At 64.6% G+C, this 114602-nt stretch carries 93 protein-coding genes, 1 tRNA gene and 2 pseudogenes (2 of these 96 only partly in view); 53 read left to right on the top strand and 43 right to left on the bottom strand.

Translation table 11 applies throughout. The features are described 5' to 3' along the window. The 5 genes from secF to queA form a co-directional block, all read right to left on the bottom strand. Window positions 1–59: the start of a protein translocase subunit SecF gene (secF, locus tag QWY74_RS00510; protein WP_264827462.1), read on the bottom strand. It extends 868 nt beyond the left edge of the window; only the first 59 of its 927 coding nucleotides appear in the window; it begins with the start codon at window positions 57–59; the stop codon falls past the left edge of the window. Between the two features lie 9 nt (window positions 60–68). Continuing rightward, a complete protein-coding gene (gene secD / locus QWY74_RS00515; RefSeq protein WP_290313546.1) occupies window positions 69–1919 on the bottom strand; it encodes a protein translocase subunit SecD in 1851 nt (616 codons plus the stop codon). A gap of 137 nt (window positions 1920–2056) precedes the next feature. Then, window positions 2057–2395 (bottom strand): preprotein translocase subunit YajC, encoded by a 339-nt coding sequence (yajC, locus tag QWY74_RS00520; RefSeq protein ID WP_290313547.1) that lies wholly within the window; start codon window positions 2393–2395, stop codon window positions 2057–2059. 80 nt (window positions 2396–2475) lie between these two features. Continuing rightward, complete coding sequence (gene tgt, locus QWY74_RS00525) at window positions 2476–3594, bottom strand: tRNA guanosine(34) transglycosylase Tgt (RefSeq protein ID WP_435389098.1); 1119 nt, start codon at window positions 3592–3594, stop codon at window positions 2476–2478. Between the two features lie 42 nt (window positions 3595–3636). Beyond that, window positions 3637–4689 (bottom strand): tRNA preQ1(34) S-adenosylmethionine ribosyltransferase-isomerase QueA, encoded by a 1053-nt coding sequence (gene queA, locus QWY74_RS00530; protein ID WP_290313549.1) that lies wholly within the window; start codon window positions 4687–4689, stop codon window positions 3637–3639. A 142-nt stretch (window positions 4690–4831) separates the two neighbouring features. On the opposite strand from queA, the gene QWY74_RS00535 reads away from it, so the two are divergent. The 3 genes from QWY74_RS00535 (at window position 4832) to QWY74_RS00545 (ending at window position 6207) form a co-directional block, all read left to right on the top strand. Then, window positions 4832–4918: transfer RNA gene (locus tag QWY74_RS00535), tRNA-Leu, on the top strand. Window positions 4919–5009: 91 nt separating this feature from the next. Next, window positions 5010–5225, top strand: coding sequence for a hypothetical protein (locus tag QWY74_RS00540; RefSeq protein ID WP_264827454.1), 216 nt, complete (start codon window positions 5010–5012; stop codon window positions 5223–5225). Between the two features lie 358 nt (window positions 5226–5583). Beyond that, window positions 5584–6207 carry a LysE family translocator gene (locus QWY74_RS00545; protein WP_264827452.1) on the top strand — a complete coding sequence of 208 codons (624 nt, stop codon included), beginning with the start codon at window positions 5584–5586 and terminating at the stop codon, window positions 6205–6207. A gap of 10 nt (window positions 6208–6217) precedes the next feature. Here QWY74_RS00545 and QWY74_RS00550 read toward each other — a convergent pair whose 3' ends face one another. Then, window positions 6218–6754 (bottom strand): YgjV family protein, encoded by a 537-nt coding sequence (locus QWY74_RS00550; protein WP_264827451.1) that lies wholly within the window; start codon window positions 6752–6754, stop codon window positions 6218–6220. A gap of 61 nt (window positions 6755–6815) precedes the next feature. After that, window positions 6816–8465, bottom strand: coding sequence for an acyl-CoA dehydrogenase family protein (locus tag QWY74_RS00555; protein ID WP_290313550.1), 1650 nt, complete (start codon window positions 8463–8465; stop codon window positions 6816–6818). A 134-nt stretch (window positions 8466–8599) separates the two neighbouring features. On the opposite strand from QWY74_RS00555, the gene QWY74_RS00560 reads away from it, so the two are divergent. Both QWY74_RS00560 and QWY74_RS00565 read left to right on the top strand, forming a co-directional pair. Continuing rightward, window positions 8600–9151 (top strand): NUDIX hydrolase, encoded by a 552-nt coding sequence (locus QWY74_RS00560; RefSeq protein WP_264827447.1) that lies wholly within the window; start codon window positions 8600–8602, stop codon window positions 9149–9151. Between the two features lie 87 nt (window positions 9152–9238). Continuing rightward, a complete protein-coding gene (locus QWY74_RS00565; protein WP_264827446.1) occupies window positions 9239–9727 on the top strand; it encodes a glutathione peroxidase in 489 nt (162 codons plus the stop codon). 50 nt (window positions 9728–9777) lie between these two features. On the opposite strand, the gene QWY74_RS00570 is transcribed toward QWY74_RS00565, so the two are convergent. Continuing rightward, window positions 9778–11814 (bottom strand): NADH:flavin oxidoreductase, encoded by a 2037-nt coding sequence (locus QWY74_RS00570; RefSeq protein ID WP_264827540.1) that lies wholly within the window; start codon window positions 11812–11814, stop codon window positions 9778–9780. Window positions 11815–11866: 52 nt separating this feature from the next. Here QWY74_RS00570 and QWY74_RS00575 point away from each other — a divergent pair, with 52 nt between their 5' ends. The 4 genes from QWY74_RS00575 to QWY74_RS00590 all read left to right on the top strand — a co-directional run bounded on the left by QWY74_RS00575 (window position 11867) and on the right by QWY74_RS00590 (window position 16021). Beyond that, window positions 11867–12712, top strand: coding sequence for a pyrroline-5-carboxylate reductase family protein (locus tag QWY74_RS00575; protein WP_264827445.1), 846 nt, complete (start codon window positions 11867–11869; stop codon window positions 12710–12712). A 112-nt stretch (window positions 12713–12824) separates the two neighbouring features. After that, window positions 12825–14312: a sodium/proline symporter PutP gene (putP, locus tag QWY74_RS00580; RefSeq protein ID WP_264827443.1), complete on the top strand. Its 1488-nt coding sequence runs from the start codon at window positions 12825–12827 to the stop codon at window positions 14310–14312. A gap of 21 nt (window positions 14313–14333) precedes the next feature. Next, a complete protein-coding gene (locus QWY74_RS00585; RefSeq protein WP_264828027.1) occupies window positions 14334–15086 on the top strand; it encodes an electron transfer flavoprotein subunit beta/FixA family protein in 753 nt (250 codons plus the stop codon). Beyond that, window positions 15083–16021 carry an electron transfer flavoprotein subunit alpha/FixB family protein gene (locus QWY74_RS00590; RefSeq protein ID WP_290313551.1) on the top strand — a complete coding sequence of 313 codons (939 nt, stop codon included), beginning with the start codon at window positions 15083–15085 and terminating at the stop codon, window positions 16019–16021. Before QWY74_RS00585 ends, QWY74_RS00590 begins: the two co-directional genes overlap by 4 nt. Before the next feature lie 75 nt (window positions 16022–16096). On the opposite strand, the gene QWY74_RS00595 is transcribed toward QWY74_RS00590, so the two are convergent. Together QWY74_RS00595 and QWY74_RS00600 are read right to left on the bottom strand one after the other, a co-directional pair. Next, entirely contained in the window at window positions 16097–16735 is a 639-nt protein-coding gene (locus QWY74_RS00595) for a TetR/AcrR family transcriptional regulator (RefSeq protein WP_290313552.1), read from the bottom strand. Between the two features lie 126 nt (window positions 16736–16861). Then, window positions 16862–17254: a DUF7079 family protein gene (locus QWY74_RS00600; RefSeq protein ID WP_290313554.1), complete on the bottom strand. Its 393-nt coding sequence runs from the start codon at window positions 17252–17254 to the stop codon at window positions 16862–16864. A 222-nt stretch (window positions 17255–17476) separates the two neighbouring features. Between QWY74_RS00600 and fabV the strand changes: the two genes are divergently transcribed. Genes fabV through QWY74_RS00615 form a run of 3 tightly spaced genes read left to right on the top strand, consistent with a single transcriptional unit; the run spans window position 17477 to window position 20342 of the window. Next, entirely contained in the window at window positions 17477–18673 is a 1197-nt protein-coding gene (gene fabV, locus QWY74_RS00605) for an enoyl-ACP reductase FabV (RefSeq protein ID WP_264826728.1), read from the top strand. 18 nt (window positions 18674–18691) lie between these two features. Beyond that, window positions 18692–19372 carry a DUF2959 domain-containing protein gene (locus QWY74_RS00610; protein ID WP_264826727.1) on the top strand — a complete coding sequence of 227 codons (681 nt, stop codon included), beginning with the start codon at window positions 18692–18694 and terminating at the stop codon, window positions 19370–19372. Next, the gene (locus tag QWY74_RS00615; RefSeq protein ID WP_264826734.1) at window positions 19362–20342 is read left to right on the top strand and encodes a GlxA family transcriptional regulator; all 981 of its coding nucleotides are present in this window, start codon (window positions 19362–19364) and stop codon (window positions 20340–20342) included. Before QWY74_RS00610 ends, QWY74_RS00615 begins: the two co-directional genes overlap by 11 nt. A 48-nt stretch (window positions 20343–20390) precedes the next feature. Here QWY74_RS00615 and QWY74_RS00620 read toward each other — a convergent pair whose 3' ends face one another. Further along, window positions 20391–21035, bottom strand: a complete 645-nt coding sequence (locus QWY74_RS00620) for a class I SAM-dependent methyltransferase (RefSeq protein WP_264826726.1) — start codon at window positions 21033–21035, stop codon at window positions 20391–20393. A 212-nt stretch (window positions 21036–21247) separates the two neighbouring features. On the opposite strand from QWY74_RS00620, the gene QWY74_RS00625 reads away from it, so the two are divergent. Genes QWY74_RS00625 through zapE form a run of 6 tightly spaced genes read left to right on the top strand, consistent with a single transcriptional unit; the run spans window position 21248 to window position 28578 of the window. Further along, window positions 21248–22462, top strand: a complete 1215-nt coding sequence (locus tag QWY74_RS00625) for an aspartate aminotransferase family protein (protein ID WP_264826725.1) — start codon at window positions 21248–21250, stop codon at window positions 22460–22462. A 47-nt stretch (window positions 22463–22509) separates the two neighbouring features. Continuing rightward, on the top strand, window positions 22510–23580 hold the full coding sequence (locus tag QWY74_RS00630; protein WP_264826724.1) for an arginine N-succinyltransferase: 1071 nt from the start codon (window positions 22510–22512) through the stop codon (window positions 23578–23580). Further along, window positions 23580–24626: an arginine N-succinyltransferase gene (astA, locus tag QWY74_RS00635; RefSeq protein WP_264826722.1), complete on the top strand. Its 1047-nt coding sequence runs from the start codon at window positions 23580–23582 to the stop codon at window positions 24624–24626. The genes QWY74_RS00630 and astA overlap by 1 nt, the downstream gene beginning before the upstream one ends. After that, window positions 24626–26095, top strand: a complete 1470-nt coding sequence (gene astD, locus QWY74_RS00640) for a succinylglutamate-semialdehyde dehydrogenase (protein WP_264826721.1) — start codon at window positions 24626–24628, stop codon at window positions 26093–26095. The genes astA and astD overlap by 1 nt, the downstream gene beginning before the upstream one ends. Next, window positions 26092–27447 carry an N-succinylarginine dihydrolase gene (astB, locus tag QWY74_RS00645; RefSeq protein WP_264826720.1) on the top strand — a complete coding sequence of 452 codons (1356 nt, stop codon included), beginning with the start codon at window positions 26092–26094 and terminating at the stop codon, window positions 27445–27447. The genes astD and astB overlap by 4 nt, the downstream gene beginning before the upstream one ends. 3 nt (window positions 27448–27450) lie before the next feature. Continuing rightward, window positions 27451–28578: a cell division protein ZapE gene (gene zapE / locus QWY74_RS00650; protein WP_264826719.1), complete on the top strand. Its 1128-nt coding sequence runs from the start codon at window positions 27451–27453 to the stop codon at window positions 28576–28578. On the opposite strand, the gene QWY74_RS00655 is transcribed toward zapE, so the two are convergent. Next, a complete protein-coding gene (locus QWY74_RS00655) occupies window positions 28573–30081 on the bottom strand; it encodes an alpha-amylase (protein ID WP_264826718.1) in 1509 nt (502 codons plus the stop codon). The two genes, zapE and QWY74_RS00655, sit on opposite strands and share 6 nt — an antisense overlap. Before the next feature lie 232 nt (window positions 30082–30313). On the opposite strand from QWY74_RS00655, the gene malE reads away from it, so the two are divergent. From malE to malG, 3 genes are read left to right on the top strand one after another with little or no spacing between them, the layout of a single operon-like run. Then, complete coding sequence (gene malE, locus QWY74_RS00660; RefSeq protein ID WP_290313556.1) at window positions 30314–31507, top strand: maltose/maltodextrin ABC transporter substrate-binding protein MalE; 1194 nt, start codon at window positions 30314–30316, stop codon at window positions 31505–31507. Between the two features lie 41 nt (window positions 31508–31548). Further along, window positions 31549–33129 (top strand): maltose ABC transporter permease MalF, encoded by a 1581-nt coding sequence (gene malF, locus QWY74_RS00665; protein ID WP_264826715.1) that lies wholly within the window; start codon window positions 31549–31551, stop codon window positions 33127–33129. Window positions 33130–33139: 10 nt separating this feature from the next. After that, entirely contained in the window at window positions 33140–34030 is an 891-nt protein-coding gene (gene malG / locus QWY74_RS00670) for a maltose ABC transporter permease MalG (RefSeq protein ID WP_264826714.1), read from the top strand. A 66-nt stretch (window positions 34031–34096) separates the two neighbouring features. Here malG and ugpC read toward each other — a convergent pair whose 3' ends face one another. The 5 genes from ugpC to QWY74_RS00695 form a co-directional block, all read right to left on the bottom strand. After that, on the bottom strand, window positions 34097–35212 hold the full coding sequence (gene ugpC, locus QWY74_RS00675) for a sn-glycerol-3-phosphate ABC transporter ATP-binding protein UgpC (protein ID WP_264826713.1): 1116 nt from the start codon (window positions 35210–35212) through the stop codon (window positions 34097–34099). Further along, complete coding sequence (locus tag QWY74_RS00680; RefSeq protein WP_290313557.1) at window positions 35200–36876, bottom strand: alpha-amylase family glycosyl hydrolase; 1677 nt, start codon at window positions 36874–36876, stop codon at window positions 35200–35202. Before QWY74_RS00680 ends, ugpC begins: the two co-directional genes overlap by 13 nt. A gap of 153 nt (window positions 36877–37029) precedes the next feature. Then, window positions 37030–39732: an HTH-type transcriptional regulator MalT gene (malT, locus tag QWY74_RS00685; RefSeq protein WP_264826711.1), complete on the bottom strand. Its 2703-nt coding sequence runs from the start codon at window positions 39730–39732 to the stop codon at window positions 37030–37032. Window positions 39733–39849: 117 nt separating this feature from the next. Continuing rightward, a complete protein-coding gene (locus tag QWY74_RS00690) occupies window positions 39850–40902 on the bottom strand; it encodes an SPFH domain-containing protein (RefSeq protein ID WP_264826710.1) in 1053 nt (350 codons plus the stop codon). 2 nt (window positions 40903–40904) lie between these two features. After that, window positions 40905–41375: a nodulation efficiency, NfeD-like protein gene (locus QWY74_RS00695; protein WP_264826709.1), complete on the bottom strand. Its 471-nt coding sequence runs from the start codon at window positions 41373–41375 to the stop codon at window positions 40905–40907. A gap of 207 nt (window positions 41376–41582) precedes the next feature. Between QWY74_RS00695 and QWY74_RS00700 the strand changes: the two genes are divergently transcribed. Then, window positions 41583–42317, top strand: a complete 735-nt coding sequence (locus tag QWY74_RS00700) for a trimeric intracellular cation channel family protein (protein WP_264826708.1) — start codon at window positions 41583–41585, stop codon at window positions 42315–42317. A 55-nt stretch (window positions 42318–42372) separates the two neighbouring features. On the opposite strand, the gene nhaD is transcribed toward QWY74_RS00700, so the two are convergent. After that, window positions 42373–43803 (bottom strand): sodium:proton antiporter NhaD, encoded by a 1431-nt coding sequence (gene nhaD, locus QWY74_RS00705; RefSeq protein WP_264826733.1) that lies wholly within the window; start codon window positions 43801–43803, stop codon window positions 42373–42375. 328 nt (window positions 43804–44131) lie between these two features. On the opposite strand from nhaD, the gene QWY74_RS00710 reads away from it, so the two are divergent. Then, window positions 44132–44845, top strand: a complete 714-nt coding sequence (locus QWY74_RS00710) for a DUF3581 domain-containing protein (RefSeq protein WP_264826732.1) — start codon at window positions 44132–44134, stop codon at window positions 44843–44845. A 23-nt stretch (window positions 44846–44868) separates the two neighbouring features. Here QWY74_RS00710 and chrA read toward each other — a convergent pair whose 3' ends face one another. Then, window positions 44869–46068, bottom strand: a complete 1200-nt coding sequence (gene chrA, locus QWY74_RS00715; protein ID WP_264826707.1) for a chromate efflux transporter — start codon at window positions 46066–46068, stop codon at window positions 44869–44871. Between the two features lie 198 nt (window positions 46069–46266). Between chrA and QWY74_RS00720 the strand changes: the two genes are divergently transcribed. After that, a complete protein-coding gene (locus tag QWY74_RS00720; protein ID WP_264826704.1) occupies window positions 46267–46470 on the top strand; it encodes a CorA family divalent cation transporter in 204 nt (67 codons plus the stop codon). A gap of 7 nt (window positions 46471–46477) precedes the next feature. Here QWY74_RS00720 and QWY74_RS00725 read toward each other — a convergent pair. From QWY74_RS00725 to QWY74_RS00740, 4 genes and pseudogenes are all read right to left on the bottom strand, one after another. Next, window positions 46478–46849, bottom strand: a pseudogene (locus QWY74_RS00725) (aquaporin); the annotation flags it as partial. A 50-nt stretch (window positions 46850–46899) separates the two neighbouring features. Next, window positions 46900–47313 (bottom strand): alternative ribosome rescue aminoacyl-tRNA hydrolase ArfB, encoded by a 414-nt coding sequence (gene arfB, locus QWY74_RS00730; protein WP_264826703.1) that lies wholly within the window; start codon window positions 47311–47313, stop codon window positions 46900–46902. A 20-nt stretch (window positions 47314–47333) separates the two neighbouring features. Then, a complete protein-coding gene (locus QWY74_RS00735) occupies window positions 47334–48131 on the bottom strand; it encodes an EAL domain-containing protein (RefSeq protein WP_264826702.1) in 798 nt (265 codons plus the stop codon). 64 nt (window positions 48132–48195) lie between these two features. Further along, window positions 48196–48420 (bottom strand): DUF3820 family protein, encoded by a 225-nt coding sequence (locus QWY74_RS00740; protein ID WP_264826701.1) that lies wholly within the window; start codon window positions 48418–48420, stop codon window positions 48196–48198. Window positions 48421–48636: 216 nt separating this feature from the next. Between QWY74_RS00740 and QWY74_RS00745 the strand changes: the two genes are divergently transcribed. Beyond that, window positions 48637–48987, top strand: a complete 351-nt coding sequence (locus QWY74_RS00745; RefSeq protein ID WP_264826700.1) for a hypothetical protein — start codon at window positions 48637–48639, stop codon at window positions 48985–48987. Window positions 48988–48996: 9 nt separating this feature from the next. Here the strand turns inward: QWY74_RS00745 and QWY74_RS00750 are convergent, their stop codons facing one another. The 3 genes from QWY74_RS00750 to QWY74_RS00760 all read right to left on the bottom strand — a co-directional run bounded on the left by QWY74_RS00750 (window position 48997) and on the right by QWY74_RS00760 (window position 51116). Continuing rightward, window positions 48997–49779 carry a sulfite exporter TauE/SafE family protein gene (locus tag QWY74_RS00750; RefSeq protein WP_264826699.1) on the bottom strand — a complete coding sequence of 261 codons (783 nt, stop codon included), beginning with the start codon at window positions 49777–49779 and terminating at the stop codon, window positions 48997–48999. A 3-nt stretch (window positions 49780–49782) separates the two neighbouring features. Further along, the gene (locus QWY74_RS00755) at window positions 49783–50256 is read right to left on the bottom strand and encodes a YbaK/EbsC family protein (RefSeq protein WP_264826698.1); all 474 of its coding nucleotides are present in this window, start codon (window positions 50254–50256) and stop codon (window positions 49783–49785) included. An 83-nt stretch (window positions 50257–50339) separates the two neighbouring features. Continuing rightward, window positions 50340–51116 (bottom strand): DUF1499 domain-containing protein, encoded by a 777-nt coding sequence (locus QWY74_RS00760; protein ID WP_264826697.1) that lies wholly within the window; start codon window positions 51114–51116, stop codon window positions 50340–50342. Between the two features lie 201 nt (window positions 51117–51317). Here QWY74_RS00760 and QWY74_RS00765 point away from each other — a divergent pair, with 201 nt between their 5' ends. Both QWY74_RS00765 and QWY74_RS00770 read left to right on the top strand, forming a co-directional pair. Beyond that, window positions 51318–51749, top strand: a complete 432-nt coding sequence (locus QWY74_RS00765; protein ID WP_264826696.1) for a metallophosphoesterase — start codon at window positions 51318–51320, stop codon at window positions 51747–51749. A gap of 214 nt (window positions 51750–51963) precedes the next feature. Next, window positions 51964–52500: a GNAT family N-acetyltransferase gene (locus QWY74_RS00770; RefSeq protein WP_264826695.1), complete on the top strand. Its 537-nt coding sequence runs from the start codon at window positions 51964–51966 to the stop codon at window positions 52498–52500. Between the two features lie 95 nt (window positions 52501–52595). Here the strand turns inward: QWY74_RS00770 and QWY74_RS00775 are convergent, their stop codons facing one another. Beyond that, window positions 52596–53162, bottom strand: a complete 567-nt coding sequence (locus tag QWY74_RS00775) for an OmpW/AlkL family protein (RefSeq protein ID WP_290313558.1) — start codon at window positions 53160–53162, stop codon at window positions 52596–52598. Here QWY74_RS00775 and QWY74_RS00780 point away from each other — a divergent pair. From QWY74_RS00780 to QWY74_RS00805, 6 genes are all read left to right on the top strand, one after another. Continuing rightward, on the top strand, window positions 53161–53283 hold the full coding sequence (locus QWY74_RS00780) for a hypothetical protein (RefSeq protein WP_290313559.1): 123 nt from the start codon (window positions 53161–53163) through the stop codon (window positions 53281–53283). The two genes, QWY74_RS00775 and QWY74_RS00780, sit on opposite strands and share 2 nt — an antisense overlap. A 283-nt stretch (window positions 53284–53566) precedes the next feature. Next, entirely contained in the window at window positions 53567–54304 is a 738-nt protein-coding gene (gene nfsA / locus QWY74_RS00785; RefSeq protein WP_264826693.1) for an oxygen-insensitive NADPH nitroreductase, read from the top strand. 85 nt (window positions 54305–54389) lie between these two features. Continuing rightward, complete coding sequence (locus tag QWY74_RS00790; RefSeq protein WP_264826692.1) at window positions 54390–54998, top strand: hypothetical protein; 609 nt, start codon at window positions 54390–54392, stop codon at window positions 54996–54998. Window positions 54999–55098: 100 nt separating this feature from the next. Beyond that, window positions 55099–55596, top strand: coding sequence for a nucleotidyltransferase family protein (locus QWY74_RS00795; protein ID WP_290313560.1), 498 nt, complete (start codon window positions 55099–55101; stop codon window positions 55594–55596). A gap of 270 nt (window positions 55597–55866) precedes the next feature. Beyond that, a complete protein-coding gene (locus QWY74_RS00800) occupies window positions 55867–57357 on the top strand; it encodes an MFS transporter (protein ID WP_290313561.1) in 1491 nt (496 codons plus the stop codon). Between the two features lie 153 nt (window positions 57358–57510). Next, a complete protein-coding gene (locus QWY74_RS00805) occupies window positions 57511–58188 on the top strand; it encodes a type 1 glutamine amidotransferase domain-containing protein (RefSeq protein ID WP_264826688.1) in 678 nt (225 codons plus the stop codon). Window positions 58189–58262: 74 nt separating this feature from the next. Here QWY74_RS00805 and QWY74_RS00810 read toward each other — a convergent pair whose 3' ends face one another. Both QWY74_RS00810 and QWY74_RS13015 read right to left on the bottom strand, forming a co-directional pair. Beyond that, a complete protein-coding gene (locus QWY74_RS00810) occupies window positions 58263–59027 on the bottom strand; it encodes a TauD/TfdA dioxygenase family protein (RefSeq protein ID WP_290313562.1) in 765 nt (254 codons plus the stop codon). Window positions 59028–59041: 14 nt separating this feature from the next. Further along, window positions 59042–59467, bottom strand: a pseudogene (locus QWY74_RS13015) (hypothetical protein); the annotation flags it as partial. A gap of 113 nt (window positions 59468–59580) precedes the next feature. Here QWY74_RS13015 and QWY74_RS00820 point away from each other — a divergent pair. Next, window positions 59581–60618 carry a T6SS phospholipase effector Tle1-like catalytic domain-containing protein gene (locus QWY74_RS00820; RefSeq protein WP_264826685.1) on the top strand — a complete coding sequence of 346 codons (1038 nt, stop codon included), beginning with the start codon at window positions 59581–59583 and terminating at the stop codon, window positions 60616–60618. Between the two features lie 58 nt (window positions 60619–60676). Here the strand turns inward: QWY74_RS00820 and QWY74_RS00825 are convergent, their stop codons facing one another. After that, the gene (locus QWY74_RS00825; RefSeq protein WP_264826684.1) at window positions 60677–61672 is read right to left on the bottom strand and encodes an ion transporter; all 996 of its coding nucleotides are present in this window, start codon (window positions 61670–61672) and stop codon (window positions 60677–60679) included. Between the two features lie 189 nt (window positions 61673–61861). Between QWY74_RS00825 and QWY74_RS00830 the strand changes: the two genes are divergently transcribed. Continuing rightward, on the top strand, window positions 61862–62203 hold the full coding sequence (locus tag QWY74_RS00830) for a DUF427 domain-containing protein (RefSeq protein WP_264826683.1): 342 nt from the start codon (window positions 61862–61864) through the stop codon (window positions 62201–62203). A gap of 634 nt (window positions 62204–62837) precedes the next feature. Here QWY74_RS00830 and QWY74_RS00835 read toward each other — a convergent pair. The 3 genes from QWY74_RS00835 to QWY74_RS00845 are packed head-to-tail and all read right to left on the bottom strand — an operon-like array spanning window position 62838 to window position 77728. Continuing rightward, the gene (locus QWY74_RS00835) at window positions 62838–66185 is read right to left on the bottom strand and encodes a phospholipase D-like domain-containing protein (RefSeq protein ID WP_290313565.1); all 3348 of its coding nucleotides are present in this window, start codon (window positions 66183–66185) and stop codon (window positions 62838–62840) included. A gap of 12 nt (window positions 66186–66197) precedes the next feature. Then, window positions 66198–69680: a hypothetical protein gene (locus tag QWY74_RS00840; protein ID WP_290313566.1), complete on the bottom strand. Its 3483-nt coding sequence runs from the start codon at window positions 69678–69680 to the stop codon at window positions 66198–66200. Next, entirely contained in the window at window positions 69680–77728 is an 8049-nt protein-coding gene (locus tag QWY74_RS00845; RefSeq protein WP_290313567.1) for a hypothetical protein, read from the bottom strand. The genes QWY74_RS00840 and QWY74_RS00845 overlap by 1 nt, the downstream gene beginning before the upstream one ends. Before the next feature lie 555 nt (window positions 77729–78283). On the opposite strand from QWY74_RS00845, the gene QWY74_RS00850 reads away from it, so the two are divergent. The 5 genes from QWY74_RS00850 to QWY74_RS00870 all read left to right on the top strand — a co-directional run bounded on the left by QWY74_RS00850 (window position 78284) and on the right by QWY74_RS00870 (window position 83466). After that, window positions 78284–78727, top strand: coding sequence for a DUF427 domain-containing protein (locus QWY74_RS00850; protein WP_290313568.1), 444 nt, complete (start codon window positions 78284–78286; stop codon window positions 78725–78727). A gap of 58 nt (window positions 78728–78785) precedes the next feature. Then, a complete protein-coding gene (locus QWY74_RS00855; RefSeq protein ID WP_290313569.1) occupies window positions 78786–79778 on the top strand; it encodes an IS30 family transposase in 993 nt (330 codons plus the stop codon). Window positions 79779–79967: 189 nt separating this feature from the next. Further along, on the top strand, window positions 79968–81875 hold the full coding sequence (locus tag QWY74_RS00860) for an ATP-dependent nuclease (RefSeq protein WP_290313570.1): 1908 nt from the start codon (window positions 79968–79970) through the stop codon (window positions 81873–81875). 103 nt (window positions 81876–81978) lie between these two features. Then, entirely contained in the window at window positions 81979–82296 is a 318-nt protein-coding gene (locus QWY74_RS00865) for a hypothetical protein (protein WP_290313571.1), read from the top strand. A 141-nt stretch (window positions 82297–82437) separates the two neighbouring features. Beyond that, on the top strand, window positions 82438–83466 hold the full coding sequence (locus QWY74_RS00870; protein ID WP_290313572.1) for a hypothetical protein: 1029 nt from the start codon (window positions 82438–82440) through the stop codon (window positions 83464–83466). An 84-nt stretch (window positions 83467–83550) separates the two neighbouring features. On the opposite strand, the gene recD is transcribed toward QWY74_RS00870, so the two are convergent. The 3 genes from recD to recC are packed head-to-tail and all read right to left on the bottom strand — an operon-like array spanning window position 83551 to window position 93835. Further along, window positions 83551–85863 carry an exodeoxyribonuclease V subunit alpha gene (gene recD / locus QWY74_RS00875; RefSeq protein WP_290313573.1) on the bottom strand — a complete coding sequence of 771 codons (2313 nt, stop codon included), beginning with the start codon at window positions 85861–85863 and terminating at the stop codon, window positions 83551–83553. Then, window positions 85860–90056: an exodeoxyribonuclease V subunit beta gene (gene recB, locus QWY74_RS00880; RefSeq protein ID WP_290313574.1), complete on the bottom strand. Its 4197-nt coding sequence runs from the start codon at window positions 90054–90056 to the stop codon at window positions 85860–85862. The genes recD and recB overlap by 4 nt, the downstream gene beginning before the upstream one ends. A 59-nt stretch (window positions 90057–90115) precedes the next feature. Then, window positions 90116–93835, bottom strand: coding sequence for an exodeoxyribonuclease V subunit gamma (gene recC, locus QWY74_RS00885; RefSeq protein ID WP_290313575.1), 3720 nt, complete (start codon window positions 93833–93835; stop codon window positions 90116–90118). Between the two features lie 520 nt (window positions 93836–94355). Here recC and QWY74_RS13070 point away from each other — a divergent pair. Next, window positions 94356–94844 (top strand): metallophosphoesterase family protein, encoded by a 489-nt coding sequence (locus QWY74_RS13070; RefSeq protein ID WP_264826660.1) that lies wholly within the window; start codon window positions 94356–94358, stop codon window positions 94842–94844. Here the strand turns inward: QWY74_RS13070 and QWY74_RS00895 are convergent. From QWY74_RS00895 to QWY74_RS00925, 7 genes are all read right to left on the bottom strand, one after another. After that, window positions 94841–95842: a glycoside hydrolase family protein gene (locus tag QWY74_RS00895; protein ID WP_290313576.1), complete on the bottom strand. Its 1002-nt coding sequence runs from the start codon at window positions 95840–95842 to the stop codon at window positions 94841–94843. The genes QWY74_RS13070 and QWY74_RS00895 overlap by 4 nt on opposite strands. A 38-nt stretch (window positions 95843–95880) precedes the next feature. Next, window positions 95881–97191, bottom strand: coding sequence for an arsenic transporter (locus QWY74_RS00900; RefSeq protein ID WP_290313577.1), 1311 nt, complete (start codon window positions 97189–97191; stop codon window positions 95881–95883). A 14-nt stretch (window positions 97192–97205) separates the two neighbouring features. Then, window positions 97206–97922 carry an arsenical resistance protein ArsH gene (gene arsH / locus QWY74_RS00905; protein WP_264826656.1) on the bottom strand — a complete coding sequence of 239 codons (717 nt, stop codon included), beginning with the start codon at window positions 97920–97922 and terminating at the stop codon, window positions 97206–97208. Window positions 97923–97958: 36 nt separating this feature from the next. Beyond that, window positions 97959–98318 (bottom strand): ArsR/SmtB family transcription factor, encoded by a 360-nt coding sequence (locus QWY74_RS00910; RefSeq protein ID WP_264826655.1) that lies wholly within the window; start codon window positions 98316–98318, stop codon window positions 97959–97961. 116 nt (window positions 98319–98434) lie between these two features. Beyond that, window positions 98435–98923 (bottom strand): methylated-DNA--[protein]-cysteine S-methyltransferase, encoded by a 489-nt coding sequence (locus tag QWY74_RS00915; protein WP_290313578.1) that lies wholly within the window; start codon window positions 98921–98923, stop codon window positions 98435–98437. Next, complete coding sequence (locus tag QWY74_RS00920; protein ID WP_290313579.1) at window positions 98920–100425, bottom strand: DNA-3-methyladenine glycosylase 2 family protein; 1506 nt, start codon at window positions 100423–100425, stop codon at window positions 98920–98922. Before QWY74_RS00920 ends, QWY74_RS00915 begins: the two co-directional genes overlap by 4 nt. 71 nt (window positions 100426–100496) lie before the next feature. Continuing rightward, on the bottom strand, window positions 100497–100967 hold the full coding sequence (locus QWY74_RS00925) for an Lrp/AsnC family transcriptional regulator (RefSeq protein ID WP_264826651.1): 471 nt from the start codon (window positions 100965–100967) through the stop codon (window positions 100497–100499). A 168-nt stretch (window positions 100968–101135) separates the two neighbouring features. On the opposite strand from QWY74_RS00925, the gene kynU reads away from it, so the two are divergent. From kynU to QWY74_RS00985, 12 genes are all read left to right on the top strand, one after another. Then, window positions 101136–102377: a kynureninase gene (kynU, locus tag QWY74_RS00930; RefSeq protein WP_264826650.1), complete on the top strand. Its 1242-nt coding sequence runs from the start codon at window positions 101136–101138 to the stop codon at window positions 102375–102377. Next, window positions 102377–103219: an alpha/beta hydrolase gene (locus QWY74_RS00935; protein ID WP_290313580.1), complete on the top strand. Its 843-nt coding sequence runs from the start codon at window positions 102377–102379 to the stop codon at window positions 103217–103219. Before kynU ends, QWY74_RS00935 begins: the two co-directional genes overlap by 1 nt. Next, a complete protein-coding gene (gene kynA / locus QWY74_RS00940) occupies window positions 103216–104076 on the top strand; it encodes a tryptophan 2,3-dioxygenase (RefSeq protein WP_290313581.1) in 861 nt (286 codons plus the stop codon). The genes QWY74_RS00935 and kynA overlap by 4 nt, the downstream gene beginning before the upstream one ends. A gap of 104 nt (window positions 104077–104180) precedes the next feature. Beyond that, window positions 104181–105509, top strand: coding sequence for a DUF2252 domain-containing protein (locus QWY74_RS00945; protein WP_264826646.1), 1329 nt, complete (start codon window positions 104181–104183; stop codon window positions 105507–105509). Between the two features lie 100 nt (window positions 105510–105609). After that, window positions 105610–107088: a protein adenylyltransferase SelO gene (locus QWY74_RS00950; RefSeq protein WP_264826645.1), complete on the top strand. Its 1479-nt coding sequence runs from the start codon at window positions 105610–105612 to the stop codon at window positions 107086–107088. Between the two features lie 245 nt (window positions 107089–107333). Beyond that, window positions 107334–107981: a peroxiredoxin gene (locus tag QWY74_RS00955; protein ID WP_264826644.1), complete on the top strand. Its 648-nt coding sequence runs from the start codon at window positions 107334–107336 to the stop codon at window positions 107979–107981. A 72-nt stretch (window positions 107982–108053) separates the two neighbouring features. Continuing rightward, the gene (locus tag QWY74_RS00960; protein WP_264826643.1) at window positions 108054–108962 is read left to right on the top strand and encodes an MBL fold metallo-hydrolase; all 909 of its coding nucleotides are present in this window, start codon (window positions 108054–108056) and stop codon (window positions 108960–108962) included. A gap of 251 nt (window positions 108963–109213) precedes the next feature. Beyond that, window positions 109214–110608 (top strand): protoporphyrinogen oxidase, encoded by a 1395-nt coding sequence (hemG, locus tag QWY74_RS00965; protein ID WP_290313582.1) that lies wholly within the window; start codon window positions 109214–109216, stop codon window positions 110606–110608. Between the two features lie 179 nt (window positions 110609–110787). Further along, window positions 110788–111657 (top strand): MBL fold metallo-hydrolase, encoded by an 870-nt coding sequence (locus QWY74_RS00970; RefSeq protein ID WP_264826641.1) that lies wholly within the window; start codon window positions 110788–110790, stop codon window positions 111655–111657. 29 nt (window positions 111658–111686) lie between these two features. Next, window positions 111687–112106, top strand: coding sequence for a protein tyrosine phosphatase family protein (locus tag QWY74_RS00975; protein WP_290313583.1), 420 nt, complete (start codon window positions 111687–111689; stop codon window positions 112104–112106). 50 nt (window positions 112107–112156) lie between these two features. Further along, window positions 112157–113452, top strand: coding sequence for an NAD(P)/FAD-dependent oxidoreductase (locus QWY74_RS00980; protein WP_264826638.1), 1296 nt, complete (start codon window positions 112157–112159; stop codon window positions 113450–113452). Beyond that, on the top strand, window positions 113449–114602 hold the 5' portion of the coding sequence (locus QWY74_RS00985) for a SulP family inorganic anion transporter (protein WP_290313584.1). The gene runs 643 nt beyond the window's last position; the window shows 1154 of its 1797 coding nt (coding positions 1–1154); it begins with the start codon at window positions 113449–113451; its stop codon lies beyond the right edge, outside the window. The genes QWY74_RS00980 and QWY74_RS00985 overlap by 4 nt, the downstream gene beginning before the upstream one ends.

The raw sequence follows: 114602 nt of genomic DNA on the forward strand, positions 1-114602 counted from the left end.
ATGAAGGCAAGGCGCCGTTTGCCCATGAAGTCGATCTGTCGATTGATGAGAGGTTGCATGGCCACTTCCTATATCCAGAGCTTTTTGATCGGCCGGCTGCCGTAACGCAGGTTGACCATGGCGCGTGTCACCAGCAGGGCGGTGAACAGCGAGGTCAGGATGCCCAGCGATAGGGTTACGGCGAAGCCCTTGACCGGCCCGGTGCCGATCGAGAACAGGATCAACGCCACCAGCAGGGTGGTGATATTGGCATCGACGATCGACGAGAAGGCGCGCTCGTAGCCCGCATGGATGGCCTGTGGGGCCGAGAGGCCATTGCGCAGCTCCTCGCGTATCCGCTCGAAGATCAGCACATTGGCGTCGACGGCCATGCCCAGCGTCAGCACGATACCGGCGATGCCCGGCAGGGTCAGGGTCGCGCCGAGCATCGACATGGCTGCCACCAGCAGGGTCAGGTTGAGCGCCAGGGCGATGTTGGCGAAGACCCCGAAGACCCGATAGCGCACCAGCATGAAGAGCACCACCAGCAGCAGGCCGATCTGCACCGACATGACGCCGCGCTCGATGTTCTCGGCACCGAGGCTCGGGCCGATGGTGCGCTCCTGAGCGAAGTACATCGGGGCGGCCAGCGAACCGGAACGCAGCAGCAGGGCCAGGTCGGCCGCCTCGGTGGGCGACTCCAAGCCGGTGATACGGAAGCTGTTGCCCAGCGCACTCTGGATGGTCGCCAGACTGATGATGCCGCGCTCGGTGTTCTGGGTGCGCACCGTGGTCTCTTCGCCGTTTTCCATCACGGTGCGTTCGCTCGAGTTGTGCTCGATGAACAGTACCGCCATGTTGCGGCCGATGTTGGTGCGGGTGGCGCGGTTCATCAGGGTGCCGCCGGTGCCGTCCAGGTCGATGTTGACCTGCGGGCGGCCATTCTGGTCGAAGCCCTGGTTGGCGTTGGACACCCGGTCACCGGTGATGATGATGTCCTGCATCAGGGTGGCGCTGCGTGCCTGGTTGTTGCGGAACGGGAAACTCTCGGTTTCGGATTCCGGCGTATCCGGGCGCGCCTCGAGGCGGAATTCCAGGTTGGCCGTGGCGCCGATGATGCGCTTGGCCGCCGCGGTATCCTGAACGCCGGGGAGCTGTACCACGATGCGGTTGGGCCCCTGGCGCTGCACCAGCGGTTCGGAGACCCCCAGCTCGTTGACCCGGTTGCGCAGTGTGGTCAGGTTCTGGTTGACCGCATAGTCCTGGATCTCTTCCACCGCGACATCGTCCAGGGCGATTTCCAGGCCAGCGCCACGCGGGCGCTCGACATTGCTGTACTCGAAGTCCGGATACTGCTGGCCGATCAGCCGCCGTGCCTCGCGGCGGTCTCCTTCGTTCATGAAGTCGAGGCTGATCGAACGCTCACCGATCTCGCTGTTGCGGTAGCGCAGGCGCTCGTCGCGCAGCATGTTGCGCATGGCGCTGGCATCGGATTCCAGCTGCTGGCTGATGGCCGCATCCATGTCGACTTCGAGCAGGAAGTGCACACCGCCGCGCAGGTCGAGGCCCAGCGTCATGGGTGACGCCGCCAGCGACTCGAGCCAGCCAGGGGTCGACTCGGCCAGGTTGAGCGCGGTGACATAGTCGTCACTGAGCGACTCGCTGATCAGATCCCTTGCCCTGGCCTGATCATCGGCATTGGCCAGGCGGATCAGGACGCTCTTGGGCTGGCGCTCGATGGACTGGATGTTGATGCCGGCTTCGTCGAGGGTGGTCTCGAGGCGGTCGAGGCGTTGCTCGTCGAGCATGAACTCGCCGCGGTCACTACTGATCTGAACGGCCGGGTCAGCCGGGAAGAGGTTGGGCAGCGCATAGATCAGGCCGACGACAAGGACTAGAAGTATCAGCAGATACTTCCACAGGGGGTAACGATTGAGCATGGGGGCCCTGCCCTCAGGTTGCTGATGATGGTGACGGGCGTTAGGTCATCACGAGCACCGGGCGGAGCCGGTCGGCCGGGCCCCGCCGCGGCGGTCGCAGGGCAGCCCGCACCGTCAGGCGATGCGGGCATGTCTGCTTAGATGGACTTGAGCGTGCCCTTGGGGAGGACGTTGGCCACGGCATTCTTCTGAACGCTGACCTCGGTGCCCTCGGCGATTTCCATGGACAGGAACTCGCTGTCGTCGCTGACCTTGGTGATGCGCCCCAGCATGCCACCGCCGATGACGATCTCGTCACCCTTGGAAAGGCCGGCGATCAGGTTCTTGTGCTGCTTGGCACGCTTGGCCTGCGGGCGCCACAGCAGAAAGTAGAAGATCAGCACGAAGCCGACCAGCATCACGATCTGGGCGATGCCACCGCCCGCTGCGGCGCCGGCATCCTGTGCCTGGGCCGGGGAAATGAAGAAGTCCAGCATTTACGACAATCTCCTGAGTCGTGGTGAAGAAAGTGGCGCCCTCGGGGCGCTCGCAACCGGCCTGCAAGGTCGACCAGTCGTCAATTCGGTGCGGGAGGTACCGGCAGACCGCGCTGCGCATAGAACACTTCCACGAAGTTCGCCAATGTACCCGCTTCAATGGCACCGCGCAAACCAGCCATCAGGCGCTGGTAGTGGCGAAGGTTGTGCACGGTATTGAGCATCGAGCCGAGCATTTCACCGCAGCGGTCCAGATGGTGCAGATAGGCACGGGAAAAATGCTGACAGGTATAGCAGTCGCAGCCCGCCTCCAGCGGCCCGGTGTCATGGCGGTGGCGCGCATTGCGGATCTTGACCGTGCCCTCGGCGGTGAACAGGTGGCCGTTGCGCGCATTGCGCGTGGGCATCACGCAGTCGAACATGTCGACCCCGCGGCGCACGCCTTCCACCAGGTCTTCCGGCTTGCCGACGCCCATCAGATAACGCGGCTTGTCGTCGGGCATCCACTCGGGCAGGTAGTCGAGCACCTCGATCATTTCCGCCTTGGGCTCGCCCACCGAGAGGCCGCCGATGGCGTAACCGTCGAAGCCGATCGCGTCGAGGCCCTTGAGCGAGGCCTCGCGCAGCTCCGGGTACATGCCGCCCTGGATGATGCCGAACAGTGCCGACGGCGAGTCGCCATGCGCGTCCCGCGAGCGCTGCGCCCAGCGCAGCGACATCTCCATGGAGCGTTTGGCTTCTTCAAAGCTGGCCGGGTAGGGCGTGCACTCGTCGAAGATCATCACGATGTCCGAGCCCAGCGAGCGCTGCACGGCCATGGACTCTTCCGGCCCCATGAAGACCTTGGCGCCGTCCACCGGCGAGCGGAAGTGCACGCCCTGCTCGGTGATCTTGCGCATTTCGCCCAGCGAGAAGACCTGAAAGCCGCCGGAATCGGTGAGGATCGGCTTGTTCCACTGCGCGAAGTCGTGCAGGTCGCCGTGCTGCTCGATGACCTCGGTACCCGGGCGCAGCCACAGGTGAAAGGTATTGCCGAGGATGATCTCGGCGCCGATCTCCTGCACCGACTGCGGGGTCATGCCCTTGACGGTGCCGTAGGTGCCTACGGGCATGAAGGCAGGCGTCTCGACACGGCCGCGCGGGAAGGTCAGGGTCCCTCGACGCGCCCGGCCATCGCTGGCGTGGCGCTCGAAGATCATGAAGCATTCTTTTCGCATGTCACTCTCGATTGATAAGCGGTATCACCGGACGCCACCAGCAGCCTGTCGGGTCAGGAACATGGCATCGCCATAACTGAAGAAGGCATAGCCCTGCTCGACGGCTTCCCGGTAGGCCCGCATGACGGTCTCGTAGCCGGCGAAGGAGGCGACCAGCATCAACAGGGTCGACTCCGGCAAGTGGAAGTTGGTGACCAGACCGTCGACCACCTGCCATTCATAGCCCGGGTAGATGAAGATATCGGTCTCGCCGCTGAGCGGGGCGATGCGGCCGTCCGGGCTCTGCTGACAGGCCGACTCGAGGCAGCGCACACTGGTGGTGCCCACGGCGATGACACGGTTGCCCCGAGCCCGAGCCGCGCGGACCCTGGCACAGGCACTCTCGGAGACCTCGATCCACTCGCTGTGCATGTCATGCTCGCGAATGTCATCGACGCGCACCGGCTGAAAGGTGCCGGCTCCCACGTGCAGGGTGACGAAGGCGCTCTCCACGCCCTTGGCGGCGAGCTGCTCGAGCAGCGGCTCATCGAAATGCAGGCCGGCCGTCGGTGCCGCCACGGCACCATCGCGACGCGCATAGACGGTCTGGTAGCGCTCGCGGTCGGAGAGCTCGTCCTCGCGCGTGATGTAGGGCGGCAGCGGCATGTGGCCATGCTGTTCGAGCAAGGCGATCAGCGGCGTCTCGCCCAGGAAGCGCAGCTCGAACAGGGCCTCCCGCCGGCCCTCGACCACGGCCTGAATCCCGCCCTCGAAGGTCAGCTCGCTGCCGACAGGGGGCGACTTGCTGGAACGCAGGTGGGCCAGGCCGCGGTGAGCATCCAGAGGCCGCTCGAGCAGCATCTCCACGCGGCCGCCGCTGGCCTTGTGACCATGCAGGCGGGCCGGTATGACGCGGGTGTCGTTGAACACCAGCAGGTCTCCGGGGTCGAGCTTGTCGAGCAGTGCCGGAAAGCGTTGATGGTCGAGCTCGCCGCTGGCGCCATCGACACACAACAGGCGGCAGTCACTGCGTTGCTCGGAGGGATATCGGGCGATCAGCGCCTCGGGAAGCTCGTAATGGAAATCGGCGCGCTGCATGACGTCACTCGGTTGACCTGGAGTTGGGATGTTCGAGTGCTGGGGCAATGATCCAGCAGGTCGCACAGGATACCGCTTCAGCGCGGTGAAGTCAGTGCGGTGATTGACCTGCTTATCAGGCTCCGTATAATGCATCGCCGTTGCCGGTGTGGCGGAATTGGTAGACGCAGCGGATTCAAAATCCGCCGCTGTAAAAGGCGTGTCGGTTCGAGTCCGACCACCGGCACCATCATGAAACTCGGCCCCTCGTGGCTGCACTCCTTGATTTCCCCAAGAACCCTCTTTCTCTGCCCGGCAGATCGCCGCCGGAGAACCCGCCCATGAAACGCCACGACGATGCCGTCGTCGAGATGCTGCGCGATGACCCGGACATGGTGCCTGAATACCTGCGTACCGCTTTCGATGAGCTGGACGAGGAAGGCGGCGATGTGGTCTTGCTGATGGTGCTTCGCCACCTGAGAGGGTGTTTACAAACTACTGCGCTCGCCCATGCGGCGTTGAAATCAGCCTCAAAATGCTCATTTACCAGCTCGTAAACTCCGCTTTCTGACTCGTGACATCCTTGTCACTCGCTCTTCGAGCAGCAAAGCTGCCCAAATCGTCAATCCTGACGATTTGTCGGTTGATTTCGCCTGGCCTGGTCGTCGCTCGTGACTTTTGTAAACACCCTCTGAGTGCGTTGCGTTCATTTCTCTCTCAGCGCCCCTGAGCGCCTCGACGCAGCCAGTCATGCAAGAAGGCCAGTTTGCGCAGCGCGAGAAGAGAGGCATATAGCCAGGCTCCAGTAGAGGGGCAGGGCAGATGGAAGGCGCCGGGCAGCCATGCGGCCTGCCCTGTCCTTCCCGGGGGCGATGTCGTAGTGTGGCGTTTTGGTCGTGTGTTCAGGAAAGCGTCATGCCGTTGTCTCTCTGGTTGTCATTGGCGGCCATCTGCGCCATGGGCGCCATGTCGCCGGGGCCGAGCCTGGCCCTGGTGCTGCGTCATACCCTGGGTGGCGGGCGTGTGCCGGGCGTCATGGCCGCGCTTTCGCATGCGCTCGGGGTCGGGCTCTATGCGCTGCTTACGGTCTGGGGGCTGGGGGCGCTGATCGTGCGCTTCCCGACGCTGTTCCAGTTGATCACCTGGGGCGGGGCGGCCTATCTGGCCTGGCTGGGTATCAAGGCCTGGCGGGCCGGTCGTGGCGGTGCCCTCGAAGCCGGCGCCATGGCCACGTCGAACCGGCAGGCGGCCCGCGAGGGGATGCTGGTGGCCCTGGGCAACCCCAAGCTGATCCTGTTCTTCGTGGCCCTGCTCAGCCAGTTCGTGACGCCCGACATGAGCCTGCTCGAGCGGGCCATCATCGTGCTGACGGCGATGGTCATCGATGGCGGCTGGTATGTGCTGGTAGCCCTGGGGCTCTCGCATTCGCGGGTGCTGCCCTGGCTGCAGGCCCGCGCCCACTGGATCAACCGTATCACGGGCGTGCTCCTGCTGGCGCTGGCGCTGCGGGTGGCGATGGGCCCCTTGATGGGCAGCTGATGCGTCCGCTTCAGGGTGCCGGCTGGCGTTGGCTGTCGCGCCGGATGCGCAGGATGGTCACCACATTGGTGATAAAGATCAGGCCCTCGGCGATGCTGCCGCCGATCGAGCCGGCCAGCAGGTTGCTGATGACCCAGCAGAAGGCCGCCGCGGCGAGCATGATCCGCATGGCGATGCCGCGCAGCATGAACATGCCGTAGGTGCCCAGCAGGCCTGCCGCGAGCGCCGGTATGTCGGCCGGCCCGCGCCAGGTCAGGGCGGCGATGAGCAGGGTGGCCAGCAGGATCGCGACCATGATGGCGGTATGGCCGGCATAGCGGCGTGCCAGGATGATGCGCAGGATGATCAGCGCCGAGATGCCCGAGGCCACCCAGCTCTCGAAGAGCGCGAACTGCACCGCAAAGGCCACATTGGCAAAGATCAGGATGACCAGCAGGCGGTCATCGCGCTTGCTGGAAAAGGCCACCAGGCATAGCGCCAGGGCGGTCAGGCTGACGGCCTGGCCGAGCAGCCAGCGCAGGCTCAGGTCTTCCAGGGCAAATTCCATGACAGGCACCAGGTGACGGGAAGATCGAGTGGACGACGCCCACTCTATCACGACCCGGGGCCTAGTCCTGGAGCCTGGTCAGGAGAGCGTCCTCCTGCGCATCCGGGGGCAGGCTGCCGAATACCGGGCTGGCCTCGAGCAGTCGCGAGCGGCAGAAGGTCTCGCCGACCTCGGCCGGCGCATGCTGCATCAGCAGGGCGCCCTGCAGACACTGCGCCATGCACTGGGTCAGCCGGCGGGCCTGACGCTCCAGCGTCTCTGCCGGTGCCTCGAGCCATTGAGCGAGTGACTGCATGGCCGTGTCGAGCGCGGCCGAGGCGCCGCGTGCCTGCTCGAGCTCCTGACGCAGCGCCACCAGGGCTTCCGGGTGGCGCTGGAGCACGCGCAGCACGTCCAGGCAGATGACGTTGCCGGACCCTTCCCAGATTGAGTTGACCGGGGCTTCCCGGTATAGCCTCGCCAGTGGCGACTCTTCCACATAGCCGATGCCGCCCAGGCACTCCATGGCCTCGGCGAGAAAGCCCGGGGCGCGCTTGTTATGCCAGTACTTGGCGAGTGCCGGCAGGAGCCGTGCCAGGGCCGTTTCGTGGGCGTCATGGCGCGCCGCACCGTCGAAGGCGCGGGCGCTGCGCAGGCACAGGGCCACGCCGGCCTCGACCTCCAGGGCCATGTCGGCCAGCAGGGTGCGCATCAGGGGCTGCTCGGCCAGACAGCGGCCGAAGGCCTGGCGCGTCTGCACATGCTGCCAGGCCTCGGAGAGCGCCTGACGCATCATGCCCACCGGGGCCGTGGCGGCATCCAGGCGCGTCTGTTGGACCATCGAGAGGATGGTGGCGATGCCGCGTCCGGGCTCGCCGAGCGGCTCGGCCCAGGCATCGCGGTACTCGATTTCCGCGGAGGCGTTGGCGCGATTGCCGCACTTGTCCTTGAGGCGCTGAATCTCGATGGCATTGCGTTCGTTATCCGGCGTGAAACGCGGCACGAGAAAGCAACTCAGGCCATCGTCGGTCTGCGCCAGGGTCAAGAAGGCATCCGACATGGGCGCGCTGCAGAACCACTTGTGGCCATTGAGTCGCCAGCCATCGACTGTCTTGATGGCGTGGGTGGTATTGCGTCGCACGTCGCTGCCGCCCTGTTTCTCGGTCATGGCCATGCCGAAGGTCAGGGCGGTCTTGCGCTCGGCGGGCAATGCACGGGGGTCATGGTCCCAGCTCAGCAGGCCGGGCGACCAGCGCGCATGCAGGTCGGCCGAGTGTCGCAGTGCCGGAAAGGCCGCATGGGTCATGGTGATCGGACAGCAGAAGCCCGGCTCGGCCTGGGTCAGCAGATAGAGCGCCGCCACATGCGCCTGGTGGCCACCGCGACCTTCTTCCTGCCAGGCGACGGCGTGCCAGCCGTGATCCATGGCCAGGTGCATCAACTCATGGTAGGCCGGGTGGTACTCGACCTCATCGAGGCGACGGCCATGGCGGTCGAAGAGTCGCAGCTCGGGCGGGTGGCGGTTGGCCGCGTCGCCGAGCCGGCGCACCGCCTCGCTGCCCGCCTCCCGGCCCAGCGGTGCCAGTCGCTCCATGACCCAAGGTGGCGCCTCGCGGGCCAGGGCGTCGCGCAGCGGCCTGTCCTGCGTGAGCAGGTCCTGGTCACCGCCCGGCGGGGGCTGATTGTGCACCTCATGGCTGGCCAGGCGAGATCGGGGGGCATGATCCGGCATCACAGGCTCCAGTGGCAGGCTCCTGACTTCAGCATGGTGGGCGCGGGCCGAGTGGTCAAAGGCGCGGCCCCGCTGGCAGTGACGGTCTGAGCGCGAGGCGTTAGGCTGGAGGCGTCGTCAGTGGAGGAGCCTTCATGACCCAGTCTTCAGCGGTGCTGCCCGAGGTGCCGGCCACGGCGCATGTCGCCGAGGAACGCATCCAGGTGGTCGATGCCCGCAACCGGCCCTGCGGCAGCGCTCGACGAGCCACCATGCGTCGCTATCGCTACTGGCACCGAGCGACCTATATCGTGGTGTGCAACGCCCAGGGAGAGCTCTGTGTTCAGCGCCGTACGTTGTCCAAGGAGGTGTTTCCCGGCGCGCTTGACCTGGCAGCCGGCGGCGTCGTCGGTGCCGGCGAGGCGGTCCACCTGGCGGCGCAACGCGAGCTGGCCGAGGAACTGGGCATTCGCCGCCAGCCACTGAAGCACGAGCTGGAATTCGTTCATGCGGCGGGTGGCAACTTCATCTTCGGCAGTGCCTTTCGGGTCGATTACAGCGGCCCCTTGCGCCTGCAGCCCGAAGAGGTCGCCGAGGCCTTCTGGCTGACGCCGGCCGAGGCGCTGGCGCTGGAAGGCGTAACACCGGATACCCGCCAGGTGGTCGAGGCGCTTGTCGCGGATGGCAGCTTGCATGCCGAGCCTTGAGCGCCGCGTTGTTGCCTGTTGCGGGAAGGGGCTGGCGCCGGCCGGGTCGGCGTGGCATCGTGAAGGAACAGACAGCGAGCCCGAGCCATGAGCATTCACGACCATGATTGCCGCACGCACAGCGGCGAGCCCTTCAACCTAGGCGCCTTGCGTGGCCAGGTGCTGCTGGTTGTCAATGTGGCCAGCCGCTGCGGTTTTACCTCCCAGCTTGGCGAGCTCGAACGTCTCTACCGCCGGCATCGCGACCGCGGCTTCACCATCCTGGCCTTTCCGTGCAACCAGTTCGGCCGTCAGTCACCGGAATCCGCACAGGGGTTCTGCTCCTTCGGCGAGCATACCTACAGCGTCACCTTCCCTATGATGGGCAAGGTCAACGTCAATGGTCGCCATGCCCACCCGTTGTTCATCGAGCTCAAGCGCGAGGCGCCCGGTGCCCTGGGCACCGGCGTCATCAAGTGGAACTTCACCAAGTTCCTGGTGGCGCGGGACGGCCGAGTGATTCGCCGCTTCTCCCCCCGCGCCCGTATCGCCGAGCTGGAAGCCGCGCTAGAGCCCATCCTGGATGAGCCCTGGTAGCCCGCGCATGAGGCCGGAGAAACCGCCGTGCGCGGGCGTCCTGAGCCCGCCTAGAGGTCCTTGACCAGCCTGAGGGCGTCATAGATGGCGGCATGGGTATTGCGCGACTCCACCGCGTCCCCCAGGCGGAACAACTGGAAGCTGCCGCCGGGATGGCGTACCACCGACTGCGGGTTGCCGGCGATCAGGTCGTCATAATCCACCTCGCCGCCGTTCGAGGCATGCGCCTTGAGCTCGAAGTACACATCGGCCATGGGCGTGATGCCGTAGTTGACCACTACCTGATCGACACGGCGTTCATGATCCAGGTCCATGTAATCACTGGTGATTCGCGCCAGCAGTTCGCCATCCGCGCGCTCCACCGACTTGAGTCGATAGGTCGGCGTGAAGGTCACGTTGGGGCGCTGTAATTCGCGCATGTAGGGCACCAGGGTCATGGCCATGACCTCCGACGAGAAGGTCCGGTCGGGTGTCATGATCTCGATCTCGGCCCCGGTTTGAGCGATGATCTCGGCCGCCTGCAGGGCGGGGTGGTCGCCGGCATCATCGAACAGCAGCACCTTGTTGCCCGGTGCCACATGACCCGAGAGGATATCCCAGGTGTTGACCACCCACTGGTGGCCCTGGGTCGGCATGTCCTCGATGGGATAGCCGCCGGTGGCCACGATGACCACGTCCGGATTCTCCGCGAGCACTTCCTCGGCCTCGGCGAAGACGTTGTAGCGAATCTCCACGCCCAGCGCCTCACAGCGCGACAGACGCCAGTCGATGATGCCCATCATGTCTCGTCGGCGCGGGCTCTGGGCGGTCAGGCGTATCTGGCCGCCGGCCTCGCTGGACGCCTCCAGTACCAGTACCTCGTGCCCGCGCTCCGCGGCCACCCTGGCGGCCTCCAGCCCCGCCGGACCGGCGCCGATGATGACCACCCGGCGGCGTTGATCGGCGGGTGGAATGGTATGCGGCATGGTGGTTTCACGCCCGGTGGCCGCATTGTGAATGCAGTAGGCGGCGCCGCCCTGATAGATGCGGTCGAGGCAGTAGTTGGCCCCGACACAGGGGCGAATTTCCTCCTCGCGATCCTCCGTCAGCTTCTGGACGATATGCGGATCGGCCATGTGCGCCCGGGTCATGCCGATCATGTCGACCAGGCCGGAAGAGATGGCATGACGGGCCGTGGCGACATCCTGAATCTTGGCCCCATGGAAGGTCGGGAAGTCGACCTGGCGGCGGATCTCGCCGGCAAAATCCAGATGAGGGGCGCTGTGCATGCCCTGAACCGGGATGACATCGGTCAGGCCCGGGTCGGTATCGATGTGTCCGCGCACCACATTGAGGAAGTCGACCAGGCCGCTGTCCTTGAGGCGCTGGGAGATGGTCATGCCGTCCTGCGGCGTCAGGCCGCCCTCGAGCATCTCGTCGCCGGTATAACGCAGGCCGACGATGAACTCAGGCCCCACGCGCCTTCGAATGGCCTCGAGCACCTCGAAGGTGAAGCGCAGTCGGTTGTCCAGACTGCCGCCATAGGGACCCTCGAGGGTATTGGTCAGCGGCGACCAGAACTGATCCATCAGGTGGCCATAGGCCTGCAGCTCGATACCGTCGAGCCCCGCCGCATGCATGCGTTCGGCGGCATCGGCGTAATCGCGGATCAGGCGTTCGATATCCCAGTCCTCGACCTGTTTGGGGTAGGCACGATGCGAGGCCTCGCGATGGTGCGAGGGCGAGACCGCCGGCAGCCAGTCACCCTTGTCCCAGCGAGTGCGCCGCCCCAGGTGCGTGAGCTGAATCATCACCGCCGTGCCGTGCTCATGGCAGGCATCGGTCAGCTCGCGCATCCAGGGCACGACCTCATCCTTGTAAGCCAGGATGTTGTTGAACACCGGCGGGCTGTCCCGGGATACCGCCGCCGAACCGGCCGTCATGGTCAGGCCCAGGCCTGCCCTGGCGCGCTCGACGTGATAGGCGCGGTAGAGCTCCTTGGGCATGCCGTCTTCCGGGTAGGCCGGTTCATGGGACGTCATCATCAGACGGTTCTTGATGGTCAGGTTCTTGAGCTGAAACGGCTGAAGCAGCGGATCGTTGGCCACGGTCAGGCCCTCCATCTTGTTGTGTTCTTGACAACGTTAGAAGTGACTGTACATGATTGTCAATCAAGTGTTCATCGATGTACATGAGGCGTCGGAGGTGCGGCACATGCTGAACGGCCTGGTGGTTGGTGTGATTGGCGGGCAGGGCTGGATAGGCCGAGCCCTGGGACTGGCATTGCTCGAGAAACGGTGGCTGGCACCCGAGCAATTGCTGGTGTCATCCCGTTCGGCCAACAGCGGTGCCTATGCCGACTGGCCCGGCGTGCGCTGTGTTCAGGATAATCGGCAGCTCGCCGAGCTGGCGGATGTCATCGTGCTATCGGTTCGTCCACAGGATCTTGCGGAGATCGACATCCAGGTCGGCGACAAGCTGGTGATATCGCTGCTGGCCATGGCCTCGCTGGATGCCGTCGCCGGTCAGCTCGGCACCCCGCGAGTGGTGCGGGCCATGCCCAATGCGGCCGCGGAGATTCAGCGTGGCTACTTTCCCTGGTACGCGTCACCGGCCATCAGTGATGGCGATCGCGGCATCGTGCAGGCGTTGCTGGAAAGCTGCGGTACGGCACGCGAGGTCTCGTCCGAAGACGCGATCGACTATCTGACGGCGGTGAGCGGCGCCGGGCCTGCCTATCCGGCTCTGCTGGCCCAGGCAATGCTCTCGCACGCTCGCCAGGCCGGTCTCGATGACGACATCGCCCGGGAAGCCGTGATGCAGACCCTGGTGGGCGGCAGCCTGTTGCTGGAGCAGCAGCCGGCCGAGCCCGGCGAGATGGTCAAGCGCCTGGTGGAATATCAGGGCACCACTGCCGAGGGGCTGCGCACCATGATCGAAGGCGGCTTCGAGCGGGTCGTCCACGAGGGGCTGCAGGCCGCCTATCGAACCGCCAGGGCAGGGTAGGCACCTATCAGGGCGACGTTGTATGGGCCAGCCATTGATCACCAGGCCCCTAACAACCAGCAGGCCGAACCTCCGGTTCAAGACCAACAATATTCAATAATCAGGTTGCACAATGATAGAGACGAGTCACGGTGTCGTGATCGGCACCTTCATGGCGTATTTCGCCATCATGCTGGTTGTCGGTGTCGTTGCCTACCGGCGTTCCAACAACTTCTCCGACTATGTGCTCGGTGGGCGCACTCTGGGGCCGTTTGCCACGGCGCTTTCGTCCGGGGCTTCCGAGATGTCGGGCTGGTTGTTGATTGCCATGCCCGGCGCTGCCTTTCTGACAGGGATGTCATCCTTCTGGATTGCCGTGGGCCTGTTGGCGGGTACGCTGCTTAACTGGCTGATCGTGGCGCGCCGCTTGCGGGTCTACAGCTTCATTGCCAACAATGCCCTGACGATTCCCGAGTATCTGGCCGAGCGCTTTCAGGACCGGACGCTGGTGCTGCGGCTCATCTCGGCGATTTTCATCATCATCTTCTATCTTTTCTACACCAGTTCGGGTCTGGTGGCCGGCGGAAAGCTATTGAACACCGTCTTTGGCATGGACTATTCGATGGCGGTACTGGCCGGCGCCCTGGCAGTTATTTCCTACACCTTTTTCGGTGGCTATCTGGCAGTCTCCTGGACCGACGTCATCCAGGGCATGATGATGTTCCTGACCCTGGTCATCGTGCCGGTGGTGGCAATTTATGAGCTCGGTGGTGTCGGTGAGGCATTCTCCGCCGCAGAAGGCGCCAAGTCGGGTATCCTGAATAGCCTGCGTGATGCGTCGACCGGTGAGTGGCTGACCTGGACGGCTGTCGTCAGCTCCCTGGCCTGGGGGCTTGGCTACTTTGGGCAACCGCATTCGCTGGCGCGCTTTGCCGGCATCAATGATGCACGCAATATCCCCATGGCACGCTGGATCGCGGTCATCTGGACGGCGGTTGGCCTGGTGGGAGCCCTGCTGATCGGCATACTGGGCAATGCCTTTTTCCCCGATGGCCTGGATGATCACGAGCGCATCTTCATGTTCATGATCGATATCATGTTCAATCCGCTGGTCGCCGGTGTATTGCTGACGACGGTGATGGCTGCCGTCATGTCGACAGCCGATTCTCAGTTGCTGATCTGCTCGTCGACAATTGCCGACGATATCTACAAGGCCGTTTTTCGCCAATCCGCCTCGCAAAAGGAGTTGGTCATGGTGGGGCGCCTGGCAGTCCTGGGTGTATCCAGTGTGGCGGTCATGCTGGCCCTGAATCCTGACTCCAATGTGCTCGGCTTGGTGTCCTATGCCTGGGCAGGGTTCGGTGCAGCCTTCGGGCCGGCCCTTATCGCGTCACTTTTCTGGCCACGAATGAACCAGTGGGGCGCGCTGGCGGGCGTGGTCACCGGTGGGCTGATCGTCATTATCTGGGGGCAACTGAGTGGTGGTCTCTATGATCTCTACGAAATCGTGCCGGCCTTCATTTTGTCGGCTCTGGCCATCGTCTTCGTCACTCTGCTGACACCAAAGCCCAATCAGGATGTTGGCCGTCAGTTCCAGAGCATGCTTGAAGAAATCCAATAACACTCATCTGGAGTGCGTGTCATGAAAGTACTCGTCGCCGTCAAGCGCGTCATCGATTACAACGTCAAGATCCGGGTCAAGCCGGATAACTCCGACGTCGATCTCACCAATGTCAAGATGGCCATGAACCCCTTCTGCGAGATTGCCGTGGAAGAGGCGGTGCGCCTCAAGGAAGCCGGCACGGCCAGCGAGGTGGTGGCTGTCAGCATCGGTCCCAAGGCGGCCCAGGAGCAGTTGCGCACCGCTCTGGCGCTGGGCGCCGATCGCGCCCTTCATGTCCAGACCGACGAACGGGTCGAGTCGCTGGGCGCCGCCAGGGCGCTGGCCAAGGTGGTCGAGGAAGAACAGCCTGAACTGATGATTCTCGGCAAACAGGCCATCGACAGCGACAACAACCAGACCGGGCAGATGCTGGCGGCGCTCACCGGCCGCCCGCAGGGCACCTTTGCCTCCGCCATCAAGGTCGAGGGTGACAGTCTGGAAGTCATCCGCGAGGTCGACGGCGGCCTGCAGACCGTCTCGCTCAAGTTGCCGGCCATCGTCACCACCGACCTGCGCTTGAATGAGCCGCGCTATGCCAAGCTGCCGGACATCATGAAGGCCAAGAAGAAGCCGCTGGAGACCCGCACGCCGGAGGAGATGGGCGTCGAGGTGGCCAGTCAGCTCAAGCTGGTGAGTGTCGAGCCGCCGGCCGAGCGCCAGGGTGGCGTGACCGTCGGCTCCGTGGACGAGCTGGTCGATAAACTCAAGAACGAAGCCAAGGTGATCTCATGAGCATTCTGGTACTTGCTGAACATCATGACGGCCATCTGGCCGAAGGCACGGCGCATGTGGTTGCCGCGGCCCGCCAGATCGCCGAGCATAGCGGCGCCGACATCGATGTCCTGGTGGCCGGCGAGGGCGTGGCGGCCATCGCCGAGGCGGCGGCCGGTCTGGAGGGCGTGGCCCGGGTGCGCGTCGCCGACCACGCCGTCTATGGCCATCAACTGGCCGAGCCCCTGGGCGATTTGCTGGTCGCGCTGGCCGACGACTACAGCCATGTGCTGGCCGCCGGCTCGACCACCGGCAAGAATGCCCTGCCGCGCCTGGCGGCGCTGAAGGGGACCCAGCAGATCTCCGAAATCATCGCCGTGGTCAGCGCCGACACCTTCAAGCGTCCGGTCTACGCCGGCAACGCCATTGCCACCGTGCAGAGCGCGGACGCGCTGAAGGTCATCACGGTGCGCCCCACGGCCTTCGATGCCGTGGCCGAGGGCGGCAGCGCCAGTGTCGAGGCGGTGGATACTGTGGTCGACAACGACCTGTCGTCCTTCATCGATGAAAAACTGGCGCAGAGCGACCGTCCGGAGCTGGGGTCCGCCAAGGTGGTGGTGTCCGGCGGCCGAGGTATGGGCAATGGGGAGAACTTCAAGCTGCTGGATGGCGTTGCCGACAAGCTGGGCGCTGCCATCGGGGCTTCGCGGGCCGCCGTGGATGCCGGCTTCGTGCCCAACGACATGCAGGTCGGCCAGACCGGCAAGATCGTCGCGCCGGATCTGTACATTGCCGTGGGCATCAGTGGTGCCATCCAGCACATGGCGGGCATGAAGGATTCGAAGATCATCGTCGCCATCAACAAGGACGAGGAAGCGCCGATCTTCCAAGTGGCAGACTACGGTCTGGTCGGTGATCTGTTCGAGCTCGTGCCGGAGCTGGAAAAGAAGCTTTAAGCACCGAACCAGAAGCCGGTAACGCCAGGGTGGTTACCGGCTTGCCTGTATCGGGCCAACGGCGGTTTCAAGACGTCAAATGGCTTCCGGTGTGTGATCGTGCCGGGCGTGGAAGCGTCGCAGGTCGCGGTCTTCGGGGTGGTGACCAGTGAAAATTTCCACGTAGTAGGGCACGCGTTGCATGCGCAATGCCACCGACTCCTGACAGTTCATGGAGATGTAACCGATCTGGGTCAGATAGATGCTGCGGCCGCGGACATTGGCCTCCTGGGGCGAGTAGCCGAAGCGTTCGAACATCTGCTTCAGGGCTTCGATACGTACTTCATCGGCCGCTTCAATATCCTGTGTGACGCCCGGGGACTGCAGGGCCCAGCTGCGGATGGCGAATTCCAGCTGCGAGTCGAAGAGTTCAGGGTTCAGCCAGCAGTCGAAGACGTTGAGCGCGGCCTCGGTAATGGTTTCGGCGTAGGCTTCTGTCTGGCCGACCAGCCCCCGGGTATTCGTCTCCCGCCAGCGCTCGATGAGGGCCTGCAGCAGCGCTTCCCGGTCCGTGAAGAACCAGTAGAAGCTGGTGCGCGAGAGCCCGAGGCGCTTGGCCAGCGGCAGAATCTTGACGCTGTCCACACCAGACTCGAGCAGTAGTTCGAAGGCGGCATTCAGCCAGGCCTCGCGTGAGCCTTTCCATTTGGTGGGACGCTGGTCGGTATCGGGCATCGAAAGGGCCTGGCGCGTTCGCAAGTGGAGAGCGTGGCCACAAGAGCCCTGCAGCCGCGCTCTGGATCAGCCGGCAAGTGTACATTGGTGTATTGTTCATGTACACGCAGAGGCCGCGAACAAGGTTTACTCGTTGGGTACTTCGCCCCGGGCGATCATCAGGCGCTCCATCAACTCGTTCCAGCGATGGCGGGTCATCAGGGTCGTCAGCCCGGAAAACAGCGCCCAGCTCTTGCGCCGCCAGCCCTTGAGTCGCAGGTTGTGTGCCACCAGCAGGCGCATCAGCTTGTGATCGTCGAAGTTGCGCCATTCGCTGGCCACCGACATCTGCTGGCGCGATAGCACCGGCGCGAGCTCCAGTCGAAACACCCACTCCAGCTCCCGGGTACTGAGGTCATGGCGTTCGATGACCTCGATCATGCGCGCATAGTCGCTTTCCCTGGGTTCGCGCTCCAGCCACAGCGGCGCCAGGGCCAGCCATAATTCGCCACGTTCGTCGACGAGGGTCTGGGCATCCATGGCGGTCTCCTGCGAGGGTGATGAAGTATCGCTTCAGGACCTGCATGCTGCCCCAGCCGGCGGGCCGACTCAACCGGCGTTGCCTGGATCGTTTGACCAGGTACGCGGATGAGGGCGGACACTGCGGCCCAGTGGCGCTAGAATGGCGTGATCGAGCATTCAACGCTGGAGCGTGCGTGGCGCGGCATCCGGCCAAACCGGCATTCAATGTAGAGGTCTGACGTGATCATCAAACCCAAGGTACGCGGTTTCATTTGCACCACCACTCACCCTGTCGGCTGCGAGCAGAACGTACGCGAACAGATCGAGGCAACTCGTGCGCGCGGTCTGGACAAGCAGGATGGCCCGAAGAAGGTCCTGGTCATCGGCGCGTCCAGTGGTTATGGGCTGGCAGCACGTATCACCGCCGCGTTCGGCTATGGCGCGGATACCCTGGGCGTGTTCTTCGAGAAGCCGGGCACCGAGAAAAAGCCGGGCACCGCAGGCTGGTACAACGCCGCGGCGTTCGACAAGTTCGCCAAGCAGGAAGGCCTCTACAGCAAGGCCATCAACGGTGATGCCTTTTCCCACGAAGCGCGCGACAAGGCCATCGAGCTGATCAAGCAGGACCTCGGCCAGGTCGATCTGGTGGTCTACTCGCTGGCCTCGCCGGTGCGCAAGCTGCCGGACAGCGGCGAGCTCAAGCGTTCGAGCCTCAAGCCGATCGGCGAGACCTACCGCGCCACTGCCATCGACACCAACAAGGACGCCATCATCGAGGCGGAAGTCGAGCCGGCCACCGAGCAGGAAATCGCCGATACCCAGGCGGTGATGGGCGGTGAAGACTGGGAGCTGTGGATCGATGCGCTGGACAAGGCGGGTGTGCTGGCGCCCGGGGCCCGGTCGGTGGCCTTCAGCTACATCGGTACCGAGATTACCTGGCCGATCTACTGGCACGGTGCCCTGGGCAAGGCCAAGGAAGACCTGGATCGCGCCGCCGGCGAGATCGACAAGCGCCTCGGCGAGCAGGACGGAGGCGCCAACGTGGCGGTTCTGAAGTCCGTAGTGACCCAGGCCAGCGCGGCGATTCCGGTGATGCCGCTGTACATCGCCATGGTCTACAAGGTGATGAAGGAGCAGGGTCTTCACGAGGGCACCATCGACCAGCTCAATCGCCTGTTCGCTGAGCGTCTGTATGGCGGTGAGGCGGCGACCGATGAGGCCGGCCGCCTGCGCCTGGACGACTGGGAGCTGCGCGACGATGTCCAGCAGGCCTGCAAGGCGCTGTGGGCCGAGGTCACCACCGACAACCTGTTCGACATCACCGATTACGCGGGCTACAAGCATGACTTCCTGAAGCTCTTCGGCTTCGAGCGTGATGATGTCGACTACGAGGCGGACGTGGACCCGGTGCGCTCCTTCGATGTCGTTGAGCTCTGATCATTCGGGAGAGGCCAGATGATGCCCCGTATTCCGCTGAGGTCCTGTGCTGCATGGCTGCTGCCGCTGGTGGCCGTGCTGCTGCTGACCGGCTGCCAGAGTGCCTATTACGGTGCCCTGGAAAAGGTCGGCATTCACAAGCGTGAGCTGATGGTGGATCGCGTCGAGGAAGGACGCGACGCCCAGGTCGAGGCCGAACAGCAGTTCGCCTCGGCACTGGAGCAGTTCCGCGCCGTGGTGCGTGTGCCGGACAGCGAGCTGTCCGAGACCTATGAGCGCCTTGAAACTTCTCATGAGCGCAGCGAAGCTGCCGCCGAGCGCGTGCAATCGCGCATCGACGACATCGAGTCGGTCGCCGAGGCGCTGTTTGCGGAATGGGAAGACGAGCTCGACCTCTATCAGAGTGCCGAGTATCGCCGGCTCTCCGAGCAGCGTCTGCGTCAGACGCGTCAGCGCTATGCGCAGATGCGCGATGCCATGCAGGAGGCCGCCGACAGCATGCAGCCTGTTCTGCTGGTCATGCGCGATAATGTCCTGCTGCTCAAGCACAACCTCAATGCCCGGGCAATCGGCGCATTGCGCGGTGAAGTCGATGGGCTGGAGCGTGAGGTAGCCGCATTGCGTGAACGCATGCAGGCCGCCATTTCGCGTTCCAATGCCTTCATCGATACGCTGCACGATATCGATGATGGGCGTTGAAGAGGGCGCAACGCTCTATGCCCATGCCCTGACTCGCCGTGTCGGCGTCATGGTGATGCCCGGCTTCTCGATGCTGGCCCAGGCCTGTGCGACCGAGCCGCTGGATATCGCCAATCGGCTGGCCGGGCGGACGCTGTATCGGCTTTCGACCTTCGCCGTCGACGAGCGGCCGGTGGCCAGTGCCTCTGGGCAGGCGCTGTTGCCCCAGTCGGCGGCTGGCGGTTCAGCCTCGGCGCTGGACCTGCTGCTGGTCTGCGCACCGGGGCCGTTGGCCGGCACGGTGTCGAACGACCTCCTTGACTGGCTGCAGCGCCTGGCCGCGGCTCGCGTGGTACTGGGCGGCATTGGCGGGGGCACCGAGCTGCTGGCGCGGACCGGGGCACTCGATGGCTATCGGGCCACCTTGCCCTGGCCGCGCTTCGAGGCCTTCGCCCGCGATTATCCGCGGGTCCGGCTGTCTCAGCAGCTCTTCGAGATCGACCGCGACCGGCTGACCTGCGGTGGCGGTACCGCGGCCATGGACATGATGATGACCCTGGTCGGCCACCACCACGGCGACGAACTGGCCGAGCGCATCTCCGAACACTTCGTGCTCGAACGCATTCGCATGGGCGACGAGCCTCAGCAGGTGCCGCTGCGCACCCGTCTAGGCCACGCACCACAGAGCCTGGTGGATGCCGTCTCACTGATGGAGTCCAACATCGAGGAGCCGTTGACGACCCATGAGCTGGCCGAGCATCTGGGGATATCGCGGCGCCAGCTGGAGCGGTTGTTCAAGAAGTACCTGCAGGCGGTACCGAGCCGCTATTATCTCAACCTGCGCTTGCAGCAGGCCCGGCGCATGCTGCGCGACAGCGACCGACCGGCCGGTGACATCGCCCTGCAGACCGGTTTTTCCTCGGCGGCGCACTTCTCCACCGCCTATCGCAACCACTTCGGCATGACACCGCGGGAAGAACGGCTGACCTGACCGCCGCCGCATGTGGCACGGGCCATGGCGCGTCGCAGCAACGCGATGTCAGTCGGCTTCAGCGCTGCTCGGGTTGCCTGTCTTGTGTGCCAGCAGGGCTCGGAACAAGGTGCCCATCATCACGGGTTGGTCCCTATCAATAGTGAAGCCGGCGCCTTCCAGCAGCGGTCTGGCCTGGCGGGTAATATCCGTCGCGATGGCTGACGTGACCAGGTTGAGCGCGCGGCGCCCCGGGCCTGCCGGACGGGCATCACTCTGGAACTTGTCCATCACGCACAGCTGGCCGTTGGCGGCCAGGACGCGATGTGCCTCGGCGAGCCCGTGGTTCGGTGCTGGCATCACCGCCAGGATGAGATGCATCACCACCACGTCGAAATGCGCGTCGGGGTAGTCGAGATCGCTGGCGTCCATGACCGATGCCTGGACATCGCGCTGCAGCGTCGTGGCTCGCCGTTTGAGGCGCTGGACCATGATCGGTGAAAGGTCCGTGGCATGCAGTTCGACATCCCGCGGCAGCCAGGGCAAGTCCAGGCCGGTGCCCGCGCCGACCAGGAGTACACGCATGCCGGGGCGCCACTGAACCTGGTTCAGCGAAGTCTGCCGAGCGCGACGCAGGGCGCGATCCACTACGGCGTCATAGACCGGGGCATAGCCGCCATAGCGCAGACGATTCCAGGCGGTAGTGTTGAGCATGCGACCTTCCTCGTTTGGCCTCATAGAGGCTTTCTGCCTTGGGACGATCATGACGCTGGACCGTCCAAGATGCCAGCACGGGCCTGCCTTCTTTCACAATTCGCCGTCCCATTGCTGAAAGCCACCCCAGGCGCGGCTCCTTATACTCGATGTCATCGACTCGAATAATGATGATCCATCCTTCGAGCCTTCTCGAGCAAAAGGAGCGTGACATGACTCAGACCCCGACCCGCAGCGACTTCGACCAGTACATGGTGCCCAACTATGCACCGCAGAAAACCATTCCGGTGCGTGGCGAGGGCAGCCGTCTGTGGGATCAGCAGGGCAAGGAGTACATTGATTTCGCCGGTGGCATCGCGGTGAACGCGCTGGGCCACTGCCATCCGGTGCTGATCGATGCCCTCAAGGACCAGGCCGACAAGCTCTGGCATCTGGCCAATATCTACACCAATGAGCCGGCTCTCGAACTGGCGCGCAATCTGGTCGAGCGCACCTTCGCCGACAAGGTCTATCTTTGCAGCTCCGGTGGCGAGGCCAACGAGGCCGCGCTCAAGCTGGCGCGTCGCTGGGCGCATGATCAGCATGGCGAGCACAAGAATCGCATTGTTTCCTTTGGCAAGTCTTTCCATGGCCGAACCTTTTTCACCGTCAGTGTCGGCGGTCAGCCCAAGTATTCCCAGGGCTTCGGCCCGGTGCCCGGCGGCATTGAGCATGGCGAGTTCAACAACCTGGACAGCGTGCGCCACCTGATCGATGACGACACCTGTGCAGTGATGGTCGAGCCGATGCAGGGCGAAGGCGGCATCATTCCCGCCGACCCGGCCTTCCTCGAGGGGCTGCGGGAGCTTTGTGATGCCCATGATGCGTTGCTGATCTTCGATGAGGTGCAGACCGGCGTGGGCCGCACCGGCTCGCTGTTCGCCTACATGCAGTACGGCGTGACGCCCGACATCCTGACCAGCGCCAAAGCGCTGGGTGGTGGCTTTCCGGTGGGCGCCATGCTGACCACCGACCGCATCGCTCCGGCGCTGACGCTGGGCACTCACGGCTCTACCTATGGCGGCAATGCGCTGGCCTCTGCGGTGGCCCTGGCGGCGCTTGAGCACATCGACACGCCCGAGGTGCTCGAGGGGGTGGCGCGCAAGCATGAGCTGTTCCGCGAGCACCTGGAAACGATCAATCGCAAGCACCAGGTGTTCAAGGAAATCCGTGGCATGGGGCTGCTCATCGGCGCCGAGATGCGCCCGGAGTATGAAGGCCGTGCCAAGGAGATCCTGCCGCTGGCCATCGAGGAAGGGCTGATGGCACTGATCGCCGGCCCCAATGTGCTGCGCATGGCGCCTTCGCTGGTGATCCCCGAGGCCGATATCGCCGAGGGCATGGTGCGTCTCGAGCGCGCCATCGCGCGTCTGGTGGGCGAGCAGTGAGCCGCGCTGCCGCCATGCCGCAAGTCGACACCCGAGGAGGCCATGCCATGTTGGTGGTACGTCCTGCCCGGCCGGCGGATCTGCCGGCCCTGGAGCGCCTGGCAGGCACGGCGACGCCGCGCCTGACCAACCTGCCGGCGCACCGTGACCGTCTGGAGGAGCGCATCGCGCGCTCCCAGCGCGCCTTCGACGCCGAAGTGGACTTTCCCGGCGACGAGCATTACACCTTCGTGCTGGAGGATCTGGAGCGGGGCGAGGCGGTCGGCACCGCCACCATTCGTGCCCAGGCCGGCGCCCAGGAGGCCTACTACACCTATCGCCAGGAAACGCTGATCCACGCCTCCCAGCAGCTCGATGTGCGCCGCGAGGTGCCGACCCTGTCGCTGTCCCATGAGGTCTCGGAAGCCAGCCTGCTGTGTGCCTATTCACTGGATCCGCATTATCGCGGCACCAGTGCCGAGAGCCTGCTGCGCCGCGCGCGACTGATGTTCATCGCTCAGTATCCGGAGCGCTTCGCCGAGGTCCTGGCCATGGCCTTTCCGGGCTACCTGGACAGCGAGCAGCAGTCGCCGTTCTGGAACAGCGTGGGTCGCCATTTCTTCGTGCGCGACTTCCAGGAGATCAACTACATCGCCGGCGTGCGCTCGAAGAGCTTCATCGCCGAGGTGATGCCGCAGTTCCCGCTCTATCTGGCCCTGCTCTCGCCCCAGGCGCGGGCCGCCGTGGGGCGCGAACATCCGGCCTATGAGTCGGCCGTGGGCGAGATGCTGGCCGAGGGTTTCCTGCGTTCGCGGCATGTCGATATCTTCGATGCCGGCCCGGTGGTCAAGGGCGAGCGTTCGCGCCTGGAGAGCTTCCGTCAGGCAGCATGGCACCCGGTGCGCGTGCGTCCGGCCCATTCGCTGCCCGATGCCGAGCCGGCCATGGTGGCCAATCAGCGCCTCGGCGATTTTCGCTGTGTGGTGGCGCGTTACGCCCTGTCGCCGACCGGCCAGCTCATGCTGTCGCCGGAACATGCCGAGTTGCTGGGCGTCGAGGAAGGCCGTGCCGTGCTGGCGGCGCCCCTCGCCCTGGCGGGCGGCGAGCTGGATGCCGGTTACGATGAAGGAGAGCTGTAATGCGCATACGACCCATTGCCGAGTCCGATCTCGAAGGGCTGCGCGTGCTGGCGCGCGAAACCGGCGTCGGTTTCACCTCCCTGCCGGACAACACCGAGTTCCTGGCGGCCAAGATCGCCACGGCGGTGAGCGCCTTCAATGGCGAGACGCCGGAGGAAAATCGCCTGTACTTCTTCGTTCTCGAGGACGAGGTCGAGGGCAAGCTGGCCGGTTGCTGCGCCATCGAGAGTCAGGTGGGGCGCGAGATTCCCTTCTACCATTATCGCGTGGGCACCCTGGCGCATTCCTCGGTTCAGCTCGATCTGCACCGCACCATCGATACGCTCTTCTTGAGCTCCGACCATACGGGGGATGCCGAGGTGGCCTCGCTGTTCCTGCGTGCTGAGTACCGCGGCGCCGATCGTCGCCATGAGCGCAATGGCGCCCTGCTGTCGATGATGCGCTGGTTGTTCATGGCCGAGTTCCGCCAGACCTTTCCCGACAAGGTGCTGGCCGAGATGCGAGGCCTGTTCGACGCCGACGGCCGCAGCCCCTTCTGGGACTGCCTGGGCAGCCACTTCTTCCCCCTGGATTTCAGTGAGGCCGATCGCCTGACCGGCCTGGGGCAGAAGAGTTTCATCGGCGAACTGATGCCCAAGTTCCCGATCTATACGCCCTTCCTCTCCGAACAGGCCCGCGCCTGCATCGGCCAGGTCCATGACGACACCCGGCCGGCGCTGGCCATGCTCAAGAAGCAGGGGCTGCGCTGGGAAGGCTTTATCGACATCTTCGACGGCGGCCCCACCGTCGAGGCCTATATCGACGATGTGCGTGGGGTGCGTCTATCGCGGCATTGTCGGGTCGAGGTTCAGCCGGGCGAGCTGGAGCAGACACCACGCCCGCGCTGGCTGGCAGCCAACACCGTGATGGCGGATTTTCGCGCCGCCTGGGTCGGCCGCGGCCCCGACGAGCACGGCGTGCTCACCCTGAGCGAGGCCGAGGCCCAGCGCCTGGAGGTTCGTACCGGCGACACCCTGCGCATTCTGGATAGCGACGAGGAGGCATGATGAAGGCGACGCAACAGCTACTGATCGGCGGCCACTGGCAGGACGGCGAAGCGACAGCATTCGGCAAGCAGGATCCCGTGAGCGGCGAGTCGTTATGGTCGGGTGGTGCGGCCAGCGAGGCCCAGGTGGATGCCGCCGTGGCTGCCGCACGCGCCGCCATGCCCGATTGGGCGCGCACGCCCCTGGAAGAGCGCAAGGCGCTGGTCGAGCGCTTCCGCGAGGCGCTCGAAGCGCACCGCGAAGACCTGGCCATGGCGATTGCCCACGAGACCGGCAAGCCGCTGTGGGAGGCGCGCACCGAGGTGGGGGCCATGATCGGCAAGATGGCGATCTCGGTCCGCGCTCAGCAGGAACGCGCCGGCGAGCGCGAACGCGACCTGGGAGATGCGCGTGCCGTGCTGCGTCACCGTCCGCATGGCGTGATGGCGGTCTTCGGCCCCTACAACTTCCCCGGGCACCTGCCCAATGGCCATATCGTGCCGGCGCTGCTGGCCGGTAACAGCGTGGTCTTCAAGCCCAGCGAGCAGACGCCGCTGACCGCCGACCTGACCCTGCAGTGCTGGCGCGAGGCCGGTCTTCCGGAAGGCGTCATCAACCTGGTCCAGGGCGCGGCGCCGGTGGGGCAGGCGTTGTCCCAGCACCCGGGTATCGACGGCCTGCTGTTTACCGGCAGCGCCAAGGTCGGTGGCCTCTTGCAGCGTCAGTTCGCCGATCAGCTGGGCAAGATCCTGGCGCTGGAGCTCGGCGGCAACAACCCGCTGGTGGTCAAGGATGTGCCGGATCAGGATGCGGCCGTGCTGACCATTCTGCAGTCGGCCTTCGCCTCCGGCGGGCAGCGCTGCACCTGCGCTCGGCGCCTGATCGTGCCGCGCGGTGAAGCCGGCGACCGGCTGCTGGAAGGCCTCGCCGAGGCCATCGGCAAGCTGCGCGTGGCCAGCCAGTTCGCCGAGCCGGCGGGCTTCTACGGCGGCCTGGCCACCCTGGAGGCCGCGGATGGTCTGCTTGAAGCGCAAGCCGACCTCGAAGCGCGAGGTGGCCGCGTGCTGTCGCGCATGGCGCGTCTGGAGGAGGGCACCAGCCTGCTTTCACCGGCGCTGATCGACGTCACCGGCGTCGAGGTGCCCGACGAGGAGCACTTCGGCCCTCTGCTCAAGGTCTATCGCAGCGCCGACTGGGACGAGGCGATCACCATGGCCAACGATACCCGCTACGGTCTGTCCGCCGGGCTGATCGGCGGCGAGCAGGCCGACTGGGATGACTTCCTGTTGCGTATCCGCGCCGGCATCGTCAACTGGAACCGTCAGACCACCGGTGCCTCGGGCGATGCGCCCTTCGGTGGAGTGGGGGACAGCGGCAACCATCGGCCGAGCGCCTACTATGCCGCCGACTACTGCGCCTATCCGGTGGCGTCCATGGAAAGCCAGGACCTGCATCTGCCGGACCAACTGCCACCGGGGATCACGCTATGAATCAGGTGGCTCAGGATGTGCGCGAGGTCAACTTCGATGGCCTGGTCGGCCTGACGCACAACTACTCCGGGCTGGCCCATGGCAACATGGCCTCGATGACCCATCAGGGGCTGATCGCCAATCCCCGCGAGGCCGCGCTGCAGGGTCTGGAAAAGATGAAGTCGCTGATGGAGGCCGGCTATGCCCAGGGCGTGCTGCCACCCCAGCAGCGGCCGGACCTCGGGGCGCTGCGCGAACTGGGCTTCACCGGCAGCGATGCGCAGGTGCTGGCCCGGGCAGCCGAGGAGGCGCCGCAGCTACTGCGCGCGGTGTGCTCGGCGTCCAGCATGTGGACCGCGAATGCCGCCACGGTCACGCCCGGCCTGGATGCCGCCGATGGTCGCGTGCACTTCACGCCGGCCAATCTGCAGTCGAGCTTCCATCGTTACCTGGAGCCGTCGACTACCGGGCGAGTGCTGGCGTCGATCTTTGCCGACTCGGCGCACTTCGCCCATCATCCGGCGCTGCCGGCCACCCCGGCCTTCTCCGATGAAGGTGCGGCCAACCATACCCGGCTGTGTGCCGAGCATGGTGAAGCCGGCGTGCACCTGTTCGTCTACGGGCGTCAGGCCTTCGGTGGCGATGGTGTCGAGCCCACACGCTTCCCGGCCCGGCAGACCCTCGAAGCCAGTCAGGCCGTGGCCCGTCAGCATGGCCTGAGCGAGGCGCAGAGCGTCTTCGCTCAGCAGCATCCGGACGCCATCGATGCCGGCGTCTTCCACAACGACGTCATCGCCGTGGGCAATGGTCCCGTGCTGCTCTACCACGACATGGCCTTCCGGGACGAGGAAGCCACCCTGGATGCCCTGCGGGCGAAGATGCCCGAGCCGCTGATCCCGGTGCGCGTTCCCAGCGAGGCGGTCAGTCTCGAGGATGCCGTGGCCTCCTACCTCTTCAACTCGCAGCTGCTCAGCAACCCCGACGGCAGCATGACCCTGGTGGTGCCCGGCGAGTGTCAGGAGCGCGAAGCGGTATGGCGCTGCATCCAGGATCACCTGCTGGCCGGTAACAACCCGATCAGCGAGGTGGTGGTCAAGGACGTCAAGCAGAGCATGCGCAATGGCGGTGGCCCCGCCTGCCTGCGCCTGCGCGTGGCACTCTCGGCCCGCGAGCGTGCGGCGATTTCCGGCCGTGTGCTGCTCGATGACGCCCTGCATGGCGAGCTGACGACCTGGGTCCAGCGCCACTACCGCGACCGCCTGAGCCCGGCGGACCTCGCCGACCCGCAGCTCGCCGAGGAATGCCGTGTCGCCCTCGACGAACTGTCGCGACTCCTCGGGCTCGGCAATGTCTACCCCTTCCAGCTCGGCTGAGGCATGACCTCACCGCTTCTGACCTATCAGGCCGCGCTGGAGGCGGGCTTTGTCGCCGATGCGGCTCAATGGCAGGCCGTGACGGTGCTGGAGGAGGCGCACCAGTCGTTGGCGCGAGGCGAACCCCGGGTGCCCGGGGTTTACCTATGGGGCACCGTGGGACGTGGCAAGACCTGGCTGATGGATGCCTTTCAGCGCAGCCTGAGCGAGCCGGTCATCCGCCAGCATTTCCATCACTTCATGCGCTGGGTGCATCGCCGCCAGTTCCAGTTGACCGGCACGGCGGATCCGCTGGCACGGCTGGCCGCCGAGCTGCTCGGTGAGGCCCGTGTGCTGTGCCTCGATGAGCTCTTCGTCAACGATATCGCCGATGCCATGTTGCTGGGGCGTTTGCTCACCGAGCTCTTCGAGCAGGGCGTAACGCTGGTCACCACCTCCAATCAGGCGCCGGCCGAGCTGTATGCCGATGGCTTCAACCGCGAGCGTTTCCTGCCCGCTATCGAGGCCATTGAACGCAGTACGCGGGTCGTGCACCTGGAGGGGCAACAGGATCATCGGCGCCATCCCGGGGCGCCGGAACCTCGCTACTGGGTCCGCAGGGAGTCACGGCCCAGCGTGCTGCCGGGCGTGTTCGAGCGCTTGAATCATGGCCGGCCCGTCAGCGATGAGTCGATCAGCCTCGGGCATCGCGCCATCGAGGTTCGTGCCCGTGGCGATGACACCCTGTGGTGTGATTATGATGCGCTCTGCGAGCAGCCGCTCTCGGCGCTGGATTTCATTGGCCTGTGCGACCGTTTTCGCCGGATCGTGCTGGGGGAGGTGCCCTGTCTGGCCGGTACGCCCCGGGCCGCGGGCATTGCGCGCGGCACCGAGGACGCCGGGCAGCGCGTTGCGGCCGGCGACCGCGAGCTGCCGGCACTCTCGCGCCAGGACGATGGCGTACGGCGCTTCATCGCCCTGGTCGACGAATGCTACGACCGCGGCATCCCGCTGTATATCGAGGCCCGGGTGGCCATGGAGGAACTCTACCCCGCCGGCCACCTGGCGTTTCCGTTCCAGCGCACCCTGAGTCGCCTGCGCGAGATGCAACTGGCGCGCTTCAGCGCTGGTCTCGCGTTGTCCGGATCATGACGAGGGGGCCTGTCGGTCGACCTGCAGAGCCAAGGCCGAGTCCGGGGCAATGGTCAGTTTCGCCCGGCCGTCGTCATCGACCGTAATCTGCGTCTCGCAGTCATCCAGGAGATTGCAGTATTGGCCGCCTGAAAGCCCGGTATCCAATTCAGCCTTCCAGGTGTCGCTGTCACGGTTCATGGCCAGAAAGCCCCGGTCGCCACGGGAAAAGGCGATGCGCGTCTTGCCGTCCTGCTGCCAGTTGACCACGGGGGCATCGCCGACCGCCCGGCGAAACCCGAGCATGGCGACCATTTCGTCCCAGCGGTGCTCGCACACCCAGCCGCGCGCGGACAGATTGTCACGCGCCAGGCAGCCCATGCCCGTATCGCCATGAACGCGGCGGATTTTCCAGTTGCTGTCACCGTCCTGGGTGGGCGGCCCCTGATCACCGTTATCGAAGGTGTAGCTCGACATCAGCTTGGGCGTACCGTAGGGCCAGGCCAGCATGAAGGTGTTGGCCAGCGGGTAGAGCGTATCGCGATGCATCAACATGCCGCCGCCCACATGACCACGCTGCTTATCATGGTTGTCGACAAACACAATGGCCTTGTCATCGCTCAGCCAGCTTTCGCCCTGCCCCAGGGTCTTCAGCCGTGCCAGGTTGCCCTGACTGATGGCCTGGGCAAGCTCGTGGGAGTACCCGAACTCGGTGACATCAGCTGTCGGGGCGTACTCCTGCTTGCGGATCGGCTCGTTGCCCGGATCGATCACTTCCTGGAAGACAGCGGGCTGACCCTCCAGACGTTCGAGGATCGCGGCAATATCCTGGGCTGGCATGTGCTTGGCAGCATCGATACGCAGACCCGCAACGCCGAGGTCGAGCATGGACTGAAGGTAATCGGCAATCCGGTCGCGCACTGTCGCCCGGTCGGTCGCAAGGTCGGCCAGGCCAAGCAGATGGCAATGCTGTACCTCGTAGCGGTCCTGATAGTTCTGGATCTGATCGTTGTCGTGTCGTCCGCAATGATGGAAGTCGTCACGCTGATAAAGCTCGCCATATTCGAAGGGAGAGTAGGGCGTGCCGGCGATGCCGACCCCTTCACCGATGCCGGCCATGTGGTTGATGACTGCATCAGCGATGATGTCGACACCCGCGTCAGCGCAACGCTTGATCATCCTGGTGAAGGCCTCGCGATCGCCACTGCGTGACTCGAGTTGATAACTGACCGGTTGGTAGCGGGCCCACCAGGCTCCCTCAACGTCGTCGAGCGCGATGTGTTCGTTGGCCGGCGAGATCTGCACCGCATCGATGCCGGATGGCCCGAGGTGGGTCTCACACTCCCTGGCGACATCGTCCCAGCGCCATTCAAACAGATGCACCATCACGGGCTCTTGGGGTTCGGTGGACGAGGGAGTGCTGGCGGCGAACGCGCCCTGGGCAGCCAGTGTCGCTGTCAGGGCCAGTAAAACGGAGTTTTTTCCAGGAGTCATGGCCAGGCCGTCCTCATTGTTGTGGTTCATGGGCATGCTGACAGAACCATCCTAGCCGCCGCCTGTACCGCCTTGCTTCCTCCCGCCAGCCCCCTTTCGCCACTTCGGGTACGCCCTCGTCTTACGCCACATCATCACGCTCGAGGGGATGAGGTGCCGAGCGCCAGGGTTCGAGATCCTGCGTGGTGACCATTTTTATGGGCGCTCGGGGCCAGGGGCCTCGGCGCCCGGATGCAGCACAACAACAATGAGGATCGACATGATGCAACGCCCAGCTTTTCTGACACCACTTCTGATCACCACCCTGACAGCCGGTGCCTGTTCGTCGGCCCTGGCCTTCGAGGACGACGCCCTGACCATCTGGATGGGAGACAACAAGGGGCCGGAGGGTATTCGCTCCGTGGCGGAACGCTTCACGGAGGACACCGGCATCGAGGTAGAGGTCGTCAACCCCGATGACCTGACCAACCGTTTCCAGCAGGCGGCAGGCAGCGGTCAGGGGCCGGATATCGTCATCTGGGCGCATGATCGCCTGGGTGAATGGGCGCAGAGTGGTCTGGTCAAGCAGCTGTCACCTTCCGAGGAGTTCCGGAAGCGCTACTTCGACTTCACCTGGGACGCTACCCAGTGGCAGGGCGATACCTATGGCTACCCGGTGTCGGTCGAGTCCGTAGGGCTTATTTACAACAAGGACCTGGTGGAAGAGCCGCCCCAGAGTCTGGCGGAACTGGCCAGCCTGGACGAGGAGCTGCAGAAGGAGGGCAAGAAAGCCTTCCTGTTCGACTATGGTGAGCCCTACTACAGCTGGCCGTTCCTGGCCGCCAATGGTGGCTATCCCTTCAAGGCCACCGAGGACGGCTATGATGTCGCGGATATCGGGGTCAACAATGACGGGGCGCTGGAAGGGGCCAGGCAGCTGCGTGAGTTGATCGCCAGTGAGGTGGTGCCGGAAGGGACCAACTACAGCGCCATGGACTCGCGTTTCAACAAGGGCGAGGTGGCAACCATGATCAGCGGTCCCTGGGCCTGGAACAACCTCGAGCAGAGTGGCATCGACTTCGGCGTGGCCCTGCTGCCCAGGGTCGGGGAAAAGCGAGCCAAGCCCATGTTCGGGGTCATGACGGCGATGCTCAACACTGCCTCGCCCAACGGCCTGCTGGCAACGGAGTTCCTGGAGAACTACCTGCTCAATGAAAGTGGCCTGAGGACCTTCAACTCGGATGGCTCGCTGGGCGCCGTGGCGCACAAGGCGTATCAATCCGACCTGGAGTCCAACCCGCGTATCAAGGCGACCCTCGCCAACGCCGAGGTCGGTGTGCCCATGCCCAACATTCCCGAGATGGGGGCCTTCTGGTCTGCCATGGAGCCAGCCATGCAGAACATCGGCAGTGGCCGTCAGGCGCCCGAGGCCGCATTGGATGCCGCCGCCGAGCGTATTCGCAACGCTACCCAGTAACCTTGAATGCCTGACTCGGCTGGATTGGCCAGGAGCCGGTAATGTATACGCCCAATGCATCCCGTGGTTTGCCACGACATCGTTCGCGCTATCTCGCCGAACGCTATACCCGATGGATAATGCGAACGCTCGTTGCCCTCATGGTGCTGGCGATCCTCTGGCTGGTGCTGGCATTTCACCTTCGCGGTCAGTGGATGTTTGCTCTGCTCTTTCTTGTCCTGGGCGCCTCCATGGCCGTGGTGTTCAGCAAGCGGCACTTGATGAGCCATCGCTATATCTTCCCGGCCCTGGCGGGAATGGGCGTATTCCTGATCTTTCCGTTGCTCTACACCGTGGGCATCAGCTTCACGAACTACAGTTCCAGCAACCTGCTGAGCGAGGAGCGTGTTCGAGAGCAGCTGCTTGATCAGACCTATCGTGCCGAAGGCCAGGGCTTTCGCTTCACGCTTTATGCTGAAGGCGAGAAAGCCAGGCTCTACCTGGAGAGCGAGACGGCCGAGGGGGATAGCGCTACCGGGGCCTTGCTTTCCGAGCCCTTTGCGTTGTCGGCCGAATCAGTGCCCCGCCAGCTGAGTGTCAAGCAGGTGGCGGATGCGCCGGCCACACGAGCCCTGCCGATGCGCGAGGTGATTGCGCATCGCGAGCTGCTGCAGACACTTTCGCTGCAAACCGCGTCGGGCACGCAACTGAGCATGGTAGGGCTGCGCCAGTTCGCGCCCATATTGCCGCGATACGAGCAAAATGCCGACGGCTCACTGACGGATCTCCGCGATGGTGGCCGGCTCACGCCGGATCAGGATACGGGATTCTTTCGTAACGCCGAGGGCGAAAAGCTGACGCCTGGCTGGCCGGTGCCGGTGGGAATGGAAAACTACACCCGGATCTTCGCCGATCCGGATATCCGGGGGCCCTTCCTGCAGATCTTTGTCTGGACCTTCGTGTTTGCCGGTCTGACGGTGGTATTCACGCTGGCGGTGGGCTTTGTGCTGGCCACCTTGCTGCAGTGGGAGCAGTTGCGCGGCAAGGCTGTCTACCGCACTCTGCTGATTCTGCCCTATGCGGTGCCCGCCTTTATCTCGATTCTGATCTTCAAGGGGATGTTCAATCAGCATTACGGGGAGATCAACCTGATTCTCGAGAGCCTGTTCGGCATCAGCCCGGATTGGTTCACGGACCCCGCGCTGGCCAGGGCGATGCTGTTGATCGTCAATACCTGGCTGGGCTATCCCTACATGTTGCTGCTTTGCATGGGCTTGATCCAGTCGATTCCGCAGGATCTCTACGAGGCCTCGGCGATCGACGGCGGCGGTGCCATCACCAACATGATGAAGATCACCCTGCCCCTGATCATCAAGCCGTTGACGCCTCTGTTGATTGCGGCCTTTGCCTTCAACTTCAACAACTTCGTGCTGATTGCCCTGCTGACTGGCGGCGCTCCGGATATTCTGGGAGCGAGCACACCGGCGGGCACGACCGACCTGCTGGTGAGTTACACCTATCGCATTGCTTTCCAGGATTCCGGGCAGCAATTCGGCCTGGCAGCCGCCATCGCGACCCTCATCTTTGTGCTGGTGGCCGCGCTTTCCTGGCTCAACCTGCGCCTCACTCGGGTCAAGGTCTAGGAGAAGATTCATGCCCATGGTTCAACCGCGTTCGATACGCCTCCGCAAGTTTGGCGCTCATCTGGCACTGCTGGGGTTCGTTTCCCTGGTGGTGTTTCCCCTGCTGCTGGTCATCTCCATCTCATTTCGAGAGGGAAACTTTGCCAGCGGCAGCCTGATACCCGAACGGTTCTCACTTGAGCACTGGGCGCTGGCCTTCGGGATTCCCTGGGAACGCGCGGATGGCACGGTGGTCCAGCCGCCCTTTCCGGTCCTGCTGTGGCTCTGGAATTCCGTGAAGGTGGCGACGGTGTCCTCGCTGATGATTCTGGCGTTGTCGACGACCAGTGCCTACGCCTTTGCGCGCATGCGCTTCAAGGGCAAGGCGCCGATTCTCAATGGCATGCTGATCTTTCAGATGTTCCCGGCCGTCCTGTCGCTGGTGGCTCTGTATGCGCTCTTCGACCGTCTGGGTGAGCTGGTGCCCTGGCTTGGCATCAACACTCATGGGGCCCTGGTACTGGCATCACTCGGGGCTGTCGCTCTGCACATCTGGACCATCAAGGGCTACTTCGAGTCCATCGATGGCTCGCTTGAGGAAGCCGCCATGGTGGATGGGGCCAGTACCTGGCAGGCGTTCTGGCATATTCTGTTGCCGTTGTCGGTGCCGATACTGGTGGTGGTCTTCATCCTGGCCTTCATCATGTCGATCATGGAATACCCCATGGCGTCAGTGCTGCTGCTGGATGAAGACAAGCTGACCCTGGCCGTCGGGGCGCAGCAGTATCTGGCGGATCACAATCAGCGCTGGGGTGACTTTGCAGCGGCGGCCGTGCTCTCGGGCTTGCCGATCACGCTGGTGTTCCTGCTGTGCCAGCGCTGGATCGTGGGTGGACTGACGTCAGGAGGTGTCAAGGGCTGAGTCGCCCTGATGGAAGGGGCACAGCGCCCGGAACTGGGGCGCTGTGCCTTGCTGAGCGCAGGTCGCTCAGTTGGGGACGCCGGGGATCTCGGCGTTGCGAGGGCAGGCGGCGCCGGCCTGGTCGAAAAGGTGGCAATGGCGGCCGTCCAGGCCAAGCGTGATCCACTGTCCATCCTCGAGCGGTGTCAGACCCCCGAGCCGCTGGGTCAGAGTGTTCGTGATGCCCTCGACCGTCAGGTGTGCCAGGGTTTCGTATCCCAGCTTCTCGGCCACCAGCAGTCTCGCCTCCAGCACAGCTTCGGCATCTTCGCCAGGCACGAAGTCTTCGGCCCTCACTCCCAGGGTGGCGGTGTCCCCGGTGTTCAACCGAGAGCCGTCGACATGCACCTGCAACGGCTCACCATTGGGCAGCCGGACCAGCGTCCGGTCGCTGCCGGGTTCGCTCACGGTCACCTCCAGGGTGTTGATACGCGGCGAGCCGATAAACTCGGCGACCTCGAGGGTTCGCGGGAAGTGGTAGAGTGACAGTGGAGCGCCGACCTGAGCGATGCGGCCACCAGACAGCAACACGATCCGGTCGGCCAGGGTCATGGCTTCGACCTGGTCATGAGTGACGTAGATCATGGTCGCACCCAGCCGCTTGTGCAGCTCGGCGATCTGGACGCGCATGTCGACACGCAGTGCCGCATCAAGGTTGGACAAGGGTTCATCGAACAGAAAGACCGCCGGCTCCTTGACCAGGGTACGGCCGATGGCCACGCGCTGGCGTTGCCCGCCGGAAAGGTCCTTGGGCTTGCGCTCGAGCAGCTCGTTGAGGTGCAGAATATCCGAGGCGGCCTGGACCCGCTCCTTGATCTCGCTCTTGGAGACCCGAGCCAGTTTGAGCCCGAATGCCATGTTCTCGGCCACGGTCAGGTGGGGGTAGAGGGCGTACGACTGGAAGACCATGCCGATGTCCCGCTCCTGCGGTGGTATATCGTTGATGCGCTCGCCGTCGAGGCTCATCTCGCCCTCGGAAATGGTTTCGAGGCCCGCGATCATGCGCAGCAGCGTCGATTTTCCGCACCCGGACGGGCCGACAAAGACCACGAACTCGCCATCCTCGATGGTCAGGTCAATGTCGCGTGAGACCTCGACACCATCGAATTCCTTGCCGATGCCTTGCAGATTCAAATGTCCCATTCGGCAGCCTCCTCATCCAGGGGCGGGCAGGTGGCCATGGCGATACCATGGGCGGGCAGCTCCAGCTGACCGTTGTGCCACTGTCCATTGATCATTGCGGGTGCAGAGGGGATGGCCCGGGCAGCGGCGGGGGCCGGCAATTGACGGGGGCCATCGGAGAAGTTGAGGGCGACCAGTATTCGCGACCCCGAGAGCTCGCGTTCCAGGCAGATCACATCCTGATGCACGTCATGGTAATGAATGTCGCCTTGTTGCAGGACCGGCAGCGTACGGCGAAAGGCCAACAGTTCACGCAGTGAATTGAGCAGCGATTCGCTGTCCTGCTCCTGTCGATCGACGGCCAGTTCTCGATGCGCGTCGGGAATCGGTAGCCAGGGCGAAGCCGTGGTAAATCCACAGTAAGGAGCATCGCTCCGCCAGGGCATGGGTGTTCGGCAGCCATCGCGTCCCTTGTAGGCGGGCCAGAAATTGATGCCCGCCGGGTCGACCAGTTGGTCGAAGGTCAACTCGGCCTCGGTCAGACCCAGCTCCTCGCCCTGGTACAGGCAGACACTGCCGCGCTGGGTCAGCAGAAAGGCCAGGTGCAGGCGTTGTTTGGCTGGCTGGTGCTCGGCATTCCACCGGGTCGCCAGACGGGTGACGTCATGGTTGCCCAGCGCCCAGCAGGGCCAGCCGTCACCGATGCGCGCTTCCATTTCGCGCAGGGTGTTGACCAGAAAGTCGGGGTCATGACGCTCGCTCAGCAAATCAAAGGAATACGCCATGTGAAGGCGCTTATTGCCCTGCGTGTAAGCGGCCATGACTCCGAGGGAATCATCATCACCGACTTCACCGACACTGGTGGTTTCCGGGTATTCATCGAGCAGTGCCCGCAGGCGTTCCAGGAAATCCAGGTTCTCGGGCTGAGTCTTGTCGTGGAGATGCTCCTGGAACCCATAGGGGTTGTCGGGACGCACGCCCAGAAAGCCGGACGCGATATCCTGCCGAGGAGGATTGTCCTCGAGCTTGCCATGCGTACAGAAGTTGATGGCATCCAGTCGGAAGCCGTCCACTCCGCGGTCCAGCCAGAAGCGCACCTCGTCGAGAATCGCGTCGACGACTTCCGGATTGCGGAAGTTCAGGTCGGGCTGCGAGGGGAGAAAGTTATGCAGATAGTATTGGCAGCGCTGCGTATCCCATTGCCAGGCCGGACCGCCGAAGATGGCTTGCCAGTTGGTCGGCGGCGTGCCATCCGGGCGGGGGTCGGCCCAGACGTACCAGTCCGCCCGAGGATTGTCGCGACTTTGACGGCTTTCCGCGAACCAGGGGTGCTGGTCGGAGCTGTGTGACAGTACCTGGTCGATGGTGACCTTCAAGCCCCTCGCATGAGCCGCGTCGAGTAGACGGTCAAAATCCTCCAGGCTGCCGAACATGGGGTCCACGCCGCGGTAGTCACTGATGTCGTAACCAAAGTCCTTCATGGGCGAGGTGAAGAAAGGAGAGAGCCAGATGGCATCGACATTCAGGGAGGCGATGTAGTCCAGCCGGTCGATCACGCCCTGCAGGTCACCGGTGCCACTCTGGCCGGTGTCCATGAAGCTGCGTGGATAAATCTGATAGATAACGGCACCGCGCCACCAGTCGTTGCCCTGCCGGCCGATGTATGCGGAATCTCTTGAGCTCATTCCAGTATTCCCTGTCGTGTGGGCCGGCGTGGCGGTCGACGACCGGCCACACCGCTAGGATCGCTGACATGATGGCGCCCTCGTCGTCAGGAAAGATCCTCCTGTTGCGTCTCGACCGGGCGTAGACAAGGGGATGAGCGCAGTCAGTGGGGGCTAGAGGCGTGCCATGAGGTCCGAGGCCAGCTCGATCGCTTCACGGCGATGGCGGATGTTCTGCTTCTGATAGAGACTGCGTATATGCGTTTTGATGGTCGTAGGTGCGACGCTCAGCTGCTCGGCGATCTGCTCGTTCGACAAGCCGGCATGTATCAGTCCAAGGATCTGCCACTCGCGCCGTGTCAGTGGCGAGGTGCGAATGAGCTCGGGGACGTCGGACCGCGATATGATGTCATTGATCACGCGCTCGTCCAGCATCAGGCGCACGGCACGGCCGAAGTCCCGCTGTCGGTGGACCAGCTCGATGAGACGCTCGGCGCGCCCCCGGGTGATGTCGTCGAGGGGTGCCTGCTCGAGCACCAGGGGCAACATCTCAGTCAGTGGCTTGCCCAACCGCAGGAAACTGCCGGTCAAGGCGGTGCGTGATGCCAGCTCAAGGGCCTGATGCATGTGCCCGAGGGCCGCTTCCCGGCGCTGGCATTGCCACTCGAGGGCCGCCAGGCAGAGCTGGTTACGGTTGGCGTCGGTGACCAGTCCGAAGCGTTCGGTCTGTACCTCCAGGGCGTGAAGCAGCTCGCGTGCCTGATCCGGGGAATCCAGCATCATCAGGGCACGTGCATGATTGCGTACGTTCGCCTGCACAAAATGGTTGCTGGCTGCGTGGGGCTCGGCAGGCGGCGCCTCCCGTAACCAGCGTGCCACCGACTCCAGGTCCCCGTTGGTCTGCCACCAGGTCAGCAGCGTGGCATGCGCGTTGGCGCGCCAATCGATATGGTAGTCGCCCTCGGCGAGTATTTTACGCAAGCGTCGCACATGGTCCGACGACTGTGTCCGGTCGCCGCGAGACAGGGCAATCTTGGCCAGGCTGACATGGCATTGCAGGGTCCAGCGCTCGCCGCGCTGGTCCAGTAAGGCGATGCCGGCCAGAGCCGCATGTTCGGCTTCGTCCAGGCGGTGCCATTCCCAGAGCAGTTGGCTGCGGATGCGATACAGGAACTCGGCTATGGGCAGGGTCTCGAGGCCACTGTGCTCCAGATGAGCAAAGGCGCGTTCCTGGATATCAAAAGCGGCCTGGAGCCGGCCCTGAGCCACCAGCGTTTCGGAATGGTGGCACAGGGCCCAGAGCATCAGCTGATCGTCCTCGATCTGCAGGGCCTGCCTTTCGACGTCATGCGTTCGCTTCAGGGAGTCCTCCAGGTGGCCTTGCACAAAGCGGGATTCGCACAGGATGGCACTGGCCGATACCGGGGTGGCGGCAATATAGTGCGCCGGTAGCTGCAGGGCTTGTTCCGCCAGGGGCGCGGCCTGTTCGGCATCGCCCCGATTGATGGCCAGCTGTGCCCGCAGGGTGGCGAACTCGGCTGTCAAAACTTGCCATTCGGGATCATCCAGCTGGGCCTCGATCCACATGATCGCCTGGCCGGTACGGTCGAATTGATACTGCGCATGGGACACCCAGCCGTGGACAAGAGTCAGGTACGGAGAAGCACTGACCCGGGTTTCGCCAAGCATGGCCAGGCCACTGGCTAGCAAGGCAAAGTGGCCCTGAGACAAGAGGTGAGGCGCCTGGCTCTCGATCAGCTTTGCCAGGGCTTCGGCATCTTCCGCCTGGATGGCCTGAGCCACCGACATGGCCGCGTCCCCCATGGCCAACCAGGCCTGGCTGGCACGATGGTGCAACTGGCGTTGGCTGTGCTGGCTGAGCTCATGCTGGCGGTATCGAAGGTAGTCGGCAAACAGCGGGTGAAAGCGTCGCCATTGATCGTGCGGATCGAGACGTTGCAGGAAGAGCCCTTTGTGCTCCAGTGTCTCCAGGCGCTGCGATACGCCCCCATCGTCAAGCAACCGAGCCACTAGCTGTGGGGAAAAGCGTTCGAGCACGCCGAGTTGCAGCAGCAGCTCGCGACCGGCAGTGTCGAGGCAGTCGGCCAGCAGGTCATCGAACCAGGCAACGAAATCCGGGTGGGCCCCGCAGAGCTTATCCAGCAGGGTGTCGAACCCGGCGCGACTGCTGGTGCGTTCCACCAGCCAGCTCAATGCCAGTGGCCAGCCTTCGGTGAGACGCACGGCCCGCTCGAGGCTGACCCGTGAAGGAGGAATGCTCAGCTGCTCGGCGAACAGGGTCTCGGCTTCCTCGTCACTCATGGCCAGTGCTGCAGTGCCGATCTCCTCCAGTTCCCCCCTCATGCGCAGAGCGGGCAGACCGATACGGGGTTGGGAACGTGACACGAGGGTCAGCGTCAGCCATCCAGGCTGGTGGCGCAGCCAATGTGTCAAAGCCTCAAGGATGGTCGGGTGCTGCAGGTGTTCGGCAGCGTCGAGCACCAGGCGACAGGAGGTGGCCCGGGCGGGCAACAGGGCAAGCCACTCCTCGATGCTCTCATCGAGTGTCGCAGGCTTGTCACGCGTTGGCAGGGTCAGGTCGAGCTGGTCCCGGCAAAGCGTTTCCAGTGCGGCCCCGAAATACATCGCAAAACGGTCGGGGTCGTCATCTCGGGCATCCAGGCGCAGCCATGCCGCCGGTTGCTCCAGACAGGGCAGACGCTCGGCCACCAGGCAGCTTTTGCCGTAACCGGAGGGGGCTTCGATCAACAGCACCCGGATGTGCTCGGCCAGGGCAAAATGATGGTTGAGGCGAGGGCGTGCCACCAGGGACAAGGGCAGTGTCGGTAGCGAGAGTTTCTCCGGTATCAGTGGCATGGACCATCCCTGGCGAGTGAGGCTTGACGAATTATGCCGGAGATATGCTACTAGGGAGCGCCTTCTGCGACCAAGGTCTCAGGCGCCCGGGTGCCCGCTGAGAGCCCCAGCGGTCGGTCAGCCATTGGAGCCGGCGGCGCCGCCCACCATGCCGCTGCGCAAGGGGGCTCGGTCGCCGCCGGCGCCGAGGTGCGAGGCCACGGCGTCTTCCGGTGAGCCGGCCAGTTCGCGGAACATGCCCATGGAGCCCAGCAGGGCGGAGGATTCGTAGGGCACGAAGACGCGCTCGCCTTCCTGGGCCATCTTGGGCAGTACCTTGATGTAGCTCTGGCCGAGCAGATAGCCGACCACCGTCTGCTTGTTGTCCTCGCTGTCGCCGAGGGCGTTGAGCACCAGCTTGATCGATTCCTGCTCGCCCTGGGCGCGCAGAATGGCGGATTCCTTGTCGCCCTCGGCGTTGAGAATCGCGGATTCGCGCTGGCCCTGAGCGGTGGCGATGGCCGCGGATTTCTCGCCTTCGGCCTCGGTAACGGTGGCGCGGCGCTTGCGTTCGGCGGCCATCTGCAGGCGCATGGCCGACTCGACTTCCTCGGGCATGGCGATATCCTGCACCTCGACCCGCGAGATCTTCACGCCCCACTTGGAGGCGGCTTCTTCCATGGCGGCCTGGATCTCGTTGTTGACCTCGGCACGTGACTCGAACAGCTTGTCGAGTTCCATCTTGCCGACCACCGAGCGCAGGGTGGTCTTGGCCAGCACCTCCACCGCTTGGCTCATGTTCTCGACCTCGTAGACCGCCCGCTTGGGGTCGATGATCTGGTAATAAAGGGCGCCATTGATGGTCACCGTGACGTTGTCGGTGGTCACCACCGGCTGGCCGGGGAAATCCATGACGGTTTCGCGGCGATCGATGCGTGTCTCGTCGCTGGTGATCGCCAGGTACTCGTCACCCGCCTTGCGATAACGAATCATGGTGATGGCGCGTGGCTGCTCGATGAACGGAATGATGATATTGATGCCACTCTCCAGCAGGCGATTGAACGACCCCAGCCGCTCGATGACCATGACCTCCGATTGTCGGACCACCACCAGGCCCTTGATGACGATCACGATGCCGATGACGACGATGAGCAGGCTGAGAATCAGCCCGGGGCTGACGGGTAAATCCATGGTCAGGTTTCCTTGTGGTCGGAGAGCGAGACGACGGCGGTCGTGCCATCGAACTCCTTGAAGGTGACAAGGGTATCAGCTTGCAGGGGCGGTGTGCCCGTGGCGTCCACCGATGTGGCGAGGCGCACCCGGTAGAAGTCACCATTAACCTTGATGCCCAGCGCGCCATCGAAATCACGCTGGATGACGCGGTACGTCGAGCCCTGTTCCACCCCGGTACCGGTGGTGCCGTAGGCCACCCCGGCGGGTGAGAACCAGGGGCGGATCCGCCAGATCGTCACCGGCAGCAGAATGCCGGAAAAGGCGCCCATGGTCAGCAGTTGCCAGGCCAGGTCAAGGCCCAGCGCGGCAACCCCGGCGGTCAGGGCAGCGGCCAGGCCCAGCGCCAGCAACAGCAAGGCGCCGGATGTCAGCTCGGCCAGCCCCAGCAGCAGGGCAACGACCAGCCAGGTATACGCAGGGTTCCAGTCCATGATCTCTCCGTGGCTGACGCGGCACTCCGGGGCTTTCCCGGCAGGGCCTTTCGATCCTGCTATATAATGCGGGCATGAAGCGTCATTGTCATCGTCCCGCCGATAGCCGGTCGTCGGTCCCACCGCTCAACGGCAACGGGCAGCGGGGCGGAGACGCAATCCCGACAGGAGAGACAACAGCATGAAACGACAGAATGGAGGTAGCAGGTGACGGGCGTGATCTACTGGCTGGATATGATGGGGGTGATCGTCTTCGCCCTCTCCGGGGTGATTCTCGCCTGTCGTTCGCGCATGGACCCCTTCGGCATGCTGGTTCTGGCGGCCATGACGGGTATCGGAGGTGGCACCCTGCGTGATCTGGTGCTTGGGGTTCGGCCGGTCTTCTGGGTCGAGGATCCGGTCTACCTGTGGGTGGTGCTGGCCACGGTGGGACTGTCCATCTTGGGTTTTCATTACATTCACCGCCTGTCGCGGGTATTTCTACCGGTGGCGGATGCCTTCGGCCTGGCCCTGTTCACAGTCATCGGCGCCCACAAGGCACTCCTGCTCGAGACCTCTGGCGTCGTGGCGGTGCTGATGGGGCTGCTGACCGGGGTGGCCGGCGGCATGATGCGCGATGTGCTGGCGCGGCGGGTGCCCATGGTGCTGCGCCAGGAGATCTATGCCACGGCGTCGATTGCCGGCGGGATGGTTCTGGTGGGCCTTCAGGCCCTGGAGACCTCGTTGTTTGTCTCCATCGGCGCCGGCCTGATGACCACCCTTGGGCTGCGTCTGGCGGCGATTCGCTGGCGCTTGGCTTTGCCGGTCTTTGCCTGGGTCGAGGTCGAGCGCCCGGCCCCGCCCACGGGGGAGGGCGAGACACCGGCGGCGCCCCAGCGTCCCAAGGCCAGAGTCAGACTTCTGCCGCCCGAACGCACGGCACGCCGCAAGGATCGGGCATGATAGCGCTGCCGTCATGGCATATCGCCCGGCGCGGTGCGCCGGGCGGGTAGTGGCATCAGCCTAAAACCGTGAAGGTATCAGCGTTGATCCACAGGTGGGCCATGATGCTGGCGATGTAGCCAAGCGCGATCACCGGGCTCCAGCGCAGGTGACCCAGGAAGGTGTAATTGCCGCGGGCCTGGCCCATCAGCGCCACGCCGGCGGCCGAGCCCACCGACAGCAGGCTGCCGCCGACCCCGGCCGTTAGAGTGATCAGCAGCCAGTGACCATGTGACATGTCGGGTTCCATGGTCAGCACCGCGAACATCACCGGGATGTTGTCGACCACCGCCGAGATCACGCCCAGGGCCACATTGGCCCAGGTGGCATCCCACTGGGTGTAGAGCACATCGGACAGCAGCCCCAGGTAACCCATGAAGCCCAGGCCACCGACACACATCACGACCCCGTAGAAGAACAGCAGCGTATCCCACTCGGCACGTGCCACACGGTTGAAGACATCAAAGGGCACCACGCTGCCCAGTTGCTGGAGCTTTTTCCAGTCACCGCGCTGGGTGTAGCGGCTGCGCTTGCGCTCCAGCGAGCGCGGCAGGCTCTGGCGCAGGTAGTAACCGAAGAACTGCAGGTAGCCCAGGCCGGTCATCATGCCCAGTACCGGTGGCAGATGCAGCAGGGTGTGGCAGGCCACTGCCGTGGCTACGGTCAGCAGAAACAGGGCGATAATGCGTCGCGCGCCACGCTTGAGCCAGATGTCTTCCTCGACACTGGCCGGCTTGCGGTTCCGGATGAAGAAGGTCATCACCACGGCGGGGATCAGGAAGTTGACCAGGGACGGCAGCAGCAGTGCGAAGAACTCCTGGAAGTGCACCAGGCCGGCCTGCCAGACCATCAGGGTGGTGATATCGCCGAAGGGGCTGAAGGCGCCACCGGCATTGGCCGCCACGACGATGTTCACACAAGCCAGATTGATGAATCGCTTGTCGCCCTCGGCCACCTTGGTGACCACGGCGCACATCAGCAGGGCCGTCGTCAGGTTGTCGGCGATCGGCGAGATGACAAAGGCCAGCACCCCGGTCAGCCAGAACAGCATGCGGTAGCTGAAGCCCTTGCGAACCATCCAGGAGCGCAGGGCATCGAAGACATTGCGCTCTTCCATGGCGTTGATGTAGGTCATCGCCACCAGCAGGAAGAGCATCAGTTCGGTGAACTCGAGCAGTGTCACACGAAAGGCATGTTCCGATTCGCTGGGCATGCCGGCCTTGACGTAGACCCAGCCGATCAGGCCCCAGATGATGCCGGCCGCCACCAGCACCGGCTTGGACTTGCGCATGTGCAGCTTTTCTTCGGCCATGACCAGGGAGTAGGCCAGCACGAAGACCGCGACGGCGAGAAAGCCGACAAAGGAACCGGTCAGATCGAGTTCACCCGTGGCCGCGATGGCGGGCGCCATCGGCAACAGGGTCAGCAGTGCCACGCAGGCCAGCATTAATCGGAGGGAGAGAAGCGGACCACGTCGGGACCGGTGTGCGGGGCGGCAGAAGCTTTGCAGCATCATCATTAACCTGATTTATAAAAAGTCGGAAGAATAGGCGAAGAAATCTGGTGAATCTTACCATTTTGCAAGCGTTGATACGGTGGTTCAGGCTGCCTCTTTTGTAGGGTGCAGTAACATGCCGGCACTCGTTGCGATGCCGCCTCACGAGCAAAGTCCGGCACGGCCACCCCCGACCGGAATTTTATGGCATCATCTGCCCTTTCCGGCGGGGATGCCGGAAGGCTTCTGTAACGCCCATGACACAGGCAGACTTCGACGCATGTTTCTCGACGATTATCACTCGCGCACGGACTCGCATCTTTGCATAACCGCCGATCAGGCGAGTCGCTTCGCCAAGCGTGTGGCCGGTGACTACAACCCCATTCACAATGCGGATGCGCGACGCTTCTGCGTACCCGGGGATCTGCTGTTCGCGCTGGTACTGGCACGCTTCGGGCTTTCCCAGAAGATGACCTTTCGCTTCTTGAGCATGGTCGGTGACAGCGTGCCGCTGACTTTCAGCGAAGGCTCGGATGGCGTGATCCGGGTCCAGGATGAAGCCGGCAAATGCTATCTCGAAGTATATCGCGAAGGCGAAGTCACTCACGACGAGGCCGTCGTGGAGGCCTTCACTCGCTGCTATGTGGCGTTTTCAGGCAAGAACTTCCCGCACTACCTCAAGCCGCTGATGGAAGAGCGGGGCGTGATGTTCAACCCGCGCCGGCCGCTGGTCATCTACGACAGTATGGGCTTCTCGCTGCAGCGTCTGGACGGGCTCGACCCCGGCCTCGAGCTGCTGGACTCTTCACTGGATGTGGTCGGCAAGCGCGGTGATGTGCAGCTCGACTTCCGCATCGTCGCCGGTGGCGAGGCTATTGGCAGTGGTGCCAAGAAACTGGTCGTCAGCGGGCTCTGTGATTACGACGCCGCGGCCATGGACGACATCGTCGATGAATTCTACCGGCTCAAGGCCGCCCACGAGGCCGACTGGTAGCGGCTGTCCTTGCCGGGTCGTCATCAGGCCGGTATCAGGTTGAGCGCCATCCCCCCAAGACCGCACACCAGCACGGCCATCCAGGCCGGCTGTCGCCAGACGGCCAGCAGCGTGAAGCCGACCAGTGCCAGCGCGAATTCGCGGGGCCCGAGGATGGCGCTTGTCCACACCGGCTGATACAGGGTGGCCACCAGCAGCCCGACCACAGCGGCGTTGGCGCCGCGCATCAGTGCCTGGATGGTGGTGCGCTCGCGCAGGCTGTTCCAGAACGGCAGCGCCGCCATCAACAGCAGCATGCCCGGCAGGAAGATGGCCAGCAGGGCCATTCCCGCTCCGACCAGGCCCCCGGGCACCGTAGTGGCCGCCATGCCCAGATAGGCCGAAAAGGTGAAGAGCGGGCCGGGAACCGCCTGGGCCGCCCCATAGCCGGCCAGAAAGTCGTCGGCACCCACCCAGCCGGGCTGGACGACCGCCGCCTCTAGCAGAGGCAAGACGACATGGCCGCCACCGAATACCAGGGCGCCGGCGCGGTAGAAGGCATCCAACAGGGCCAGGCCCGACCCCGGCGCCGCCAGCATCGGCAGGCCCAGCAGTAGCGCCAGGAACAGGCCCAGGCAGAACAGGCCGCCGCGGCGGGAAATGCCGATGCCCGGCACCGGCGGTCGTGCCTCGGTGCTGCCACGGCAGAACAGCAGGCCGGCCAGTCCGCCGAGCACAATGGTCACGACCTGACCGACGGTGCCCCCCAGTGCCGTGACCAGCAGCGTGGCGGCAACGGCGATGGCGGCTCGCGTTCCGTCCGGACAGAGGTTGCGTGCCATGCCCCAGACGGCATGGGCGACGATGGCCACGGCGACCACCTTGAGGCCCTGCAGCAGGCCCTGGCCGACCGCGCCGTCGAGGCTGCCGGCGCCCAGGGCGAACAGCACCAGCAAAAGGGCAGAGGGCAGGGTGAAGGCCGTCCAGGCCGCCAGGCCGCCCAGCGGCCCGGCCCGCATCATTCCGAGGGCGAAGCCTACCTGGCTGCTTGCCGGGCCGGGCAGGAACTGACACAGCGCCACCAGATCGGCATAGGCATGTTCATCGAGCCACTGGCGACGCGTGACGAATGTCTCGCGAAAGTAGGCCAGGTGCGCCACCGGGCCGCCGAAGGCCGTCATGCCGAGGAGCAAAAAAGCATGAAACACTTCCCGGACAGGGCGGCTTTCAGGCGATGACGTCATGATGAAGGTCAATCCGTAAGGAATGAGGATGGCAGCCCGCAGGCCATGGCGTATCTTGGCTCATCAGGTTATCACCGATAGATGACAAGACGATGATGCGTGCCCTGCAGGCGATCAATGTTGTGCTTGAGTGTTTCGATCGTCTGTTGACGCTGGCCCGGATGTACAACGACATCCGCCCACCAGCTCAACCGCACCATGCGCATCCTCACGGTGATGACCGCCATCTCCGTGCCGCTGAGTTTTCTGACCGGGCTGAATGGCATGAACTTTGGGCACATGCCCGAGCTGGCCTGGCGCTATGGCTATTTCATGCTTTTGGGAATGATGCTGGCGCTGGTGGCCGGCATGCTGTACATGTTCCGACCCAAGCGCTGGTTAGAGGCGAGCCCGGCATTCTGATGGGCCCTTAGACGATGCTGCCCGGGTCCTTCTTGGAGTCACGCGCGGCGTCCCGGCTTTCCTCTTCCTGCCAGGCGCCACTGACCATGCGGTAGGCCACGGCACCCAAGAGTGCGCCGCCGAGGGGAGCGGTCCAGAACAGCCACAGCTGATCCATTGCCCAGTCGCCGACGAACATCGCCACACTGGTGCTGCGCGCCGGATTGATCGAGCCGTTGGTGATCGGCACGCTGATCAGATAAATCATCGTCAGGCACAAGCCGGCGGCCAGCGGGGCCGCCCAGGCCGGAGCCTGCTTGTCGGTGTCGCCCAGCATGACGAACACATAGACCAGGGTCAGAATCGTCTCGATCAACAGCGCGGAGACGACATCATAGCCGCCCGGTGAATACTCGCCATACCCGTTGGCGCCAAAGCCCTGGCCAAAACCTAGAGCTTCACCTTGCCTCGCAGCGCCTTGGTCTTGCCCTTGTTGACCTTCTTGTCGACTCGGCGGCGCTGCGAGCCCTTGGTCGGTTTGGTCGGCTTGCGGGTCTTGCGCTGCTTGACGGCGTCCTGAATCAGCTGTCTCAACCGCTCCAGGGCATCCTGCCTGTTGAGTTCCAGGGTGCGGTGTTTCTGTGCCTTGATGACCACCACACCTTCCTTGCTGATGCGCTGGTCGGACAGCGCCATCAAGCGTTCCTTGTAGAAGGGCGGGAGCGATGAGCCGGGAATGTCGAATCTCATATGAACGGCCGACGCCACCTTGTTGACGTTTTGCCCCCCGGCGCCCTGAGCTCGCACCTGGGTGATCTCGATATCCTGCTCGGTCAATTCCACGCTGTTGGATAAGCGAAGCATGGGCCTCCTGTTGTATAGGGTTAACTCGGCACGACGTCGCGGCCGCTGGCCTGCTGAACTGCCGCCATGCGCTCCACCGGAACATCGCTCAAGGCATTGAAGCAGGGGGAGCCATAATAGAAGCCCTGCTGCAAGCGAATGCCGGCAGCCAGCAGCCAGCTCGCTTCCGCCTGTAGTTCCACTCCCTCGGCGACCACTTCGACATCGAGCTCCCGGGCCATGCCCAGGATGGCCGCCAGCACGGTCTGGCGCCGCGGGTCACGATGACAGGCCGTGACCATCAGGCGGTCCAGCTTGAGGCTGTCGGGCGTCAGCTCGACCAGGAGATCCAGATTGGCATAACCGCTGCCGAAATCATCCAGGGCGATGCAAAAGCCGTGTTCTCGATAGGTAGCGATGATATTGCGCAGGTGCTCGCGGTCGCGCACCGCCTCCGACTCGACGATCTCGAAGGTCAGCCTGTCAGCGGGCCATCCCAGGCGGCGGGATATTTCCAGGGTGGCTTCCAGGCAGGCCTCGGGCTCATAGACGGCATTGGGCAGAAAGTTGATCGACAGAGACGCCGTCATGCCCAGGTGGCTGGCCTGGTCGATCGCCTTGACGCGGCAGGCCTGGTCGAAACGGTAGAGGTCGAGGGGACTGACCCGATCGAGGATATCCCGTGCGGTGGCCCCGCTCGGGCCGCGCACTAGTGCCTCATAGGCGTGGATGCGTCCCGCCGCGACATCGACGATCGGCTGAAAGGCCATGTTGAAATCGAACGGCAGCTGGCCCTCGCAGCGTCGGCAGCCGGCTTTGGTACGTGCGCAATGTTTCATCGGCGCCCTGGTGCCTCGGTGAGGATTCCCACATGCGCATCGTCTGCCGAGTCGCGCTTCGACGTCAGTCACGTCCCTGTGAGCCGCGTAACGGATCCAGCAGGCTACTCAACCCATTATGGTCGATTTCCTGCATCAGTTGCAGCAGCCGGCCGATTTCGCCGTCGGGGAAGCCTTCCCGGGCGAACCAGTTCAGGTAGGGGCCGGGCAGATCGGCGATCAGCGTGCCGGCGTGCTTGCCGAACGGCATGCGCCGGGTCAACAGTCGTTCCAGATCCTCGGGGTTCACGAACAGGCTCCTGGCAGAATGATCCTGATATCTTGCGAGAAGACGGCGGTCGAGTCACGTCGCGTCATGATCCGCGACCTTGAATAGTGGCCCGGTGGCCCGCACTGACGGAAGAGCATTTCATCCAAGGAGGCGGCATGACGACATTGGTAATCGGTGCCAACGGGCAGTTTGGCCGCCAGTTCTGCGCGCTGGGCCATCGTGACGGAGTCTCGTATGTCATTGCCGGAAGCGCGTGACCTGGCCGGCCGGGTTCGTCAGGTGCTGGAGAACGCCCCCGAAGCGGCATTGCCGCTGACCTATCGTCAGTTGGCCGAGGCGCTGGGGCTGACGCCGCCGCGGACCATCCAGCGGGTCACCACGGCCCTCGAGCAATTGATGGCGGAGGATGTCGCAGCCGGGCGCCCCATGCTGGCGGCCCTGGTGGTCAGTCAGCGCGGTGAAGGGCTGCCGGCCGAGGGGTTCTTTGAACGGGCGGCCGAGCTGGGGCGTCTGCCCGCCGACCCGGCGCTCCAGGCCGAAGCCTATCGCGCCGAATACCAGCGAGCCCTGGCGGCTCGCGCCTGAATGCCCGCCTCATTGGGTGCCGACGAGCAGCCCCACTATGCTCACCACGATCAGCACCCCGCCGAGTACCCGGAAGAAGCGTTCGCCGCCCGCGTCGAGCATCAGGCGGTGGGCGCGCTCGCCCATCAGGTGACCGAGCAGGGCACAGGGCAGTAGCCACAGCTGATGAATCAACTGCAGGTCGACCCCGGCGATGAGGAAGGAAACCATCTTGATCGCCACCAGGATGAACCACAGCACGAACAGCGTATCGCGCAGTTGATGCCGGGCCACATGACTGGCAAAGACCGCGACGATCAGCGGTGCCCCGATCAGCGAGGTGCCGCTGACATAGCCACCCAGGCCCAGCAAGGTGCCGTCGACGAGCTTGCCGCGGCTACGAAACGGCTTGTTGAGGAGATAGCTGGTGCCGTAGACGAGCACGATGGCAAATATGATGATTGTCATCACCTCGCCCGGCAGCGTCAGCAGGCCTACCACGCCGACGAGCTTGGGGACGATCATGACCTTCAGCGCCCGGAACAGATAGCGCCAGTCGATATTGCCATCCGTGCCTGCTTCAGCGTTGCCGGCAGCCCTTGCCTGACGATGGCCACGCCAGGCGATCCAGCTTGAAAAGATCAGCAGCTGAATGGCGATGATCGGTAGAAAGACCACCGGCTCATCAAGCACCAGCAGCAGGAAGGGCAGCGACAGCACGGCACCACCGAACCCCAGGCTGGTACGGACGAAACCGCTCCAGATGAATATCAGGCCGATCAGGGCATACTGGTACCACAGCAGGTCGGCCATGCGTCAGTCGCTTGCCGGGGGCTGGCAGACATCCACCCATTCGGCATCGACCAGTGTGGCCAGTCGCTCAGGTGCCAGGCGCACGGCACTGTTAACTGTCCCGGCGGCCGGCAGCACCTCGTCGTGGGCCTTGAGCGACGCATCGCAGTAGACGGGCACGGCGCTGGTCAGCCCGAAGGGACAGACGCCGCCGACCGGATGCCCGGTCAGGGCCAGCACCGCCTCGGCATCGAGCATTTGCGCCTTGCCCTGGAAGGTCTCGCGCAGACGGCGGTTATCCAGGCGGGTATCCCCGGCGGCGACGATCAGAACGGGGCGTTCACCGATGCGGAATGCCAGGGTCTTGGCAACCTGCCCCGGCGCCACGCCGTGTGCCTCGGCGGCCTCGGCCACCGTGGCGGTGCTGGTATCGAGTTGCAGGATCTCGATGTCGGGGGCGTTGTCGGCGAGGAAAAGACGCACATTGTCGAGGCTCATGGCCGGCTCCTTGAATCATCCCTGCCCGGGTGAGTGGTTAACAGGCTCACGATGATAGCGAATCCGGTCCCGACATGCAGGCTTCAGCCTTCGCCAGCGAGGCGCTGCTGCAGTGCTTCCAGGAAGCGCTGGATGCGCGACGCATTGGTGCCCAGGTCGCTGCGGCCGATTCGCGAGGCGGAGCGCATGTCGACGCGCACGCCCTCCGGGGTCTCGCGGAGGCGCACCACGATGTCATCCGCAAAGCCGAACCAGCGGGTGGTGGCGGTGGCCTCCAGGCGGGTCGCCGAGACCCGGGCCACCTCCCAGCCCTGCTCGGCGACAGTGGCCTCCACGGCGCCCATGACCTCGCTGAGCGGGGCATCGAGTATCACGGGGCCCAGCGCCGGGTAGCCGGCCCGTTGCTGGTCGGCGGTAGCGTCGCCCGGATAGGCCAGCGCATTGGGTGCTTCGCGCCGCGCCTCGGCCAGGGCCTGGAAAGCCGGCGGCGCGGTCATGTCGGTGGTGATGTCGTGGATCGGTGGCACGCTGCGGGCCAGTTGCATCTTGTGGGCGGGCAGGGCGACAGCCGCGGCCACTGTCAGGATGACCAACATGCCCACCAGTGCCGGTCGCCAGCGGCGACACAACCCAGCCACCATGAAGGTCAGCAGCCCCAGCACTCCCGCGCCCACGGCCAGATGAGCGCCCTTGCGCAGCAGGTTGAACGAGTCGGCGAGCGACAGCCATTCCAGGCGGTAGGCCGGCCCCGCCATGGCCATCATGATCAGCGCCACCACCAGCAGCAACACACCCAGCCAGGCAAACATCACCGGCCAGCGGCCACCCCGCGGGCGAGGCTTGAAACTCAGGGACGACATAGCCACTTCTCCTGCTCGACATCACAAGCCCCAGCATAGGCCCCCGACCCCCGGTTTGCCGACCCTGGCCGTTCACCGCGATGCATGTCCTGATACGCGAGCCGGGGAAGCCGGTTTCCACCGGTCGGGAGCGGGGAGTAAGCTATTACGGCGCGCAACGGAAACGCGTCGCTCTTCCATGCCACGCTACAGGGATTTTTCATGTTTGATCTGATCGGTGATATTCACGGTTACGCCGCCGAGCTCGAGGCCTTGCTCGACAAGCTGGGCTACGAGAAACGGGGCGGTATCTGGCAGCACCCCGAGCGGCGCGTCATCTTTCTCGGTGACTTTGTCGATCGCGGCCCGCAGCAATTCGAGACCGTGAATATCGCCCGTGCCATGGTCGAGGCGGGCCACGCTCTGGCGGTGCTGGGTAATCACGAATTCAATGCCGTGGCCTGGGCGACACCGGACCCGCAGCATCCCAGCGAATATCTGCGCCCGCATACCGCCAAGAACCGCCAGCAGCACCAGGCATTTCTCCACCAGGTCGGCGAGGACAGCCCGCAGCATCGTGACATGATCGAGTGGTTCAAGACCCTTCCGGTCTATCTGGAACTCGACGACCTGCGTGTGGTGCATGCCTGCTAGAATCCGGCCAGCCGATCTTCATCGGCCGCTACTGGCTAACCGGTGATCCAGCGCCGCTCAGCGAGCAGGTCATCTGCCTGGATTACAGCGTGGCCGGCAGTGGTGGCGGCAAGCTTTGCGCCTACCGTTTCGCTGCGGGCGAGCCGCTTACCGTCGACCGTTTTGTCTGGGTCACGTAATGTCGGGGCACCATCAGGCAACGCGAGGCAACGGCATGCAGATAGTGGATTACCGGCAGTGTGCGGCCAGTGAACTGGAAGACCTGTGTTACTCGGTCTTCGCCGAATCGGAAAACGCCGCGGAAGGGCGCATGGTCAGCAAGCTGGTGCGTCAGTTGACCGGCGATACTCCCGAGCAGGACGTGCAGGGCTGGGTCGCGGTGGATGACGCCGGCCCTGTGGGGCTGGTGTTCTTCAGTCGTCTGCGTATCGGCGAGCGCCCGGATATCGTACTGCTCTCGCCGCTGGCGGTGCGCTCCACCGCCCAGAAAACCGGCATCGGCCGTGCTCTCGTCGATCACGCACGCGAGCAGCTCAAGGCCGAGGGCATTGCGATCATCACCACCTATGGTGATCCGGCCTATTACCAACGCCTGGGCTTTCAGCCCTTGCCGCAAAGCGTGCTCCCGGCTCCCCATGAGCTCTCCTTTCCGGAAGGCTGGATGGGGCTCTCGCTCAGTGAAGAAGATGTGCCCGAGGTGGCGGGGGACTGTGTCTGTGTGAAAGCCTTCGATGACCCGCTATATTGGTGAATACCACGGTATCGGCACCCGCCAGACAGAGAAAAACCGGGCTCTGGTAGGCCCGGTTCTGGAATCGGCGCGCCCCTTGGGGCAGGCCATGAGGATCAGAATCGATAGCTGATGCCGCCCATGACAACCAGCGGATCAATGTTGACCTTGGTGTCGTAACTGTTGCCGCCAATGGTGGCGGTGGCATCACTATCAATGTCCAGGTACCAGGCGGCGGCATTCAGGGCCCAGTGGTCATCGATCAGCAGGTCGACCCCGAGCTGGGCAGCCAGCCCCCAGGAATCGTCGAGTTCCAGGCGGCCACCGGCCACTGCCTCGTCGGAAAAGGTGGTGTAATTGACCCCCAGGCCCGCATAGGGCTGGACCGGTGAGTCGCTGCCGCCCATCGGGTAGTACTGCAGGGTCAGCGTGGGTGGCAGGTGCTTGGTGGAGGCCACCTCGGCGCCATCCAGGGCGATATCATGCTCGAAGGGAGCCGCGGCCAGTAGCTCGACCCCGAGCTGATCCATGAAACGATAGCCCAGGGTAAAGGCCACGCCACGCTCGGCGTCGACATCCACTTCGCTGACGCCAATGGCATTGAAATTGCCGTTGTCATCCTTCGGGTCGACCTTGGCCACGCCGATACGCGTGTAGATGTCACCCTTTCCATAGGATGCCATGGCTGAAGACGACACCAAGCCAGCGGCAATGGTCAGCAAAACAGCGGAGGCTGCGGTTACTTTTTTCATCAATCTTGCTCCCTTGAATGATCCGATGGCGGCGCATCTTGCGAAAGCTTGAGACGTCGCCAAACCCGACATTCAATAGTGTATGCCTCACCCAGGAGGCTGTCCTGAGACAGGTTGTCGCAGTGCAGCAATGAACGAAAAAGCGAATGATTTCGCCGCTTTCATGGCCTTTGCAGGCTCACGGCACATCAGGCCGTGCTGTAGCGTCATGTCCGATCGAGTGGTAACGCTGACTGGCCGTGGCAGGGCGCGGAAGGTCCCGCATGGAAAAACATAAGCGGGTTAAGTATCTTGGCGTAACAGACTCCACCGGATCACCACGACAGCGAGGTTGCATGAACCCCACCATCGAATTGCTCAAGTCCCACCGTTCGGTGCGCAAGTTCACCGAGCAGAAGATCCCCCACGAGACGCTGCTCGAGCTGATTCGTGCCGGCCAGAGCGCGGCCACCTCCAGCCACGTCCAGGCCTACAGCGTCATCCACGTAACGAACCCGGCCAACCGCGAGCAGATCGCCGAGCTGGCGGGCGGCCAGCCCTACATCGCCCGCTGCTCCGACTTTCTGGTCTTCTGTGCCGACATGAAGCGGCCCACCGAGGCCGCCGAGCGCACCGGCGCCGAGGTGACCCGCGGCATGACCGAGCAGTTCCTGGTGGCCAGCGTCGATACCGCGCTGATGGCCCAGAATGTCGTCGTCGCCGCGGAGTCTGAGGGCCTGGGCATTTGCTACATCGGCGGGATACGCAACAATCCCCAGGCCATCAGCGAGATGCTGGAATTACCCGACCACGTCTTTCCAGTCTTCGGCCTGTGTCTGGGCTATCCGGATCCGGAGAAGCTGCCCGAGGTCAAGCCGCGCCTGCCGGTCGAGGCCGTCTTCAAGGAAGATACCTACACCGAAGACGCGCCGCATGTTGCCACCTTCGACAGCAACATGAAGCTCTACTATCAGGCGCGCAGCAACGCCAACAAGGACACCGACTGGTCCCACAACCTGACGCCGCTGTTCAGCACCAAGGTTCGTCCACACATGCGCGACTTCCTGCTCAAGCGCGGCTTCGACATGAAATAAGCCGGCTCCGCGGGCATGGCATACTGTCTAGAGCACAGTGTGGCGAACGCTGAACGGGCGCCCAGGATATTAAAGAGTGGTGAACATGATGGTGTATCTGGCATTTTTTCTGATCTTCGTCGGGGTGACGTTCGCGCTCTATCAGGTATACAGCGTGCATTACGCGATCAATTTCGATGATGAGGAAGAGCGGCCTGAGCCGATTAACCGGGACATGAAAACCCTGGTCGAAGAGGCGGGATCAGGTACTTCGGGTGAGCCGTCACCCGGCTTCGAGTCGGAGGTCAGGCGCTTGTTCGGGCAGACGGTGAGCACGCGGCTGGTGCTGACGGCGGTGCATAGCGGGTACCTCGAGCCCCTGCTGCGGCGTCGCCGTCGGGTGGACGCTCGTGACGGCCTGACCATCGCCCACCTGCCGTTCTGGAAGACGCGGCCTCCGGCACGCTATCCCCGCGGGCCGATCCTCACTTGTCTCATCATCTGCAGCCTGCTGGCGCTGTTCTGGGGCGGCATGAGCGTGTTCACGCTGGGCTACCCGCTGCCGGGAGCGGGGCTTGCCTGGGCCAATCACCTGGGCGTGCTGACGGCACTGGTCTACGCCTCGGCGCTGTTGTCCTGGGGCGCCGCCAGGCTCGATGGCTACCTCCACGACATTCAGCAGATCGGCCGGTTGAGTACGGAGAGCAGTGTCTAGCCACGGCAAGCCGGCTGCATCGGTTGATGGCTGGCCCCCGGAAGCGGGCAGGGAGCATGCCGATCAGGTCCGAGATTGGCTGCAGCAGGATGAGCGGCGTATGGCCGCCCTCGAGGCGGCGCGTGACCTCGCACTGCCGGACTGGTGCCTGGCGGCGGGCTTCGTGCGCAACCTGGTCTGGGACCGGCTGCATGACTTTTCAGCGCCCACGCCGCTGAATGATCTTGACCTTATCTACTTCGAGCCTGCGGTCACCAACGCGGCCCGGGATCGCGAGCTCCAGGCCCGGCTGGGAGAGAGTCTGGCGCTACCGTGGTCGGTCAAGAACCAGGCACGCATGCACGAGCGCAATCACGACGCTTCTTATCGGTCGACGGCGGATGCCATGCGCCACTGGGTCGAAGTGGAAACCGCCATCGGCGCCAGGTTGGATGCAAAGGGCAGGGTGGTGCTGGTCGCGCCCCTTGGCCTCGAGCCTCTTTTCGCCGGCACCATCACCCTCAACCCCGAGCGTCCCAGGCCCCGGGCGTTCAGGCATCGCCTCGAGGCAAAAGGCTGGCAGCAAACCTGGCCACGGCTGAGGGTGGCGGGCGATTAGTCTCCCCGCGTATGGCTCCTGAGCCATCATCCTGGCACGCAATGTTTGCTGATATTCTTGCACTGCGGCATTCTTGCGTCTGGCTTGCCTAGTGTAGCCACCGAAAGCGCTTTCACGCTGCACAGGGCTGTGGTTTCGTGGCCCGGTGTCGTCAGTGGGCCAAGCGCTCGGTGCCTGTCGGGAGATGAGCCATCACGCGTGTTCAGCGGTTCCCGAACCATCGGGTCAGGCTGGAGCGGCGACTTTCAGGATGTGTCAGGCGGGGGTGCCATGAGGTCTCTTTCAAGCACGGGGTTTGCGATCTTCGGCGCGGCCTTGATTGCCATCACGTACGGCCTGGCGCGCTTTGCCTTTGGTCTTTTCGTTCCCCAGATTCGCGACGAGCTCGGACTCACCACCTCGGTGATCGGTATCATCGGTTCCTTGCCGTTGATCAGTTTCCTGCTGGCCACTGCCGTCGCACCACTGATCACGGATCGCCTCGGCGCCCGCTATACGGCAGTGCTCTCCGGCCTGTTCGGCGTGGCGGGGCTGGTGCTGATCAGCCGGGCCAGCGATGCCACGATGCTCGGCTCCGGGGTATTCTCATGCGGTATCAGCACGGGGCTGATGATGCCTGCGCTGACTGCCGGCATGCAGGCCATCGTCAAACGCTCCATGCACGGCCGCGTGAGCTCGGTGATGAATGCCGGCACCAGCATCGGCTTGATCGTCGCCGTGCCGACGGTACTCTTCATGGTCGGCGCCTGGCGGCTGGCCTATCTCTCCTTCGCCATCTGCGCCGCCCTCGGGGTCATAGCCGCCTGGCTCTTCCTGCCCTCGGTATCGCAGATCACGCCGGCCAACGCGGCGCCCCCGGCCCCCTTGCGCGAGCTGCCCTGGTCCCGGCTGATCCGGCTGACCATCTTCGCCTTCGTGATGGGCTTCGTGTCCTCGGCCTACTGGATCTTCGCCCCCGACCTGGTGGTCACCCTGGGTGGCCTGTCGCCGGCCTCCACCGGTTGGCTGTGGCTGGCCGTGGGCATTGCCGGTCTTGGTGGTGCCGTGGCGGCGGACCTGGCCGACCGTAACAATCCGCCCATCACTCATGCGCTGATGCTGATGATGCTCGCCGCCAGCCTGGTGCTGCTGGCGGCCAGCCCCTCGCAGACCCTGTTAGCCGCCTTCTCCGCTTTGGTGTTCGGCCTGGCCTACATGAGTCTGACCGGCCTTTATCTCATGACCGGCATCCGCCTGCTGCCCGGTCGTCTCGCGGTGGGGCCGGTGCTGCCCTTCATGGCGGTGTCGCTCGGCCAGGCAACCGGCTCGCCAGTCATCGGTGCTCTGGTCAATGCCTTCAACTACGCCGATGCCTTCTCCATCTTCGCTTCGCTGGGCATCCTGATTGCCATCCTCTCGCCATTCTATCCTGGGCACATCTATCAGATTGGCGATGAAGAGATCGTCGAGGAAGACACTGGTCTGCAGGCTGCCTACGACCATCAGCTGCAGAACGAGGAAGGCGAGCCGCTGGAAGACCCGGAGGACCCTGGAGAGGAGTCCGAGTCAACCGCGGATGACAACGCGACACAAGCCAGCGATGCTGCCCCCACCGAGAGCACCGTCGATAGCAATGATCAGACCACGGCAAGCGGGGAATCGGCTGAGGCTCAAGCCGATGGCGCGGATATCGCTCTGGACTCCGGCCAAGATGGCAGCCTGCAGGATGAGGACCACAAGTCGAGCCAGCACCAGTCGGCGGATAATCCGCAGCGCTCCTGATCGGCACATTGCATGCCTGCAGTGGGGCCATGCCCGGCCCTCTCGGACTTTCTCGATGACATGAGCGCCATCCCCGAGCATTTGCCTGCACTGGTTGACCCGATGACCCATGCCGGTCTCATACTGGGCCATACTCAACGACGGAGGTAACAGATGAAAATTCTGATGGTCCTGACATCGCACGACCAGCTAGGTGACACCGGCCACAAGACAGGCTTCTGGCTCGAGGAGTTCGCGTCGCCCTATTACACCTTCCTGGATGCCGGGGCCGAACTGACACTGGCGTCGCCCGCGGGTGGTCAGCCGCCGCTGGACCCCAACAGCGATCAGCCGGACGCCCAGACGCCGGCCACGGAGCGCTTCAAGCAGGATGAGCAGGCCCAGCAGGTGCTGGCCAGCACGCTCAAGCTCGATGAGGTCTCGGCGGCCGACTTCGATGCGGTGTTCTATCCGGGGGGCCATGGCCCGCTCTGGGACCTGGCCGAGTCGCCGACGTCGATCAAGCTGATCCAGGACTTCGACCAGGCCGGCAAGCCGATCAGCTTTGTCTGCCATGCACCGGGCGTGCTGCGTCACGTCAAGGGCGAAAACGGCGAGGCCCTGATCAAGGACCGCCGGGTCACCGGCTTCACCAACGGCGAGGAAGCCGCTGTGGGGCTGACCGAGGTGGTGCCGTTTCTCATCGAGGACGAGTTCATCCGCCTGGGAGCGCGGTACGAGAAGGGCGATGACTGGGCGGCGTATGTTGTGGAAGACGGTCGCCTGATTACCGGCCAGAACCCCTTTAGCTCGGAAGCGGTGGCGCAGGCCTTGTTGAAGCAACTGGCCTGATCGCCACTGACCGCTCGGCATCCCGCCCGCACATGACCCGCGCCCGCCGATGGTGAGCGCGGGTCATGGCGTTTTCAGTTGCGCATGGGAATGCCATCTTCCCAACGAAAGCCGGTACCGCCACCCTGCCAGACGCCCTCGGCCTGGGGCCGCGGGCCATGAATATCGACATGCTGCGGCAGGCCGAAGCCGGGGGCGAGGTCCTGAGTGCCACGCACGGTACTGCGGTGCATGATCCTCAGCCCCTGTTCCTCGGCGGGCAGGTGCGCCCCGGGCGCGGCGCGGTGGGCAACCGCCAGGTTGTCGATGAACACGCAGTCGTTTTCCTGATACTCGAACTCGCAGGCATAGCCGTTCTCCAGGCCTGCATTCGGGATGTCGTTGTACTCATGGCAGAGCTGCTTGAGTTCATCGGCGTTCAGCAGGCGAAAGGCCTCCTCGTTGGGCACCTTCTCGATCACGGCGCCGGTCATGCCCAGATGCAGCCAGATGCACCAACGTCCGGTAACGGGGGGCTCGTGCACCACGGGGTGCACCACCCCGGACGAGGAGTTCACCGAGGACAGCCGACGCCAGAAGGCCTGACGGTCCGCCGGCAGGGCATCATGGGCGGCGCCCTGGTGGGCAAAGTAGGTGCCGCCGCCTTTCTCGGCCGGGCGGATGATGTGATAGCCCGAATGCGAAAAGGTATCCGCATTGAAGCTGCCATCGTTGTGCCATTGCGGACCCACGCCCGGAATGCCATGGCGCTGATCGTTGGACAGGCGAAAGATATGCGGATTGCCCTGGGGCGTGGCCGGGTGAACCCATGAGTGCTGTGCAACTCCTTGCCACCCCACCAGCAACTGGCACGCAGGAAGTCCTCGGCCTCCAGAGGGGCCTCGTTCTTGAACACCAGGAAGCCGCGTTGAGCCATTTCCTGCTCCAGCGCCTCGAGCACTTCCGGGGGTGGCGCCTGCGGCGCCGACAAGTCAATGCCCCGCACCTCGGCACCCAGCGGGTCGAGTGGCGTGATGGTGGCGCCGAATTGCTCGATGGTGGCGACGCGGGCCGGATCAAGGGAGGGAAGAGTCGATGGGTTAGTCGTCATGGCTAACCTCCTGTCGCGGTGACCAGTGCGCTCTCCATCCCCGTAACACGGCTGGCGCGGGCGTTCCGAGTCAGTTGGGCAATATCGCCGGGAGATGGGGCACGCATGGAATGGATGTGGCGGCATTCTCGCAAAGTCCCCGCGATGCGCCAAACCCGATAGCTCCTGCCCCAGACTCACTGGCGACATTCTACCGGTCCATCAGTCGACGATGCCTCCTGGAGCGACTGGCCCGCGCTTGGTTTTCCCTCAGGGCGGGCTAGACTTCGAGTAGATGGGCAACAAGGTCCAGGGGTGGGGCAATGGCGCATATCGTGATCTGCGCGGATGGTACCTGGAACCGACCAGAAGAAGATCTGGCAACCGACCATCCGACCAATGTGTTGAAGCTTTCGCGTGCCATTCGGCCCGAGGCCAATGGGCTCAAGCAGCATGTGTTCTATGACTGGGGGCTCGGCTCCTATCACGACAAGCTGACGGCGGGCGTCACCGGCGCGGGCATTCACAAGAACATCCTGGATGGCTACCGCTACATCCTGCACAACCATGAGCCCGGCGACAGGATCTACCTTTTCGGTTTCAGCCGCGGCGCCTACACCGTCAGGGCCCTGAGCGGCTTGATCAACAACTGCGGCATCCTCACCCGGCAGCATGCCCGGCTGGTGACCGAAGCCTGGAAGGTCTATAAGAGCCCGCGAGCGAAGAATCACCCCGATGGAGAGGCCGCCAGGGCGTTTCGCGCCAACTACAGCCACGCCTCTCGCCATGTCCACTTCATCGGTGTGTGGGATACCGTGGGCGCGCTGGGCATACCGCACAGCCTGATGGGGCTGTTCGATCGAGATGATGAGTTCTACGACACCAAGATCGGGGCCAACGTCTCGACCGTGCGCCACGCCATGGCCATCGATGAAAAGCGCGAAGACTTCAAGCCTACCATCTGGCTTCCCCGAGAGGGCGTCGACCTCAAGCAGGTCTGGTTTGCCGGGGTGCACAGCGACGTGGGTGGCTCCTACCCGCCCGACAGGAACACGGGAGTTCGCGCCTCCGATACGCCCCTGCAGTGGATGCTCAACCAGGCCGAGAGCGCCGGCCTCCAGGTGGAGCCGCATCTCCGCGATAGCCTGACCAATGGCGCGGCGGGCAAGCTCCACAAGTCACGCAAGCACGTTTATCGCTTCACGTCGCCACTGCAGAGAGAATTGGTCGACGCGGACAGGCCCACCCTTATTCACCCCAGTGTCAAACGGCGCTACCAGGAGGACCCGCGCTACCGGCCACCGCAACTCAAGGCCCTGGTGGAAAGCCACGGTTGGGACAATCTCGGCGTGGGCGAATAGCCGGCGGAAGGGCAGGCCCCGTCAAGGCTGCCCACTCGATGCCGGCGGTGCGTCGATATCACTCGTACTTGTTCTGCCAGCTCTTCACCGCGATCTGATCCTTGAGCAGCTCCAGCATGTCCACCAGCACCTGCTCGGTGATCTGCTCGGTCTTGGGGTCGGTATGCAGCCAGGCATCGAAGCCGCTCTCGGCCAGGTGTTCCACCAGCGACGAGAATTCCGCCGAACGCAGCCCGGCCAGGGCCTCGTCGATCAGGTGGCAGGCCAGGTCGGATAGAGAGCCCTCCAGACTGCGACTCACCTGGCTGCCCATCGGCAGGCGCGAGAGCCGCTTGATCTCGGGGCTCTCCGACAGGGTGCGGCTGATCAGCCCGCGCACATAACGCAGGGTATCGTCGCGATTGTTGGCGTAGGCATCACCCGCCATGGCCTCCAGCCGTTGGCTCACCTCGCGGATCAGCGCCTGCTTGCGCGGCTCCACCACTCGCTCGATCAGTGGTCCCGAGAGGCCATCGCCGTTGCGCAACTCCTGTTGCACGTTATCGAGCATGCGAATGGCGATGCGGTCGGTGAGTTCCTCCATCAGGATATCGACATACTTGGCGGCCACCCGATACAGGTACCACTGGCGCACATCGATCAGCCCCATGCGCTGCAGGCGGTGCAGTAGCGAGATGACGCGCAGCACACGCAGCAGCCGGAAGCCGCTCAGCGGAATGCAGCCCAGCACGTCGTACCAGTGCACGAAGGGGTAGAAGAACCAGCGATGATAGTGCCGCTCAGCGATGGCCACGGCCCAACCCAGCAGCACATCGAGCAGGAAGACCGCCACGAAGGCCAGATCAATGCGCAGGAAGTTGGCATGAATGTGCTGCTCATAGGCCCCGTGCAGGCCCGGCGCCACGGAGGCAAAGGCACTGTTCAAGGGCGGCAGGAGAAAGAGACTGTCGAACAGCAACAGCGCCAGGTTGGCGACCACCAGCACGAGGATGAACAGGTCCCACACCAGGTGGACCCGCTCCATTGCAGGCGAGGCTGTGCGGGTGGCGGGCATGCTACCTCCTTGAATGCGTCGGGATGTCCGTCTACCCCACCAGCCTAGCGCGTCCAAGGGCGGCAGGGGAGGCCCGGTTGCCAGAGGCAGGACTCCAGTCGCGGGCTCTAAAAACCCATCTCCTACGATGACAGAGAATGCCCTCGGGCTCTAAGCTGATGAATCAGCCAACTCGCGTGAGACCTGCCCATGGCCCAACACCCCGCGACCCGCATCACCTTGCACCCGCATACACGCAGGGTGCGGATCTACCACGGCGACACCCTGCTTGCCGATACATGCGAAGCCCTTGAGCTGCGCGAAAAAGGCTATCCACACCGGCAATACATTCCGCAAGCGGATGTGGATATGTTAAATCTCAGCGTCTCCACCACCGTGACCCACTGCCCCTTCAAGGGCGACAGCACCTACTACTCGCTGCCCGATCTCCCCGATATCGCCTGGAGCTATGAAAGCCCCCTCGACGAGATGCAGGAAATCGCTGGCCGAATAGCCTTCGATGCCGACAAGGTGCAGGAGACAGTGGAATGACAACGGGAATCGAGGCTGAGGCCACAAGGTGGAAAGGAGCCTGTGTCATCGAACGTGCGTGTTGGGGGCGTTAGCAGTTGGTCGCTACCAGCGCTGACAGAGGCCGATGATATGGTTAATGTTGCCAGGGCGATGGGGGTTGACGTTGTGCGTGCTCTTTTCTCTGTTCTATCTGGCCTGACAAAGGAGACGAGGAAGGGGTTCGCGGCCCATGTTTCAGGTAAAAGTGGTTAATAATGCTAACTACGGCGTTCAGTAGTGATACCGCAGCTGAGCGATCAGCAGGGCGTCATCGGTTACCTTGTAAACCATTCAATGTTCTTCGTTGATGCTGGTAAGGATTTTTTGTCGCTTTTTGCCAGCACCGCTAGTCCTCCGGGGTGCGCTCGGAGACGGTGGCTTCATTCGGGGATTCCTTTTCTTGACCCTCGCCCTGCTCCAGTTCGGCAACGGAATCCAGCAAACGCTGAGCGTTTTTGGGAGTGCGTAGAAGATAGGCCGTCTCTTGCAGGTGGGCTCCAACATTTGTATCGCTAATGACTTCCATAAGGCTGGCCTCATTGCTGATATGGGGCATCCTCAGGATGGCATGCGCCCGGATGTTCGCCAATTGCCATCCCGCTGAGTCGCTCGGCTACCGAATGGCGTTGTTGAATTCGGTGGAGGCGTCGCCGGTCAGTGCGGCGAAGAAGGTCAGCCAGTCCGAGGTGCCGTTGGGGCGGCCGTTGGGGTTCCAGATCTCCATGTCGGTGCTGCTCGGGGCGTTGTCGCCGCCGGCGAGGTAGGCGCTGGGGTCGACGCGGCCAAGACCGCCGCTGGCGTTGAGCTGCGTGATGGCGTCGAGGCAGTCTTCCGGGTCGTCGGGCAGGAAGTTCAGCGGCAGGCCGAGGGCATTGGCGAGCAGTTGTTGCCGGGCGGCGCGCACGGCCGCGGGGCGGCCGACGGCGACGTTCTCGTCGAACAGGCCGACGGCCAGTGAGCTGTCGAAGGTCAGGCCGCGTCGCCACAGGTGAGTGCTGCCGGTGAGCATCAGGGCGTCGTCGACGATCACGCTGGTGCTGGCCAGGTAGCCGGGCCGGCCGGGGCCGGCCACTGGTGAGAACAGCTGTACGCGGTCGTTGCCCGCCGTGCGCAGAGCACTCAGGGCGGCGCGCACGCCGGCGCTGCGCACGTCTTCCAGCTTGGCGGTCTGGTTCGGCAGGTATTTTTCCGGCACGCACAACAGCACGCGCAGTTCGGGCCGCTCGGCCCAGCGGGCCTGGATGTCGCCAAGCAAGTCAATATTGCCGGGGTTGGCCGTCAGGGCGTCGATGGCCGGGGTCTCCAGGTAGAGGAAGTCCTCGGCGCGTTCGATGGCGGCCTGCAGGGCAGTGGCGAAGTGGGCGCTGCCGTCGCGGGTGTTGAGGATCATGCGGTCGAGGGCGGCGGCCAGGGCATCGTCGTCGAAAGTGCTCGTGCCGGTGATGGTATCCAGGTCGACCGTCTGGCCGGTCTGGTTCTGCACGGCAGCCTCGATCTGGCTCTTGAGATTCTGCCAGATCTGGCCGGGCTGAAAGCCGGGGTTGTTGGCCAGCAGGGCGCGAATGGCGGCATCGCCGGCCACGCCGTAGGTGCCGGTTTCCAGCACGGCCGCCCAGGTGGTGGTGCCGCCCGGGTCCGGGGTGGCGGTGACCGGCACGCTGGTGTGGGTGACGAAGTCGAGCAGGTTGTCGGCGCGTCGCTCCGCCATGGGCTGACGCAGGGCATCGGCTGCGGGGCCGGCCAGGGCTGCGCCGGGGCCGTGGATTTCCGCGGCGGCGGGCACGCCGGGGTGGCCGAGCTGCATGGGCGGTGACTCGTGGTAGGCGGCGCGCCCCGGTGTGGCACCGATGACGCCGCTGGCCCCCTCGGCATCGTAGGCGGCCAGTTCGCGGCGCTCCTGGGAGGGAGCCGGACGGCCCATGGTCGCCACTTCGCTCAGGCCATTGCGCTCGCGCTTGACCAGGGTGGCCGCGCTGTCGGCCGCCTCGAGGTCGCCGTCCGGGGTCTGGCCAAAGGCGGGCTCGGTGACGACCAGCGTATCGCCGGCGCTCGCGGCATTGGGCAGGGTACTGGCGGCCAGGTCGCTGGCGTCGAGGCTGGCCAGGTCGACCCGTTGCGGGGCGGCGTTGGCATCGTCGGGAATGGCCAACAGGGTCTGGCCACTGGCGTACTGGCCGGTGCCACGGTTCATGGCCGCGCCCTGTTCGCACAGCCAGAGCGTGATGCCGGCGGGGATGTCGGGCGGGGCGGCCAGGCTAAGCTGGTTGCCGTCTATGGTGGCCGGGCGGTCGAAGCGCAGCTCGGGATAATAGCGGCTCTGGCCATCGGCAATGACCAGCGCCTCGCAGGAAAGCGGCACCGGGTCGGCATCCGGCGCAGTGGGGGCTGCGGCGCCGTCCGGCAATGCCGCTACCAGCCAGGCATCGCCATTGGCATCGGCCAGCGCGGCGCCGCCGTGCTGTCGGAAGCGGCGGCCGCTTTGTGTATCCAGCCCGTGGGTCCACAGGCGCACCCAGCCACCCGGGGGCAGCGAGCCCTCGAAGTGCACGGCCACGTGCTGCTCGGCGACCGAGCCACCGGCGGAGGTCTGACCTTCGCCGGCCAGGGCGCGCACGCTGAAGTCGAGTGTGTCCGGAAGGTCGCCGGTGCCGAAGTCCGCCGGCGGGTTGGTCTGGCCCCACAGCCGATCCATCACCGGCGCCATGGCAATGCCGTTGGCGGCGGCGTCGAGCGTGGTCATGATCCGGCCGGTGACGGCGTCGCTGGTGGCCAGCACGGGGTTGGCGGCGGTGTTGCGCGCCGCACTGAGGCGCAGGCGTGGGTCGGCCTGGGGCGTACCGGCTGTGCGTGCCAGGCCGACGATGTGCTTTTCGATATCGACACAGGCGATGCGCAGGAAGTCGCGGGTAATCCCGGCGGGGAAGTTGCCGCCGGTCCAGCCGGCGAAGGGCGTTGCCGTATCCGGTGGCGCGTAGTGGCCGAGCGGCAGGGCGGCCAGGCGCGGCAGTGGGGCGCTGTCGGTATCGGCATCGGCCGCCGCGGTCAGGGCGATGGCCGGGTTGGTGGCGGCCTGGTAAAGCGCCGTGGAGCCGGCGGTCTGGTTGAGGTCGCCAAGGTTCAGGCGATTGAGCAACGGCGGGTCGATGGGGCCTTCGTGGGCATTGGTGAGGTGCACCACGCGCCCGGCCGCGACCGCCGCGGTAAGTGGGTCGGTCTCTTCATCGTCGGCCCAGAGGTTGTCCCAGTTACCGGGTTGGGCCATGAAGGTCCACCAGTTGGCCACCGCGCCGGGGTCCAGCGGGCGGCCGCGGTAGTCGAAGCACCATAGCTTGACGTTCAGCGCGGTGCCGCTGCGGTTCTGCACTGCCACGGCGCTGGGCGTCTCCGGTTGGCGCAGCTCGTGCACCGGCTCTTTGGCATTGGCCAGGCCGGCGTTGCTGTCGAGTCCGAGAAAGGCCGCCTTGTCGGCGTCGCTGCTGAGATCGGTCGGCAGGTCAGCTTCACGCAGGTTCTCGATATCGGCCATGCTGCCGGCGCTGGCGGCGGGCACTTCCATGGCCAGCCAGCGCACCCTTGGGCGTGCCGGCTGGTTGGCCGGCGGCGCGGGGCTGCCATCGGGTGACGGGATGATCTGGCTGAGCGACCACAGCCGCAGCTCGGCTTCCGGCAACAGCGTCAGTAGCACCACCAGGTTGCCGTCGGTGAAGGCATGGCTGCCGTCTTCCTTCCGCAGACCGCGCAGGGCCGGCGGCCGTGGGTCGCTGGCAAACAGGTAGGAACGGGTGGCAACCGCTGGCGTACGCCACTGCATATCGGTGCCCAGCGACAGTGGTAGCGACAGGTCGGCGTCGGGCAGTGGCAGCGTCGGCAGGGTGACGTTGGTGTCGCTGTGCCGGAACCAGGGGCCCAGGGCCGGGGAAGAAAGGCCGAGTGTATCGGGGGCGGGGACGAGATCGACCATGAGGTTGTGCTCCTAGGTAACGACCGCCAGACCGGGGTCGCTGGCGCGACCCAGGGGGTCGATCAGTTCGATCCGGTACTCGGTACCCACCGGCACCGGCGTGCTGTCGCTGGCTTCATCGTGGATGACGAAGGGCCCGCTGCCGCTGATGGTTTCATCGCGCAGCAGCTCCAGGGGGGCGCCGCTTGTCAGGCGTCGCGACAGCCGTAGCCGGTAACTGCCGACGCTGCCGCCGGAGAGCTCATCCGGGTGGCTGAAGGTGATCTGCACCTGGTAGCGGTCGCTGCCGGAGGGTTGGCCCTGCACATCATCGATGCTGGGCGGCGACGGTGGCTGCTCCGGCAACAGCACCAGGCTGAACGGGTCCGAAGGCCGGCTCCACAGGCCCGGCACGGCCTGGCCGGCGGCCTCGGAGCCGGATTCCGGTGCGCCCTGCACCTCGGCGATCCAGCTATAGCGCACCCAGGGGCGCAGCCGGGCGTGGGCGGCGATCTGCACCGGGCCGTCGTCGCGGTAGATCGATTGCTGGCGGCCGCTGGCCTCGTCGACCTCGCCCAGGGTCCCGGTGGCGACGATGGGCACACTGGCCAGCGTCTGAGTGCTGACCGAGCTGCGGCGCAGTCGCCAGTTCAGCCCCTGGGTGGTGCCGGTCAGCAGGTTGATCGTTACCTCGGCCACCAGCGGGTTTTCGCCGGCTTCGGCGGCCACCGGTGTGACCTGCACAGTGGGGCGCGGCGGCGGGTCGGCATTGGGCACGCCATAGACGATCATCGGCACGTCGCTGAGCACCGGCTTGGCGCCGCTCTCGGCCTCGGCCGCGACCTTGTAGAAGTTGAGAACCCGCAGGCTGCCGGAAACCGCATGACGAAAGCCCCGTTCGCCGGAGTTGAAGGCTACGTTGACCTCGCGCAGGCGCTCGAACAGGAAGTCGGGGAACAGCGCCTCGTTGGCGCGATAGAGGGTGGCGCGGGCGGCGGCGTTATCGGCGGCATCCAGGTCGTCGAGCAGGTCCTGGCGGTTGAGCTCGCCGAGGTGGCTGCGCAGCCGGTTTTCGTCGCTGTAATAGACGCCGAAATGGTGCTGGCCCGGCTGCGGGCTCCATCGGTATTCCACCCAGCACAGGCCGGTCACGTCCGGCCGGGCGGCGTATTGCAGTTCGTCGGGCACCGGCACGGGCGCGGGCGGGCGCGGGTCGACCAGCCGCAGGGTGGTCGGCGTCGACGTCTCGGACTGGCGGCCCTGGGTATCGATCCAGCGCGCCGTCAGCCGCAGAGTGCGCTGCTCGGTGGCGGCGAGGACCGGCCCGGTCCAGCGCAGGTCGAGCAGGAAGCGTTGCTCGTCGGCACCTTCGTCGTCTGGATGCACCTGCTTGTCGGCCTCGGCGGCGTCCAGTGGCGCCAGGCTGCCGTCGACCTCGTCGACGCGGAACACGCGCAGGGTCTGCAGCAGGTGACTGCCCGGAGCCAGCGACTCGGCATCCGGCACCATGACCTTGACCAGCACACTGCCACCCTGGGTGGCGGCATCCTCGATGGCCGGCTGGCGGTAGTAGGCCTGGAACTCGGGCCGCGGCGGCAGCGGCCGCACGCCCTCGCGATGCTCGCGACGTGCCCAGTTCGACCAGCGGCCGAAGCGGTCCTGCTCGGCGATGAAGTAGCGGATGGCTTCGGGGCCGGCCTGGCGATCGGCGACGAAGCCGCTGCCGGGCTCCGGGTCCGGGGGCTGGGTGCCGTTCTCGCTGTTCAGTGCCAGCACCAGCGGCAGGTGGAAGCCCTCGGCGTTGGCCTTGTTCAGTGGCCGATAAGCGGCACCGGGCGCGGAGGCCGGCGCGCGCTTGCCGGCGGCCAGCAGGCCTCCGACGCGGCTCTTGCGGACATCGACGATCACTTCGCGGCGGGCGGTCGGCGGCGTTTCCGGCAGCCAGTTGTCGCGCAGTGGCGGGGTCTCCTCGGGGGCCGGCAACTCAGGCGGGCGCAGCGGGTCCAGCGGGGCGCCGCGGTCGGCAATGGCAATGCTGGAGACGCCGAAGTAGCGCTCATGGTCTTCCAGCTTGTCCAGCGCCTCGGCATTCACGCCTGACAGCGGGTTGCGCCGGGTGGCATGGGTGAGGGGCAGGTCGTCGCTGAACTGCGAAGCCAGCGCCTTGAGCAACTGGTGGCGCGACCAGCGGCGGTGCTGGGGTGGTAAGGCATTGATCATGCCCTCAACCAGAAAGTCTTCGGGAGGCCGCTCGTCCTGGCGTCGGCTGGGGAGTGGTTCGGCGAAGAAGCCGAACACCCGGTAGAAGACCACCCGCTCCTCGTTTTCCCGGTAAGTAGCGTCGCGCCACTTGTAGCCGAGTCGGCTGGCGGTGCCGGGGTCGGCCAGCATCTGCAGAACCCGACCCAGACGGCTGAGGGAGCTGGCGCCGATCTTCTCGCCCTTTTCGTCGAAGATGTCTTCTTCGACCAGGTGGTCGCGTTGCAACTCGCTCAGGTCGTTGATCAGCGGCTCCAGGTCCTCCACCGCCGTGTCGCTCAGCGACGCCACCCGTTGGCGCTCGAAGTTGGCATTGGCCAACGGTGCCGCCGCCGGGGCCGGCGCGTCGAGGGTTTCCTGCAGGGGGCGGCGCTTGGGAGCCTGCTCGGCAACGCGCTGATCGGCGCGTGCCACGGCATCATGCAATGGCATATAGCGCGCGCCGCCTTCATGGGGTAGGTTCATGATGGCGCAGGGTTCGTAGTCGAGCCGCTGCTCGTCATGCGCCTCGATCCAGCGCACGCCGCTTACCCGCCCCCAGCCGGTGATGCGAATCCGGGTAATGCCGGGGCCGGAAAAGGCATAGCGATAGGCGGAGCGGCGGCCGATCGTGGCCGGCCCGGCGGCGGAGTCGACGAAGGCCTCGCAGGTCAGTTTGCGGTTGCGCCTCAGCAGGTCGGGGTCGATCTCGGGAATCCGCCAGCGCTCGCGGTCGAAGAAGGGCAACGGGCGGCGTGTGAAGCGCTCGGTAAAGCGGTTATCGGGACGTGTTGGCCGCGAGCCCCCCGGTCGTACCACGCCGGGACGCGGGCGTATCGGATTGAACGGGATCGGGTTGAACGGGATCGGGTTGAACGGGATCGGCTCGGCATCGGTGACCGGCGGCGTTGGGTCGCCAGGCTCCTGCGGCTTGAGCTCAGCCATCGACTGCGCCTCGACCTGGGCCCAGAGGCAGGTCTCGCCCGCCGCCAGACTGATCACCGCGGTGACCGGGCTTTCCGGGGTGACGTTGAAGGGCGGCAGCAGCTCCTGTTCGTTTTCGCTGTCCTTGTTGATGTAGAAGCGGGCGTCGTTGCGCGTGTTGAGCCGCTTGAGGTTGTCGACCGAGGCGCGCGCCACCAGGAAGGGCGCCACTGGCAGGCCCAGCAACGGATGATGGTTCACCCGCAGGTGATTGCCGGGTTGAGCATGTGGCTCGTCGCTGTCGACCGGCAGCGCATGGGCATTGAACAGGTACGGCGTTACGAAGTCGCTCATCAGAAGCCCTCCCGTTCCATGATGGCCGGCCGATGACTCAGGCGCCGGCGGCCGCTCAGCACGCCGTCGCTGGTGTCCATGTCGAGGCGCAGCGTGTGGCTGCCGGCCGCCAGCGTGAAGGGGCTTGCGGCCTTGAGAAATATCCGCGTGCGGCGCTCGTTGCTGCGATGTATGGCAAGGCGGTGGCCCTCCACCTCGGCGCGGCGCACGTCGCAACGGGTGACGAGCTCGGCTCGGTCTTCGTCCTGCAACACGCTGGTGGTGCGCATCAGCGGCTCGAGGCTGTCGACCAGCAGGCCCTCGATGCGCCACTGGGCACCGTCCTGGCGCCAGACCACATAACTGGCTGGCTTGTCGCTCGGCAGCGGCAGGGTATCGGCTTCCATTGCACGCAGCAGCTCGTCGAACAGGCTGTCGGAGACTTCTTCCGCGCCACCCGGCAGGGTCGCGCCGGCGGGCAGGATGATGTCGTCCGGCCGGTACGGCGCCGGGTCGTCCGGGTAATAGCCCAGGTGTTCCAGCAATTGCCGCGGGTTGGCGTAGCGCGAGGTGACAAACCGCGTGGCGCTGACGGTGGCCGCATCGCTCGCCTCGCCGCTGGCACCCTGGCGTGGCGCGACCAGGCTGAAGTCATACATGGCCTGTGGCTCGAGCGGGAACCGGGCGTGCAGCGAGGCGCCGCCGACGACGGGGGCATCCGGCAGGCAGGGTGCTGCCGCGGCGGCCGCGTTGATGCGCTGATAGCCGGGCTCGAGCAGTTGCGGCGGGCTATGGCTCCAGCCGAGCTCGCCGGGAAGCGGCGCCAGCAGGCCCGGCAGGGGCTCCGCCGCGGGCCGCGGTGCCGGATCGGTGCGGCGCACGTTGAGGCGCAGCTCGCGGCCATAGAGTTCGGCAAGCTGTGGCATGTGACCGGCGTCGAAATGCACCCACAGAGCGTCGTCGAGGAAGTGGCAGGCGCGGCCATCCGCCGGCTCCACGGCGCTCAGGTGACGGCTGATGTCGCGCACATCGAACAGGTGCTCGTTGAGGCCATCCTGCGGGCTGTTGTCGGCCGGCTGCTCGTTGGCAATGGCGAAGTGGAAGCGCTGCGGCGCTGCGGCCGGCGTCCACTGGTCGCTCGGCGGCGTGGACGGTGGCTCGTTGGTGCCATCCTCATTGGATTTCCAGGCCTGCCATGACCACTGGACTTCCAGTTCGTATTCTTCCCCGGGTTCGAGCACCAGGGCTCGGCGCTGATCGGGCGGCTGGCCGGCCCTGTCCCGGGTGGTGTTGCGGCGGCGCTCGCGATTTTCGGCATCGTTCTGCCGGCGCTCGACCATGACCTGATCGGTACCGCAGACGGCCAGCACGCTGACCTGCTTGCCCGGCGGCGCGTGAATCTGTAAGCCGCTCCAGGGGCCGGCAGCGTCGCTGGCCGGGTTGTACTCGATCACCTGGCAGCGCCGGCCCTTATCCCGATGCTCATCGAGGACGCGGCCGGGCCACTGGGCATCCACGTCGTCGCCGACCATGCCGCGCACCAGCGTCCGGGCCGGTGCCGCGTCGCTACGGCCGCTGATGAAGGCTGCCAGTGACGCGGCCGCCGGGTCGTCGTGTGTGAGGGCGTCGATGGCCGTGGCATGGGTGGCATGAGTGAGCGGTGGTGCATCGGTGTGTACGTCCTGTCGCGGGGAGCGGCAGCAGATGCGCAGCAGCACCGCTTCGCCGGCGCCGCCGGCCAGCTTTATCTGGCTGATGTGGCCCCTGTCGCCGGCGTCGAGCAGCACAGGGTGGGCCTGGCGCTGGTCGGGTGGCGTCTGGCCGCCGGCGACGCTATTGCCGTCGCTGTCGTACGCCTCGGCCTTCACCGGTCTGCTGTTGAACAGCATGATCCAAAGCTCGACGGCACGGCAGGGGTTTGGCAGCTCGATGTGCAGGCCTGAGTTCGGGAAGTTGATCTCGGCGCTTCTGTCGCTGCCGGCCACCGGTGTTGGCCCGTTCTGGTCCACGGCATCGACCAGGCGCAGTTGTTCGTCAGCCTTCAGCGGTGTGAAGCGGATATTGGCGTGCTTGAACTCGGAAAGCCCCTCGCGGCGCGGCTTGAGGCGCAGGAAGGACTCGCAGGCCTGGTCGTCGGGTTCATCGACCTCGGCCGTGGCCGTGAAGCAGAAGCCGAACAGCACGTCGCGCTGGCTGCCGCCGGTGATCTGCACGCGGGCAATGCGGCTGGACGCGTTGAGGTGTGCCGTGAGGGGCACATTGAGCGGCCCGCTGACGGTTTCGCTGGCCACGCTGCGGCCATTGGCATCCAGCGCACTAACCTTGATATCGGCCTGGCTGAACGCCATCAGCCGCAGTTCGACCTGCAGGCTCGGCGACGCCAGGCGCAACTCGATACCGGTCGCGGGGAAGGTGATATCGGTCTGCTGATCCCGGCCAGGGCGGAAGCGCTGGGCGTCGACGGAGTCGGTCAGGATAAACGGCTGGTCCGCATCGAGGGCGACTACCTCGATGCCGTCGATGCGGGTGCGGGTGCTCTTGCCGCTGGGGCGCAACTGGCCGAAGTCGATGCATTGCTTTTGCGTGCGGCCGGGCTGGGCGGGGGCATCGCAGACCAGCAGGGTGATGCGCGGCCTGGCCAGCTCACGGTCGAAGCGGGCTTCCCAGGGTAGCGGCAGGGCCAGTTGGCCGCCCTCGACGCTGCGCTGGGCCGAAGGCAGCCGGTAGCCGCGTTGCAGCGCGGTGCCGGCGACGCTGACCGGGAACGGCAGCGACTGCAGTCGGCCCGGGATCAGGTGGGCGGCGAAATGGCTCAGCAGGGTCTGCAGGTCGCGGCGTCGGTAGACACGGCCGCCGCTACGCAGCAGCGGTTCGGCCGTTAGGTGGAAGTGACTCGGGTAGGGCGGCTCGGTCCGCTCTTCCTGGCGCAGTTGTACACGCTGCCAGCCGAGCCCGGTGGCGGCACGGCCGAACACACAGGCGCGCCGCGCCTCAGGCACCGGCTCACAGAGGTTGGTGACTTCCTCGGCCGGGTCGCCGGCCAGGCCGTCGCCGGCGTCATCGCCCGGCAGGTTCAGCACCCAGTTCCACGGGTTCCAGTCGAGCAGCTTCAGGTTGGGGCCTTCGTGCTCGCTGGGCTCCGGGTTGTCGGCCCCGCTGACCGGTTGGCGGTAGGGGCTGCTCATCCACACCGATTCGAGCTGGGCGCCTTCGCCGACCAACAGGCCATCGCGCTTGCGGCGCAGTTGCAGGCTGTCGAGCCGGTAGGCGTACTTGAGACGGCTGCTGCCGAACCAGCGTGGCGGGGCCTGGGCATCGCCGGGGGCGAACTGAGCCGAACTCCCGAGACCATTGGCAATGAAGTGGCTGAAATGCAGCACCGGGGCGGTATCGGGCCAGACGGTGTGGTTGTGGTCCGGCGAGGCGCCCTGGTTGATGCCTTCCTCGTCGAGGTCGAACAGCGGTTCGGCGGCAATCGCCGTGCCGATCGGCGCGGCCGTGCCCATGATGCGGTCGCGCCGGTCGGTCAGCGAGACCGAGGCGATCGGTGGTTCGGGCTCCGGTGGCGTCAACGCTTCCAGGTTGTCGCCGATGCTGACGCCGACACAGCCCTTGAGGGAGAAGAAGAACAGATCGACCTCGCCGCAGAATTCGCCGTCCAGGCGCAGCAGGGCGCTCTGATCCGGTGGGTCGAGGTAGGTCAGGATCAGCTTACCGCGGGCGGAGATCGACAGCACCACCAGGTCCAGCTCGCCGTCGACGAACACGCCCCCCTTGATCAGCAGCGGCTTGGTGCCGAAGCCCACCAGCACCTTGGCCGAAGCCGAAAGACTGATCGGTCCGGCGCTCCAGTCGATGCCCCAGCCGGCGCCGAAGCCCACCGCGAAGCCGTCGAAGGAGAAGTCCTTATCGCCGCCCAGCGAGGGCAGGCCACCCTGCTCGATCATCAGGTAGGCCCAGGCCTGAACATTCAAGGTGCCGGGCAGCAGTGTCAGCGTGATGGGTTCGCCGTGTCGGCCGAATTCGGTCTGGCCGTCGCAGCCGAGGCGCACGAAGGTGCCGTCGCCGTCGTAGGGGAAGTAGGCACCGAACGGTACCTTGACCTTTAGCACCTTGGGGATCTCGTACTGGGCCGAGACGGCCACGGTGACGGCCTCGTCGTCGATGACGATCAGCCCGGTAATCGCGCCTTCCGACGAGCCTTCGTCGCTGACCGTGGTGTTGGGCACCTCGATGACCTTGACGTCGACGCCGAGGATCACCTCCGGGTCGGGGAAGCCGACCACCACCATGCCCGAGGCCGAGAAGCAGAAGCTGACATCGGGCAGCGTGCCGACCACCACGCCCACGCCCAGCGCGTACTGGCCCTTGAGCGCCCGGTATTTGCTATCCGGCGGGGTGCCCCACCAATCCAGCTCACGGCCGACCGGGTCGTCGGTTTCGGCGGGGATGTTGCGCTCGCCGTTCATGACGAACATGCCCTTCATGCCGTACAGGGCGGCGCCGGTCTGCAGCAACGGCAGCGGTGTGGAGAACTGAACGCCCACGGCCAGGCTGAGGAAGGTGTAGGGTTCGTCGTTGGGGTCGGTCTCCTGGGAGAGGGCCAGGGCGGCGCTGGCCTTGAGATCCAGCGGGATGATATCGGCATCGACCCCGGCGCGAATCAGGCCGCCATCCTCGATGCGCAGCCGACCCTCGCCGGTGAGCACGGCCGGTACGTCGGCCTTGAGCACGAAGCCGCGCAACTCGAAGGTCGGCAGCGGGTTGTCGCCGTCCTCGAAGGTGAGTCGGATGATGGCCTCGGAGATTTCCACCACGCCGATGTTCAGGGCCACGGCGATGCGCCCCTCGATCCACAGCGAGCCGCGGCCCATGGCCACCTCGACGATGCGCAGCAGGCTGCCGAGCACGCCGTCGATCTCCCACTTGCCGGGGTCCTCGATCTCCATGCGGCTGGTATCGAAGGCCAGGCCGATCTTGTCCCAGCCCTCCTGCGAGTTGTCGAACTCGAAGCCGACGCCCTTGTAGCGAATCTTCATCGGCCGGTCGGCGGCGGTCCTGATGCCGAGCGCGCCGCCATTGATGTGCAGCGTGCAGGTGTAGTCGCTGGTCAGCTTGACCTGGTAGTCCGCCCCCGCATCGCTGATGGCACGGGTCTGCGCCTCGGCCTCGACGGCGATCAGCGCGGTCTTTGAGCCGTTGCCGACCAGCGGGTCGCTGCCGCCCAGTGGCACATCGGCAAAGGCCGCCGCGCCGATCAGCGCGGCGACGCGGGCGCCGGCTTCGACCATCTCGGTCTCGGAATCGACGCCGGAAAGCAGCATCGGCCCGAAGGCCAGCGCCGCGGTCAGGTTCTTCTGCTCGGTGGATACCAGGCCATCCGGATCGCCATCGGAGCGGATGCCGAGCGTGGTGCGCGTGAAGCCGGTACGCACATCGTGGATCCACTGGGCGTGGACGGTCAGGGTTTCGCGGCTGGCCTCGACGGCCTCACCGTTGATGGCCGGCAGCGGCAGCTCGGTGGGCGACCAGACGAATTCGGCTTCGGCCAGCGTCGGCACCGCATCTTCCCAGCGGGTGACCGTGGGGCTGTCCCAGACGAAGCGCAGCTTGACGCGGTAGTCGATGGCGGCGGCCTTGGGCGGTACCGCGGCCGGGTCGCGACCCGGTGCCGGCACCAGCGAGCGGCGCAGGGTGGCCCTGTCCCCCGGGTTATCGGGCGTTTGAATCTCATCGTTCTCCGGGGTTCCGCCAATCGCGTAGATATCGGCTCGACGGTAAGCCTGGCGTTTCGGCTCATAAGGATGCGCCGAATCCTGCTCCATCTCCCAGCCGTTGCGCTCCAGCTGGTGGCGAATCAACCAGCCCCGCGCGAAGCTGGGGTCGCCGAAGGCTTCCGACTTCTCGGCCGGGGCGAGGCCGATGTCGGCGCTCTCTTCCAGGCTGTCGCCGGCACTGTTGGCCGCATCCCAGTCGCTGTGCTCACCGCGGCGCACGATCCGGCTGCTCTCGATCGCCGTCTGGCCGGCGGTGGGCGTGGTCAAAAACTCGTGGGCCTTGTCGGCGCGGTCGCGGGCCAGGGTGATATTGCCCTGAGCCGCGTCGGGGCCGGGCTCACCGAAATTCAGATCATCGGTACGGCCGATGATCAGGAAATCGGCGCCGGGGTACTTGCTGGCCCAGACGAGCAGTTGCTGATGGATATTGGCCGCGCCCGACGCGCTGTGGACGCCCTTGGGAGTGTGCTCGCCCCAGCTCAGCGGATTGTTCTTCTCGAACTCCATGAGGATCTGCACATGGCGGTCGTCGCGGATGTTCTCGGCTGGCGGCGGGCCGCTGCCATCGCCGATGACCACCCGCGCCAGGCCGTCGCTGGGCACACTGACGCCGGCCGGGGAGGCGTCGAGCATGGCGCTGACCAGCCGGTCGGTGAAGTCGCCCTGGGCGTGGAAGTCCGAGAGATCGAAGGTCTTCTCGATCTCGACCAGGTCCAGCGGGGCGGTGGCGTCGGCGGCGTCGAAGACGCCGTTCTCGCAACCGATCAACAGCGGCGTATTCTCGGTCAACTTGAGATGCAGGCGCGCCACGCGGTGGCCCTTCTCGCCATCGACCTTCTCGCGCAAGCGCACGAAGAGGTGGCCGTCACGGTCCGCCTTCAGTCCGGTCAGGTCGGGGCTGAAGGTGTTCCCCTTGGCACTGCTGCCATTGGCTTCGATGCTCCAGTCGAATTCGCTCGCGCTCGGGTCGGCAGCGTGGGAGACCGCTTCCAGGATCAGGGGCTCGATCTCCGCGATGGTGCCGTTGAGCTGGACGACATTGGCGAGTCGCTCGCCGCCACTGGTGATCACGGCAATGCTCGGCGGATCGCCGGCGGCGATAAAGCGGAAGGTGAACGGCGGATGCTTGAAGCGCTGCTCCTGGCCGTCGATGGTCAATATCTCGACGGGCTGGACGGTCAGCACCTCATTCTGGCCGACGCTGCCGCTGGAGCTGTCGCCTTCCTCGTCCGCGCGGTCGGGCCAGGTCCAGATGGCGGTCCAATCCTGCAGGGCGCCGTCGGGCAGGCTGCCATCGTCCGGCGGCGCCGGGGCGTTGAAGCCGGCGTGAAAGCTGACCCGCTCATCCGTGCTGCCCTCGAAGATCACCCGCGGGAAGCGGTCGCTCATGTCGACCGGCCGGTTATCACCGCTGGGTTGCTGCTCGAACTGGAAGGTGGCCGGGTCCAGGGCCGTGCGCCCGAACTGCAGCTCGAACTCGCCCTGGATGCCGGCCGGTCGGCCGATCAGCAGGTCCTTGACGCCGCCGGACAGATCGCCGACCACCGGTAGGTTGCGCGGTGCGTAGACGGTGGCCTCGCGAATGGCCAGGCCCATCCAGGCCGGCCCCTGATTGCGCTCCAGCACTTCCGCCGGCGAATAGCTGGAAGAGAAGTCGAAGGTCAACTTGCCGACCGACAGGCCGATATCCGACGAGCCGAGGAAAAAGTGCGGCGGGGTGAAGTTCAGCGACACCACGGCGCCGGATTTCAGCGTCGGGTCGAACGGGTCGGGCTGGTCGATGAACAGGAAGTCGACATCGGAACTGCCGGCGTTCTTCTGCAGCCGCAACACCGCCGAGCCGGTGATGCGAACCGTGTCGTTGTTCGGGTCGCGCAGCAGATGCCGTGGCGTGGTGCCGGTTTCCTCGACGAACAGGGCCGGCTGCAGGCCGTCGACGCTGAGGCTGAAATCTGCCAGGAAGAGATCGAGCTGCCAGGCATCGGGCGCCGGTTCCAGGTTGTCGGCAATGCTCTGGCGCTCAAGCGAGAGCTGGAACGGCATGCCGGTGTGAATCAGCGGTAACGACAGAATGCCGATGCCGACATCGAAGCCCTCGGAATCGGCATCCAGCGACTCATCCAGCGCCTGAATGCGCCCCTGGTGAATGATGGCACCCGGCGAGCGGCGGCTGCTGTGGCCGATGACCGCAAAGCGCTCCACAAAATCCCGCACCGCCTGAGGCAGTACGGACTCGACCTGATCCACCGCGGAGAATAGCTCCAGCAGGGGAATACCAGCATGGCGCGGCATCGGCTTGCCTCTTGTTCTGTCGTGAAGCGAACAGCCTTAAAGTTAATAAAGATGAAGATAGAAAGCGCCAGCCCATACGGCAAGCAAAGCCTGAAAAAAATGTCGATTTAACCCCCGAAGGCAAGGCCAAAAGCAGCCAGTGAAAAGGCTTTAACGATGAAAAGCCAACAGGAAAATCAGCAGGATAAGTATATAAACACTGTTCTTTTGGGGTGGGTATTCATCGCATTCAGAAAGGTGGTTTTCCGGCGATAAACAAACACTGTTTTGTTGGCTGGGCCTTACATCCCGACACTCCGCGCTGCTCGCCAACGCCTGACCCAACCGCCGCGCCCGGCTGCCGGCGTATCCCGATAGCCACGTCGCACAGCATCGCCACCATCATGGGCAATGCGCTGGCGCCAAAGGGCAAGTGTTCGATGGACGCAAAACCTCGCCAATTGAAGGGTTTGGGCAGATTAGACGAATGGCTGAGCCCATTTTGTCGCCAAACAGTGACAGTATGAGCAAATCGACTTAAGCTGACCTGAGACGCTAACCAGCAAGGGAACTGCCATGGCCGATCATACCGCTGATTCCAGCATTACTCTGTACCCACACACCAAGCGCGTGTGGGTCCATCACGGCTATGCACCGCCCGCCGACTCCGCAAACGCCACCGAGTTGCGGAAAAAGGGATATGCACAGTGCCCTGAACATCAACAAGAGCACCCGAAAGCGGGTGTGGATATGTCAACGCTCAGCGTCACCACCAGCGTGACCTACAGCCCCTTCCAAGGTGGCAGCACCTGCGACACTCTGCCCGCCGCTCCGAAGCTCGGCTGGCGTTACGACCAGCCCAGCGACGAGAAGAACGCCATCGCCGGTCGGCTGGCATTCGATGCCGACAAGGTGAGGGAGGACATGGATGGAATGACAGCGGACATCGAGATTCAGGCAATGAGCGGCACTGGTGCCTGGATTCATAGAATAACTGCAGCACTTTGGATCATGAGGTAGAGGCAGGGGGGCCAGCGCCGGTACCCTCCCTGCTTTACCGACCAAAGTGAAGCAGAGCATGGGATACCGACAACTGACCCAGACCCAACGATACCAGATCCACGCCCGCTATGACTTGGGCATCAGCCAGCGCCAGATTGGCCGGATGTTGGGCATCCATAGCAGTACGATCAGCCGTGAGCTGCGCCGCAACGCCACCGCCAGCGGCTACGATCCTGAACAGGCGCAGGCCCGCAGTGATCACCGGCGGCGCACCGCCCGGAAGTGGACGAAACGCTTGCCCAGCATGATCGCTGCCGTCACCGGCCGGCTGCGTGATGATTGGAGCCCGGAGCAAATCAGTGGCTTCATGGCGCCCTTAGCTGGCGTGGGTGTCAGCTACCAGTGGGTCTACAACTTGATCTGGGACGATAAGGCTCATGGTGGCGATCTCTGGAGGCACCTCCGACAGCCCAAGCGGCGCAGCAAGCATCGCGCCCAGGCCGAGAGCGCAGGGCTCGGCAAGATTCCAAACCGTGTCGGCATCGAACATCGGCCGGTCGATGTCGATGACAGGCTCTACATCGGACACTGGGAGGGTGACACCGTGGTACAGGTGCACAAAAAGTCGGGGTTGGTCACGCTGGTAGAACGGCGTAGCGGCTGCTTGCTGGCGGCACGCTTACCCAAGCTTTCGGCGGAGCTGACGCATAAAGCCATGATTCGACTGCTGAAACCTCGTCGCGGTGCTGTCCAGAGCATCACTCTGGATAACGGCTCGGAATTCGCCGATCACGAGACCGTGTCCAAGGCCGTAACGGCAAAGACTTACTTCTGCGATCCATACTGCTCCGGACAGCGTGGGACCAATGAAAACACTAATGGCTTGATACGGCAGTACTTCCCGAAGGGAACGGACTTCCGTCAGGTCACCGATACTGAGCTGAGAAGAGTGGTCACCAAGCTGAATGATCGTCCTCGAAAACGACTCGGTTATCGGACACCGGCACAGGTGTTCTTGGGAGAGTACTCAGGAGGCCTGGACACTGCAGGTGCTGCACTTATTGATTGAATTAAGGGTGGAGAGTCCGTGTTATCCAGCGCGCACGTTGATCCGGCTTATATTGCACAGTTGAGGGCGGGCATCATGGAAACCAAAAAGTTATTGGTACAGTATAAGAAATTGAACGCGCATGCTCGTTAAAGTTGCAAAACGAGCACGCTACCTAGTGCCTGATAGCTTCTAAATAAAGGGTCGAAAATGAAATTAGAGTCGGTGCGAATACAGAACTTCCGCGCATTTAAAGACGAAACGATAAAATTTGATAATTACAACTGTTTTGTGGGGCCAAATGGTGCCGGTAAGTCAACTGTCATAAATGCGCTAAACGTATTTTTTCGACAACACAAAGATTCTAAAACTGACTTGAGCAAGCTATCTGCTGACGATTTCCATCATAAGAATACCTCTGATCCAATTTCGATAACCGTCACATTCAGAGATCTATCAGATGAAGCAAAGAAGGATTTAGCTGATTACGTAAGGCAAGAAAAGCTCGTTGTAACTGCACAAGCTGAATACGATGAGGGGACTGAGCGAGCTGAGGTCAAGCAATATGGAAACCGACTTGGCATGACTGAGTTCAAGGTTTGGTTTGAAGCGGAGAAATCGAAGACACCAGCTAAAGAGTTAAAAGAGATATTTGGGCAGCTAAGGGAAAAATGGCCTGGCATTCCAGCAGCTAGCTCGAAAGCTGATATGGCAGCGGCGCTAAATGAATTTGAAGCATCTAATCCCGATAGCTGCAGCTTGATTCCAAGTGAAGATCAATTCTATGGAGTTTCCAAAGGAGCCAATCGGCTTGCACCTCATTTACAGTGGGTTTTTGTCTCCGCGTCGAAAGATTTTTCCGAGGAGGCGGAAGAAAGCAAAAACTCCGCGCTTGGACAGCTCCTGTCTAGAGCAATCAGGGCCAAGGTCAACTTCACACAGAAAGTGAATGAGTTAAAAGATGGGGTGCGGCAAAACTATCAAGAAATGTTGGATGAAGAGCAAGGAGTTCTTTCGAATATATCTGATTCGCTCGAAAGTAAATTGAAACTATGGGCCAATCCCAGTGCAACAGCAAAAGTTCTCTGGAAAAATGACGCTGAAAAATCAATTAAAATTGAAGAGCCCCTCGCTCATATCCAGATTGGCGAAAAGGGTTTTGAAAGTGAGCTCGCAAGATTTGGCCATGGTATGCAGAGGTCTTATCTTTTAACTCTATTACAAGAACTTGCAGCTCTGGACGATGAAAATTCGCCAACTCTAATAATGGCCATCGAGGAGCCTGAGCTTTATCAGCATCCACCCCAAGCTCGTTATCTATCAGAGGTTTTGCAGGAGCTATCAATAGACCAGTCTCAGATCATCCTATGCTCTCATAGTCCTCATTTTATACCGGGCGATGATTTTTATACTGTGAGACTTGTTAGGGAGTCTGGCAACCCCGCTTGCTCCGCAGTTTCCTCCCTGAAATATAGTGAGCTCGCGTCAGAATTGGAAAATGCTGGCGAAAAGCCGGTAAAAGAAAACGGTATGGTTGCGAAGCTTTATCCAACTCTACGCCCAGAAATCAGTGAGATGTTTTTCAGCAAAAGGCTTGTATTAGTTGAGGGCGTGGAAGATGTTGCCTATATAGCATCGTATATACAGTTGATGGATAGATATGACGATTTTAGGCGCTCTGGGTATCACATTATTCCGGTAGGCGGGAAAAATGAACTGATAAAGCCACTAGCTATTGCCAAGCTACTCGATATTGAGGTTTTTGTAGTTTGCGATGCCGATACGGACAAGACTAACGATTCAGAAGTTGAAAAGCACAAGAAAGACAATGCGGCCATTTTGCACTTATTGGGGCATGAGAAAGGCGAAAACTGGCCGAACTACGATGTTAAAAAGAGCAATCTCAGGATGTGGAAGACGAATATTACAAAGACTGTCGGCCCGGAGTTAGGCGAAGAATGGAGGCAGCATATGGATCAGGCGGCTGCATATTACGGCAATGCTGGCGGTTTGAATAAAAATCCTCTCGCAGTATCACGGGCTTTAGAGAGCGCCTGGAAGTCTGGTCTTAGGTCTGAAGCATTGCAGGATCTAGTAAATGAGATGCTAGCGACTTAGGTAAGGAAGCAAACAAGGGGGTCAAGCCGGCCGGTACTACGCTGCGCGCCGCCCCGGCGGCTTAGTCCAGGCGTTATATTTCACTGAATTTTAGGGGGAAACCATGAGCAAAAAGAAAGTGAAAGCCATTCTTGATGATAAGGAAAAATTGAATAAATTTGCTCAGCTAAATGACCTTGCAATAGAAACCGCAAGACAAATCCTCGAAAGGATGTTAGAGAAGCCGGGCGTTGCCGATGAGTTCAAGGAATATATCTTTTCAGAAGAGAGAAGCGAAGACTTTAAAGGATATACGGCGGGTGAAGAAAAGGGCTACCAGAGAGGTCATGAATCTGGTTTTGCCAAGGGGGCTTTTGTAGGTCTTGTGGCTGCCTTAACGACCGCTGCTGCAGGCGTAGCTGCATATATTAAGGGAAATTAATATAACCAATGCAGGCACGGCGACGCCCATTACATTGCGCCTTCGGCTCCAGTCCATGCTCGTGCATGCTGCAGGCGTTGGGCTGATATGCATTGTTTGGCGAGGAAATCGCACCCCAAGGAAAAAGAGTAAGGGAGTGTTATGGGAACGGGTACACAGGTTGTCCTATCCGCATTCGTTGCGGCCTTGGTCGCCGGGCTCTTTCTGCTCGGCGGCTATTACTACAACCGAAGACTTGAACGCCTCCGAGCTGCGGAGCGATCGTGGCAACAGGTTGGAATGCCTGTAATAAACGCCGCTGATGATCTGGTGGCGAGGTTGTTTGACGTCATCGTGCGGAGACGAGGTCTACGACTGGATGAAGCGATCGAACCCACTCCGGCAGAGATATTCGACCCGTCTAAGGAGCTTAGTACGGTTTGGCGTCTGATGTTTTTCCTGGCAAGCACAACCTATCTGGAGCAACACGTCGCAGACGAAAGTCCGGATTCAAAGATTGCCAACTTGCGGTTCTACGCGAACAATAAAGCGCGAATTCCCTTAAAAGGCAATTTATTCGGAGCGTCGTATCGCCTGCAAACGGAAGGCCAGCAGCTAATTGGTTCGAAGGTCGTTAGTCTCGCGAACACCCGAGAGATCCGCGACGTGGATTTTTTCTTGTTTGTTCAAAGCCTGTCGTCCGACGAAGAGCTGTGGAAGAGCGCGGATGCGGTTCGGAAGATTCTTAATTTTGAGATGCCTGAGAGCGAGTTGGGTGGTCAGTTTCTATGTGTCGCTCAGTTCACGATATACCTTATTGACCTTGTGCAGGACCTTCGCCCGTCAAGCAAGTGGGAAGAGTTTCGAGTCTATCTAGCATCTATTCTGCGGAACCATACTCAGAAGGAATCCGGGCGGGCGGGATTCTTGTACCGGAGAAATGATTTAAAGGGTGATGATTATCGAGATACGTTCAACGTGATTCCAGCCTTCGACGCCCGGCGGTTCCGTGTAAGGCGTAGTCCGGCGGCGTGCCGGAACCGACGGCTAAACAAGCGGGCGAAGACCGGTTTCCCGCGTCAGTTGACGGCTGAAGGGGTTATTCGGGAGATGGGCGGCAAGCGCGTAGTCATCAAATGGAGCGACAGTCCGGGGGATGTCCGAAATAATCTGGATTCGATATTCGGCTGATATGCCCAACCAGTACATTCAGCCGACGCTCGTACCTCGCGCGGCTGATGATTGTCGTTAGAACAAATTCACCCACTTTCTTTCTTAACTCCCCAGCCCACTCACTCGCATCACCCTCCGCTGCGCGGCTTCGAGGAGCTGCCCTCGGCCGGTTTCTGCCAGTGTCAGCCAGTGGCGGGCGCGGGTGATGCCGGTGTAGACCAGTTCCCGGGTGAGGATGGGGTTGGGGGCGTCGGGCAGTACCAGGGCGGCGTGGGTGAATTCCGAGCCCTGGGACTTGTGCACGGTCATGGCGAAGACGGTTTCCACGGCTTGCAGGCGTGAGGGCAGTACCCATTTGATTCGGTCGCTGCCGTCGCCGGCGGGGAAGGCGACGCGCAGCAGGTGGCCGCTGTGCCCACTCGGGCTGGCGTCGGGGCGTGGCATGGCGAGGGTGATGCCGATGTCGCCGTTCATCAGGCCGAGGCCGTAGTCGTTTTTGGTCACCAGTACCGGGCGGCCGGGGTACCAGAGTTGACGGCCGTCCTGGCTGTCGATCAACTTCTCGCTTTCCAGTGCCTGGCGCACGCGTTCGTTCAGGCCTTCCACGCCCCAGGGGCCGCGGCGCAGGGCGCACAGTAGCTGGAATTGGCCGTGGGCGTTGAGCACGCGGCGCGCCCAGTCATCGAAGGCGGCCTGGGCGGCGTCATCGGTGGGGCGTTCCCGGGCCATGACGGTCAGGAAGTGCGTATAGCCCACGGGCGGTGCAGGTTCTGCGGCGTTTTCCTGGCTTGTCTCGCTATGGTCCTTCTGCGGGAAGCCTTGCGGGTAGCCGGTGACGGCCAGGCGCGGCAGCCACTGGGTATCATCGCTTTTCAGCTTGAGGTGCGAGAGGTCGGCATAGCCGTGGTCGAGCACGCGGCGGATGGCGGCGCGTTTCTCGCGAGCCTCACTCTCGGCGAGCGGAGCGTTGATGGCGGCGGCCAGTTGGCCGATGCCGCTCTCGGCGGTGAAGCGGTGGCTGACGCGCAGCATGGCGATGCTCTGGTCGAGCGTCTGGCCGTGCGCATCCAGCACCTCGTCGGGCAGGGGCTGCCCGGTGGCCTCATGCAGCCAGTCGGCGGTGGCCGGGGTGTAGTGGCCGCCTTCGGCGCGGGCACACAGATCGCCTAGGATCGAGCCGGCTTCCACCGAGGCGAGCTGGTCCTTGTCGCCGAGCAGGATGAGTCGTGCATGCGGCGGCAGGGCCTCGAGCAGGGCGGCCATCATCACCACATCGACCATCGAGGCCTCGTCGACCACCAGCACGTCCAGCGGCAGGGGGTTGTGGCGGTCGTGGCGGAAGCGCCGGGTGTCGGGGCGCGAGCCGAGCAGGCGGTGGAGTGTCGCCACTTCCCTGGGCACGCTGGCTTCGAGATGCGCTACGCCGCTCGACGATGCGGTGTTGGTGTCCTCCTCAAACTGCTCATTTACTACCTGTAAACTCCGCGTTTTCGTCGAACCCCGCCTTGCCTCGTCTTCGCTTGTGACGCGCATGGTTTTGAGAGATCCGGTGTCTTGTGCCAGTTGCTCAAAGGGCAGGCGTCCGACCTGGCCGGCAATGGATTCATTGAGCCGGGCGGCGGCCTTGCCGGTGGGCGCGGCGAGGCGGATGCGCAGGGCCTGTTCGCCGCGGCCCAGGGTGAGGCCCTGCAGCAGGGCCAGCAGGCGCACCACGGTGGTGGTTTTGCCGGTGCCGGGGCCGCCGGTGATCACCGCGAAGGGCGAGCGGGTCGCCAGGGCGCAGGCGGTCTTCTGCCAGTCGTGGTGGTCCTGCGGGGCGAAGAGGGTGTCCAGCAGCGGGCGCAGGCGTGCGGCCTCCGGGGGCTCGGTAGCTGAGTTATCAACCGCCAGACGCATGGCGATGCGGCTGTGGATATCCTGCTCGTGTTGCCAGTAGCGGCGCAGGTAGAGGCGCGGGCGTTCGGCCGTGCCGTCGAGCACCAGGGGCGTGGCGCCGGGGCCGTCGCCGACCAGTTCGGGCTGGTGCAACGCGGCGCGCCAGTCGGCGACCTCGAGCCCGGCCATCACCTGGCTGGGCAGCGGCGGTGGCTCCTCCAGGCTGTCGCCTTCGGGGGGCAGCGAGAGCGCCAGGTCCGGCGTTTCCAGGGTCAGGGCCAGATCCAGGCAGACGTGGCCGCGGCCCAGTTGGTGGCTGGCCAGGGCGGCGGCCAGCAGCAGCCGGGGCGAGGCGTCGGCGACCTCGCGATACAGGAAGTCAGCGAAGGCGCGGTCCAGCGAGCGCAGCCAGCCGCGAGCCACCCAGCGTTCCAGCAGGGCGAACAGCGCCGCGGGCTCGGCCAGCGCGTTTTCAGGCGCTTGGTCAAGCGTGCCCTGCGGCGCGGCGTCCAGCGGCGGGTGGAAATGCGTCGGGCTCATGCGGCGGCCTCCTCGGCGGCACGGAACAGGGCATCGAGCCCTTCGATCAACTCGCGGGGCGGGCACTCGGCATGCACGCCGCGCGAGGGCGCGCGACTGCCGCGCAGGAAGACGTAGAGCGCCCCGCCCAGGTGGCGTTCGATGTCATAGCCCGGCTGGCGGGCCTTGAGCAGCCGGTGCAGGGCCAGCAGGTAGAGGCTGTACTGCACGTCGTAGCGCTTGGCGAACACCGCCTCGGTCATGGCCTCGGGGGCGTAGGCGGCGTCATCCGCGCCCAGGTGGTTGGACTTCCAGTCGAGCACGTAATAGCGCCCCTGATGCTCGGCTACCAGGTCGATGAAGCCCTTGAGCATGCCGTTGAGCCGGTCCGGGTCGAGGGCCGGTCGAGCGCGGCCGCCCAGGGTGTGACGGCTGACCAGGGCATCCAACTGACGGGTGTCGACCTGATGGACCGCCAGCCAGAACTCCATTTCCACGCGGTAGCGGCTGAGCCGGTCGAGGCGCAGTGGTGTGGTGCCGCCGGCGTCCGCGTCACCGCCCGGCAGGGGCAGTTCGGCGCTGAGCAGCTCGGGCAGCCATGCGCTGAGCGCGGGAATCTGGTGCTCCCAGCCGCGGCGCTTGGCGCGGCGGGCGATGGTCTCGTCGCGCAGCTCGGCGTCCTCGGCCACCCGGGCGAAGCCCTGTTCGCCGGCCCACTCCAGCAGGCCGTGGAGGAAGGTGCCCGCGGAGGGCCCGCGGGGGAAGGCATGCAGGGCGCCTTCACCGGCCGGCCCGCCGTGGACGGGCAGGCTGCCGCTGTCCTGGGGTTCGTCATGCACCTCCCGGGCGCTTTCCTCGCCGGGCGTGGTGGGCTCGCTGGGCAGGCTCGGTTCATCGGCGGTGTCGTTGGCCTGGCGCTGCGAGTAGCCGAGCGCCGAGTAGCTGGCGATCCACCAGTGTTCGCGAATCCTGCGGCTCGGGCTGCGGGCCGGGGCCAGCGGGGTGGTGTCCTCGCGGCTCGGCACCGGGGTGGCGTCACGCGCCGGGGCCTCGCAGACGCTGATCATGCGCGCGCCGTCGTCGGTCGCGCCGTCCGGGTGATGGGTGTCGTCCAGGGGCTCGAGGGCCGGGCGCAGGCCCTGGCCGTCCAGGGGCGCGTCGCCGCCGATCAGCCGGCCGATGGCCGAGTGCTCCAGTTGTTCCAGCGGGGCCAGGCCCAGCCAGGTGGCGTGGCGGGCGCGAGTCAGGGCGACGTAGAGCTTGCGCATGTCCTCGCTGAGGCGTTCGTGGTCGGCGCGTTCGCGAACCGACTCGTCGGCTTCCAGGGAGAGGCGCAGTCGGCCCTCGTCGTCGTGCCAGCGCAGCGGCAGGTCGTCCTTTTTGGTCTGGCGGGCGGCGGCGATGAACGGCAGGAAGACCAGCGGGTACTCGAGGCCCTTGGACTTGTGAATGGTCACCACCTGCACGAGGTCGGCGTCGCTTTCCAGGCGCAGCTTGTGGGCTTCGCTCTGCTCCTGGGGGCGGCCGATGGCTTCGCGCAGGTGGCGCAGCAGGGCGTGCTCGCCGTCCAGCTCGGTGCTGGCCTGTTGCAGCAGCTCGCCGAGGTGCAGAAGGTCGGTGAGCCGGCGCTCGCCCTCCGGCACCGTAAGCAGACGGCCGGGGACGGCGAAGTCGGCCAGCATCTGGTGGAGCATGGGCAGCACGCCGCGTTGCCACCATTGGCGGTGGTAGTCGCGGAACTGCATGACTCGGGCTTCCCAGGCCAGTTCGTCCTGCTGGTCGCCGCCGTTGAGGGCGTCGAGTTCGGCCAGCGTGAGCCCCAGGCTGGGGCTGGCCAGGGCGGCGCGCAGGGCGCGGGCGTTGTCGGGCTCGGCGCAGGCGGCCAGCCAAAGCTCGAGCTCGGCGGCGGCCTCGGTCTCGTAGACGCCTTCCTTGTCGGAGAGGTAGACGCTGCGCACGCCGCGTTGCAGCAGGGCGCGGCGGATGGCGCGGGCCTCGCTGCCGCTGTTGACCAGCACGGCGAGGTCCGAGGGCGCCAGGGGGCGAAAGCTGTCGTCCTCGCGATGGGCGAAGCCGGTCTGCCCGGCCTGGCCTTCGTTCAGCAGCCTGGCCATCTCGCTGGCGCAGCGTTCGGCCAGCTCGTTGATGTAGGCGCCCTTGCTGATGCCGGCCTCGGCTTCCAGGTGCCACAGGCTGAGCGCCGGCTGGGGTGTGCCCTGGCGGACCAGTTCGTCCTTGCGACCCTTGGCGGCGACGGATTGAAACGGAACCGGATCCTCCTCGCCCTGGCGAAACAAGAAGGCGCCGCTTGCGAGGTTGGCTTCGGCGTGGGCGAAGACGCGATTGACGGCGCCGACCATGGCGGCGGCGGAGCGGAAGTTGGTGCCCAGGGTGACATGGCGGCCCCGGGTGTCGCGGCGGGCCTTGAGGTAGGTGTGAATATCCGCGCCGCGAAAGGCGTAGATGGCCTGCTTGGGGTCGCCGATCAGCAGTACGGCGCAGTCCTGGCGGTTGTCGGCGAGCTGGTAGACGTGGTCGAAGAGCCGGTACTGCACCGGGTCGGTGTCCTGGAATTCGTCGACCAGGGCTACCGGGAACTGCTGGCGGATGCGGGTGGCCAGGGTCTCGCCGGCCTCGCCCTGGAAGGCGGCGTCCAGATGGTGCAGCAGGTCGTCGGGGCCGAGCTCGGCGCGGCGGCGCTGGACCATGTTGCGCCGCTTGGCCATCCAGTGCACGGCATGGCTGAGCAGATCGGCGAAGGGCTCGGGCAGGCTGTCGAGGCGTGCCTTGAGGGGCTCGGTGGCTTCCAGCGCGGGGTGCGCGAGGGGTGAGCCGTCCTTCCAGATTTCGGCCATGCCTTCCGGGGTGAGGCGCTGCCAGGCGGCGTCGGTGAGGCCGGGGTGGATGGCTTCGGGGTCGTGGGCCCAGGTGCGCAGCTTGTCGAACCAGTTGGTGCGGTTCTTGACGTTGAGTTTCTTGCCGTCGAAGGCCTTGCGACTGGCGGCTTCCTCGATCTGCTGCTGGAGGTCGTCGATCCATTCGCGCCAGGGGGCCTTGAGTTCTTCGAGGATGCGCTCACGCTCCTGGCGGGCGTTGGCCAGGGTAGTGGCGGGCTCCGGGGCCTGGGGCAGGGCGTCGGCGTGCACGCGTAACTGGTCCACGTCCTGGTTCAGGTCGTCCGGGGATTTCCAGTGGCGGGTGATGACGCCGAGTTCCTCGGGTTCCAGGGCGTAGTAGAAGCTGCGCCAGTAGTCGCGGGCGATCTCGAGGTTCATGGCCGATTGGTCGAGTTCCATGGCCAGGGCGAACAGGCTGCCGCTGTCGAAGGCGTGTTCGCGCAGCATGCGGTGGCACCAGGCGTGGATGGTGGAGACGGCGGCCTCGTCCATCCATTCGGCGGCCAGGCGCAGGCGGCGGGCGCAGGCTGGCCAGCTTTCTCTGGGGTAGCTATCGCGGAGGGCGAGTAGCGGGTCGGCGCTCGACGGCTCTGTGCTCGCAGTATCCACCGTTGGTTCTGTGGAGAGGTCGGCGGTGTCATTCCGGGACGGGGCTTCTTCTGGAGCAGGCCTTTCCGGAGGCGCTGTAAACCCATCCCTGGGCGCTACCGATGCCATGCCTGGCATCGGACCTCCTTCAAGGCCTGCTCCAGACGCCCCTTCTGTTCCCGGTGCGCCTGATTCAGTCGCCCCGTCAGCCGCTTCGTCTAAACTGCCTGGCGCCGCCGTACCGGCAAAAAGGTCGGTGGTGGTGTTCCGGGACGGGGCTTCTTCTGGAGCAGGCCTTTCCGGAGGCGCTGTAAACCCATCCCTGGGCGCTACCGATGCCATACCTGGCATCGGACCTCCTCCAAGGCCTGCTCCAGACGCCCCTTCGGAGGCGCCGCTGGCTGTCTCCGATTCGCTATCTACGTCGCCGCCTGTCGCCGCTGCGGTGGTGTCGGGTTGGAAGGCGTCGGCGGCTTCCACCAGCCGGGCGCGGATGCGTTCGCGCAGTTCCTGGGTGGCGGCGTTGGTGAAGGTCACCACGAGGATTTCCGGGGGCGTGAGGGGCCGCGGGAAGGCGTCGCTGTCGTGCTCGTCGCGTGGGCCGAGGACCAGGCGCAGGTAGAGCAGGGCGATGGTGAAGGTCTTGCCGGTGCCGGCGCTGGCTTCGATCAGCCGGCTGCCGGGCAGCGGCAGGTGGATCGGGTCCAGGGTGGGGGCCTGTTCGCTCATGGCTGTTTTTCCTTCGCTCAAGGCTGCTTCCCCCTCGCTCATGGCTGTTTTTCCTTCGCTCATGGCTGTTTCCCCTGCGCTGTGGTCTTTTTGCCCTTTGAGCTTGCCTTGTCGCGTTTGACTGCGTAATGCAGCGGTGCGTAGAGGGCGTCGGCCAGTTCGCCGAAGTGGCGCTCGGCGGTGCGCTGGCGGGCGAGTTCATCGAAGCTGCGCCACTGGCGGGCCAGGTAGGCGTCGCGCTGGAGCTCGCCGGCGTTGTAGTTGTCGCCTTCAAAGACCTTGGCGGCGGCCTGGTAGGCCTTGAGGTCGTTGTCTTCCTGGCGCTCCGGGCTGCCCAGGCAGCGATCCAGTTGGGCGATGTCGCCGCCTTCCTTGATCCAGGTGAAGGCGGCGTCGCGGGCCAGCGGCAGGGGGGCGGTCATGCCGGCCTGCCAGGCCGAGGCGATGGCGGTCAGGCGGGCGCGGGCCAGTTCCGGGTCGAGCGGGTTGAGGGTGCCGCCGCCGGCGCGCGAGCGCAGCTCGGTGGTGACCGGGCCGACGGCGATCTGGGCGGCCAGGTGCTCGACCCAGGGCGTCAGCCAGTGTTTCCAGTGGTACTTGCCCTTGTGGACCAGACTGCTGGTGATCAGCTTGAGGCGGCATACGTCGCCCTGGTCGTTCTCGCGCAGTTCGTCGAGCCAGTCTTCCACGGCGAGGGGGCCGCCCGCGGCCTCGAGCTCCAGCGAGACGGGCGCCGGCAGGGCGCGGGGATGGGGCCAGGCGGCGAGCAGTTCGGCGTATTCGCTGAACAGCCCGTCCAGCGGTTCGACCAGGTCGTCGCGCATGCGCTGGGCGAAGCCGCCCATGGCCAGCCGGCCTTCGCGTTCCAGACGCGCCAGGGTGCTCTCGACGGCGGGCATGGGGGATTCGCGGTCTTCCACGGCGCGGCGCCCGGCCTGGATCAGTTCGTCCTGCAGCTGCCAGTGGGTCAGGCCGTCCAGCTCGAAGGGCTCGTGGTCGGGGCTTTCGGCGCTCTCGCGCTCCAGGTGGACGCCCAGCCGGGTGTTGAAGAAGGCCTTGACGGGGTCCTTGAGGAAGGCGCCGAGTTGGCCAAGTGTCAACGGGGCTTCCTGGGGCATCCGCGGCAAGCTAGCTGCGCTCGGCGATACGGCGTTAACACCAGACTCAAGAGGCGCCTTGTCGTCCAGGGCGGTTGACTGGCCGGCATGAATGGCGCGCCATTCATGGGCGTAGGTGAACAGGGCGTTGTCGGCATCCGGTGCGGCCATGAAATAGGCGCGGCTGAAGGGCTGCAGCGGGTGCTCGGTGGTCAGGGCGTCGAGCAGGGCCTGGCCGGGGTCTGCCTCGGCCGGCGCGTCGGCGAGCTGCCAGCCGGCGGCGATATGGTCGCGCAGCTGGCCGAGCAGCACCGAGGGCGGCTGCGGGGCGTTGTCGTGGATGCTGCGGCCGACCCAGCTGATCATCAGCCGGTCGCGGGCCGAGAGCAGCGCTTCGAGGAAGAGGTAGCGGTCGTCCTCGCGCCGTGAGCGGTCGCCGGGGCGGTAGTCGTGGCCCATCAGGTCGATGTCCAGCGGCCGTTGGGTGCGCGGGTAGTCGCCGTCGTTCATGCCCAGCAGGCAGACGTGGCGGAAGGGAATGGCGCGCATCGGCATCAGGGTGGCGATGTTCACGGCGCCGGCCAGGAAGCGTTGCGAGAGGTTGTTGTCGTCGATCTGGCCGAGCCAGTGTTCGCGCACCACCGAGAGCGGCAGGGCTTCCTGCAGGTCGGCGTCGTCGGTGGCGTCGCGCCATTCGTCGAGGATCTCCTCGAGGCGCGTCAGGGTGTTGAGGTCGGCCTCGTCGGCGGCGCTGAAGCAGTCGGCCAGCAGCTCGCGCAGGCGCTGGCACCAGGTGGCCACGTCGGTGGGCTCGGTGAGGCGCTGCCAGAGGGCTTCCAGGGTGTCGAGCAGGTCGACCAGCGGGCCGGCCAGGGCGGCTTCCAGGCCGCCGATATCACCATAGGGCTCGATGTCGTGCCAGGGGCCGTCGGTGCTTGCGTTGTCGGTACTGTCGCCCACCGCATAGCCGAGCAGCAGGCGGCGCAGGCCGAAGGCCCAGGTGTTGGCGGTGAGGCCCTCGGGCAGGTCGAGCCGGGCACGCTGGCGGGCGCTGAGCCCCCAGCGGATGCCGGCGCCCTCGATCCAGCGGCGCAGGATCGGCAGGGCCTCGGCGTCGAGGCCGAAGCGCTGGCGCAGGGCGGGCACTTCGAGCAGGTCGAGCAGCTCGCCGACGCTGAGGCGCGATTCGGGCAGTTGCAGCAGGGCTTCCAGGGCGATCAGCAGCGGCTGACGGTGGCGGCTGGTCTGGTCGGACAGGGTGAACGGAATATGCCGCGGGTCGTCCGGCGCGAGGCGGCCGAACACCGCCTGGACGGCGGCGGTGTAGGTGTCGATGTCCGGCACCATGACCAGGATGTCGCGGGGCTTGAGGCTCGGGTCGGCATCGAAGGCGGCGAGCAGCTGGTCGTGCAGGATCTCCACCTCGCGCAGGGCGCTGTGGGCGACATGAAAGCGCAGGCTGGTGTCGTGGTGCGGCTTGACCGCTGGCCAGGCCTCGCGGGTCTCGGCGGGCGGCCGCAGCTCGAGGATGTCGTCCTGCAGTTGCTGGAGCAGTCCGGGGTGCGTGCTGTGTTCCAGCGGCGACTCGAACAGGTCGATGCGCAGCGCCTCGGCCTCGAAGCGGGCGCGATAGCTTTCCTGATCATCGAATTCGTCGAGCAGGCGCAGGTAGTCGCGGCCCTGCTTGCCCCAGGCGGCGAGCAGCGGCTGGGCATGCAGATGAAGCTGGGTGTCGTCGAGCTCGATGGGCATGCCGGGGCGCCGCTGCTGGCGCTTGCGGGCGGCGCGAAGCAGGTCCTTGTGCTCGATGATGTCGGCCCAGTAATGCCGGCAGGGGTTGTGCACGCAGAGCACCACCTGGCTGAACCGGGCGATGGCGGCCAGGGCTTCCAGTGTCTGGCGCGGCAGCGAGGAAATGCCGAAGACGATGACGCGGCGCGGCAGGCCGGGAGGACGCGCCTCTCTATCACCCTGCTGTGGGCTCTCGGCCAGTTCGCGGCAGGCCTCCAGAAAGCGGCCATGCACCACGGCGCGGCTGCTGGCCAGGCCGGCGTCGCCCAGGTGATGGGCGATGTCGTCGCGCAGATAACGCCACAGGGCTGGCTGCCAGCGCTGGTCGTCGTCCAGCGGGCGGGCCTGGCCACGGGCATCGATGATCTCGTCGCGGCCCTCGGCCCAGGCCGCCAGCCAGTCGGCGCGATAGACCTGATACTGGTCGAACAGGTCGGCCAGTCGCTCGGCGAGCTGGTGACGCTTGCGCAGGTCGTCGTCATCGGCCAAAAAGCGCGACAGAGGCGCAAACAGCGGGTCGTCGAGCAGCGCCGGCAGCAGGCGCATCAGGCGCCAGATCAGGCGCGGCTTGTCCAGCGGCGACTCCGCCGGCACCGCGCCCTCGCCGTCGCGATGCACCAGCACGCTGCGGTAGGCCTGCCACAGGAAGCGCGCCGGCAAGGTGACATCCAGCGCCGCCGCCACGCCGCTGCCCCGGGGATCATCGGCGGCCAGGGCCAGCTTGAGCCACTGGCTGATGCCGTTGCTCTGCACCAGGATGGTCTCGTCCTCCAGCGGGTCGAGCGGGTGCTGGCGCATCCAGGTCACCGCCAGATCGCGCAGTTCCTCCAGGCGGTTGCCGTGCACCACCATGAAACCGGGTTGCAGCGAGGTATCGGAGGAGGCGGGCATGGCGATTCCTTGGCGGCGGACAACGTGCCCTCATGGTGCCGGAAAATGGTCAAGGCTTGAAGCCGAACGCGGCCAGGGCGACCATTCACCCATCACCTGCGGAATGGACAAGCCTGCCATGAGTTCAGCTCCCCCACTGACCACCCCGGATGGTCGCTATATCGTGGTGCGTGGGCACCTCTGGCGGTGTACCAATCCGGCACTGCCCGAGGCGGAGCGTCAGCACTGGGTGAAAAAGCTGATGCAGGCACGGCGCGAGGTGGGGCAGGCGAAACGCGCGCAGGACACCGCCGCCGAGCGTGATGCCCGTGCCCGGGTCGATGAGGCCAAGCGTGCGCTGGGTGAGCGCGGCCCGGTGTGGTGGCAGGACGACGCTCCGGACTACACCCAATGCAAGATCGAAAACACCCCTTACGCCGAGTGGTCGAAAACACCCCTTACGCCGAGTGGTATGCGGGGCAGGAGAACACGTGAAGCACTCGCTGCACCGGTATCCTGCCCTGCCTTCGCGAGGAACGGTATGAAACCACACTGCATGGATCTCGACGCGCCCATCGGCGTGATCGCCGACACTCACGGCACGCTGCGCGACGAGGCGCTGAGCATGCTGGAGGGCTGCGGGCTGATCCTGCACCTGGGCGATGTGGGCAGCCGCGATCGGGATGAGGCGATCATCGAGCGGCTGGGCGAGCTGGCGCCGGTGTATACGGTGCGCGGCAATGTCGATACCGCCGACTGGGCCGAGCGCCTGCCCTGGCATCTCGACCTGCGGGTCAACGGCTGGCGGCTGCATCTGGTGCATGATCTCGCCGACTTCGATGCGGCCACCGCCTGCGATGCGGTGCTCCACGGCCATTCTCACAAGGCGCGCAACGAATGGCGCGATGGCCGGCTGCTGTTCAATTCCGGCGGCGCCGGTCGTCGGCGCTTCTCCCTGCCGTTGACGGTCGGCAAGCTGTGGTGCGACGAGGCGGCCCTGCGCGGTGCCATCCTGCATCTGCCGGTCTAGCCGTTGGCCGTTTCCTCGACGGCTGTCCGGGCAGGCAGGGCCCGCAGCTCGAGCCTGCCGTCGGGGCCCGCCTGGAGCTCCACCGGGTCGGTGAGCACGCCCTGAAACTCGCCGTTTTTCTGCATCAGGCAGCTCATCAGCCAGTCCCGGCCGTTGGCGTGGAGCCAGCGCGGGGCATAGCGGTCGCAGTGCGGGGTGCCGTCGAGAAAATGGCCTTCGGCGATGCGCCAGGGGCCCAGCGGGTGGTCGGCCATCAGGTAGTGAATGCCCGAGACCGGCTCGCCCGGGTAGGTCTCTCGGTAGGCCGCCGACCAGTAGGGAGCGCTGGTGCAGAACAGGCAATACCAGCGGCCATTCTTCTCGAATACCGTGGGGACCTCGATTTCGCCGAAGCCGCCGACAAAGACCGGCGGCTCGAGAGACCATTGATACAGGTCGGGGGAGCGCGCCAGGCCGATGGCGCCGGCGGCCAGGGTGTCGTCGGCAAACGGCGAGCGCGCCGTGAAGAACATCAGCCAGCCGTCACCCTCCGGGTCGCGAATGACCCAGGGGTCGCGCATGGATTCGTCCTTCCAGCGCTCGGGCAGGTGCGGCTCGTAGCACTCGGCATTGGGGCCGCGGCGCTCCAGTGCCAGGCCCTGTTTGTGCCAGTCATGCAGGTTCGTGCTGGTGGCATGGCCGATACGCTGATGAAGGCCGTTCTCGGCGTGACTGGTGCCGGTATAGAAGAGGTGCCAGAGGTTGTCGTCGCCTTTTACCACGGAGCCCGTCCAGACGCTGCAGTCATCGAAGGCCGGCGTGGGCGAGGGCGCAAGCACCGTGCCCTGATAGCTCCAGTGGACGAGGTCCGTGCTGGTGGCGTGGCCGTGGCTGACGTGCCAGTGGCGCTGTTCCGGATCGCCCAGCGCGCGATCCGCCTGCAGGAAGAAGGCATGCCAGAGGCCCTGATCCTCGACGTACCAGCTATCCCAGATCCATTTGTCGGCCAGTTCCAGCATGTGTCGTCCCGCAGGTAACTATCGAAAAGTGCCTGATTCTAGGGCATTGGTAATGCCGGTAACCAGACCGCCAGGGCCACCAGCGTGGCCAGCAGCACCGGTGGGGTGATCACCAGCCCCACCTTCATGTACTGCCCCCAGCCGATGCGATAGCCCTTGCCGGCCAGCACATGCAGCCACAGCAGGGTGGCGAGGCTGCCGATGGGCGTCAGCTTGGGTCCCAGGTCGTTGCCGATGACGTTGGCGTAGACCATCAGTTGCTGGGTCTGCTGTGAGACCTCGGCCTGGTCGATGGCCAGGGCGCCGATCAGGGTAGCGGGCATGTTGTTCATCAGCGAGGCGAGGATCGCCGAGGCGAAGCCGGTGCCCACGGTGGCCACCAGGTCCCCCTGCCGACTCAACCAGACCAGCACCTCGGCGGCGGCGTCGGTCAACCAGGCATTGCCCAGGCCGTAGACCACCAGGTACATGCCCAGCGAGAACAGCACGATCTGCCAGGGGGCGTGGCGCAGCACGCTCTTCAGCGAGATGACATGTACGTGCCCGGCACTGAACCAGCGGCCGGCGATGGCCATCAGGATGAGTGCGGCGCTGCCCATGATCAGCGCGAAGGGCAGCTCCCAGTGGGTGGTCAGAAAGAGAGCGGCCAGCAGGGCCAGCAGCAACGGGAAGGCAGCGCGGAAGACCTGATGGTCGCGGATCGCGTCGGCGGGGGACTCGAGGCGCTCGACGTCGTAGCGGCCGGGCACCTCGCGGCGGAAGTACCAGCCGAGTACCAGCAGCGTGGCCAGCAAGGCGACCAGGTCCACCGGCACCATGACCAGTGCATAGCGGCTGAAGCCGATGTCGAAGTAGTTGGCACTGACGATGTTCACCAGGTTGGAGATGATCAGCGGCAGGCTGGTGGAGTCGGCGACGAAGCCGGTGGCGATGATGAAGGCCAGGGCCGCGCCGGGCCGAAAGTCCAGCCGCGCCAGAATGGCCACCACGATGGGCGTGAGCAGCAGGGCGGCGCCGTCGTTGGCGAAGATCGCCGCGATCATGGCGCCGAGCAGGATGATCAGCGGAAACAGCAGCCGGCCCCGGCCATTGCCCCAGCGCGCGATGTGCAGGGCGGCCCAGGCGAAGAAGCCGGCCTCGTCGAGAATCAGCGAGATGATGATCAGCGCCACGAAGGTGAAGGTGGCGTCCCACACGATGTGCCACACGGTGCCCACATCGCCCCAGTCGACCACGCCCAGCAGCAGCGCCACGCCGGCGCCGCCCAGGGCGCTCCAGCCGATGCCCAGCCCGCGGGGCTGCCAGATGACCAGCACCAGCGTGGCCACGAAGATGCCGAATGCCAGCATGAAAGGCTCCGTTGTCAGTGAGTGGCCTGGTTGACGCGCTGCGAGACCTGCTCGGCGCTTTCCACCCGCTCGGAGTAGCGGTCGGTGAGGTAGGCGCTGCGGTCGCGGGTCAGCCAGGTGAACTTGACCAGCTCCTCGCAGACATCCACGACGCGCAGATAGAGCGGCGAGAGGCGCATGCGTCCGGCCTCATCGAATTCGTTGAAGGCCCTGGGTACCGAGGACTGGTTGGGGATGGTCAGCATGCGCATCCAGCGCCCGAGGATGCGCAGCTGGTTGACGGCATTGAAGCTCTGGCTGCCGCCGGAGACTTCCATGACGGCCAGTGTCTTGCCCTGGGTGGGGCGCACGCCGCCCAGCGCCAGGGGAATCCAGTCGATCTGGGCCTTCATGATGCCGGTCATGGCGCCGTGGCGCTCCGGGCTGACCCAGACCATGCCCTCGCTCCAGGTGGCCAGTTCGCGCAGTTCCTGCACCTTGGGGTGGTTGCTGTCGGCATCATCCGGCAGCGGCAGGCCGGCGGGGTTGAAGGTGCGCACGTCACAGCCGTACCAGCGCAGCAGGCGGGCGGCTTCCTCGGCGAGCAGGCGCGAGTAGGAGCGTTCGCGCAGCGAGCCGTAGAGCACCAGGATACGCGGGGCATGCCGGGAGGCTTCGGGTCCGACCAGAGCGTCGATGTCGATGGGCTCGAGTTGCTCGGGGTCTATGTTGGGAAGGTCGTCTTGACTCATGGGGCTTGGGTCCTGCGGCTTCGGTGGAAGGGTCGCTCAGCTCGAGGGGGGCGAGCCCGGTTTGTCGCGGGTCGCCGGCGATGCCGCTGCAGAGGAGTCGCAGGCGTCAGGATTGCCGGCACAGCACTCGCGCAGCAGGGCATCCAGAGTGCCTTGCAGGTGTTCGAGACAGGCGCGGTAGATGACCGAGCGACTCTGGCGGCGCGAGGTCACCAGGCCGGCTCGAGCCAGTACGCTCAGGTGTGTCGACATGGTGTTATGCGGCACATCCAGCTCACGGGCGATATCACCGGCGGGCAGACCGTCCGGCTCGTGACGCACCAGCAGCCGGAAGGTCGCGAGGCGTGTCGACTGTGACAGGGCCGAGAAGACGTCGATCAAAGCGTTGTTGTCCATATGTCGAGAATTACAGACATATTGAGCGAATGCAATGGATGGTTTGATGGCAGTGGATCCAGCGGTCTTGCGAGCGGGGCGCGGCGGGCGCAAGGCCCTGGCACCCCGCGGCTGTCTCAGCCCAGCTCGAAGGGCACCTCGCCGGCTTCGTGGGCCAGCAGCCATTGCTTGCGGCCGATGCCGCCGGCATAGCCGGTGAGGCTGCCGTCGCTGCCGATGACGCGGTGGCAGGGCACGACGATGGCCAGCGGGTTCTTGCCATTGGCGTTGCCGACGGCGCGCTGGCCGCCCTTGCAGCGGAGCTGGTCGGCGATTTCACCGTAGTTGCGGGTTTCGCCGAAGGGAATGGTCGACAGGGCGTCCCAGACACGCCGCTGGAAGTCGGTGCCGAGGGGCGCAAGCGGCAGATCGAAGCTGTGGCGCTGGCCATCGAAGTACTCGGCCAGTTGCTGGCGGGCGCGATCCGTCACCTCGCTGGGCTTGGGCTCGCCGTCCTGGCTCTGGACGAAGGCGATCTCGGTGAGGCCGCGGGCGTTGGCGGTCAGCTTGATCAGGCCCAGCGCGTCGCGCTGCGGGGGTTCGAAGTAGTCGAGCGCCTGGCTCATGGGTTTGCCTCCTTGTCCGTCGCATGCGGGACGTGAGTGTCACGAGTCGATGGTTCCAGCGTATCGCGCGCCGGCGGCCGCGCCCATAGCTGGAGGGTCAGGTAGCTGCGCCAGGGGGCGGCTCCGGCCGGGTCGCACTCGCCCAGGTGGCCGAGTGCGCGGCGCAGCCCCGCATCGCCCTCCAGCCAGATATCCGGATGGCCGGTGCCGCGCATGGCGGCGTAGCGGGCGGTCCAGGGGCCGATGCCCTTGAGGCTGGTCCACTGCAGCGGGTCGGCCATCCGCTCGGGCTCGGCAAAGGCGGCGGCCAAGCGTTGCAGGGTGGCCTTGCGGGCACCGGGCATGCGCAGGAAGTCGAGTTCGCTGGCGGCGACCCGGGCGGGCGTGGGGAAGTAGCGGCCCTGGGCGGCGGGCTCGCCGAGTTGTTCAACCAACCGGCTGACCAGTTGCCGGGCGGCGGTGATCGACACCTGCTGGCCGAGGATGGCCCGCACGCCGGCCTCGAAGGGCGACCAAACACCGGGCAGGCGCAACCCTTCGACCAGAGAAAGCTCGGGCAGCAGCCCTGCCAGATGCGACTCGATGGTATGGGTGTCGGCATCCAGGTCGAGCACGCGGCGGATCTGTTGTACCACCTGGGGCAGTACGCTCAGGTCGTCGAGCTCGAGCCGTACGCGGAAAGCGTGCTCCTCGGGGTGATGCTCGGCGGTGAACCAGCCGCGGGCATCGCCCCAGCTTACATGACGGCCATAGTGGTGTTCGCCGATCCACTCCAGCCCCTCGATGACGCGCTGGCAATGGAAGTCGTGGAGCGGCTGCCAGGCATAGGGCGGCCGGTAGGCGAGACTCAGGGTCAGGCCATCGCCGGCTGCCGTGTCGCGGTGGCGCAGCTCACGCGGGGCCAGCCGGATATGCCGGCGAAAGGCGTCATTGAAGCGCCGCAGGCTGTTAAAGCCACTCGCATGAGCCACCTCGGTGACGGGTAGCGAGGTCTGATGCAGCAGTTGCTTGGCAAACAGGCACTGGCGGTGCAGGGCGTAGGTCTTCGGCGCGACGCCGAGGTGCTGCTGGAAGAGTTGCCGCAGGTAGCGCTCACCGATGCCCAGCCGCTCGCAGAGCTCGCCCAGGCTGCCCTCGCGCAGGGCGCCCTCGTCGATCAGCCGCAGGGCGCGCTCGAAGGTCGTGCGGCTGCCTCGCCAGGCCGGGGAATGCGGGGCGCTGTCCGGCCGACAGCGCAAACAGGGGCGAAAGCCGGCCTCGGCGGCGGCCAGGGCGCTCGGGTAGTAGTGCACGCGGTTCTCGCGAGACGGCAGCGCCGGACAGATCGGCCGGCAGTAGATGCCGGTGCTGTGCACCGCGACGAAGAAGCGACCGTCGAAACGGGTATCCCGCGCGAGCCGTGCCTGTCGGCATTGCGCCGCGGTCAGCTCGGGCAGCATCCCCGGACCGGGTGCGTTGGTGTCATCCATCCTCGGCGTCACGCCTGCTTCCTCCTGGCTCATGCGTCAGCCTGCAGTGTAGCGCGCCTGACGAGCAAAACCGGCCGGAATCGGAGGTGATGCCAGGCAGGTCATCACGCCCGCTGGGTGCTGAGCGGGCCATTGGTCTTCAGGGTGTCCATGGCGACCTGGGTGGCGATGTCGTGAAGGCCTTCCATGGGGCTGACGACACTGGCGAGGAAGGCGGAGAGGGCGCCCAGGCTTTCCACACAGACTTTGAGGATGAAGTCGTGCTGCCCGGTGACGGTATGGCATTCGATGACTTCGTCGCGCTCCAGCAGGCTGGCCACGACGCCTTGTGGGTCGCCCATCAGGCGCTTGTCCATGGAAAGAAAGATAAAGGCCGTGACGCCAAGCCCCAGCGCCTCGGCGGAGAGGCGCAGCGAATAGCCCTGGATGACGCCTTCCCGCTCGAGCCGCGCCAGGCGTCGCGAGCACTGGCTGACCGAGAGGCTGACGCCTTCGGCAAGCTGGCCGAGCGTCAGGCGGGCATCACGCTGCATGTCATGCAGGATTTTCAGGTCGAAGCGGTCTAGTGCAATCATTTGCTGTCTTTCAGTTGTGTGATGCAAAAGTGTTGCATTGATTCTGGCGCAAGGGTGTGAAAACGCAAGCCCCTTTCATGCCGGCTTCTCTAGAATGGTGGTCAGGTCCGCCACGGTATCGTGCCTGTTGTCCGACCGGCCCTGTCCTGACCCTCTGGAGACTTGCCCATGTCCGTTTCACTCGAAGACGCGCGTCAACGCGATCGCCAGGATCCACTTGCCGGCTGGAAGGCGCACTTCGCGCTGCCGGAAGGCGTGCTCTATCTGGATGGTAATTCGCTCGGCGCCCAGCCGTTGGCGGCGCGCCAGGCCGTCGCCGGGACCCTGGATCAATGGCGCGACGAGCTGATCGGCGGCTGGAATCAGGGCTGGTTCGATGCGCCGGAACGACTCGGGCGGCTGCTCGCGCCCGTGCTGGGCGCGCGTGAAGACGAGGTGCTGGTCACCGACAACATTACCCTCAACCTCTTCAAGCTGTTGGGCTACATCCTCGGCCCGGGTGGCGAGAGCGGCCGGGCGGGGCGTGGCGTGGTATTGAGCGAGGGCGGCAATTTTCCGGCCGATGGCTACATCGCCGAGGGGTTCAGCCATCTGGCCGCTCATGAGCACCGGGTGCTGCCGGAGGGCGAGCCGCTGGAGGCGCACCTCGAGGGCGTCGATGTGGTGGTGCTCAGTCAGGTCAACTATCGCACCGGGGCCCTGCGCGACATGGCGGCCACCACGCGGCTGGTGCACGACCATGGCGCGGAGGTCATCTGGGACCTGGCCCACTCGGCCGGGGCGCTGCCGGTGGCTCTCAACGCCTGTGATGTGCGCTACGCGGTCGGTTGTACCTACAAGTATCTGAACGGCGGGCCGGGGGCACCGGGCTTCGTATATGTGCGGCGCGATCATCAGACCCATGGCTGGCAGCCGCTGTCGGGCTGGCACGGTCATGCCGCGCCGTTCGCCTTCGCGCCGGACTATGCGCCGGCGGCCGACCTGACCCGCTTTCGTACCGGCACCCACTCGGCGCTGGCCTATAGTGCGCTGGAGGCTTCGCTGGCGATGTGGGCGCGGGTCGACATGGCGGCGCTGCGCGACAAGAGCCTGGCGCTGACCGAGCTGTTCCGGGCCTGCCTGGCCGATCTCTTCGCGGCCCACGGTATCGAGGACATCACCCCGGCGCTCGGGGCACGGGGCAGCCAGGTCTCGCTGGTGGCCGGCGAGCACGGCTTTGCCATCGTTCAGGCGCTGATCGCCCGCGGGGTGATCGGCGATTATCGCGAGCCGGGTCTGATGCGCTTCGGTTTTGCGCCGCTCTACCTGAGCCACGAGGATGTCTGGCAGGCCGCGCGGCACTTCCGCGAGGTGGTGGAGCGCGGCGAATACCGGGCAGAGCGCTTTCAGGTGCGCTCGGAGGTGACCTGATGGCGGGCGCCGAGCGGGAGCAGGCCTATTTGCCGAGTCGCTGGGCGCGTGATCCGCACGCCACCCTGGCACGCCAGGCCGAACTGGGAGTCCGCCTGCGTGAACGCCACCCACCACAGCCTTGGTGCCATGGAGCGGGGGCCGGAGAGGGGATCAATCTTTTTGTGCCGGCGGCGGGCTCGCCCCGGGCGCTGATGGTGTTTCTGCATGGCGGTTACTGGCAGGAGCTGGATGCCTCGGCAACCGACTTCCTGGCCGAGCCCTGGCTGGCGGCCGGCTGGGCCTTTGCGTCCGTGGATTATCCGCTGGCGCCCGAGGCTTCCATCGAGGCCATGGTGGAGGCCGTGCGGCGCGCAGTCACCTGGTTACAGGATGCCCTGAGCGCCCGCTATTCCGGCATTCGGGCTCATCTCGGGGGACACAGTGCCGGCGCCCACCTGGCGCTGATGAGCTGCCTAGACGAGCCGCGGCTCACCGCGATCGACTCCTTGTGGTTGATCAGCGGCATTTACGACCTGCGGCCGCTGGTGGATACCTGTATCAATGCGCCCCTGGGGCTGGATTATCAATGCGCCGCGCAGCTGAGCCCGCTGTGCCGGTCGCTTCAGGGACTGCCACCGCTACGTCTGCTGTGCGGCGAACATGATCCGCCGGCCTTTCGCGCCCAGAGCGAGTGCCTCGAGCGCCATGCTCGGGCGGTGGGCCTACCCTGTCGGTTCGATCGGCGCGACGGCTGTGACCACTTCGACATTCTGGAACGGCTCGCGGATGAGCCGCACCGCTTGCCCCCCGCCATACCGACAACCGGGCCGTCATGCCCGGCATCAGGAGGAGTCGCATGAGTCATTCCGACGAGATCCCGACACCGCGGGGCGCCGTGAACCTGGAGGATGAGACCCGCGTTCACTGGGATCAGGACATGAGTTACGGCGAGTACCTGCAGCTCGAGCCCCTGCTGGCCTGTCAGCGGCCGCTTTCCGGGGCGCATGATGAGATGCTGTTCGTGGTCATCCATCAGGTCTCCGAGCTGTGGCTCAAGCAGTGTCTCCACGAGGCGCACGGCGCGGCGCGCCACATTGCAGCGGACCAGCTCAGGCCGGCGTTCAAGATGCTCAGCCGGGTGGCGCGCATCCAGGAGCAGATGATTCAGGCCTGGGAGGTGCTGGTCACCATGACGCCCAGCGATTATGCGAGCTTCCGCGACAGCCTGGGACAGAGTTCCGGCTTCCAGTCCTATCAGTATCGCGAGCTGGAGTTTCTATTGGGCAACAAGCACCCGGGCATGCTGCGTGCGCATCGGGCGCATCCGGCCCGCTTCGAACGGCTCGCGGCCGTGCTGAACGCGCCGAGCCTGTATGACGTCAGCCTGCAGTTGCTGGCGCGGCGCGGCTTCGCGCTGCCGGACGCGGTGCTGGAGCGCGACTGGTCGCAGCCCTATAGCGCCTCGGCCGCCGTGGAGGCCGTCTGGGCGGAGATCTACGCCGACACGGAAGGCCACTGGGAGCTGTATGAGCTGGCGGAAAAGCTCATCGATACCGAGTACAACTTCCACAAGTGGCGCTTCAGCCACATGAAAACCGTGGAGCGGATTATCGGCCACAAGAGCGGCACCGGCGGCACCTCGGGGGTGGGCTATCTGCAGAAGGCGCTGGAGTTGAAGTTCTTCCCCGAACTCTGGTCGGTTCGAACTTTGCTGTAGCCCGGCTTTGCAGGGATTTCGCTCGGCGACTTGCCTGGCGGCCCACGGCTTGCTTGACTGTGTTGAAGCCACTTCGGCCGTTGCCGATCATACGGAGATGTCAGATGTCGCAACCGCTTACCCGCCACAACCGTCCCCGCCAGGTGCTGGATGCCGTGAAGTCGGCCAATGCCGAGCTGGCCGAGGCGGATCGCCAGGCCAAGTATCTCAAGATGGCCGAGTCGCCCTACAGCTTCTTCCGGGGCACCAATCACCTCTACTGGGATGATGTCTGGCATGACTGGCGCTTCGCCCTGTATGGCGGCCTGCCGGAGACCCAGACCTGGTTGCAGGGCGATGCACATGCCTACAACTTCGGCGCCTACGGCAGCCATGACGACAATGTGCGCTATGGCATGGACGATTTCGATGACGCCATGATCGGCGACTACCAGTACGACCTCTGGCGCCTGGCCGCCAGCCTGGTGCTGGATGCGCGGGAAAATGTCGGCCTCTCGCCCAAGGATATCTACAAGGCCCTGGCGGCCCTGACCGAGAGCTATCACGATGAGCTCGACAAGCACCAGAATGGCGAAGCGCCGGATGGCGTGACCCTGGAGACGGCCAAGGGACCGGTGGAGCCTTTCCTCAAGAAGGTGGCCAAGAAGCGCAGCCGGGCCAAGATGCTCGACAAGTGGACCCAGCAGACCGATGACGGGCGGCGCTTCGCGGACCGCCCGGAGAAGCTCGCCAGTCTGTCGGCGCATCTAGACAGCCAGTTGCGCAAAGCCATCGAGGAAGAGTACCGCCAGACCCTGCAGAGCGAGCATGCCGAGGCCGATGCCTCGCACTTCACCATCAAGGACATGGCGCGCCGCCTGGATGCCGGCACCGGCTCGCTGGGGTTGGACCGCTTTTATGTGCTGATCGAGGGCGGACGCGACCATGAACACGACGACGTGATTCTCGACGTCAAGCAGCAGACCGCGCCGGAGGGCTGGCGCCTGCTGAGTGCCGCCGAGAAACGCACCTGGCGGCGAGCCTTCCCCCACGAAGGGGCTCGCCATGCGGCGGCCTTCCGTGCCATTGCCGAGCATCCCGATCCGTATCTCGGCTGGTTGCACCTGGGCGACACCGTCTTCTCGGTGCGCGAGCGCTCGCCCTTCAAGGACGACTTCCCGACCCACAAGCTGGACAGCAGCAAGGACTACCGCAAGCTGGTCAAGCGCTGGGGGCGGATCCTGGCCCGTGAGCACCTGCGTGGCGCCCAGGCGCTGTATCCGGAAGACCCGGGCTGCTTCGCGCGCAACGTCTGCGCGATGATTGAGGGCCAGGAAGAGCACTTTGCCGACATGATCGCCACCCTGGCCGTCAGCTATGCCCAGTGTGTCGCCCAGGACTACCGTACCTTCGTCGATAGCCTGGCCGAGCCTGCCGGGACGCCCCAGGGCTGACACTTCGCGGACGGCGGCTGGCGTTTGCGCGCCCGCCGCCGAGTGGTAGGGTGGCTGGCCCTATGCTCAAGCTGTTGAGCCCTGCTGCACTGGAGGCGTCATGTTCCCGAGCTTTTTCCTGCGTTACGCGCGCTTTCCCGATCACATGCGTGCGCTCAGCCAGCCGACGCCGGCGGCGTCGCCGCGACTGTTCGCCTTCAACCGGCCGCTTGCCGAAGCGCTCGGCTTCGACCTTCAGGACTATGATGACGAGCAGGCCACCCAGGTGTTCTCGGGCAATCGCACCCCGGAGGGCGCCGAGCCGGTGGCCATGGCCTATGCCGGTCACCAGTTCGGCAACTTCGTGCCGCAACTGGGCGACGGCCGTGCACTGTTGCTGGGCGAGGTAATCGATCAACACGGGCGATACCGGGATATCCAGCTCAAGGGCAGTGGGCGCACTCCCTTTTCGCGGGGTGGTGATGGCCGTTCGCCACTGGGGCCGGTGCTGCGAGAGTACCTGGTCAGTGAGGCCATGCATGCGCTGGGCGTGCCGACCAGTCGGGCATTGGCGGCGGTGACCACCGGCGAACGCGTGGTGCGCGGTGTGCCGGAGCCGGGGGCCGTCATGACGCGGGTCGCCGCCAGTCATCTGCGGGTCGGCACCTTTCAGTACTTCGCCGCGCGCGGCGATACCGAGGCGCTGCGCCTGCTGGCCGATGAAGCCATCGAGCGCCATTATCCGCATCTGCAAGCGCTGGAGGATGACGGCGAGCGCTATCTGGCGCTGCTGGATGCCGTGGCCGAGCAACAGGTCGATCTGGTGGCACGCTGGATGGGCGTCGGCTTCATTCATGGCGTCATGAACACCGATAACACCGCCATTTCCGGGGAAACCATCGACTATGGCCCCTGCGCCTTCATGGACAGGTTCAATCCGCGAACCGTCTTCAGCTCCATCGACGAGCAGGGTCGCTACGCCTACGTCAATCAGCCCGTGGTGCTGCAGTGGAACCTGGCCCGTTTCGCCGAGACCCTGGTGCCGCTGATCGACAGCGACAGTGATCGCGCCGTGGAGCGTGCCACACCGATCATTCGCGACCTCGCCGAGCGCTATGAGGCCAGCTGGCGCCAGGTCATGCGTGCCAAGCTGGGGCTTGCCACCGAGGAAGACGGCGATGGCGAACTGGCCCAGGCACTGCTGGATGCCATGCAGGAAGGGCGTGCCGACTTTCATCTGAGCTTTCGCTATCTGGCCGATGCCGTGGAGACCGGCGGTGAAGCGGCCAGGCTCAGCGGCGAGTTCGAGCAGCGCGAGGCGCTGGACGCCTGGCTGCCGCGCTGGCGCGAACGCCTGGCGCGTGAAGGCGTGTCGCACGCCGACATCGTGGCGCGCCTGCAGGCCACCAATCCCGCCGTGGTGCCGCGCAATCACCGCGTCGCCGAGGCCATTGCCGCCGCCGAGCAGGACGACTTCGGCCCCTTCGAGGCGTTGCTGGCCGCGGTCACCAATCCCTACACGACGCCCGCCGGCGAGGTGGACTATACCTCGCCACCGCGCGAGGAAGAGCGCGTGCTGCGTACCTTCTGCGGTACCTGACCCCCTGACGGCAGCTAATGGCCTGCCGCTCTCCGAGATGGCCGCCAAGGCGCCCGATTCCCCCTGGGGAGTCGGGCGCCGTTGTGTCATGAGCGGTTCAACGTGATAGGCCTCCAATGAGCTTGATCACTTTGGGTGCTATCGATCCCATAAGCGCTTTCAATTGGGTAAGTATCCAAAAAAGGCATAACGTTATAACCGCTTTAGCAAATAAGCGCTCGATACATCACCCGCGAGGTAAAATCATGGAAACACAGCAGTCTCAACCCGCCATGCCGCAGCTCAACTGTCCCGCACCGGAGTTCACGGCCAAGACCACACACGGTGTGAAGTCTCTGAGTGACTATCGAGGCAAATGGTTGGTGCTCTTTGCACATCCAGCGGACTTCACTCCGGTATGTACCACCGAATTCTCCGCCTTCGCGACGCGAGCTGATCAGTTCAGGGAGCTCGACACTGAGTTGCTGGGCCTTTCCATTGATAGTGTGCATGCCCATATCGCCTGGACGCGCAGCATCAAGGAGAACTTCGGCGTTGATATTCCCTTTCCAATCATTGCCGACCTCAGCATGGAAGTGGCCCATGCCTATGGAATGATTCAGCCGGGAGCCAGTGATACCGCGGCGGTTCGCGCCACCTTTGTCATTGACCCGCAGGGTGTTCTGCGGGCGATGGTTTACTACCCGATGTCCAATGGCCGCTCCGTCGACGAGATTGTACGCTTGGTCAAGTCATTGCAGACCAGTGATGCCCATGGTGTGGCAACCCCGGAAAACTGGCAGCCGGGTGAGCCGGTGATTGTCCCGCCGCCGGCGACCGCCGATGAAGCCGAGGCACGCCAGGATCAGGGCTATGAGTACGTGGACTGGTACTTCTGCAAGAAGACGCTGTAAGGCCGACATGCCGGGTGCTGCGGTTCATTGGCACCCGGCCCGGTATGCATTTCCCAACCTCACGAGGCCAATATGCAGACTTTTCAACTTTCTCGCGGTCAGGATGTCGGCAAGCCTGATGTTGCCGGTTTCTACGATCCCCTCACTTTTTCGGTGCAATACGTGGTGAGCGACCCCGCCACCGGCAAGTGTGCGATCATCGATCCCATCCATGACTTCGATGACAAGTCCGGTGCGACCTCTACCCAGCATGCCGATCAACTGCTCGACTATGTGCGGGAGAGCGGGCTCGAGGTGGAGTGGATTCTGGATACTCACCCCCATGCCGACCACTTCTCCGCGGCTCAATATCTGAAGCAGAAGACCGGGGCGCCTACCGCCATTGGCGAGCAAGTCGTCGAGGTACAGAAACTCTGGAAGGAGCTGTATCACTGGCCGGATTTTCCCGCCGATGGCTCGCAGTGGGACACACTGTTTAGCGAGGGTGAGGTATTTCGTATTGGTGAGCTTCAGGCAGGGGTCATGTTCTCGCCAGGTCATACCCTGGCGTCGATCACCTACGTGATCGGTGATACTGCCTTTGTCCACGACACCCTCTTCCAGCCGGACTTCGGCACTGCCCGAGCCGACTTTCCTGGGGGAGATGCCCATCAGCTCTGGAGATCCATTCAGGCGATACTGGCACTGCCTGATGATACCCGCTTGTTCACCGGACATGATTATATGCCGGGTGGTCGTGAGCCAGAGTGGGAGAGCACGGTGCGCGAGCAACGCCAGACCAACAAGCATCTGGTCGGTGGTATGACCGAGCAGGACTATGTGGCGATGCGCAACCAACGTGACAGTGAATTGCCGATGCCCAGGCTGATTCTGCACTCCCTGCAGATCAACACCCGTGGTGGTCGCCTGCCGGAGCCCGAAGCCAATGGTCGGCGCTATTTGAAGATTCCTCTGGATGCCCTCCAGGGAAACACTGCTTGAATGCCTGCCCGTGCAAGTCGCAGTGGTATAGCCACTATCCCTGGCGGCGACACGACGGGCCCATCCAAAGACGGTTCAAATTCGTTCCCGGCGAATTTGTGCGCGGTGCTGGTGCGCCGCTCCGGTCGAGAGATCGGCTAACCTCGCTCTCGTTCGGCCCCATGCGGCAGGCGTTGGTGTTGAGCCTGAGATGATGATCCTCGCCCTGGCACACGAGTCTGGCGCAGATGGCGCGGGAAGGAGGTTGGAACATGCTGGATGCGAATCCTGGTGTTGAGCCCGGTATCGGGACTCTGGTGGTTGGTGCCGGTGCGACCGGGCTATCCGCGGCCCGAGAATTGTGCCGTCAAGGAAAAAACGTGGTCCTGGTGGAGGCCGGCGAAAACGTCGGTGGCAACATTGCGACCCGGGATGATGGTGACTGGCAGGTCGAGCTGGGGCCGAACACCCTGATGGCCAAGCCACCCCTGTACCGACTCTTGCATGAGCTGGGTCTGGACCAGGAAGCCATATTTGCCGGAGAGGCGGGCCGCAAGCGCTTCATCGTCAAAAATGGGCGAGTTCAGGCCTTACCCTTGAACTGGTCCCGTGCGCCTTTCAATCCACTGCTGGCCAAGGCGTTGCCCAGGCTGGCTCTGGAGCCCTGGATAAGCCCGGGCAAGGGCGAGGAGTCGATAGCTTCCTTCGTTGAACGACGGCTCGGGCGTCATGTCCTCGAGTATCTGGTCGATCCGTTCGTGTCGGGTATCCATGCGGGCGATCCGCAACAACTCTCGGCGCAGGCGGCATTTCCCGGCATGACCGCCCTGGAACAGCGCTTCGGTTCCTTGCTTCGAGGGGCCTGGAAGTCCAGGCAGGGTAATGCACGAAGCGAGACCATGCCCGCTACCTGGAAAGGCAAGCTGATCAGTTTTCACGGTGGACTGCAGCGCCTTGCACAGTGTCTGGCCGAGGAGGTGGCAACCGCTCGTCATGGCCAAGTGCTTTGCAGCACGCGTATCCACACTCTCCGAAAAACCGACAAGGGGTGGTTGGCTGAGACTCGGGATGAGCAGTGTTTTCATGCTGCCCGCCTGGTGCTGGCCACGCCGGCTCATGTGAGTGCGGACCTTTTGCAGCCCATGGATACCCGATTGGCGAGCTTGCTGAGAGATATCGTTTATCCGCCGGTCACTGCCGTTTCCCTGGGGTTTGCGGCGTCGCAGGTATCGCATCCGCTGGATGGCTTCGGCGTGCTGGTGCCGCGGCGCGAAAAGCGCCGCACCCTGGGGGTGCTGTTTGTTTCAAGCCTTTTTCCCGGTCGAGCCCCAGCCGGGCACGTGTTGCTTCATGCCTTTATCGGTGGCCGTCGTGACCCTGAGGGGGCAAGGCTCACCGCGGATCAGTTGGTGGCCCAGGTGTGCCATGACATGGGAGATCTGCTGGGTATCGAGGGGGAGCCTGTGTGGCACAGCATACAGCGCTGGCCAAACGCGATTCCGCAATATGAGTTGGGACATCTGGCTCGAATCCATGAGATCGAGCAAGCGGTGACTTTGCATTCCGGCCTTTACGTGATTGGCAACTGGCGGGACGGCATTGCGGTCGGTGACTGCCTGGAAAATGGGCGCCAGGCGATGGGGCAGTTTTCGAGTGAGGCGGAATGAGGCAGTCGCTGTCAGTCACGCCTGATCACATCGCGGAATAAAAAAGCGCGCTAACCGCTATTTTTATTACTAAAAAATCTAACGTTAGAACAAAATATTGTTTACAATGAAAAGGGTCTAACCGATGCGATCTGGCGCAAGCCGGTTTTTCATCATCTGGTGTTCTAAGGAGGTGCGCTATGTCTCAACAGCCCATCGTTACGGCTTTTTTCGATGAACCCACGAATACTTTCAGTTACGTGGTTCAGGACCCCGACAGCCACGCCTGCGCCATTCTCGACTCGGTGCTTGACTTCGATTATGCGGCAGGGCGTACCGATGTGCGCTCGGCCAACGAGATCATTGCCTTTGTCGAGGATCATGCCTTGCAGGTGGAGTGGGTGCTCGAGACCCATGTGCATGCCGACCATCTCTCCGCGGCGCCGTACCTGCATGAGAGGCTCGGCGGTCGCACGGGCATCGGAGCCAATATCACCGTGGTGCAGGATGTCTTTGGCAAGGCGTTCAACGCTGGCACCGCCTTTCAGCGCGATGGTAGCCAGTTCGATCGTCTCTTCGAGGAGGGGGATACCTTTGCCATCGGTCAACTCGAGGGGCGGGTGCTGCACACGCCGGGGCATACGCCGGCCTGCCTGACCTACGTCATCGGTGATGCCGCCTTTGTTGGCGATACCCTGTTCATGACCGACTATGGCACGGCTCGCTGCGATTTTCCCGGCGGCGATGCTCGAACGCTTTTCCGCTCGATTCAAAAGGTGCTCTCCCTGCCGGCCGAGACGCGCCTCTTTCTGTGTCATGACTATCCAACATCTGGACGGGACGAGTTCCGGCATTCCACCACGGTCGCCGAGCAGCGTGAGCACAACATTCATGTGCACGAGGGCGTCAGCGAGGAAGCCTTCGTCAGGATGCGTACCGAGCGTGATGCAACGCTGAACATGCCACGGCTGATTCTTCCCTCGGTGCAGGTCAATATGCGGGCCGGTGAGCTGCCTCCGGCAGAGGAGAACGGTCAGGTGTATCTCAAGGTCCCCATCAACCTGTTTTGAGTCCAGGGTCGCTGAAGGAGTCATCAATAATGCAGATCCATGAACTGGAACCGGGCTTCGCCATCAGCGATGCCCTCGTGGTAGAGGACCTGGAGGAAGTGGTCCGTCTGGGATTCAAGTCGATTGTCTGCAATCGGCGGCCCGGAGAGGCTGACGGGCAACCTGATGAGTCGTTGATGCACCAGCGCTGCTTGGCGCTGGGGCTGGCCTGGCGGTGTATACCCGTTGCGCCGGGGGAGTACGGTGAAGCCGATATCGAGGCTTTTGGCACAGCCCTGGAAGAATTGCCGCCTCCGATCCTGGCGTTTTGCCGAACCGGTCGCAGAGCCGTTCACATGTGGGCGCATGCCCGGAGTTGCGAGCCGGGCTGCGATATTCCGGCGTTGCTCGAGGCGGCCCACCAGGCGGGCCATGATCCACAGCCCATTCACGATATGTTGAATAGGTGACCAGCCTGATGAATGACGACTACAACCATAACGATGACAGGGAGCTCACCATGTCTCGCACGACACAAGACCTTACCCGGTGCTATCACGATGTCGTGGTGATCGGGGGAGGAGCTGCCGGCATTGCCGTTTCAGCCAGCCTGCTGAAACGTTGCAGTGATCTGGATATTGCCATTATCGACCCCGCCGAGATGCATAGCTATCAGCCCGGCTGGACGCTCGTCGGCGGGGGTGTCTTTTCTGCAGGCATCACGCGCCGGCCGATGCGTGAGGTGGTTCCTCGCAAGGCCGTTCGCTATGCCACTCATGCCCAGAGTGTCGATCCCGAGTGCGGCCTGGTCACTCTGGGTGACGGTCGGCAGATCCGTTATCGACGACTGGTCGTGGCTCCGGGGCTGGTGATCGACTGGGGTGCCATCGAAGGGCTCGAGGAGACGCTTGGCGAGAACGGTGTGACATCCAATTATCGCTATGAGCTGGCGCCCTACACCTGGTCGCTGGTGCAGTCGCTCAAGCATGGCAAGGCGCTGTTCACCCAGCCGCCGATGCCAATCAAATGTGCCGGGGCGCCCCAGAAAGCCATGTATTTGTCCTGTGACCATTGGCAGCGCCAGGGCCGTTTGAAGAATATTGATGTCAGCTTCTGCAATGCCGGTCAGGTCCTCTTTGGAGTGCCGGATTATGTACCGGCACTGGAGGGCTATATCGAGCAATACGGTATCGAGAAAGCCTTTGGTCGTCGCCTGGTGGCTGTCGACGGTCCGTCACGAAAGGCACGCTTCATGGTCAGCGATGACCAGGGTGAATATGAGGAAGAGCGGGAGTTCGACATGCTGCATGTCGTGCCGCCTCAGCATGCTCCGGCTTTCATCGCCGAGTCCGGGCTCGGCAATGAAGGGGGATGGCTGGACCTGAATGCCGAGACGCTTCAGCACGCCTGTTACCCTGATGTTTTCGGTCTCGGGGACGCCAGTGGCACCCCCAATGCCAAGACGGCGGCGGCAGTGCGCAAGCAGGCTCCTGTAGTGGCGGACAATCTGCTGGCGTCTCTGGAAGAGCGCCCCATGTCAGCGGCCTATCAGGGTTATGGTTCCTGTCCTCTGACGGTCTCGCGAGGACGCATCGTGCTGGCCGAGTTTGGGTATGGCGGTGCTCTTCAGCCAACTTTCCCGCGTTGGGTCAATGATGGCACCCAGGCAACGCGTCGCGCCTGGTGGCTCAAGGCCAAGCAGTTACCCTGGCTATACTGGCACGGCATGCTCAAGGGTCGAGAATGGATGGCCCATCCGGCACGCCGTGATCAGCAAGCTGAGCCAGTTCAAGCGCAGACGGCGAGGAGCCGATGACGCCTGAACGCATGATTCCGCTGATTGGCTGGCTCAAGGGTTACCGCGCCGAGACCCTGGCGCGTGACGGCCTGGCGGCCGTGATTGTCACCCTGATGCTGGTGCCTCAGGCACTGGCCTATGCGCTGTTGGCCGGGCTGCCGCCGGAGATGGGGCTCTATGCCAGCATGCTGCCACTGGTGCTGTATGCCTTGCTGGGTACCAGTGCCACGCTGGCGGTGGGCCCGGTAGCGGTCGCCTCGCTGATGACGGCGTCGGCGCTTGGCGGCATTGCCGAGCCGGGCAGCGCCGAGTATGTCGGCGCGGCGCTGGTACTGGCCGCGCTGTCCGGCCTGATGCTGGTCGGCATGGGGGTGCTGCGGCTGGGTTTTCTGGCCAACTTTCTCAGCCACCCGGTGATTTCCGGGTTCGTCACCGCCTCCGGCCTGCTCATCGCCACCAGCCAGTTGCGGCATATCCTGGGAGTCGAGGCGTCCGGGCATAACCTTCTGGAAATGGTGACGTCACTGTTCGGGCAGCTGGATACCCTCAATGGGGTCACGCTGGTGATGGGCCTTGGGGTCTGGGCCTATCTTGTGCTGAGTCGTCGTTACCTGAAGTCCGGGCTGATCCGCCTCGGGCTGACGGACGCTGTCGCCGGCCTGTTGAGCAGGGCGGCGCCGGTCTCGGCGGTCATCGTCACCACGCTGCTGGCCTGGGGGCTCAGCCTGGGGTCGCAAGGGGTCGCGCTGGTGGGCAAGGTGCCCGGCGGCCTGCCCGCGCTGGCGATGCCCTCACTGGAGGCCGACCTGTGGTCGGCTCTGCTGCCGGCGGCGTTGCTGATCAGCCTGGTGGGCTTTGTCGAGTCGGTGTCGGTCGCCCAGTCGCTGGCGGCCAAGCGACGCCAGCGCATCGACCCCAATCAGGAGTTGATTGCCCTGGGCATGGCCAACCTGGGGGCTGGTGTCAGTGGTGGGGCTCCGGTTTCCGGCGGCTTTTCGCGCTCGGTGGTCAACTTCGAGGCGGGAGCGGTCACCCCGCTGGCGGGCGCCTTCACGGCGCTGGGTATCGGTGTGGCGGCCCTGACCCTGACCGAGCCGCTGGCCTTCCTGCCCAGGGCGACGCTGGCCGCCACCATCATTGTAGCGGTCTCCACCCTGATCGATCTGCC

The organism is Halomonas almeriensis, from assembly GCF_030409235.1.
Taxonomy (GTDB): Bacteria; Pseudomonadota; Gammaproteobacteria; order Pseudomonadales; family Halomonadaceae; genus Halomonas; species Halomonas almeriensis.

What these genes read in the sequence shown, in the direction of transcription:
- ugpC (WP_264826713.1), bottom strand. Translation starts at nt 35,212, where the DNA reads ATGGGACATTTGAATCTGCAAGGCATCGGCAAGGAATTCGATGGTGTC.
- QWY74_RS00805 (WP_264826688.1), top strand. Translation starts at nt 57,511, where the DNA reads ATGAAAATTCTGATGGTCCTGACATCGCACGACCAGCTAGGTGACACC.
- QWY74_RS00925 (WP_264826651.1), bottom strand. Translation starts at nt 100,967, where the DNA reads ATGATTGCACTAGACCGCTTCGACCTGAAAATCCTGCATGACATGCAG.
- QWY74_RS00975 (WP_290313583.1), top strand. Translation starts at nt 111,687, where the DNA reads ATGCAGATCCATGAACTGGAACCGGGCTTCGCCATCAGCGATGCCCTC.
- QWY74_RS00595 (WP_290313552.1), bottom strand. Translation starts at nt 16,735, where the DNA reads ATGCCCGATACCGACCAGCGTCCCACCAAATGGAAAGGCTCACGCGAG.
- QWY74_RS00920 (WP_290313579.1), bottom strand. Translation starts at nt 100,425, where the DNA reads ATGAGCCAGGAGGAAGCAGGCGTGACGCCGAGGATGGATGACACCAAC.
- QWY74_RS00960 (WP_264826643.1), top strand. Translation starts at nt 108,054, where the DNA reads ATGCAGACTTTTCAACTTTCTCGCGGTCAGGATGTCGGCAAGCCTGAT.
- malG (WP_264826714.1), top strand. Translation starts at nt 33,140, where the DNA reads ATGCCCATGGTTCAACCGCGTTCGATACGCCTCCGCAAGTTTGGCGCT.
- chrA (WP_264826707.1), bottom strand. Translation starts at nt 46,068, where the DNA reads ATGACGTCATCGCCTGAAAGCCGCCCTGTCCGGGAAGTGTTTCATGCT.
- recD (WP_290313573.1), bottom strand. Translation starts at nt 85,863, where the DNA reads ATGAGCCCGACGCATTTCCACCCGCCGCTGGACGCCGCGCCGCAGGGC.
- QWY74_RS00615 (WP_264826734.1), top strand. Translation starts at nt 19,362, where the DNA reads ATGGGCGTTGAAGAGGGCGCAACGCTCTATGCCCATGCCCTGACTCGC.
- astB (WP_264826720.1), top strand. Translation starts at nt 26,092, where the DNA reads ATGAATCAGGTGGCTCAGGATGTGCGCGAGGTCAACTTCGATGGCCTG.
- QWY74_RS00625 (WP_264826725.1), top strand. Translation starts at nt 21,248, where the DNA reads ATGACTCAGACCCCGACCCGCAGCGACTTCGACCAGTACATGGTGCCC.
- QWY74_RS00555 (WP_290313550.1), bottom strand. Translation starts at nt 8,465, where the DNA reads ATGCCGGATCATGCCCCCCGATCTCGCCTGGCCAGCCATGAGGTGCAC.
- QWY74_RS00565 (WP_264827446.1), top strand. Translation starts at nt 9,239, where the DNA reads ATGAGCATTCACGACCATGATTGCCGCACGCACAGCGGCGAGCCCTTC.
- QWY74_RS00820 (WP_264826685.1), top strand. Translation starts at nt 59,581, where the DNA reads ATGGCGCATATCGTGATCTGCGCGGATGGTACCTGGAACCGACCAGAA.
- QWY74_RS00825 (WP_264826684.1), bottom strand. Translation starts at nt 61,672, where the DNA reads ATGCCCGCCACCCGCACAGCCTCGCCTGCAATGGAGCGGGTCCACCTG.
- zapE (WP_264826719.1), top strand. Translation starts at nt 27,451, where the DNA reads ATGACCTCACCGCTTCTGACCTATCAGGCCGCGCTGGAGGCGGGCTTT.
- astD (WP_264826721.1), top strand. Translation starts at nt 24,626, where the DNA reads ATGAAGGCGACGCAACAGCTACTGATCGGCGGCCACTGGCAGGACGGC.
- QWY74_RS00910 (WP_264826655.1), bottom strand. Translation starts at nt 98,318, where the DNA reads ATGGACAACAACGCTTTGATCGACGTCTTCTCGGCCCTGTCACAGTCG.
- QWY74_RS00950 (WP_264826645.1), top strand. Translation starts at nt 105,610, where the DNA reads ATGTTCCCGAGCTTTTTCCTGCGTTACGCGCGCTTTCCCGATCACATG.
- nhaD (WP_264826733.1), bottom strand. Translation starts at nt 43,803, where the DNA reads ATGCTGGCCTGCGTGGCACTGCTGACCCTGTTGCCGATGGCGCCCGCC.
- QWY74_RS00545 (WP_264827452.1), top strand. Translation starts at nt 5,584, where the DNA reads ATGCCGTTGTCTCTCTGGTTGTCATTGGCGGCCATCTGCGCCATGGGC.
- QWY74_RS00835 (WP_290313565.1), bottom strand. Translation starts at nt 66,185, where the DNA reads ATGGTCGATCTCGTCCCCGCCCCCGATACACTCGGCCTTTCTTCCCCG.
- QWY74_RS13070 (WP_264826660.1), top strand. Translation starts at nt 94,356, where the DNA reads ATGAAACCACACTGCATGGATCTCGACGCGCCCATCGGCGTGATCGCC.
- QWY74_RS00765 (WP_264826696.1), top strand. Translation starts at nt 51,318, where the DNA reads ATGTTTGATCTGATCGGTGATATTCACGGTTACGCCGCCGAGCTCGAG.
- QWY74_RS00935 (WP_290313580.1), top strand. Translation starts at nt 102,377, where the DNA reads ATGGCGGGCGCCGAGCGGGAGCAGGCCTATTTGCCGAGTCGCTGGGCG.
- QWY74_RS00955 (WP_264826644.1), top strand. Translation starts at nt 107,334, where the DNA reads ATGGAAACACAGCAGTCTCAACCCGCCATGCCGCAGCTCAACTGTCCC.
- QWY74_RS00540 (WP_264827454.1), top strand. Translation starts at nt 5,010, where the DNA reads ATGAAACGCCACGACGATGCCGTCGTCGAGATGCTGCGCGATGACCCG.
- QWY74_RS00945 (WP_264826646.1), top strand. Translation starts at nt 104,181, where the DNA reads ATGTCGCAACCGCTTACCCGCCACAACCGTCCCCGCCAGGTGCTGGAT.
- malF (WP_264826715.1), top strand. Translation starts at nt 31,549, where the DNA reads ATGTATACGCCCAATGCATCCCGTGGTTTGCCACGACATCGTTCGCGC.
- QWY74_RS00620 (WP_264826726.1), bottom strand. Translation starts at nt 21,035, where the DNA reads ATGCTCAACACTACCGCCTGGAATCGTCTGCGCTATGGCGGCTATGCC.
- QWY74_RS00795 (WP_290313560.1), top strand. Translation starts at nt 55,099, where the DNA reads ATGGCCGCCCTCGAGGCGGCGCGTGACCTCGCACTGCCGGACTGGTGC.
- QWY74_RS00760 (WP_264826697.1), bottom strand. Translation starts at nt 51,116, where the DNA reads ATGTCGTCCCTGAGTTTCAAGCCTCGCCCGCGGGGTGGCCGCTGGCCG.
- QWY74_RS00695 (WP_264826709.1), bottom strand. Translation starts at nt 41,375, where the DNA reads ATGGACTGGAACCCTGCGTATACCTGGCTGGTCGTTGCCCTGCTGCTG.
- QWY74_RS00720 (WP_264826704.1), top strand. Translation starts at nt 46,267, where the DNA reads ATGCGCATCCTCACGGTGATGACCGCCATCTCCGTGCCGCTGAGTTTT.
- QWY74_RS00850 (WP_290313568.1), top strand. Translation starts at nt 78,284, where the DNA reads ATGGCCGATCATACCGCTGATTCCAGCATTACTCTGTACCCACACACC.
- QWY74_RS00800 (WP_290313561.1), top strand. Translation starts at nt 55,867, where the DNA reads ATGAGGTCTCTTTCAAGCACGGGGTTTGCGATCTTCGGCGCGGCCTTG.
- tgt (WP_435389098.1), bottom strand. Translation starts at nt 3,594, where the DNA reads ATGATCTTCGAGCGCCACGCCAGCGATGGCCGGGCGCGTCGAGGGACC.
- nfsA (WP_264826693.1), top strand. Translation starts at nt 53,567, where the DNA reads ATGAACCCCACCATCGAATTGCTCAAGTCCCACCGTTCGGTGCGCAAG.
- QWY74_RS00845 (WP_290313567.1), bottom strand. Translation starts at nt 77,728, where the DNA reads ATGCCGCGCCATGCTGGTATTCCCCTGCTGGAGCTATTCTCCGCGGTG.
- QWY74_RS00830 (WP_264826683.1), top strand. Translation starts at nt 61,862, where the DNA reads ATGGCCCAACACCCCGCGACCCGCATCACCTTGCACCCGCATACACGC.
- QWY74_RS00610 (WP_264826727.1), top strand. Translation starts at nt 18,692, where the DNA reads ATGATGCCCCGTATTCCGCTGAGGTCCTGTGCTGCATGGCTGCTGCCG.
- QWY74_RS00775 (WP_290313558.1), bottom strand. Translation starts at nt 53,162, where the DNA reads ATGGCATCCTATGGAAAGGGTGACATCTACACGCGTATCGGCGTGGCC.
- QWY74_RS00680 (WP_290313557.1), bottom strand. Translation starts at nt 36,876, where the DNA reads ATGAGCTCAAGAGATTCCGCATACATCGGCCGGCAGGGCAACGACTGG.
- QWY74_RS00655 (WP_264826718.1), bottom strand. Translation starts at nt 30,081, where the DNA reads ATGAACCACAACAATGAGGACGGCCTGGCCATGACTCCTGGAAAAAAC.
- kynU (WP_264826650.1), top strand. Translation starts at nt 101,136, where the DNA reads ATGTCCGTTTCACTCGAAGACGCGCGTCAACGCGATCGCCAGGATCCA.
- malE (WP_290313556.1), top strand. Translation starts at nt 30,314, where the DNA reads ATGCAACGCCCAGCTTTTCTGACACCACTTCTGATCACCACCCTGACA.
- secD (WP_290313546.1), bottom strand. Translation starts at nt 1,919, where the DNA reads ATGCTCAATCGTTACCCCCTGTGGAAGTATCTGCTGATACTTCTAGTC.
- QWY74_RS00735 (WP_264826702.1), bottom strand. Translation starts at nt 48,131, where the DNA reads ATGAAACATTGCGCACGTACCAAAGCCGGCTGCCGACGCTGCGAGGGC.
- QWY74_RS00560 (WP_264827447.1), top strand. Translation starts at nt 8,600, where the DNA reads ATGACCCAGTCTTCAGCGGTGCTGCCCGAGGTGCCGGCCACGGCGCAT.
- recC (WP_290313575.1), bottom strand. Translation starts at nt 93,835, where the DNA reads ATGCCCGCCTCCTCCGATACCTCGCTGCAACCCGGTTTCATGGTGGTG.
- malT (WP_264826711.1), bottom strand. Translation starts at nt 39,732, where the DNA reads ATGCCACTGATACCGGAGAAACTCTCGCTACCGACACTGCCCTTGTCC.
- QWY74_RS00840 (WP_290313566.1), bottom strand. Translation starts at nt 69,680, where the DNA reads ATGAGCGACTTCGTAACGCCGTACCTGTTCAATGCCCATGCGCTGCCG.
- QWY74_RS00855 (WP_290313569.1), top strand. Translation starts at nt 78,786, where the DNA reads ATGGGATACCGACAACTGACCCAGACCCAACGATACCAGATCCACGCC.
- putP (WP_264827443.1), top strand. Translation starts at nt 12,825, where the DNA reads ATGATAGAGACGAGTCACGGTGTCGTGATCGGCACCTTCATGGCGTAT.
- QWY74_RS00600 (WP_290313554.1), bottom strand. Translation starts at nt 17,254, where the DNA reads ATGGATGCCCAGACCCTCGTCGACGAACGTGGCGAATTATGGCTGGCC.
- QWY74_RS00870 (WP_290313572.1), top strand. Translation starts at nt 82,438, where the DNA reads ATGGGAACGGGTACACAGGTTGTCCTATCCGCATTCGTTGCGGCCTTG.
- QWY74_RS00755 (WP_264826698.1), bottom strand. Translation starts at nt 50,256, where the DNA reads ATGAGCCTCGACAATGTGCGTCTTTTCCTCGCCGACAACGCCCCCGAC.
- QWY74_RS00970 (WP_264826641.1), top strand. Translation starts at nt 110,788, where the DNA reads ATGTCTCAACAGCCCATCGTTACGGCTTTTTTCGATGAACCCACGAAT.
- yajC (WP_290313547.1), bottom strand. Translation starts at nt 2,395, where the DNA reads ATGCTGGACTTCTTCATTTCCCCGGCCCAGGCACAGGATGCCGGCGCC.
- QWY74_RS00745 (WP_264826700.1), top strand. Translation starts at nt 48,637, where the DNA reads ATGTCATTGCCGGAAGCGCGTGACCTGGCCGGCCGGGTTCGTCAGGTG.
- arfB (WP_264826703.1), bottom strand. Translation starts at nt 47,313, where the DNA reads ATGCTTCGCTTATCCAACAGCGTGGAATTGACCGAGCAGGATATCGAG.
- QWY74_RS00750 (WP_264826699.1), bottom strand. Translation starts at nt 49,779, where the DNA reads ATGGCCGACCTGCTGTGGTACCAGTATGCCCTGATCGGCCTGATATTC.
- QWY74_RS00630 (WP_264826724.1), top strand. Translation starts at nt 22,510, where the DNA reads ATGTTGGTGGTACGTCCTGCCCGGCCGGCGGATCTGCCGGCCCTGGAG.
- QWY74_RS00860 (WP_290313570.1), top strand. Translation starts at nt 79,968, where the DNA reads ATGAAATTAGAGTCGGTGCGAATACAGAACTTCCGCGCATTTAAAGAC.
- kynA (WP_290313581.1), top strand. Translation starts at nt 103,216, where the DNA reads ATGAGTCATTCCGACGAGATCCCGACACCGCGGGGCGCCGTGAACCTG.
- astA (WP_264826722.1), top strand. Translation starts at nt 23,580, where the DNA reads ATGCGCATACGACCCATTGCCGAGTCCGATCTCGAAGGGCTGCGCGTG.
- QWY74_RS00575 (WP_264827445.1), top strand. Translation starts at nt 11,867, where the DNA reads ATGATTGTCAATCAAGTGTTCATCGATGTACATGAGGCGTCGGAGGTG.
- QWY74_RS00980 (WP_264826638.1), top strand. Translation starts at nt 112,157, where the DNA reads ATGTCTCGCACGACACAAGACCTTACCCGGTGCTATCACGATGTCGTG.
- QWY74_RS00690 (WP_264826710.1), bottom strand. Translation starts at nt 40,902, where the DNA reads ATGGATTTACCCGTCAGCCCCGGGCTGATTCTCAGCCTGCTCATCGTC.
- QWY74_RS00550 (WP_264827451.1), bottom strand. Translation starts at nt 6,754, where the DNA reads ATGGAATTTGCCCTGGAAGACCTGAGCCTGCGCTGGCTGCTCGGCCAG.
- QWY74_RS00790 (WP_264826692.1), top strand. Translation starts at nt 54,390, where the DNA reads ATGATGGTGTATCTGGCATTTTTTCTGATCTTCGTCGGGGTGACGTTC.
- QWY74_RS00895 (WP_290313576.1), bottom strand. Translation starts at nt 95,842, where the DNA reads ATGCTGGAACTGGCCGACAAATGGATCTGGGATAGCTGGTACGTCGAG.
- QWY74_RS00590 (WP_290313551.1), top strand. Translation starts at nt 15,083, where the DNA reads ATGAGCATTCTGGTACTTGCTGAACATCATGACGGCCATCTGGCCGAA.
- QWY74_RS00780 (WP_290313559.1), top strand. Translation starts at nt 53,161, where the DNA reads ATGGCTGAAGACGACACCAAGCCAGCGGCAATGGTCAGCAAAACAGCG.
- QWY74_RS00900 (WP_290313577.1), bottom strand. Translation starts at nt 97,191, where the DNA reads ATGCTGGCATTCGGCATCTTCGTGGCCACGCTGGTGCTGGTCATCTGG.
- hemG (WP_290313582.1), top strand. Translation starts at nt 109,214, where the DNA reads ATGCTGGATGCGAATCCTGGTGTTGAGCCCGGTATCGGGACTCTGGTG.
- QWY74_RS00770 (WP_264826695.1), top strand. Translation starts at nt 51,964, where the DNA reads ATGCAGATAGTGGATTACCGGCAGTGTGCGGCCAGTGAACTGGAAGAC.
- QWY74_RS00915 (WP_290313578.1), bottom strand. Translation starts at nt 98,923, where the DNA reads ATGAGCCAGGCGCTCGACTACTTCGAACCCCCGCAGCGCGACGCGCTG.
- QWY74_RS00585 (WP_264828027.1), top strand. Translation starts at nt 14,334, where the DNA reads ATGAAAGTACTCGTCGCCGTCAAGCGCGTCATCGATTACAACGTCAAG.
- QWY74_RS00710 (WP_264826732.1), top strand. Translation starts at nt 44,132, where the DNA reads ATGTTTCTCGACGATTATCACTCGCGCACGGACTCGCATCTTTGCATA.
- recB (WP_290313574.1), bottom strand. Translation starts at nt 90,056, where the DNA reads ATGAGCGAACAGGCCCCCACCCTGGACCCGATCCACCTGCCGCTGCCC.
- arsH (WP_264826656.1), bottom strand. Translation starts at nt 97,922, where the DNA reads ATGAGTCAAGACGACCTTCCCAACATAGACCCCGAGCAACTCGAGCCC.
- QWY74_RS00865 (WP_290313571.1), top strand. Translation starts at nt 81,979, where the DNA reads ATGAGCAAAAAGAAAGTGAAAGCCATTCTTGATGATAAGGAAAAATTG.
- queA (WP_290313549.1), bottom strand. Translation starts at nt 4,689, where the DNA reads ATGCAGCGCGCCGATTTCCATTACGAGCTTCCCGAGGCGCTGATCGCC.